A 115,343-nucleotide genomic window follows, 5' to 3' on the forward strand; every position below is an offset into this window, starting at 1 on the left:
CCCTAAAGCTAGTAAAAGAGCGTAAAAAATTATTAGACCAAATAGCTGCATTAGATACGGAATTTGCAAAACAGCAATTAGATAAAGATGGGCAAGAACTTAAAGCGTTAAAAGATAAATTTAGCAAAATACGTGCCCTGGTTCAAGAGTTCAATGCCAATCCAAATAATGCCCAAGTCAAGATTAATCTAACGGAACTAAATGCACTGGAGGCCAAGAGTTTTGACCAATTGTACTACCAGCAAGAAACTCGCTTTTTAAAAAGCGCTTTAGAAGAACAAAAGCAGCTTTATGAAGACTATGCGGAGTACGTTAAAGATTTTGGTGTAGCCAAAGCTAAAGAGGAATTCAGTGCCAGGCTTGGAGCTTATGACACTTATTTACAATTGTTAGAGCAAAAGGTGGTAGAAAACCAAGATGCCTTTACAGCTGTAAATAACGGTACCGCAACGGCGCCACAAGCAGAGCGGGTACGTTTACTAAAAGCAGCTTTAGAAAAAGAACAATCTGCACAAGCACAGCATTACCAAGAGTTATTGGCTAGTCTGCAAGATTATGAGCAACGCCGCACCCGTTTGGTTACAGATTACCAAAACCAACGCCAATTACTATTGGCCAATGGTAATTTTGCAGAGGCAGACCAGCTTAAAAGAAACTTTACTGCAGATTTAGCAGATTTAGATGAGGCTTATGCCAAAGGTACAGAAGAGTATAAAGCCTTGATACGTGGCGTAGAGGGCCTTAGCACAACAGCAGCAAGAACAGTAATTGCCAATGCCCGTAAAATGGTAGAGGCCTTACAAGCTGCAGGTAGATTAAGTGCAGATACCGCTGCGGAGATCAATAGTAAAATAGATGAGCTAGAGCAAAATGTAGATGCTGGTGTGGGCCAGAACTTTTCTAAAATAGCCCAACAAGCCAAAGAGATTGGCGGTGCCTTCCAAGCCCTAGGGCAAGAAGTTGGGTATTTTGATGAAGGCCTTGGAGACACCATTGAAACCTTGGGAGAGGTGGTAAATGTTCTAGGAGATGCTGCAGAAGCTGGAGCACGTTTTGCCTCTGGAGATATTGTTGGTGGTATTGCCAGCTCCCTAAAAGCTATAACCGGTTTATTTTCCATTGGTCGCAGAGCCAGAGAAAGCAGAAAGCAGGCAGAGGCAGAACTATTGAGGCTGCAGCAAGAGATAGAAGATGGTGAGCGCCGCCTGGCAGCGCTACAGAGAGAGCGCAACATAGCTAAGGCAGAAGAGGTAGAATTAACGCTTAAGGGTCTAGATGCCCGTAGGGAAAGCCTTAAGCTGGCCCAGCAAGAAATTGCCATAGACCAACAGCGCCTATTGGCAGAGCTGCAGCAAGAACAGTTTATTACCAATAGCTATACAGAAAAGTACGGCGGCTTTTTGGGTATTGGCCGTAAAACCAGAGTGGTTAATGAGTATGAGGACCTCCTGGGCAAAACTTTTGAAGAAATAGAAGCCTTGTATGAGAAGGGCGTGCTAACAGACCGTGCAACGGAACTGTTTGAGCAATTAAGGGATTTGCGCCAAGAGGGGCAAGATGTTAATGCGTTGCTTGGCGATTTGGAGCGCCAAAGCCAAGAATTGTTTACGGGTACCACGGCTACTGGTATAGCAGATAGCATTATAGAAGGGCTAAGACAAGGCTATGATAGTTTTGAGGATTTTGCAGGCGATATTGAAAAACTACTGCAAGGCGCCATTTTAAACGCTATACGGTACCAAACCTTAGAGGAGCCGCTACAACGCTTGTTTGAAGAATTTGCGGCATATGCAGAAAGTGATGGTGAATTAACCCAAAGCGAGGCAGACGCCATACGTGCGGCTTACCAAACCCAAGTGCAGCGTGCGCTAGACCAATATGAGCAATTGAGTGATGTGCTAGACCTAGACCAACTAGACACCAGTGCGGCAACGGGCTTGCAAGGCGCTATCCGAAGGGAATTGACAGAAGAGACGGCCAGCGAGCTTACGGGCTTATTTAGAGGCCAGTTTGATATTACCAAACGTCATTTTGAACTGCATGAGCGCCATTTTGAAATTGACCGGCAAAACCTAGACGGCACCTTACGCTTATTGGCTTCTAGTGAAGCTATACGGAACAACACCGCCCTAATGGTGGTAGAGCTACAACGTACGGTGGCAGAGCTTATGAGTATCAACAAGAACACAACCAAACCCCAAACCCAAAGAGATTTAGGTAAATAATGTATAGTTTAAATAACATATCATTGGCAGATTATGGCATACTACCAGGGAGGGCTCCAGGCAGCAATATTGCGCTAGAGGGTTTTTTGGATATGCCAAAACGCCTGGGTAAAACTTTTCACGATTGGTTGGGAGAGGAAGGTATTGAGCCTTATGTGGCTGCAGATGAGCTGTTTTTTGATAGCCGTACCCTATCTTTTTACGGCTACATAAAGGGAGCCAATAAAGTAGATTGCATAGAAAAGCTCCAAGAACTATACACCTCTATTGCCCGCCTAAATACTTTGGTAACCCTAGGTACGCAATGGGGAGATTTTGAGGTATACCTAAAAGACCGTATTGTAGTAGACTATCTTAAAGAGGGTTATGCAGCCATTAAAATGGTGTTTGAACAGCCTTTAATCACTATTCAAAACAGGGAGTTACCGGCTGCCAACAGTGTGGCTACTTATAATATAGACCGCATACCCTTTAGTGCCTTTAGCTGCTTTGTAACCAAATTGAACGGTAATTATGACCGGCCAGAACTCAAAGAAAGTTTTTATACCAGCTATAATGCGCCTGGCTATCAGTTAACACAAGTTGGCCCTTTGGAGGTAACCATGGAGCTGTATTTTACCGCACCAGATTTTTTAACCCTAAAGGCGAATATAGAATTATGGCACCAAATGTTAACAGCACCTGGTGTACGCAACTTAAACATAGACGGCACAGAGCGAGACTGTTTTGCGGTGGATGGTTTTACCGTTAATCAAGTAAGGGTGGTAACAGGTAACTGTATGGCCCGCCTGCGGGTTAAACTGCTCTTAGCTTTTGCTGGCAAGCCAGTAATTACTCCGTACCTAATAGAACCTAAAGGAATACAGCCTATTGCAACCGAGCAAGGCGAGTTCATCATATTTAATAACCTAGAAGAATTTACGCTGCTAGACCATAAAGGTAATGTGATTACGGATAGTGGCGATTCACCCATAAAAGTACCATAACATGCCAGGGAGTAAAGTATTTTGGAGCGGAATGCTCAAACGGGCCTTTAATGAGCTAAAGCTATCAGATAAGCTAATTATTGGTAACATAGACACCTTAGACCCAGATTATGCGGATATAGAGGATCTAAGAGACTTTATAATTATGTCTCCCCTACGTAAAGCGGGCTACCGATGGATAAAAGGAGAAGGTAATAAAAGCAGACAGAATTGGGAAGTTGGGGATGAGTTTATAGGCGTAGGAACCCTATTCCCTGGCTATGTAGTGCATGGCTACATAAAAAATGCTGCTATGACCAATTTAGAGACGGACGTAACCTTATTAAATGCCACACCATTATGATAGTATTAGCCATAATAATAGCAGTTCTGGCCTTGTTGGTAGCCATAGCCGCCTACAGAAAAAAAGAACTTTATAGAGAAGAAACCGAGCACGCCATAGTGCATAGAGATAAAGACAACTATATAATTAACAGTACAAAAAAATGAAAAAGTTAGTAGCAATACTCGTATTTACCGTATCCTTATACGCTACAGCGCAGGTGCCAGGCACACGCCCAATAATTAAGAGTGCCATATATCTACCACAGGCAACGGCACCCGCCAACCCAATGGTAGGAGAAAAATACCTTTCTACAGATGGGCAATACTACCGCTTTACTGGAGCGGAATGGGTGGTAGATGTAATAGGTGGGGCAGACCAAACAATAACCCTTGCCAATAACGTATTAACCCTTAGCAATGGCGGTAGTGTAGATTTAACCCCATACTTAGACAATACCGATAGCCAAACTATTACAGATTTTAGTTTGTCTGGCACTATTCTAACGCTAACTATTAGTGATGGTAATACGGTAACCGTTGATTTGAGTGGTATTGTAGGTAACGGAAGTTTGCAAGACTTATCCTTAAATGAAAATCAACTAAATATCACGGGTGGTGATGGCGTTAACCTAAGTCCTATAACTAGCATAAATAGAGCTGAACAAAAATGGGTAATTTTTGGAGATAGTTTCAGTTCTTTAAGTACAGACGATTACCCTTATTATGTAGTGCAAAATCTGGGAATGGACTTAGACAATGTAGAAACCCATGCAATAAGTGGTGGCGCATTAACAAGTACATTAGGAGCCTTAGACGCTTTACCTACTGGGTATTTTGACGATAAGGATTTGGTAACGCTGCATATCGGTACTAATGACTATTATGGCAATAGAATCGTAGGAGACATGTCCATGGCTGCAGATAATTCTACAGCGGTTTTTATTCAAAATTTAAAGTATTTCGTTGAGACAGTACAGGCTGCAAAGCCTTCTGTTGAGATTGTTTTAATTACTCCCGCCAAGACGTGGCAAGCTGGTAACACTTACTTGGACAGAAATAATAAGGGATACTTTATTAAAGATTACGCGCAAGCAATGAAGGATGTTGCGAGCGCTTACGGTTTATCTGTCATAGACGTTTATAGCAAGTACCCAATTAATTCACAAAATTACACGCTGTATTCTACGGATTTAATACATCCTAATGAAGTCGGTAAGCTTGTATTAGCTGATGTTGTATCTAGTGCTTTAAAATCAAAAGGGCATCAATATGAAACCTCTAATCAAGAATTAGATTATTCTAACATTAGTTATGGTGGGGTAAATCTTTTTAATAAAGAAACTGTTACTGATGATTTATATATGTCTGCTACAGGATATACTGTAGCAAGCGAAGTATATTGCTTAAGTGATTTTATACCTGTTATTGAAGGTGAAACCTATACCACAAATCACGATATAAGATTTAGTACATTTTTTAATGGTAAGCGTGACGGTGTTATATCTGGTGGGCGTTCAGGAAATTCTTCAGACCCTTTTGTAATACCAGAAGGAGTAAAATGGATTAGAATTACATTGCTAAAAACTTATAAGGAATATTTTCAACTTGAAAAAGGTTCATTTTCAACTGGATTCAAAAAATATAACCCTCCAATACATTTGTTTTATGATAATACAGATAGTAATTTAAAAGAAAACACAGTAAAAAAAGCCATAGATGAGTTAGCTAATTTTGACCATGCAACATTATTTCAAATAGGGAAAAATAAGTTTAATAAGGACACGGCAGAAAGAGGCAGGTATATGTCAGACAATGGCTTTGAAGCTGCTAATACTGCTTATGATTTAAGTGATTTTATAAAAGTAAAAGAAGGTGTTGAATACCAACCTTCGCATAATATAAGATACTCTACTTTTTTTGAAGAGGATAAAACTACAATTATTTCGGGCGGTAGGTCTTCTTTGTCTGATGATTCTTTTATCATACCAGCTAATGTCTCTTATATAAGAATATCAATACCTACGGAAGATTACGATAACTTTCAACTTGAAGAGGGTAACATTAAAACAAATTATGAGGTTTATGATGAAGGTCTTAAAATTCCTTTTAGAAGTAAAAGCGGCCTTTCATCCACTAACGTACAAGATGCAATAGATGAAATAGCGGCAAGCAGTACAGCTACAACGGGTAGCCAATACTACCCAACCACCGTAACGTCTAAAAAAACGCTCACGGATGCAGACTTTAGCGCAGCGGCAAACTATAAAAGTCAACTCTTTAATGTAACAAGTGACACCTTAGAGTTAGGCGATGGCGTTACGGCTACCAATTACAACAAGGCGTTAATGGTAATACCTAGTAGCGTATCAGACAACGCTTACATAAAGCCTGTGGATGGTGATACTTTTAGAATCCTAAACACTAACACGGCTTTTACCGCAGATGGTATTGTACTAACAGGCAACGAAGTAGCAACAATATTTAAAGTAGATGCTAACACGTGGATAGTTAGTGCTAGCGCCTACACGGAGCATAATGAGGTGGCTGATGCTGTTGGGGCTTTTGATTGGCAATATGACTTTAATGCGGAAAGCACAAGCCTTGGAACTTTAACAAGTTGGTCTAATGACGGTAGTGGAGTAGTTACATCAGCAACGCAGGGAACGGCGGGTAGTCAACCTACGGTAATAGATGAAAGTGGACGTAAGGCGGTGCAATTCGATGGCGTAGATGATAAGTTAAGCATGGGTACGCCTTCGGATTTAGATTTTAACATCGGTACGGACACAGGTACAATTATAGTCGTCATAGGTGATGATACAGGCACGACGGGTAGTATTGTTGGTGATAGGGCTACGGATAGGAATATAAACATAGGTAGGCTTTCAGCTACTAATATGTTAACGCAGATTGGTGATGGAGGACAGATAAATGCAAATTACACGGGTACGGATTCAGGTGCATTTATTTGGGAGGTTTCTTTTGATGATTCAACTGTATCAACATATCTAAATGGTGTGTTGCAAGATGATGCTGTTAGTCAAGTTACAGGCGAAATTTCATTACAAGAATGGTTTATAGGAGCAAGAGCTTCCGACACATTCTTTAACGGTTCAATTAGGCGAATACTAATAAAGAGAAACGCGCAATTGACAAGCGGAGAAAGAGCAGCTCATATAACACAATTAACCAATGAAAACCTATAGATGAAGTGGTTATTAATCATATTACCGTTTGCTTTAATAGCGCAAACAACGCCTGAAAACTTTTATTATACGGACGTTGAAAGGACATTTGTAACTTTAAAATGGGATGCCGTTAGTGGTGTAAACGGTTACAATGTTTACAAGGATGGTGTAAAGGTAGGCAGTACAACTAACACTACTTACACAGTAACAGGATTAACTACTAATAATAATTATGATTTATCGGTTAGCAGTTTCATTGGTGGAACTGAAAGCGATTTAACAACATTACCTAATATTAGAACTGGTTTATATCCTGATGAAGAGTTATTAACCGCAACAGGCTATAGTTACGTTGCACCACCGTCTAACACAAGTCCTTATATCAATGTTTTCGGTTTAACCGAGCGTAAAGTTAGCCAAAGAAGTGTTTTAGGTGATAATCCAGAATTGGAAAAAGCATACGCAAAAGAACCGCACTGGTCTAGAGATGGCACCGAAATGCGTTCTAATATACCTTTTGAGTTCTACGATGCTTCAACCTATGCGTTAAAGACTGATAGAACAGTAAGTAATGTATGGGGGTATTGGGATGATAACAGGAGTATCAATCTTAACGACAATAGATATAGGGAGCGTTCACCAGACGGTAGTACCCTTACAGTGATTAGAACTTTTAATTATGATGCTAATAGCATAGCACCAACCGCAGAAACCACCCCTAGTTGGGATGGTAGGTATTGGGCGTTTGAAGGTACAAGAAGCGGACAACGCTACATGTTTACCTATGATGCTGTAAATGATGTTGTTTTTGGTGAAGTAGCTATTACAGATTTAGGTGATGGCTTTACGTCCGTTAGTGCTTATGGCAACTACGCTATTGTTGTGGCTCAAAATAGCGCAAGCGATTATATGCGAGTTTACGATTTGCAAACCCTAACCTTGTTACATTCTAATCTAACAGCAGATATAGGTCATGCAGACCACCAAGTAACCATACAAGGCAATGAATGTTTTGTTGGGCGAGAAAATGGTAATCTTGTAATGTACGTTTTGGAAACGGGCGAAAAAATTACAATTCTTGGTGATGTTGGCAATTCAGACACATTTGAACTTGGTCATGCTAGTGGAAAGAACTTTGACCAGCCCGGATGGATATTCTGGGAAGATAGAAATAACGCTACGTACGCTTCTGTTTCTGATCCAACGGCTCAGAGGGTATATAGAAAAGTAATAGCTACTTGTTTAGACGAGAATAAAACAGGCTACAATAGTGTGCTTAATAGAGTGTACGCGCAGATTCATATGGAAGAGAAAAACAGCTTTGTTGCCACGCCAGACCCAACAGGACAAAAGGTAGCTTTTAACAATTATTCAGATAACACTAGTTACTCTAACATGGAATTTTATGTAGCCCAAAGAACAACGGGGGAAAATACAACACCACCTAGTAACGGGGGCGAGGTCGCTAGTATAGCAAAAACAATACCAATTTTAATCAATAATTGATAGTATGACAGACAAAATTAACACCGCAATACAACCGATAAAAGAAAATCAGTTTGTACGTAGATTTTTAAGAACCTTAACCGGGTTGATCCTGGTAAACTTTACGGCCTATATATTATACCATACCTGGTTTACCGTAGACATACCTATGGGAGCAAACAAATGGTTGTTGGTAATTGGATGTATCTCTTGCTGGGCAGCATGGGAGGCGGCATTAAAATGGCTTAAAAGAAAACTAGAATAGCATGAAAATACCATCCGGAGTACTGCAATGGTTTAACCAATTACCTATGTGGGGTAAATCTGCCATACGTTCTGGTATCATATCAACATTGGTTATTGCTGTTTTTCAGATAGGCAATAGTGCTAGAAAGGACTATATAATACTGGCCAAAGAAGAGGTAATTACCCAAAACAGAAAGCAGATACAACAACTAGAGATTGTTAATAAAAACAAGGATATTGAGCTAGAGCGTTTGCGTAAAGAAAACCTAGAGCTTAAGATAGACTATGTAAAGCTCCAAACGGCATTTAACAATGTACGGGCAAACACGGATAACATGCCCTTAGTGTATTGGGAAAGGGAAACGGGTACAGAGCTTTTTACCTATGTAAATCCAGCTTTTGAACGGCAGGTGCTAGAGCCACTAGGGTATGATAGACATGATATACTATACACTAATGGAGCGCAGATTTTTGGTAAAAAATATGCCAGCCAGTATTTAAAGTCTTTTAGGTGGGTGGTTAAAACAGGTAAGATATATGCCGGAGTTGAGCCCTCTAAAGATGTTACGGGTAAAATAGTAAGCTGGAAAAGCACCAAATTCCCTATTTACGAAAGTGGCGAGCTTAGCCGTGTTGGCGGTATTAGCTATAAGGTAGAACACAAATAAATTAAGATTAATGCAACTAACCATTTATCGCAACGCTGCAGCTGTTGCTACTATAAAAATTGACCAAAATACCGTCTTTACCAACAAATTGATGGGAGAGCACAAAATAGTAGTAGATAGCTACAGCGCATTGCCCCTGCCTATACGCATAGGGGATTACGTGGAGTATAACAATGAGCGGTACTATATTAATCAGTTGCCAACAGAAGAAAAGCTAAACAATGTTAGCTATAGGTATACTATTGATTTTGAAGGCCAGATTTACTTTCTATACAACAAACTCTTCTTAGATGAAGGTGCAGCAGATTTTAGCTACACCGGCACTCCTTTGCAGCATCTACAGCTGTTAGTGGCTAATATGGCAGAAATAGATGCAGAATGGGTAACCGGTACGGTAGAAGATTTGCCCGCACAAACTATTACGTATAATAGTGATAGTTGCCGTACGGCTTTAACCCGCATGGCAGAAGCCTTTGCCCTAGAGTATAGAGTGGCAGATAAGACCATTAACCTTAAGAAAAGTGTTGGGGTAGAAACTACGCTTACCTTTCAAGAAGGGCGTGGCCAAGGGTTGTATAGCCTAAAAAGAAATACAATTAATGATAAAAGCCTGGTAACTAAAGTTTATGGCTTTGGGGCTCGTAAAAATATTGATTACGATTACCGTAATGGGCTATCTAGATTGGTTTTTGAAGATAGATTTTTAGATAACAATACCACACTTTACGGTATTAGGGAAGGGTCTGTAATTTTTGAGGATATTTACCCTAACCGCACAGGAACCGTTACGGCAATAGACCCAACAGACCCTTTTAAATTTACAGACGCAGATTTAGATTTTGATTTAGACGAGCAATTACTGGAGGGCACTACAGCTAAAGTTATATTTAAAACAGGCTATTTAATTGGGTATGAATTTGAGGTTAAACGCTATTTAAACGGCTCTAAAACAATTGAATTATTGCCTTTTGTAGAAGAGAACGATTATGAGCTGCCCAATACTAATTTTGCGCCGCAGGTAGGAGATACTTACACCTTTGTAGACATAAAGATGCCCCAGACCTATATAGAAGCTGCAGAGGCAGAATTGGAGCAGCGCACCCAAGAATATTTACTAGAAAATAGTGTGCCAAGGGTTGTTTATGATTTGGAGATAGATGAAAAATATGCCCGCAGCAATAACATTGCGTTACGCCCAGGAGATTTTATAAAGGTAATTGATGTAGATTTAGGTATTAACACCTTTATACGAGTAAGCGAGGTTAGCTATCCCCTGCCAAATCCTTATCTAATAACAGCTACCATTAGTGACACCATTCCTTACACCATAGAAGAGAGGTTAATTGCAGACAGTGTAGACCAGCAATATATTGTTAACAATGTGGACCGTAAACGTGCAGAGCTGTCTAGGCGTACTGCAGGCAGATTTAGGCAATTGCAAGACTTGGTTTTTGATCCTGATGGCTACTTTACACCAGAGAACATACGCCCACAGAGCATTGAAACGCTAATGTTAAGTGTGGGTGCTAAAAGTCAAAACTTTGGCCTTAGCGGTGTTGTGCTTAAGCCCAATAATAATGGTAATGCCAATAGTTTCAATATTACTGCAGGTAAGTTGGTGCATTATGAGATTGAAATTGATGGCCTTGGTTATGTTTGGGATATTGACCCCTTTGATATAGCTGGCTTATTACCAGATAAAGATTACTATGTCTATGCCCGTTGTAGCCGTACAAGTCTAACAGGTACATGGCAATTGGCTGTAGCGCCACTGCCTTTAGAATATGAGGTTGGTTATTACAATTTTAACGTGGGTATTCTGTATGCGCCAAAGGATGGGTATAGGGATTTTGATTTTACCAAGGGCATGACCTACATCACAGGTGATACCATTACCACCGGCACCATTAAATCTTTAGATGGCCTAAACTTCTTTAACCTTACTACGGGCCAATTTAAAATAGGAGACAATAATAGCTCATTAGATTGGAATGTTAGTGCTCCGGATAGATTAACTATAAAAGGGAGTATACTGCAAACCCCAGCAGGAGAAGCTATAGAACTTGTTAATTATAGAGGTCTTTACAGCAATACAACTGCTTATGCGCAATATGATTCTGTAACCTTTAACGGTGAAACCTTTGTAAAATACAGTGCAGGTTCTGTTACAGGTGTAGCGCCTAGCAATACCACGCATTGGCGTATTTATGCAGCCAAGGGCAGTGATGGTCCGCAAGGTGTTCCGGGTACTCCAGGAGAAGATGGGGTTACCTATTACACTTGGATAAGATATGCAGACAATGCCAGTGGTTCCGGCATTAGTAATAACCCAACGGGTAAGAAGTATATAGGTTTTGCCTACAACAAAACAACGCCAACAGAGAGCAATATACCATCTGATTATACTTGGTCCCTAATGACAGGGGAAGGTGTTCCAGGCCCTCCAGGTGATGACGGCCAAACACTATATACTTGGATAAAATACAGCAACAACAGTAATGGCAGTGGATTATACGATGCTCCAAATGCTAATACCCAATACATAGGTATTGCAGTGAATAAGACCACGCCCACAGAGAGCAATACGCCATCTGACTATACGTGGTCTAAGTTTAAAGGAGAAGACGGGCAAGACGGCCAAGATGGCCAAGATGGCCAAGATGGACCTGGTATTGTTTTTAGAGGTGAACATAGCAGTACTACTGCGTATTACAATAATAGTTTGCGTAGAGACGTGGTTAGGCGCTCTGGTATATATTACTTATACAAAGGCCCAAACGGTGCAACAGGGAGCTTTAATAGCAGCCAGTGGGATAATTTTGGAGCGCAATTTACAGCTGTAGCAACAGATTTACTTTTGGCTGAAAATGCTACTATTGCAGATTGGCAAATACGTAACGGGTTAATCACTTCACAGGATAACACAGCAAAATTATACGGTTCAAAAGGGCGTATTTTACTTACTGGATCTAACACAGGAACGTATGATGATAAAACTTACATTACGGGCGAAGGAATCAGAGTTGTCGGCTATGGAGTTTCTAGTTTGCAGCCAAATTCTGTTAGTTATAATAGTGATGGTGATGAAGTTAATGGTTATTCTACCACTCAAATGGGAACAATAAACGGTTTTACTATTAATAACGGTTTTCAGTTTACAGCCGGAGGTAAAGCTGCAGGAGTTATTGGAAAAAGTTTATATGATACTAGATCAAGCCTTGGGGGTTATTTCACAAGCTTAGAAGCGAATAAACTTTACTTAAGGGGCTTATATAATTATGTTATTAGAATTTCTTCATCAAGGACTATATTTGACTTTGAAACCTTTATTGTGACAGTTCACACTAGCAGCGCAATACAAGTAACTTTGCCTTCAAATCCTGAAAGTGGTCAGCAGCATATAGTTCTAAGGTCTGATAATGGTGGCGTAGTGGTAAGTGGTAACGGTAAATCAATTAATTATAGAGATTCAAGAACCTCAACACGAGATATTGGCGCCGTAGGGGAATCGCTTTTGTTTATTTACGACGGGGTTTATTGGCAGGCAATGAGCATGTTTAAATAATATAGTTAAACATTTAAATGTCCATTAATTGCCCTTTAAAAGCAATTTGCAAAAAATGCAAAATGTGTATTTTTAGTACTTTTCAATTTTTAAAAATGTACTTTTTAATTTTCCGATTATACTAAAGTCATTTAAAAAAGAAGAAAGAGGGAGGTGGTAAAATCAACAAAAAAGCCTCAAAATCGTATGATTTTGAGGCTTTAAGTACCTTGGGTGGGAATCGAACCCACACGTCCGAAGACACTGGATTTTGAATCCAGCGCGTCTACCAGTTCCGCCACCAAGGCTAAACGGATGGCAAAAGTATAAAATTAATTCAATTTAAAAACCAAATAATGATAATTATTCTTTAGCAACCCAGATTAATGTGTAAATTTGCAGCGATTTTAAGCAGGCATATTTTTAAGTTAACATGCCTGTTTTCAATTTTTAGCAATGCCGTATCAAGTTCCAGAACCGAAAATTTTTGCCTGCTCCCAGAGTACCGCTCTAGGAGAAAAAATCGCAGCTGCCTATGGGGCAGAGCTAGGAAACATTAAATTCTCTAGGTATAGCGATGGAGAATTTCAACCTTCTTTTGAAGAGTCCGTTAGAGGGGCCAGAATCTTTATCATAGGTTCTACCAATCCCGGACCAGAGAACTTAATGGAAATGTTGTTAATGCTAGATGCCGCAAAACGTGCTTCTGCGAGACACATTACTGCGGTAATGCCTTATTTTGGTTGGGCTAGACAAGATAGGAAAGACAAGCCTAGAGTGCCTATTGCAGCTAAACTAGTTGCTAAAATGCTAGAGACTGCTGGTGCCACAAGGATTATTACTATGGATTTGCATGCAGACCAGATACAAGGTTTCTTTGAAAAACCTGTTGACCATCTGTTTGCCTCCACTTTGTTCTTGCCTTATTTAAAAGAACTAAAACTAGATAATCTTTGTATTGCATCGCCAGATATGGGTGGTTCTAAAAGAGCCTATGCCTATTCTAAAGCTCTAGAGAGTGATGTTGTTATTTGCTACAAGCAGCGAGAAAAAGCCAACATTATTTCTAAAATGGAATTGATTGGTGATGTAACAGGTAAAAATGTGGTTTTAGTAGATGATATGGTAGATACAGCCGGCACCTTAACTAAAGCAGCAGACCTAATGATGGAACGTGGCGCACTAAGTGTACGTGCCATTACTACACACGGCTTACTTTCTGGCAATGCTTATGAAAGAATAGAAAAATCTGCTTTAAAGGAATTAATCATCACAGATTCTATTCCTACCAAGGAGAATTTTAATAAGATAAAAGTATTGAGTTGTGCTAAATTATTTGCAGATGTAATGCATAGAGTACACCATAACACTTCTATATCTTCTAAATTTTTAATGTAATTTTTTAATAAATAGATAAAATGAAATCGATTACTATCAAAGGATCCCAAAGAGAAAGCGTGGGCAAAGTAGCAACTAAGGCCTTACGTAATGCTGGAAAGGTCCCTTGCGTTATATACGGAGGGGAATCACCGATACACTTTTCAGCAGAAGAGCTATCGTTCAGAGATTTAGTCTACACTCCTAACGCGTATACCGCTGTAATTGAGTTAGAAAATGGACAGTCTATCAACGCTGTGTTGCAAGACATCCAATTTCACCCAGTAACAGATAGTATCTTACACATAGACTTCTTCCAGTTGTTTGATGACAAGCCTGTGACTATGAATATTCCTGTTCGTTTAGAGGGGAACTCTCCAGGTGTTAGAAACGGTGGTAGATTGTTGTTCAGAAACCGCAAGCTTTCGGTTAAAGCATTACCTAACTTATTACCAGACGAGATTGTTGTAGATATTTCTAAACTTAAAATTGGTGGTAAAGTTGCAGTAGAAAGCCTAAGAGTAGATGAGTATACTATTATGCAGCCGGACAACATTACCGTGGTACAGGTTAAGGCCTCTAGAAACGCTGCTGTTGGTTCTGACGAAGACGAAGAAGACGAAGAAGGTGGTGAAGCGGCAGAAGCTTAATCCGCTAAAAATTTATAAAAAGAGCATCCTTTTCTTAAGAAGAGGATGCTTTTGTATTTTTAAGCCATGCTGAAATGGTTTTTTAAACAAAAAAAAGAAGTTTCTATACAAATTACAGAAACAAACCCCATGAAAAAATTCTTGATTGTAGGTTTAGGAAATATTGGTGCAGAATATGCTAATACGCGACACAATATTGGATTTAAAGTACTTGATGCTTTAGCCGAAGAAGAACAATTTACATTTGAAAGTGCCAAGCTTGGCAGTGTCGCCACTTTTACTCACAAAGGTAAAACAGTCATCTGCTTAAAACCATCTACTTACATGAATCTTAGTGGCAAAGCTGTTAAGTACTGGATGGATCAAGAAAAAATACCGCTTAACAACGTATTAATTATAACCGATGATATTCATCTAGATTTTGGCACCATCCGTTTAAAAGGCAAAGGCAGTGATGGCGGGCATAATGGCTTAAAAGACATACAAAATGTACTACAAACCAGCACTTACCATAGGTTTAGATTTGGTGTTGGCGCTAATTTTGGCAAGGGTAAACAAGTAGACTTTGTTTTAGGCAAATGGACCGCCCAAGAAGAAAGTGCTTTGGTAGAACGTTTACAAAAATCTACAGACTTAATACGCTCTTTTGTCTTTGCTGGCCCCAAAAACACAATGAATCTGTTCAATAACACTTAATTAGAACACTTTAAAGTCTAGCACTCCAGAATCCGAAGTATTGCCTTCGCTATCTGTAGTAATAACTCGCCAAAAGTAAATAGTATTTTCTTCTGCATCAACTACGGTTTCCATTACCGTTGCATCTAAAGTGGCTACTAGTTCTAGAGGTGGATTTTCCGTAGAAAAATACACTTTATAATTTTCTATATCTTCTTCCACATCTGAGCCGTACCATTTTAAAGAAACTTCGCCAGCGTTATTCAATTGTATCGTACTCCCAGAGATAGGAGCTATTACTTGTGCAGGAAAAGGAGCATAAGTGGTTTGCGCCCCTGCATTGTAAAAGAGCCAATTATCACTAGTAGCTGTTTCGTTAGAATCATTAGAAGAAGACAATACAGACCAAGAATAAGGAGCTCCCTTATCTATTGCCACACTAAGGCTTGTATTCATAGTATTGAATGCTTGTGGTGTATTGGTGTTTAAATTTATAATTGTTAACGTATATAAATCCGTATTAGCGCTGGGTTGCCACTCAAAACGCACTTGACTTTGAGTTGCATTTAAAGAGACTCCCGTAGTACATTCCGCATCTTTATCTGGAAAAACTAATAAAGCCTCCTCTGGTGCAGGCGGTGGTCCATCGTCCTTTTTACCACATGCAAACACAATTAAGAACAATAGTAGCGCTAAAAGTTGTTGCAGTCTCATCATCGCTTCACCACTTTAACTGTTTTTGAATTTCCATTCCCAACAATCTTTAAAAGATACACACCATTTGCAAGGCCATCCATCTCTAGGGTTGCAAATCTGTTTTCTAAAGTTTTATTTCTAACCCAAAGTAACGTGCCATCCATAGCAAACAACTGCAGGGACACCTGTTTTGCTGGAAAACCGACCCATACTTGAGCTTGGCTCCGAACCGGGTTAGGCACTACATTGGTTGTTGTTGCTACAAAAACTGTTTCTTTATACACCCCTTGACATTCTTGTAGCGTACTCACTTTTATATCATTCTTTCCATTCACTAAAGGCAATTGATAAATTGAATTATCCGTCTGATAAAGAACCCCGTTTAGCTCTATGGTATAAAAATTGGCACCAGACAACTGCAATTCTAAGAGCGTACCTTGTTGCAATTCACTAGTTAAAACCTCTAATAATTCTGGCTCCGTTACCACAACTTCAAAACACTTTTCAGTATAATTCACGGTACCATTTGTACCTACTATACAAAGTTGATAGGTTCCTGACGAAAGCCCTTCAAAACTAACTTCTTCTGTAAAATCTTGTATCAAATTATTAGCCCCACCAGTAATCGTCGCTGTATAATTCAACGTTGTATCCGCAGCAGTCACAGAAACCATTCCATCTTCTGCATTAATACAAGTTTCGCTAGCGATTGCCACGGTAAAATTATTGGCCGCAAACTGATTTATAGCACAACCACTAGTATTTACTGGTGTTCCTTTTGGCGTACCCAAACACAAATCGTCCCCATCATCAAACACACCGTCCCCATCTTCATCTGGCCTAAAAATACCTTCTACACAAACCTCCATAGAAAAAGCCACCAGTTCACCACCATCAGATGCCGCCGCATCCTCTATTTGCAATGTCCATTCTCCTAGCAAAGACTCTCCATTAAAAGAAGCTAAAGACCCAAAAGGTTGTAAATTACCACTGATAGCAGGATTGTTTCCGCAACTAACGGGGTCACCACCATCTTCAAAAACCGCCACAATATTATTGCTACTGCCGCATGCTTTGGATACCAAAACAACGCTTGTACCGTTAGGTGAAATTAAGCGTAAGGTTAAATCTTCTAAAAACGTATGTGATAATTCTACCGCTACTTTCAAATCTGCCACCTTAACGTCTTGAAAAAAAGCTATTTTAGAGCTAACAGTCACCGCATTTTCTGACGGTATTTCTAAGGGTAAGAAATCGGCATCAAAAGTATCACAGTCTACTATAGAAGTCGTAAATTGATGTACCGCGCCAAAAACCCCTTCACCACATTCATTTTTTGGCTTAACGCGCCAGAAATATGTAGTTTCTGGCAGTAAGCTAGTAAGCTTGTAACTATTGAAATTGACTGTACCTAACGAAATGATATTTGTAAACATAGCATCCGTAGCCACTTCTACATCATAAGACTGATGGTTAGCCGTACCGGTCCATTCTAATGTTGGGCTTAACGTAATGCCTGCCGCTTCATCCGCAGGAAAAACAGGTGAAATTCCAGTAAATGCATCATCCAATACCAAAACTGTAACCACTACTGATGTTGTTATACTATTGGCTGTAGCCACAATCTCAACATTGTGGTAACCCGCTGGTACGCTTGCCAGATTATCTAAAGTTACTGTTACTGGGGTATTATTAGCGGTAACTGTAGGCTCAGAAAATACAGCAGTTACCCCAGCCGGACCATTAATACTCAATGTAGCTGTTTCTGCAAAACCGTTGTAAGCTTCATACACAAAAGGAATCACTAAAGAATTTGGCTTGCAAACCTCATAATTTAAAGCATCAAAATTTAGGACAACATCTGTGGATGTCACAGTAATCGGCGCTTTATTAACGGCAAAAAATATGGTATTTACCCCTTTTACCATCACCCGTCCGTTTGTAGTGTTGACCCCTGGCATCTGCACTTTAGCTGTACCTGTATTAGGCACTCCAGACACTAATAAATGGTCATAAGATAAGCCTCCATTATCAGAAAAGTAAATAGCTACTTCTTCTGCGTTGATTGGCGCTACATTGGTATTAGCAACATCCCAAGAAATAGTTTGCACACTCCCCGCCTGGTAGGTTTCTTGTGACATCTGGGAGGTGACCTTAAAAGGCCCTGCACCATTTACCACGCTTACAGCTACCGTATCTGCTGCTATTTGACCTCCATTAGGATTGTTATCCCTTACGGTAACCGCAAATTTTAAATTCCGCTCTACAGTAGAGACGGTTTCCCAGATAGAATCTTTAGTGGGTAAGGTCTGGGTTAATAGATTTCTCGCCACCCTAGAAAGTCTGGGAAAATACCTTGTTGGACTAGCTGTTGGAGGAACAGACCTAAAATTAGCACCAGAAGAATTTTCTGGACCAAAGGTTTCTGTAGTTACTACTCCATTATTTATTTGCTCCCAGGCATAGGTTAGCATGTCTCCATCTGCATCTGTAGCAGATGCTGTAAGCGCAAAGGCAGTTCCCTTGGGAATTATGTAATCGGTTTGCGATGCAATTACAGGCGCCTGATTCGCTAGAACCACTTCTTCTGCACAACTAGTAGTAGCAATAAAGTCTGTAATTTGAGCAATACTTGCATGATGAAAATAATCACTTCCGCTTTCTGCTACATTATTTCCTTCCACTATACCTGCATACCCCATTATTGTAGTACCACTAGCAGGTTCCATTTGCACCCCTGTCCCTTCGGTCTCAAAAGACCATGTGTGATTTGCACCAAATTGATGACCTAGTTCGTGCGCTACATAATCCAAATCGAACGCATCCCCAGACGGCTCTTGTGCTGCAGAAAAGGCGCTCCCTTTACTTGCATCCTTACAAACCGAACCAATAGACCCTGCATTGCCGTTATCATTGGCAACATGAAACAAGTGCCCAACATCATAATTTGCCGCACCAATTACAGCATTGATTGTACTTTGTACTTCAGAATTTAAACTACTACCATATGGGTCCGTATCCTTATCCGTATAAATAATTTCATCGTTATTAGAGATTAGTTCTAGCGTGATAGCCAAGTCTCGCTCAAAAACCATATTAATCCTAGTAAGCGTCGCATTAATAGCCGCTAAAGCCCCAGCCTTTGTACCACCAAATTTTGCGGTGTATTCCCCAGTAGCAGAAACCGCTATTCTAAATTTACGCAGCGTTTGGTCTTGCACTAAATTTTTAGACCAATTGCTAGTAACCAATGCTTTACCAAATTCGTATGGCGTTTTACAAATAAAATTTTGGATTTGCCGTGATTCTGTATTTCTATCATGCACATGATATAACGTATCCTGAGCTTTATCTTTTGCTAAAATTTGCACCTCACCACCTGTAACATCAAGTACTGTAGCATCTACTGCGAGGGGAGTTACACTTATTTTTGCTCGGTACAATTTGTCTAAACTTTCCGCAGTAAATGATTGTATTTCTGGATATTTCTTTGCCAAATCTGGATGTAAAATCCCAGTTTCTCTTACCTTAAAAGGCACTAATCCTTTATTTTTTACAGGCAAATACACAAAAGCTTTCCCTAGCTTGGCCTTACCTATCAATGTACGGAACTTAGATTCTTCTAATTGGTAAAATTCTGATGAATTGTTCTTGCCTGCTATTGTTGTAGCAGTCTGAGATACAATAGGTTTCCAATAATCCGCTTGGGACCAACTATAAAAGCTGATAAAAAATATGGAAATTGATAAAACAAGGTGTAACTTAGCTCTCATCCTAAAAAAGGGGCGTATTACTATCAAAAGTAAGCCTTTTTTATTTGTAATCCTGTGGAAGCAATCCAAGATATTTTTGAATTTACTACCCAAGAAAGGACGGCCATTACTATTGGTACGTTTGATGGTGTTCATATTGGTCATCGTAAGATTTTAGAACGCCTCATAAATAATGCCAAAAGTACAGGCACTAAATCTTTGGTACTTACCTTTTTCCCCCATCCAAGGATGGTGCTGCAAAAAGATGCCAATATAAAATTGTTAAATACATTAGAAGAAAAGCAGTACATTTTAAAACAAAGCGGATTAGACTACTTGATAATTCACCCATTTACACAAAAATTTTCTAGACTTACTGCATTAGAATTTGTGCGCGATGTATTGGTCAATCAACTAAAAGCTAAAAATGTAGTAATAGGCTACGACCATAGATTTGGCAGAAATAGAAATGCAAATATTAAAGACCTTATCGGTTTTGGGGAAATATATGATTTTGATGTTGAAGAAATTCCTGTGCAAGAAATAGAAGACGTATCCGTAAGCTCTACCAAAATCCGAAAAGCACTAGAAGAGGGCGATATAGAGACCGCAAATAGCTATCTGGGCTATGCTTATCTGCTTACTGGTACTATTGTTAGAGGTAAAGGCATTGGTAGACAAATAGGGTATCCTACGGCTAATGTACACATTGCAGAAACGTACAAGTTAATTCCTCAAAACGGCGTTTATATTATAAAATCTACAATAAACAATAAGACCGTTTATGGCATGATGAATATTGGCTTTAACCCTACTGTAGACGGCAACGAAAAAAGTATAGAAGTACACTTTTTTGATGTTGAAGGCGATTTATACGGTCAGAAAATTCAATTGCATTTATTGAAAAAAATAAGAAACGAACAAAAATTTGATTCGTTAGAAGCCTTAACTTCACAATTAAAAGAGGACCAAGAAACTTCTTTGATGTACTTAAAAAATGCAGCGCATATCTAATTTTCTCTTCAAAAAAATAGACAACGTACAACTGGTTATTTTCCGAGTTTGTTACGGTTTATTAATTGCCGCAGAATGTTACGGAGCTATTGCCACTGGCTGGGTAAAACGTACTTTAATAGCACCTAAATTCACCTTTAATTTTATTGGTTTTGAGTGGTTACAACCCTTGCCTGGCTCTGGCATGTATATCTACTTTGCTGTCATGGGTACTCTAGGCTTACTAATTACCCTAGGTTACAAGTACAGATGGTCTGCACTGAGCTTTGCTATTTTGTGGACAGGGGTTTATTTAATGCAAAAAACATCTTACAACAACCATTATTATTTGTTAATGCTACTGGCCTACATCATGGCATTTTTGCCTGCAGCCAAAAACCATAGCTTAGATGCCAAATTACAACCAGGCATTAAAAAAGATTGGATGTATAACTGGTGCCGCTGGATTATCATCTTACAATTATTTGTAGTCTATACCTACGCTAGCATTGCAAAACTATACGGAGACTGGTTAGATTTCAGCATCATAGAGTTACTAATGAGTAGTAAAAAAGACTATGTGTTGGTGGGCGAATTTTTACAGCAACCATGGGTACATAGATGTATCGCTATTTTTGGCATGGCGTTCGATTTATTTATTGTGCCTGCCCTACTCTGGAAACCCACTAGAAAATTTGCTTTTGCAGCAGGTATCTTTTTTCACTTATTCAACAGCTTTGTTTTTCAAATAGGTATTTTCCCCTATCTATCTTTAGCGTTTTGCTTATTCTTTTTTGAACCCCAAACCATAAGAAAATTAGTTTTACAGTCTAAGCCGGCCGTACTCCCTACCACAAATGCCTTACCAAAGCACCATCACTTTACCACAATGGCCATAGGGAGCTATTTATTACTACAATTGTTACTGCCTATTCGGCATCATTTTATTGCTGGAGACGTTTTATGGACGGAGGAAGGTCACCGACTTAGTTGGCGCATGATGTTGCGTAGTAGAGCGGGCACCATAAAGTTTAGAGTGGTCAATAAAAAGACTAAGAAAACTACTTTTATCAACCTTAATGACTACCTCACTAGCAAACAAAAGCGAAAGGTGGCCTGTTACCCAGATTTTGCTTGGCAATTTGCGCAGCATTTGAAAAAAGAATTTGCTGCTAAAGGAGAAGACATCAGTGTTTATGTAAGTTCTAGAGCAAAAGTTAACCGTGGTGAATACGCCACTTTTATAGACCCGAAAGTAGATTTAGCAGCGGAATCTTGGCAGCATTTTAGCCATCACGATTGGATTTTACCCTATCCTCAAAAAACTAAAAAGGAGTAGCGCGTTGACATAATTGTAATGGCAAACCCCAAGGGTCCCTTAACATTACAAGATGAGTGCCATCGTCCTTTTTTGCTTCTTCTATAAAACTACAACCTACTTTTTGCAAACGCTCTTTATCTTGTTGTGCATTTAAAGATATAAAAGCGATATGAAAGGTAATATGATGTTCTTTTTTAAAATCTGTCATTTTATGTTCTGGCCTATGATACAACTCCAAAACTATACGGTCCGCACTATCTGCTAAAAAGGTCATAAACGGTGGCCGGTTTAACTGTTTAACCACTTTCAATCCAATATGTTCTTGGTACCAATCTACCATATCTTGCAAATGCGCCACATTTAAGGCAAAGTGTTCAAAAGTCATAATTCTAGTGAATATAGTTTAAAATGATAGCGTACTTTTTACAATTCAGAAAACAACTTTTCACTATCCCAAACTGTAGCAAATTCATCATTTAAATTAGCTAATGTTGTATAGTGTATGGTTTCTGCACTATATTTTTCTCCATTTATACCGATGCGTTCAAATGCCGCTGTTGCATCAGAAATAAGGTAAGTTTCATACCCTAAATTACCAGCCATTCTAGTAGTGGTAGACACACAGTGATTTGTGGTAATACCAACAATAACAAGCGTTGAAATTCCCTTAGCATCTAACTGCTCCTGCAAAGTGGTCCCTATAAATGCACTGTTTACATTTTTAGTAATCACAGGTTCATTATCTAAAGGCAAAACTGCATCATTAAATGCAAAACCCATGTTGTTTACATTGAACTTAGATTCTGGATGGGTAGAAGTATGTCTAATATGAAAAATGGGTAAATTGAGCTTTCGCCACTTTTCTAATATCGTCCCGCAAACGGACTCAGCATTTTTATTGTTTCTGGTACCGCCCCAATAATCTTCATCTAAAAAAGCCTTTTGTACATCAACAAGAATTAAAGCTGGATTTTTCTCTTTTAGCGCCATTTCAATTTCAATAGTTTACTAAATAATTTAAATACAATCAATGCTGGGGGATTCTAGCCAAATATAGTTTTATAATTGGGCTATTCCCTTAAATTTGCAGGACAAAATTTTAATTCGATGTTGCAATTACACGCTATTAGAGCAAACAAAGAGGAATTTGCAGCGGCTTTGGCTAAGAGAAACCTAGACGCACTTCCTATATTGGACAAAATTCTAGAACTGGATGAAGAAAGACGTGCTACACAAACACAATTAGATAGTACTCTAGCGGAAAGCAACAAACTATCTAAAGAGATAGGCATGCTTTTTAAAAGTGGCAAAGCCGAAGAAGCTAATGTTCTTAAAGCCAAAACAGCAGAATTAAAAGAAGCCTCCAAAGTTCTAGGAGAAAAACTAAATGACGCTGCCGAAAAATTGCAACAAGAGTTATATCAGGTTCCCAATATTCCACACCCTAGTGTTCCTGCGGGTAACTCAGAAGAGGATAATGAAGAAATATATACAGAAGGTAATATACCTACCCTTGCAGAAGGGGCATTACCCCACTGGGAATTAGCAAAAAAGCACGACATTATAGACTTTGAACTAGGCGTTAAGATTGCTGGTGCCGGTTTTCCTGTTTACAAAGGTAAAGGCGCTCGCTTACAACGTGCTTTAATCTCTTATTTTTTGGATAAAAATACAGCTGCTGGCTACACAGAAATACAGGTGCCTCATTTGGTAAATGAAGCTTCTGGCTATGGCACAGGACAATTACCAGACAAGGAAGGTCAAATGTACCATGTAGGTGCAGATGATTTGTATTTAATACCTACAGCAGAGGTGCCTGTGACCAACCTTTTTAGAGATGAACTTTTAAAGAGTGATGATTTCCCCATTAAATACACTGGATACACGCCTTGTTTTAGAAGAGAAGCAGGCAGTTATGGTGCTCACGTACGCGGATTAAACCGCTTGCACCAATTTGATAAGGTAGAAATAGTGCGCGTAGAACACCCAGAAAACAGCTATGCTGCCTTAGACGAAATGGTGGAGCATATTAAAGAAATTTTACGTGAGCTTAAATTACCTTTTCGTATTCTAAGGCTTTGCGGTGGCGATTTAGGGTTTACTTCTGCGTTGACTTATGATTTTGAAGTGTTCTCTACAGCGCAAGACCGTTGGTTAGAGATTAGCTCTGTTTCCAATTTTGAAACTTATCAAGCTAATCGTTTAAAACTACGCTTTAAAGACGAAAATGGAAAAAGCCAATTTGCACATACTTTAAATGGTAGTTCTCTGGCATTGCCACGTGTTTTAGCTGGCATATTAGAAAACTATCAAACAGCAGACGGTATTAAAATTCCAGAAGTCTTGGTACCCTATTGTGGTTTTGATTTAATAGACTAACAGGTTTTTGTAGCAGCTTAACATATTTATCCTTATTTCTCCGTTATCTTTGGGTATGATGCGTATTTGCCTGCTAATTAGTTTTCTTTGTTGCTTTGGCACTTGGGCTCAAGACGATTTTTTAGCCAAACAGTATTACAATGATGGTGCGTTTGAAAAAGCCAAAGTCTTGTATGAAAAATTGGTGAAAAGAAATCCGTCTAGAACGGACTATGCAGAATATTATGTGGGTTGCTTACAACAGCTTGAAGCTTATGAAGAAGCAGAAGCCTTCTTGCTTAAAAAGTTAGAACAACCAAGAGTTTTCCCAACTTTTTATATAGAATTAGGGTACACATATGCCTTGCAAGAGAAAACAGCCCAAGCAGATATGTTTTATGACCGCGCCATAGCAACCTTGGCACAAAACCCAAATTTTGCCTATCCTTTGGGGCATCGGTTTCAAAAATATGCGCTTTTAAATAGAGCCATAGAAACGTACACTACCGCCATGGAACTAAAGCCAGATTTAAATTATGATATTCATTTAGCCCGTATTTATGGAGAGCAAGGTGCTATTGGTAAAATGTACGAGTCCTATTTAAAACTTATATATGAAGGCCACACCAGCCGCTCTAATGTTCTACGTTATCTAGAAGACTTTATTTCTGACGACCCAGAGGATCCTAACAATATTTTACTTAGAAAAACCTTATTAAAAAATGCACAAAGGAATCCAGATGTATTGTGGAATGAACTTTTGAGCTGGCTATTTATTCAACAAAACCAATTTAACAGTGCTTTTGCACAAGAAAAGGCTATCTATAAGCGTACGGACGAACTGTCTTTAGACCGGTTAGAAAACTTAGGAAAAATAGCTTTAGACAACCTAGCAGATGAAACCGCTGCTGCAGTCTTTGAATACATATCCCAAAATGCTAACCAACCTTTGCAAAAGCTTAATGCACAGTTAGAGTTAATACAATTGCAATTAAAACAAGACGGAGCCAAATCTTACAGTAGTGTAGATAAAAAGTTCCAAGCTTTAATAGAAACGTACGGCTTGGATTCTAAATCTCTACAGCTTCAAATTGCTTACGCTAATTTTTTAACCTTCAATCTAAATACTCCAGAACCTGCCATCAATCTGCTTAGAAAGAGCATGGAAATCCCTATGGGACGCTATGGAGAGGCTTACCTAAAAATGGCATTAGGGGACATTTTAGTTTTTGACCAAAAATTTAATGAGGCTTTAATTTATTTTACCCAAACTCAAAAAAACCTTAAAAATGATGTTATGGGTCAAAATGCTCGATTTAAAGTAGCACAAACTAGTTTTTATAAGGGCGATTTTGACTGGGCGCTAACCCAGCTAAAAGTATTACGCAGTTCTACCAGTCAACTTATAGCCAATGATGCTATGCAATTGAGCCTCTTAATTTCAGATAACACCTATGAAGATTCTACACAAGTAGCACTTAAAAAATATGCGCGAGCAGACCTTCTGGCGTATCAACAAAAAACGGATGATGCTATTTTGCTTTTAGGTACTATTTTAGAAGAACACAAAGGGCAGCAAATAGAAGACGAAGCTTTACTAAAGCAAGCGGAATTATTAGAAGCCAAAAAGAAGTTTGACGACGCTCGGTTTAACTACATTAAAATAATAGAATTTTTTAACGACGGTATTTTGGCAGACGATGCACACTTTAAACTTGCTCAACTATACGAACAACATTTAAATGAGCCAGATAAAGCAATGCCGCTCTATGAAAAAATTATTTACAACTATCAAGACAGTTATTATTTTCCGCAAGCCAGAAAACATTTTAGGCGCCTTAGAGGAGATGCTGTAAATTAAATTACATATATGATTATATACAACGTTACCATAAACATAGAAGATAGTGTGCATGATGAATGGCTGCAATGGATGAAAGAAAGCCATATTCCAGATATGCTTGCTACTCAAAAGTTTACAGAAGCAAAAATGTGCAAAGTACTTGTAGAAGAAGAAATGGGCGGCACCACTTATTCCGTGCAATATCGCGTTAAAGACAGAGCTACTTTAGAGGCATATTACAAAGAGAACGCAGAAAATATGCGAATGCAAGGCACTCGCCTATTTCCGAATAAATTTGTAGCCTTCCGCACAGAACTAGAAGTTATCAGCGAACAATAATGAACCCAACGCATCTAATCTTTAGCTATGGTACCTTGCAAGAACCTAAGGTACAAATAGCCATTTATGAGCGTTTATTGCAAGGCCATAAGGCAATATTACCTAATTATACCCTTGCTAACAAAAAAATGTATGGCCAATACCCTGTAGTAATACCTAATACAGGCTTATCCATCGCTGGAGTAGCCTATGAAATTAATGAAGCAGAATTGGCTCTTACAGATGCATATGAAGGTCCAGATTACACACGCCGCTTGTTACCCTTGGCAAATGGTAAAAAAGCCTGGGTCTATTTAGAAAAACCGCAATAGGTAGTACCTTGCGCAAAAACACCCCAAATGGGTAAAAAAGGAAAGAAAAAGCACACTAAATATCAGCAAGAGGCATCTGCCTCGCAAAGTCCGGTAAAGGCAAAAAAACATTTAGGACAGCATTTTTTAAAAGATGAAAGCGTTGCAAAACGTATTGCAGAAACCCTAACCCTAGAAAACTACAGCAATGTTATAGAAATAGGGCCGGGAACTGGGGTACTCACAAAATATTTATTATTGCGAGGTATGGATTTGGTGGCGATGGATTTAGATGAGGACTCCATTGTGTACCTGAACCACAGTTTTCCTTTAGAACACCCCAACGTGTTTACTAAGAAAGGAAAGCTTAATGTGATTGAGGCCGATTTTTTAAAGTTTAATCTGAACGAATTGTACGGAGATGAACCCTTTGCCATTACAGGTAACTTTCCTTACAATATTTCTAGCCAAATAGTTTTTAAAATGCTAGAGATGCGCCATCAAGTCCCAGAATTCTCTGGAATGTTTCAGAAAGAAGTTGCCCAACGCATTTGCGAACAAAAAGGAAGTAAAACCTACGGCATATTATCTGTACTGGTTCAAGCATTTTATGAGGCCGAATATTTGTTTACTGTTCATCCTCAGGTGTTTGACCCACCGCCTAAAGTGCAATCTGGAGTACTTATGCTCCGCAGAAAAACCAACTACAAATTGGATTGCGACGAACGCTTATTTTTTAAAGTTGTAAAAGCCGCATTTAACCAACGTAGAAAAACATTACGAAATAGTTTAAAAACCTTTGACCTCTCTCCCATTCTCAGAGAAGATAGTATATTTGACCAGCGCCCAGAGCAGTTATCGGTGGCCAAATTTATTTATCTGACAAAACTGATTGAGAATGACCCCGTTTAAGCTAACAGAGGATTTATTAGAGCAGATAAAACAACTCATCTCTCAGAGCAATAGCAGTGAGCTACGTACTTTGATGAATGATATGCACTATGCCGATATTGCAGAAATCATTAATGAGTTAGAAGAAGACGAAGCCACCTACCTCATTAAACAATTAGATACCGAAAAAACTTCTGATGCGCTTACTGAGCTAGATGAAGATGTTAGGGAAGCTATTCTATCCAATTTATCTCCCAAAGAAATTGCAGACGAGTTAGAGGAACTAGATACAGATGATGCAGCAGATATTATTGGTGAGCTACCCAAAAACATTGTACAGGAGGTAATCTCAGAAATAGATGATAGGGAGCATGCCAAAGACATTGTAGACCTTCTGCGTTATGATGAAAGCACTGCTGGTGGTCTTATGGCCAAGGAGCTAGTTAAAGTAAATATAAATTGGAACGTGCTTACGTGTGTAAAAGAGATGCGCGCACAAGCAGAGAATGTTACTCGAGTACATTCAATTTATGTAGTAGATGATGAAGACAAATTACAAGGACGTTTATCCTTAAAAGATTTACTAACCACATCTACCCGCGCCAATATTAGTGATGTTTACATTCCAAAAGTAGACTCTGTAAATGTAAATGAAAAACCGGAGGAGGTGGCCAAAATTATGTCTAAGTACGATTTGGAAGCCATACCTGTAGTAGATGAGATTGGTAGGCTAGTAGGCCGTATTACTATTGATGATATTGTAGACGTAATCCGAGAAGAAGCAGACAAAGATTACCAAATGGCGGCAGGTATTTCGCAAGACGTAGATTCTGATGACAGTATATGGGATTTAACCCGTGCCCGTTTACCCTGGTTGATATTGGGATTATTCGGTGGTGCTGCAGCTGCCATGATTATGGGCGGATTTGAAGAAATGTTTAAAAAATACACCATCTTATTCCTTTTTACACCACTTATAGCCGCAATGGCTGGGAATGTAGGGGTACAATCTAGCGCTATAATTGTGCAAGGTTTAGCTAATGACGATATTAAAGGAAGTATTAGTACTAGACTGGTGAAAGAAATGCTTCTTGCCTTACTAAACGGATTTATTCTGTCGATTCTTCTACTCTTATTTACATGGGCTTGGAAGGGAGATTTAATGACTTCCATAGCTATATCTATATCGCTAGTAGCTGTAATTGTAGTAGCTGGTTTTATAGGGACATTTGTACCGCTTTTTCTAGATAAGAGAGGTATAGACCCTGCCATTGCTACAGGGCCATTTATCACAACTAGCAATGATATTTTTGGGATTCTTATCTATTTTTCTATTGCTAAGCTTATCTTAGGTCTTTAGCAGTAGCTCTGTTCCCTAAAGCAAACCTGTATGAAACCGATAAACATTCAACAAAAATTAAGGCAATTTAATGCCACGTGGCACCCGCAACAAATTGGTGTTGTAGACCAAATGCAGGTGTTATTAGCCAAATTGCAAGGTGAATTTGTTTGGCATAGTCATGAAGATGAAGATGAGCTTTTTCAGGTCGTAAAAGGCACCTTATACATGCAATTTAGAGACCGTACAGAAATAGTTAAAGAAGGAGAAATCATTATTGTACCCAAAGGAGTAGAACATTGTCCGTTAACTAAAAACGATGAAATTGTAGAAGTTTTACTCTTTGAAAAGTTAACTACTGCCCATACAGGAAAAACACAGCATCAACTTACTAAAACAGCATATCCAAAATTATGAAAGTACTTCATTTAGATACCAATCATCCACTATTAATACAAAGATTTCAAGAACTTGGCTGGGAAAATCATGAAGATTACACGAGCAATAAAGCACAGATTGAAGCTAAAATTCACGAATACGATGGTATTGTAATTAGAAGTAGATTTACCATAGACCAGCAGTTCTTAGATGCCGCTACACAATTAAAATTTATTGGTAGGGTTGGCGCTGGTTTAGAAAATATAGATACACAATATGCCAAACGCAAAGGCATCTTTTTAGCCAACGCGCCAGAAGGCAACCGTAATGCGGTTGGCGAACATGCCTTAGGAATGTTATTATCTCTAATGAACAAAATGCACAAAGCACATAGAGAGGTGCGCAAAGGTAAATGGGATAGAGAAGGTAATCGTGGTGTTGAGCTAGATGGTAAAACCGTAGGTATTATAGGGTATGGTAATATGGGAAAAGGCTTTGCCAAAAAACTTAGAGGTTTTGATGTAAATGTTATTTGTTATGATATTGTGGGTGGTGTAGGCGATGAAAATGCTAGGCAAGTGGGTATTATGGAGTTTCAGCAACATGCAGATGTAGTAAGTTTGCACGTACCCCAAACAGAGCTTACCATAGGTATGATAAATGAGGCTTTTATTAATGCTTTTCATAACCCATTTTGGCTATTAAATACTGCTCGCGGTAAATGCGTTAAAACAGAAGACTTAGTAACCGCTTTAAAATCTGGCAAAATTTTAGGTGCTGGATTAGATGTTCTTGAGTACGAAAAAAAGTCTTTTGAAGACTGGTTTACTCAAAAACCAAAACCCTTTAAATATTTACGCAAAGCTAAAAACGTGCTTATGACACCACACGTAGCAGGCTGGACATTTGAAAGTAAAGAAAAATTGGCGCAAACAATTGTAGATAAGGTAAAGGAAAAATTTATGTAACTTTAGTGGAGTACCAATAAACGCTATATGGCCGCTGAAGCTAAAACGGTAGAAGAATACCTATCTCAACTTCCTGAAGAACGCAAAGAAGCTATAACACAATTACGGGATACCATTAAGGAACATTTACCTCCAGGTTTTGAAGAGGGTATTTCTTATAAAATGATTGGGTTTTATGTTCCCCATTCTGTTTACCCAGAGGGTTATCATTGTGACCCAAAACTACCTTTACCATTTATTAATATTGCATCACAGAAAAATTTTGTCGCCCTATATCACTCCGGTATATATGCGGATAAAATGTTGCTAGATTGGTTTGTAGCGGAATATCCAAAGCATGTTAAGACAAATCTAGATATGGGCAAATGTTGTATTCGTTTTAAAAAAATGAATCAAATTCCGTTCAATTTAATGGCCCAGCTAGCAGCAAAAATGAGTGTTAACGAATGGATTACTCTTTATGAAGAAAACGTAAAACGATAATTGCGTATATTTCAATGAATCATTAAAACCTTGGCTCTAAAGGGTATACATATTTTAGCAATCATGAAAAAACGTGTTACTGGTATAGGCGGATTCTTTTTTAAGTGCGATGACCCCGATAAGGTAAAAAGTTGGTACAATAAACATTTAGGCTTAAATACGGACCAATACGGCTGCAGCTTCTGGTGGAAAGATAAGGAGGGTAACGATGGGCTTACCCAATGGAGTCCCATGAATAAGGATACCGACTATTTTGAACCAAGTAAAAAGCAATTCATGATGAATTTTAGAGTAGAGAACCTTAAAGAATTGCTGGCTACTTTAAAAGAGGAAGGTGTTACTGTTATTGATAAAATAGAAGAATTTGAGTACGGTAAGTTTGGTTGGATACTAGACCCAGAAGGCAATAAAATAGAACTTTGGGAGCCTATTGATAAAGCTTTTCTTTAGTATTAATTTATTTGCTACTTTTAAACCTAGATAACCAACAATACAATAAACCATGTCGGAAGAAAACAAAGACTTAGGAGATAAAGCTGAAGAAGCTTTTGACAAAGCAAAAGACGCGGCCAAAGAGGCTGCAGAAGATGTAAAAGATAGCGCTAAAGACTTTAGTGAAGGCGCTAAAAAAACTGCTAACGAATTCGCAGAAGGTTTAAAAGGTGCAGGTAACGCTGAGAATAAAAAAATACTTGCTGGAATTTTAGCTATAGTATTAGGGTGGTTAGGTGTTCACAAATTCATCTTAGGGTATCAAAAAGAAGGAATTATCATGGCCGCTATTGGTGTGGTGGGTTGGTTTCTTTGTGGAATACCTACATCCATAGTAGGTTTAATTGGTTTAGTAGAAGGTATCATCTATTTAACAAAGTCAGATGAGGAGTTCTACAACACCTATCAAGTCGGTAGAAAACCTTGGTTCTAAAGCATACATTTAAAGACCAGTTAACCTACTGGTCTTTTTTAATTCATTCTTTCATCGTAATATTGCAATAAATAAATTATACCAGTATGCAACTTAGGTACATGCTAGCAAAAGATTGGCCTACAGTTTCTAAAATTTATGCAGAAGGCATTGCCACCGGTATAGCAACATTTGAGACCAATGTACCTTCTTACGAAGATTGGGATGCTGGGCATTTAAAGAATTGCCGATGGGTTGCTACTGAGGCCAACCATCTCATTGGCTGGGCTGCATTAAGCCCCGTATCTAGTAGGTGTGTTTATGGAGGTGTTGCAGAAGTTAGTATCTATATTGCATCTAATGCTAGAGGTAAAGGTATAGGCAAGCAGTTACTACAACAATTAATTTTAGACAGTGAAGATAACGGTTACTGGACCTTACAATCTGGTATTTTTCCACAAAACAAAGCTAGTGTAGCCTTACATATAACTTGTGGATTCAGACATTTGGGAACAAGAGAGCGTATTGCCCAAACCAAAGAAGGTATCTGGGTAGATAATTTACTTTTAGAAAGACGTAGCAAAATTATAGGACAATAAATAGACACATGAATACAAACAACCTTTATCCCAATTTAAAAGAAACGCTTGCTCAAATAAATACGGCGAGCATAACAGAAGAACGAAAAACCATTTTAACGCCTTTGGCCCAATACTTGAAAAGCAAAATAAATGAAGACCAGCCTATACTACTAAATTTTATATGCACCCATAATTCTAGACGCAGTCATTTGTCCCAAATTTGGGCACAAACTATAGGCCATTATTTTAATGTAAAGCAGTTATATTGCTATTCTGGAGGTACCGAAGCAACTGCGCTATTCCCTAAAGTTGCAGAAACACTTACTAATCAAGGGTTTCAAATTCAAGTTTTATCCAAAGAAGATAATCCAGTATATGCGGTGAAATTTCAAGAAAATGAACCAGCTGTCATCGGATTCTCTAAACGTTATGATCATGACTTTAATCCAGCAAATGGGTTTGGAGCAATCATGACATGTTCTTCTGCAGACCAAGGATGCCCTTTTGTAGCGGGAGCAGAAAAAAGATTTCCAATCACTTTTGAAGACCCAAAGGTATCTGATGGAACCCCTGAGCAAGACGCTACTTATTTAGCAAGGAGCGTGCAAATTGCAATGGAGTTAAAATTTGTGTTTGAAGAAGCTTTAAAGTAATCTACTCCTCTTCTTCAGTCATTAGACCTTGTTGCTGCTGTAAAGCCTCTGCATGTTTGCGTTCCAATTCTGCTTGGAATTCTTCCATCACAGGCTTTACAGTACTTTCTGGCAAATCTGCAATTTTGATATACATTAACCCGTCTACAGAGTTATTAAACAAGGGATCTACATTAAACGCTACCACTCTAGCATTCTGCTTAATATATTTTTTTATCAATACGGGCAACCTTAGACTGCCTGGTTCTACCTCTTCTATTAGCTTATCAAACTTATTTAAGTCGGCCTGAGTTTCATCAAAAACGAATTCTTTATCCGCGTCCTTCAACTTCACCTTAAATTCTTTTTTTGGGCGCACATATTGGGCTACATATGGATCCCAGTAATGCGATTTCATAAACTCTATCATCAAGGATTTAGAAAAGTTAGAAAACTGATTACTGATACTTACGCCACCAATTAAATACTTATGCTCTGGAAAACGGAGTGTGGTATGCACTATTCCTTTCCATAATAAAAATAAAGGCATGGGTTTTTGCTGGTACTCCGCAACAATATAAGCTCTACCCATTTCTATACTTTCGCGCATCATCGGATACAATTCTGGCTCAAATCGGAATAAATCTTGCAAATAAAAACCATCTATTCCATGGTTCTCAAATATCTCTGAACCCAAGCCCATGCGGTAAGCTCCAACAATTTCTTTTTGGTCATCGTCCCAAAGAAACAAATGATGGTAATAGGTATCAAAATGGTCTAAATCTATAGCGTTGTTGGTCCCCTCACCAATAGCTCTAAACGTAACTTCGCGCTGTCTTCCAATTTCCTTTAGGATAAAGGGCATATCTTTTTCTTGCGCTAAAAAAACTTCGTAATTTTTGCTTTGTAAAAGCCTTAAATCTTTTTCGCGCAGCTTTTCAATTTCGCCCTGAATAACTTCTGTACGTACAGCAGAAACTATTTTTTTAGGTGGTTTAGGTATTTTTAAAGACGAAGGCACTTTATCTATAAATCGCTCTTTTTCAAAAGCATTCGCCAATAAATACGTTTTCTTTCGCAGCAATTCGGTAAAACTTTCTAATGTAGGCTCATCTTTTTGGGTGGCCACAGAAATGGGTTTCCCAATACGGACTTTTATGGGTCTACGATTTTGAGTAGTTACTTCCGAAGGCAATTTAGCTGTACGAAAAACATCATCAATCTTGGACAACCTATAAAACAACCGGCTATTCTTTGCATGAAAGTAAATAGGCACCACAGGTACTTCGGCTTTCCGTATTAATTTTAAAGCAGCTTCTTCCCATGGTTTGTCTACCACCAATTTACCATCTCTGTAGGTAGATACTTCTCCTGCTGGAAATATTCCCAATGGATGTCCATTTCTTAAGTGGGCTAAAGCATTTTTAAAACCGGCGACACTACTTTTAGCATCTTTATGACTTTCAAAAGGGTTAACAGGCATAATATAGGGCTTTATTGGCTCTATTCTATGCAGTAAAAAGTTGGCAATTATTTTAAAATCTGCTCGCTGACCAAGCAAAAGTTTTAGCAAGAGCACCCCATCTATACCTCCAAGCGGGTGGTTAGAAATAGTAATGAAAGGCCCGTCTTTAGGCAAACGTTTTAAGTCTTCTTCTACTATTTCAAAGTTAATCTCATAATGCTCCAGAATTTTATCTAAAAATTCTGGAGCATCTAATTCCTTATGGTTGTCATAAAACCTATTAATGGTTGTAATACGGGTTACCAGCATCAATAGCCAGCCTACGAAGGTTCCAAAGATTCCGTATTTTTCTAAGTTCAGTACTTGTGCAACTTCTTTTGCGCTTACCAGCCCCATCTACTCTGTTTAGTAAAGAGTAAATATAGAAAAATACCAGTGCATCTAGGTGTGCTTTGCTTTATTTTACTACTAATTGTGTGGTTTGTTTACCGCGTTGCTCCACAAGTACCTCATAGCCATTTAATACGGATTTCACAGCTTCTTCTGTAAAGTGCCTCACAGTGTATAGAGATACCTCTTCATAACACATCACTTTAAATTTTTTCTCTAGTTCTGGCAATAATGATGATAGACCGCCGAACTTATTATCTAAACATACTGAAAAACTGATGGCAGAGTTTTGAATCATATCCACTTTAAGCCGGTGCTCATGAAAAAGCTTAAAAATCTCGCTAATATTATTTTCCACAATAAAAGAGAAATCTAAAGACGAAAGTTTTAGTAAAACCTGATTTTTCTTTACGATAAAACAAGGCACTTCTGGCTCAATTTTAACCCCTTTACCTACGGTAGTCCCTTTTTCTTTTGGATTAATAAAAGACTTAACGTGTAATGGAATTTCTTTGCGCTGCAAAGGCTGTAAAGTTTTAGGGTGTATTACAGACGCACCATAAAACGCCAATTCTATGGCCTCTCTATAATTGATTTTATTCAATAATTGAGTTTCTGTAAAATGTCTTGGATCGGCATTCAAAACCCCCGGAACGTCTTTCCAAATGGTAACAGATTCTGCATCTAAACAATAAGCTAAAATAGCAGCAGTATAATCAGATCCCTCTCTGCCTAAGGTAGTGGTAAAATTATTTTCATCGCTCCCTAAAAAGCCTTGTGCAATATGTAGCTTGTTTTTGTCTACAAGTGCATTAACGGCAGCTTCTGTTTTGTCCCAATCTACTTGAGCATCTCTGTAGCTGTTATCCGTTTTTATTAATTCACGAACGTCTAACCACGTGTTGGTTAGACCAATCTCATTTAAATAAGCACTTACAATGGTAGTAGAAATTAGTTCTCCATAGCCCACCACTTGATCATAAACAAAGGCATATTTGGGCGATTTATTCCAGATTAAAAATCCTTTAAACTCTTCTATTAACTGATTTACCTTATGATGCACCTCATGGTTACGGGCTTCAAACAAATCATTTAAAATTTCTTTGTGGTATGCTACCAACTCAGATATGGCCATTTCCATATCCGCTTTATCCTTAAAATAACCATTTACCACACGCTCCATAGCATTGGTAGTTTTACCCATGGCAGATATAACCAACAAGGTATTTTTATGCCCAACTTCCTTTAAGACATTTACTACATTCTTTACCCCTGCTGCATCTTTAACAGATGCGCCACCAAACTTAAAAATCCTCATATGTCCTTTTTAAGGTTTTACCCTTTATACGTTAAATAATTTTCAATTCCCTTTTGGTCCAATTGTACTACATCCCAATCTCGCATTACATTGGCTCCTTTACTCTCGTAAAATTTAATAGCAGGCTCATTCCAGTCTAGCACCTCCCAACTTATACGCCTAACGCCTTGCTCTTTACCATAAGCAACTACTGCATCTAGCAACTTTGAACCTAAACCTTTACCGCGATAACTTTGTGTTACAATAAGATCCTCTAAATGAATAACAGGACCTTGCCAAGTGGAGTATCTTGGGTACACTAAAGCCATCCCTATTATTTGCTCTTCCGCTTCCGCAACAAAGCAATGGTAAAGTGGTTGAGCCCCAAAACCTGCCTCTTCCAAATCGGCCTCAGAAATCTTCACCGCATCGGGTTCTTTTTCAAACAAAGCCAATTCTTTAATTAGTCGATACATACTTTCGACGTCCTTTTTTTCTGCTATTCGTATTTTTATTTCCATCTTGTTGCAAATAAAACAATAAGTTATAATGCACACCAATTAACCCTTCTCGAAATCGTTGTAGTTTCACAAAATGTTCGATATTTGCCCTCAAATAACACACATCCATGTCCGAAGCTAAAAATATGACCATGGGCGAATTCATCATCGCCAATCAAAATAATTTTAAATATACTTCTGGGGAGCTTTCTAGACTTTTAAATGGTATCCGACTAGCAGCCAAAGTAGTAAACCATGAGGTAAATAAAGCTGGACTAGTAGATATTACAGGAGCTGCTGGGGAAACCAACGTGCAAGGAGAAGACCAACAGAAATTAGATGTTCTTGCAAACGATAAGTTTATACAAACCCTAAAGAACCGGGAAATTGTTTGTGGTATAGCCTCGGAGGAAGAAGATGACTTTATCACCATAAATAGCTTTGATGAAAATCACCAAAACAAATATGTAGTTCTTATAGATCCTTTAGATGGTTCTTCTAACATAGATGTAAACGTTTCCGTGGGTACTATTTTTTCTATATACCGCCGGGTTACGCCGGTAGGTACACCAGTGACCATGGAAGACTTCTTACAGCCAGGCAACAAGCAAATTGCTGCAGGCTACATTATTTATGGCACCTCTACCATGTACGTGTATACAACTGGGCATGGCGTAAATGGTTTTACTTTAAACCCTGCATTGGGCACCTTTTATTTAAGTCACCCAAACATGCAATTTCCAGAAGATGGCAACATTTATTCTGTAAACGAGGGCAATTATGTACACTTTCCGCAAGGGGTAAAAGATTATATTAAGTATTGCCAAAAAGAAGAAGGAGACAGACCGTATACTTCTAGATATATAGGTTCTTTGGTATCAGATTTTCATCGTAATATGATAAAAGGTGGTATTTATATGTACCCACAAACCAGCAAAGCTAAAAACGGAAAATTACGTTTGTTGTATGAGTGTAATCCTATGGCTTTTTTAGCAGAACAAGCCAATGGCAAAGCAAGTGATGGCACGCAAAGAATTATGGATATAGAACCAACAGAACTACACCAACGGGTACCGTTTTTCTGTGGCAGTAAAAATATGGTAGAAAAGGCCGAAGAGTTTCTTCGACCTTAACTAAGTAGTATATTATTTTTTCTCTACTAAATATTGGTAATCCTCAAAAGGAATGTTACCAGAGAAAATTTTAATGGATTTCTGGATGATGCTTTCTGCTTTATCAGAAGGAAATCCAAGTCCTAAAGCGTAACGTTTAACCATCTTTAATTCTGCCTCATCTATTTCATGATCAGAAAAGATGATTTTAAAGAAATCGAACAAACGCTTTAATCTTTTCTCAGCGCTATGTGGCGTTTCAATAGGATATTTATTTTCCTTTTTAAGAATTTCCGCATATTCTTCTTCGCTAATATGCAATCTAAAAGCGAACTTATCTAAAATAGCTTTTTCTTTTGGATTTATTTCTCCATCCACGGCAGCTAAACTAGCCAAAGTAGCAAAGTGTGCCACTTCTTTTCTTCTTTCTCCGTGCTCGTATAAATCTATAATTGGCATCTTCAAATTTTTGTTCCGCAAATATAGTTTTTATGGATAAATGCCACAGTACGAAATGCTAGAAAGAATTCGTAAATTCACACTGCTATGAAAAAACCCTTATTGGAATTTACGAACCGAGGCATTTACTGCCATCCGGCAAAGGTGTATTTAGACCCTTGGAAACCGGTAGACAAAGCCTTGATAACCCATGGCCATGCAGACCATAGCCGCTGGGGACACCAACAATACATTACACACAACAGCAACGTTCCCATTATAAAACACCGGCTAGGAGATATAAATGTTTCTGGTGTAAACTGGGGACAACCCTTTACCATAAACAATGTAAAATTCACCTTTTACCCAGCTGGGCATATTATAGGTTCTTCCCAAATAAAAGTAGAGCACAAAGGAGAAATCTGGGTATTTACGGGGGACTATAAATTAGAGGACGATGGGGTAGCTACACCTTACGAATCCGTAAAATGCCATAGCTTTATTACCGAATGTACCTTTGGCCTACCCGCTTTTTTATGGCGGCCACAAACCGAAGTATTCACGGACATTAACAACTGGTGGGCCCAAAACAAAGCCAACGGTCAAACCTCTATTTTATTCGGTTATTCATTGGGCAAGGCACAACGCCTGCTAAAGCATCTAGACCCCAGCATTGGCAAAATTTATACCCATGGTGCCATTGAGAATATGACGGAAGTTTTACGCCCATTAGTGGATTTTCCAGAAACGGAACTAATTACAAGAGAAACCAAAAAGGAAGCCATAAAAGGCAATTTGGTGCTAGCACCGCCTTCTGCACACGGCAGTACTTGGATACGCAAAATGGTTCCCTTTGTTACCGCTTCTGCCAGTGGTTGGATGGCCTTTAGGGGTGCACGCCGCAGACGCGCCATAGACAAAGGTTTTGTGTTGAGCGATCATTGTGATTGGCCATCATTGCTCAAAGCGATTAAAGACACAGGAGCAGAAAAAGTAATTTGTACCCACGGTTATACTGATATTTTTTCTAAATACTTGCGCGACTTGGGTTATGACGCCCGTACAGAAGCTACACAGTTTGAAGGAGAAAATGCCGAAGTGAATGCAGAACCCGAAACCCAAGAATCGGTATGAAGCAGTTCTCCCAACTTATAAAAACTTTGGACGGCACCAACAAGACCAATGTAAAAGTGGCGGCCTTGGCTAATTATTTTGCTACTGCTACAGATCAAGACAAGGTGTGGACCATTGCCATATTGTCTCATAGAAGGCCTCCACGCCCGGTAAACACTACTTTGTTGCGCGAATGGGCTTCTGAACTTGCGAATATTCCGCTCTGGCTTTTTGAGGAAAGCTATCATATTGTTGGTGATTTGGCAGAAACCATTGCCTTGGTTGTACCTCAAGACGAAACCGCAACAGACAAATCATTGACCCAGTTTTTGCAAGAAATGATTTGGCTTAAAAAACAGGAAGATGCTGATAAAAAAACCTACCTCTTCGCTAATTGGAAACAACTGGATTATTACGGCCGTTTTGTATTTACCAAACTGATTACCGGGGGCTTCCGCATTGGGGTAAGCCAAAAATTAATGACCCGAGCTTTGGCCAAGGCTACCGGTATAGACGAAGATATCCTTGCCTACAAATTAATGGGAAATTGGGATCCGAATACCATTAGTTTTCAAGATTTGGTATTGGAAGAAAAGGCAAGCGATTTCCTTTCCAAACCCTATCCTTTCTATTTGGCATATGCCTTGGAAGATGAGCCCAAGGATTTAGGCGATGTTACGCAATGGTCTTTTGAACACAAATGGGATGGCATTCGTGCACAAATTATTCTTCGCAACAATGAATTGTTTGTTTGGAGCCGTGGCGAAGAATTGGTAACGGATAAATATCCGGAGTTTGAAGCGTTTGTGGGAGTTATCCCTAACGGCACTGTTTTAGACGGTGAAATTCTACCCTATCCCAATGGGGAAATTGGTACGTTTAACGATTTGCAAACCCGTATAGGACGCAAGACAGTATCCAAAGCGTTGCTTAAAAAAACTCCTGTTGTTTTAAAGGCTTATGATTTGTTGGAATGGAAAGGTAAAGATTGTAGGGAATTACCCTATTTAGAAAGGCGAAAGCTGCTAGAACAACTGTATAGTCAACTAACCTCAGCTAAGGGTGTACCTTTATTGCTATCCCAAAAAATGGCATTTAATTCATGGGAAGAAGTAGCCGCAGAACGGGAGACCTCCAGAGAAAAACGTAGTGAAGGCCTCATGCTGAAGAAGAACGATTCGCCCTATTTGGTAGGCCGTAAAAAGGGCGACTGGTGGAAATGGAAGGTAGACCCATTAACCATAGATGCCGTACTTACTTATGCCATGAGGGGCCATGGTAGGCGTAGTAACCTGTTTACTGATTATACCTTTGCCCTTTGGGACGAAAATGAGGATGGCGAAAAAGAGCTGGTCACTTTTGCTAAAGCCTACTCCGGACTTACAGATGCCGAATTCCGAAAAGTAGACGCTTGGATAAAGAAAAATACCTTGGAACGCTTTGGACCGGTACGCAGCGTAACCCCACATCATGTCTTTGAAATTGCTTTTGAAGGCATAGCGCTTTCCAAAAGACACAAAAGCGGTGTTGCCACAAGGTTCCCAAGAATTTTACGCTGGCGGCAAGACAAGAAAATTGAAGAAGCCAATAGCTTGGAAGATTTAAAAGCTTTGATTTCGAATGGGGAGGGATAGTAATAGCAAAAAGATTGGCAAGTCAGCAATGAAAAAGAAAAACCTAATTACTTCTAGAAGAGAACTAAGACAAAATCTCACCCCTGCTGAAGCACAATTATGGAAGTACATTCAAAAAAAACAATTAGCAGGCCGAAAATTTAGAAGACAACATCAAATAGAAAATTATATAGTAGATTTTTACTGTGCAAAAGAGAAAATTATTATTGAATTGGACGGAGAAATCCATTTTAACACGGTAAACAGAGAACAAGATTATCTAAGAGATAAACATTTAATGAAACTAGGATACAAAGTACTTCGTTTTGAAAATAAGCAAGTTTTTGAAGATTTGAAGCAAATACTAAATGTAATTGAATCTAATTTTAAGAACGTATAATAATTCCTTTCCCTTTGCAATGGGAAAGGTGGGGTAGCATAGCTACCTCGGAAAGGGAAAAAGGCAACCCTTCCGAATTGATTACCATCAATTCACCTTCCCTTAAGTAAGGGAAGGAACTAAAAAATGATATGACCCAAAAAGAATTATTCCATATAGCCCAACATTGGTTTCATCAGCAAGGTTGGAAACCCTTTCCGTTTCAAAAAGAGACCTGGAAAGCCTTTTTGGCGGGCAAACACGGCCTACTAAATGCACCCACGGGCAGCGGAAAAACCTACGCACTTTGGTTCCCCATCGTTCTCAACTACATCAAACAAAATCCTGATTACAAGAACAAACACAAAAAGGGGTTAAAAGCTATTTGGATAACACCATTACGAGCCCTTTCCCAAGAAATAAAACAATCCGCAGAACGCATTACGGAAGATTTAGGCACCCAAATGACGGTAGGCATCCGCACAGGAGATACCAGCACCAAGGAGCGCGCCAAGCAACGCACTGCCATGCCAGATTTGCTCATTACCACACCAGAAAGTTTACAATTATTGCTCTCTTCCAAGGATTATAAAAAAGTCTTTAAAAACTGTTCTGCCATTGTGGTAGACGAGTGGCACGAACTTTTGGGTACAAAACGTGGTGTACAAATGGAACTGGGTCTTAGTCGACTCAAAACCATCTGCAAAGATTTACGTATCTGGGGCATTTCGGCAACCATTGGTAATCTAGAACAGGCCAGACAGGTGTTACTGGGTCCCATAAGTCCAGAACTGGAAAATTCCGTCATGGTACGTGCCAACCTACAAAAGAAAATTACCGTAAAAAGTATCATCCCAAAAACCATGGAAACCTTTCCGTGGCGTGGGCATTTAGGTTTGCATTTGTTAGACGAAGTGGTCCCCATCATTAACAACAGCAAGACCACTTTACTATTCACCAACACCCGTAGCCAGTGCGAAATTTGGTTTCAGAAAATCTTGGAAAAGTATCCGGAATTCGCAGGGGAAATGGCCATGCACCATGGCAGTGTAAACAAGGAAACACGCTTGTGGGTAGAACAGGCCATTCGTAACGAAAGTTTAAAGGCCGTGGTGTGTACTTCTAGTTTGGATTTGGGTGTAGATTTTGCTCCTGTAGAAACGGTAATACAAATTGGTGGCCCCAAGGGCGTAGCTCGCTTTTTACAACGTGCAGGGCGTAGTGGGCACCGACCCGGAAAAGAGAGTGTTATCCACTTTTTGCCTACACATGCCATGGAATTGATAGAAGCTTCTGCCTTGCAGGTGGCCGTTAAGGAAAATGCGGTGGAAGACCGCCTACCCTACCTCAACAGTTATGATGTGTTGTTGCAATACCTCACCACTTTAGCCGTTTCGGATGGTTTTTACCCAGAAGAAATCTATCCTGAAATTCAGCAGACCTTTTGCTATCAAGGCATTACGGAAGACCAGTGGCAATGGCTCCTAAATTTTTTGGTCATGGGCAGCCAAAGTCTGAGCAGCTATGACGAGTACAAAAAAGTGGAAGTGGAAGCAGACGGCAAGTTTAAAGTGAACAATCGCGGTGTAGCTATGCGGCATCGGTTTCAAATTGGGACCATCGTAGGCGATGCTACCATAAGTGTTAGATACCAAAAAGGAGGATATATTGGTTCTATAGAAGAATATTTTATTTCGAAATTAACGCAAGGCGATGTATTTACTTTTGCGGGAAGAAACTTGGAGTTCATCCGTATCAAAGGCATGCAGGCCCACGTGCGAAATTCCAATAAAAAAACCAACAAAGTACCCAGTTGGATGGGCGGTAGACTAAGCTTTAGTGCCCAAATGTCCGAATTGCTACGCCAGGAACTCTACAAAGCCCCACCCCCTAGCCCCCTCCCCAAAGGAGAGGGGGAACTTATTAGTGAAGAGCTAAAAGCATTGCAACATATTTTTGACAAGCAGCGCCAAGAAAGCATTGTACCCAAACCAGACGAATTTCTCATTGAAACCTTTAAAACGCGAGACGGGTATCATCATATTTTTTATCCGTTCGAGGGTCGTGCGGTACATGAAGCCATGAGCAGCCTACTTTCGTATCGTATAAGCCTATTAAGCCCAATTACCGCTTCTTTGGCCTTTAACGATTATGGTTTTGAGATGTTGAGCGATAAACCTATTGACATACAAGCCATACTGGATAACGATTTGTTTACTACGGATTACTTATTAGCCGATTTACAAAAGAGCCTAAACAGCAACGAAATGGCAAGGCGCAAGTTTCGTGATATTGCGGTAATCAGCGGTATGGTTTTTACCGGCTATCCAGAGAAAGGCGTAAAAATGAAGCACCTGCAAAGCAGTTCACAATTATTATTTGATGTTTTTCGGGATTATGAACCAGACAATCTTTTATTTCAACAGGCTTTTACCGAGACTTTTGAACATCAATTGGAAGAAGGCCGTTTACGTTTAGCGCTAGAACGCATCGCGCAGCAAAACATTATTTGGAAAAATTGCGAAAAACCTACTCCTTTTTCTTTTCCTATCATCACAGACCGATTGCGAGAAAAACTATCTTCAGAAAAACTGGCAGACCGTATTAAACGTATGACTCGCATGCTTACCAAATAACGGTTCGTCTATGTGTTAAAATTGTTAACCTAACCTTAATTTTTAGCACACCTCTACAACACAAAAACGCCGCACCTTTAAGCGTTTTTTTATTCTTAAACCCACTACATGAAAAAAAATTACGCGCTACTATTTTTAGCAACCCTCCTTTTTGGTTTTAGCGGCCTAGCCCAAGACTTAAGAATTACAGGGGTAATAGACGGCCCACTCAGCGGCGGACTACCAAAAGCGGTAGAACTTTACGCCGTTAACGATATTACCAATCTCAGCTTTTACGGTCTTGGCTCTGCCAATAATGGCGGAGGCACGGATGGCGAAGAATTTGTTTTTCCGGTTGCAAGTGTAGCAGCAGGCACCTTCATCTATGTGGCATCAGAAGAGGTACAATTTGCTTCCTTTTTTGGCTTTACTCCAGATTACGTAGATAGTTCAGCGAATATAAATGGAGATGATGCTATAGAATTATTCTACCAAGGCACTGTAATTGATACTTTTGGCGACATCAACACAGACGGAACTGGGCAACCATGGGAGTACCTAGATGGTTGGGCGTATCGTAAAAATGATACCGGCCCAGATGGAGCAACTTTTGTATTGGACAATTGGACCTACAGTGGCCCTAATGCCTTAGATGGGCAAACGAATAATGCCAATGCGCCATTGCCTTTCCCAACCGCAACCTTTGGAGGCGGTCAAATAGATGTCATTGCCAATCCTACTAATTTCAATAGCTTGCCTATTAGCACTACTGCTATAGATTTAACATGGGCATTGAATCCAAATAACGATAATATTTTATTGGCATTTTCTACTACTGCCCCAATTACTGCTAGCCCAGAAGAAGGCATTCCTTATGTACCTGGAGAACAATTAAGCGATGGTAGTACCATTTTACTTTCTGGCAATAACAGTAGTTTTAATCATGCAGGTTTAACACCTAATTCATCGTACTACTACAAAATTTGGTCGGTTTCTGACAGTTTTAAGTATTCTACTGGAGTAACTACTACTGCTAAAACCCAATCTGACAGCACAATTAGTGCAAATCTTATTATTACAGGCGTTTTTGACGGGCCGCTTTCTGGCGGTGTACCAAAAGGCGTAGAATTATATGCTACGGCTGCTATTGATGATCTATCTACCTATGGTTTGGGTTCAGCCAACAACGGTGGTGGTACAGACGGACAAGAATTTACATTTGATGCGGTTCCAGTAGCTGCTGGCACGTTTATCTATGTGGCCTCAGAAACGGATGGTTTTACCAGCTTTTTTGGATTTGAACCCGACTACACCACTGGTGCAATGGGAATTAATGGTGACGACGCCGTGGAACTATTTTTAAATGGTAATATCATAGACGTTTTTGGGGATATAAATACCGATGGAACAGGAACAGCTTGGGACCATGTAGACGGCTGGGCCTATCGTAAAGACAATAGCATAGCTAATGGTGGTTCTTTTGACCCCAGCAACTGGATATTCTCTGGAACCGATGCCTTGGATGGCAGCACAGATAATGCCACTGCCAATACACCATTCCCTACAAAAGCTTTTGGACCCGATTTATTGATTACTGGAGTTATAGATGGCCCACTTTCTGGTGGCACACCAAAAGCTATGGAATTGTATGCAAGAAATGCTATTGCTGATTTAAGTAGCTATGGTGTTGGTTCTGCCAATAATGGTGGCGGTACGGATGGAGTAGAATTTACCTTTCCGGCCGTGAGCGTAGCGGCAGGAACATACATTTACGTAGCTTCTGAAACCGATAATTTTACCACCTACTTGGGCTTTGCACCAGATTATACTTCTGGAGCCTTAGCCATTAATGGGGATGATGCCGTTGAACTTTTTTACAACAATGAAATTATAGATGTTTTTGGCGATAGCAATACAGATGGCACAGGACAAGCTTGGGAATATCTGGATGGATGGGCCTACCGTAACACAGGCACATTAAATAACGGTTCTTTTGTTTTAACCGATTGGAGTTTTAGTGGCACCAACGCTCTAGATGGCACCACTACCAATGCCACAGCAAGCCTACCTTACCCTGTTAAAACCTACGCTGGTGGTGATGGTGGCGTGGACGAAAATCCTGACGTAATTAGTATTAGCGAAGCGCGAAATGCCGCAGAGGGCACCTTGGTTACCGTTACTGGCGTATTAACCGTAGCGGACGAATTTGGTGGTTCTGCATACCTACAAGATGCTACTGCGGGTATTGCCATTTTTGACCCTCAAGTTCATGGCGAAGGACTTTTCCAGGTTGGGGACAGCATTACCGTTACCGCGGTACGTAGCTCTTTTAACGAACAACTACAACTAGGCCCGGTTACTTCAGTGAGTGCAAACGGCACCCCTAACCAACCCATTATTCCGGCAACGATAACCCTAGACCAATTAGGAGCATACGACGGACAGCTGGTAAAAATTAACAATGTTACCTTCCCTAGACCAAATGATTTGTTGTTCGGTAATAGCAATTATCAACTTACAGATGCAAGTGGTACGGGTGAAATGCGAATAGACAATGACGTAACTGAACTTGTAGGTTTGGCACAACCAGAAAATTGCGGAGAAGTTATTGGAGTCGTTGGTAAATTTCGCGACTTCTACCAATTATTACCAAGACAACGCACCGATTTGGCTTGTGCGCAACCGTATGAGAATCCACCTTTACCCATACCAGTAGACCCTGCTAGCACACTAGAAATCACTACGTGGAATATAGAATGGTTTGGAGATGACAGCAATTCACCAGCGGCGGGCAACCCTAACTCGGACGCCATACAAAAAGACAGCGTTAAAACAATTATTCAGCAATTAAACCCAGACGTTTTAGCCGTACAAGAGATAGCAGACGAAGCTTTATTTACCACCATGGTAAACGAATTAGAAGGATACAGTTATGTGCTTTCTCCTGCCGTTTCTTACCCAGACGATACCTCGGGCAACCAACAGAAAGTAGGTTTTATTTATAAGAATGGTACGGTAAGCATTACGGATACCAAGGTGTTGTTAGAAAGTGTACATCCGTATTACAATGGTGGAGACACATCGTTCTTGACCGATTATCCTAGTACTCCAGACCGTTTCTATGCCAGCGGGCGTTTACCGTTTATGATGTCTACCCAAGTAACTATTGATAGCACCCAAGTTCCTTATGACTTTATCGTGTTACACGCAAGAGCGAATAGCAGTAATGGTCCTCAAGAACGTTATGATATGCGTAAGTACGATGTTGAGATGCTTCGCGATAGCTTAAATCAATATTACCCTACGAACAACTTGGTTCTTTTGGGCGATTTTAATGATGATGTAGACGAAACGGTTGCTGATGGTATTAACACCACCCTTTCTAGTTACGAGGCCTACGTAGCAGATGCTACCAACTTTGATGTACTTACAGATGTTTTAAGCGAACAGGGTTTTAGGTCTTATGCGTTTAGAGAAAACATGATAGACCATATTTTGGTGTCTAACGAGGTAGCACCTAATTATATTGAGCAATCTGCTCGGGTGCATTACGAATTTTACGATGGTGATTATACCAGTACCGCATCGGACCATTTTCCTGTTTCTGTACGCATGCTGATTAAACCACTAAGTTTGGAGCAATTGGCTAGTACGGACATCAGTTGTTTTGGAAACGCTGATGGAACGGCCAGTGTTAGCATATCTGGCGGTGCAGCTCCGTTTACCTATGCATGGAGTAATGGCGCTAGCACCCCAAGTGTTTCTGGATTAGAAGCTGGTGATTATACCGTTACTATTACCGATGCACTTTCTGCAAGTGTGAGTGCTAGTTTTACATTAATGGAGCCAGCAGCTTTAGATGTGATTACTTCTGAAGAGGTTAAGGTTTTTGTTGGATATGATAATGCCAATTGCACTACCCTTAGCGTTCTGGAAACTATGGGTGGCACTGCACCCTACAATTATCTGTGGAATACGGGTGAAGCTACAGAGCAAATACATGTTTGCCCAGAAGAAAACACCACGTATAGCGTAACGGTTACCGATGCCAACGGTTGCGAAACCACAAAAGATATTACGGTAACGGTAGAAGACGTGAGTTGTGGCAATAACTACAGAAACCCTAAAGTTACTGTTTGTTTTAAAGGCAGAAGCCTTTGTGTTTCCAAAAGAGCAGCAGCACGTTTATTGGAAAAAGGAGCTACTTTGGGTAGTTGTGAGAATGTACCCCCAGTAGCGCAAGTAATTACCGCGAGTCCAAATCCGTTTAACACCTATACCGAAATTAATTTCAGCACACCTACTCAAGAACGATACTATGCAGTTGTTTTTAATAGCTACGGACGTGTCGTATACCGAACTTGGATAAGAAAAGGATGTCAAAGTCAAAAACTATACTTAAATTACCTCTATAAAGGCATCTACTTTTTAAACCTTTATGAAGGTAGCGAGGTAGTAAAAAGCATTAAACTGATTAAAGAATAGCATACACACTTTCCAGATACTAAGTAACGCCCGGCACTATGCTGGGCGTTCTTTTTTTGGCTCGTATCTTTGCCATCTGGATTCTTGCAGTTGCTCAATGAAGATTACTATTTTAAATCAAACCTTTACCTTACATCCTTATGGAGCGCTTTTCTGGCACGAAAAATCGTGCTTATTTATTAGCGATGTGCATCTTGGAAAGGTATCGCATTTTAGAAAATTTGGTGCAGCAGTACCCAAACAAGCAGTGCATCAGAATTATGTAATGCTAGATGAAGTCATCCAAACATTTCAGCCTTTTGAAATTTGTTTTTTGGGGGATTTATTCCACTCTTCTTTAAACAAAGAGTGGTTGTTATTTGAAAATTGGGCAGCAAAGACTCCGGCTAAAATCACCCTAATTACCGGAAACCACGACATTATTGCCCCAGAAAAATTTGAGGCTTTACATATTGAATTGCATGAAGAGATACTAACGGAAGGCTTTCTATTGACGCATCATCCCGAAGAAAAAGAAGGCCACTATAACTTTTGTGGTCACATACACCCTGCGGTTAAACTAAAGGGGTTTGGCCGGCAGCATCTAAAACTGCCCTGCTTTTATAAAACGGACAAACAACTTATTTTACCTGCATTTGGGGAGTTTACAGGAACGTATGTTTTGACACCCCAACCAGAAGACGAAGTTTTTGTGTTGGCAGACCAACAAGTGATTAAGGTATAGCCAAAAGAACGCCTTTTATAGCAATCCAGACCAACAAACCAGTACCATTTGCTTAATTTTCCCAACTAAATTGGCACAAATGGTAAAACGACTAACAATCATAAATGCATCATCTGTAGTATTGGTGCTTTTGGTAAATGCGCTTTCTCAAATTTACCGTTTAAACAATACCACTATTGGTCAGGTTAGTGCCCAATACGATAATCTTTTGACACCTGCAGGTTACGCATTTTCCATTTGGGGACTCATCTTTTTAAGCTTAATTGGCTATGCTGCTTTTCAGGTTAGACGCGCATTTTTCAGTAATAAAACAGACGAATTTATCCTGCAAACCGGCTTTTGGTTCGCTCTAACTAATATTCTAAATGCCAGTTGGGTGGTTGCTTTTAGTTATGATTTTGTTGGACTTTCCGTACTCATCATGCTAGGAATTATGGTCTCCTTGATTCAAATAATACGAAATACGGATATGGAATGCTGGGATGCTCCCATAGAAATTATCGCTTTTGTATGGTGGCCCATATGTTTGTATTCTGGTTGGATAACCGTGGCTACCATCGCCAACGTTTCGGCCTACTTAACCAAATTGGGTTGGGACGGCGGCCCACTTTCTGAAGCAACATGGACTATTGTGATGATTATTGCCGCAGTACTCATCAACCTACTCATCATCCTAAAACGAAACATGCGCGAGTTTGCACTGGTAGGGGTTTGGGCATTGGCAGCTATTTACATTCGCCATAAAACCGCTCTTCATAGTGTAGCATTTACCGCTCTGGGCGGGGCCATTGTTTTATTTATTGCTATAGGAATCCACGCTTATCAAAATAGAGCTACAAGCCCAGTAGAAAAATGTAAAGAACGCTGGGGGTTAAAATAACTACACCATACTTTTAGTGTCATACACCCAAGATGGGTAAGAGAATATAGTGCCCTGTAAATCGTCTTCCGTCATTTTATGGTTTATGGCCAAGGCAAAAGTATTAATGGTCTCACCTGCATCCGGACCCAGTAGGTGCGCGCCTACAATTTCTCCTGTACGTTCATTTAATAAAATTTTATAGGCGTATACTGGCGCGTTCCATCGTTTAGCGTTGAACCAACTGCTGGCATCACCAGACTTTACAACTACATTTTTGTAACGCTTTTTTGCTTCTTCCTCACTATAACCCACAGAAGCCAAATTGGGCAGGGTAAATACCGTAGAAGGAATAACCGGTACATCTATTCGCTTTTTGCTGTTATTAATAATGTTTTCTGCCACCACATAGCCTTCCCTCCCCGATAATGGCGTTAGAGGCAGGTTACTATCTGCTACATCGCCACAGGCATACACCAAATCATTGCTTTTACTCTGTAAGAAGGTGTTTACTTCTATACCATTGGCATTAAAATCTACCCGCCCTTTTTCTAATTCTAAGGCTTTTAACGCAGGCACTCTGCCTGCCGTATTAAAGACCATAGCGGTTTTTAAATGATGCTTTTTATCGCCTTGTTCGTAGAATACTTTGTAATTTTTTTTCAGTTTTTTTATGGCACTTGCCTTAGCATTCATAATAAATTCAATTCCCAAAGTTTTAGAATATGCCACTAAGCGCTCAACTAAGTCTTGGTCAAACCCCTTTAAAGGCAAATCTCCAGAATCTATGACCGTTACTTTTACTCCTGCTCTGGCGGCTATATGCGCAAACTCCATCCCAACATAGCCACCGCCAATAAATACCAGTTTTTCTGGGAGTGTTTTAAGATTTAGGAAGTCATCACTAGTTTTTAAGTGTTTACTCCCGTTTATAGGCAAATTCACAGGTTCCAAACCGGTTGCAATTACAATATGGTCTGCCTTAATCATCTTACCTTCTACGGATAACGTATTTCTATCTAGAAATTTAGGCGATTGGTGGTACAGCGTTATACCCGCTTCTAGTAGTTTTTTTTCAGTGGCTTTGGGTACAGATTTAGTAAATGTACGCTTAAATTTCTGTAGCTTTTTCCAGTTGATTTCTATTTTACCTTCTATGCCAATACCCTTTAATTGTGCTGTTTGCTGTAGTGCTTCTGTAGCAGCTAGTAGCACCTTTTTAGGGTCGCACCCCCTATTGGCACAAGTCCCTCCAAACGCTCGCTTATCGGCAATGGCCACCTTAAGGCCAGCTTCGGCACAACTAGTAGCAACGGTTTGCCCCGCAATGCCACTTCCTATTACAAAAACATTAAACTTCTTGGCTTCCATATAAAAAGTATTGGTCTCTTTTAAATTTACAAAAAGAGAATTTTGGCAAGGTGTTCATTTTTAGCGTCAAGGACTAACGCATTTCCATCAAAAATGGATGGCATCGATTTAGGAACGATGCGTATCTTTGCAACTCAAAAAAAATTACAGGATTGACCAAAGCGTCCGTACTTCAGCTATTTGAACAGTCTCCTACCCTTAGGAAACTGCAAAACACTATTGCCCAAGATTCTGCATCGCCCTTAAAAACTACCGTTCAAGGCCTGGTAGGATCTTCACTCTCATTTGCCTTAGCAAATACGTTTAAAACAGCCGAAAAGCCATTTTTGGTGTTGCTGAGCGATAAGGAAGAGGCCGCCTATGTACTTAACGATTTAGAACAACTACTAGGCGATAAGGATGTACTGTTCTATCCAGGCAGCTACCGTAGGCCCTATCAAATAGAAGAAACGGACAATGCCAATGTACTTTTGAGAGCAGAGGTGCTAAACCGGATAAACTCCAGGAAGAAACCTGCATTGATTGTTACCTATGCCGATGCCCTTTTTGAAAAAGTGGTAACCCGTAAAGAACTGGAAAAAAGTACGCTCAAAATTAAGTTGGACGATACTTTATCCTTAGATTTTTTAAACGAAGTACTATTTGAATACAAATTTAAACGTGTAGACTTTGTTACAGAGCCGGGAGAATTCTCTGTACGTGGGGGTATTGTAGATGTCTTTTCTTTTAGCCATGATAAACCGTACCGACTAGAATTTTTTGGAGACCAGGTAGATAGCATCCGTACGTTTGATGTAGAAACACAATTGTCTATGGATAAGGTGAATAAAATTACCATTATCCCAAACGTAGAAAACAAAACCTTACAAGAAAGCAGACAAAGCTTTCTAAAATACATAGCTAACAATACGGTGATTTTTGCCAAAGACTTGCCTTTGGTGTACAATCGTATTAATGAAAATTTTGAACGTGCGGAAGAAAGTTTCAATAAACTAGGCAACGAGGTTAAACGCGCAACACCCGATGAGCTTTTTGCCAGCAGTGCATTGTTACAGGAACAATTGCATCAATTTAATCTGGTTCAATTGGGCCAATTAAATGCCAAGGATACCGAACAGACGGATATTATTCAGTTTCAAAATAAGCCGCAGCCCACCTTTAATAAAAAGTTTGAACTGCTCATCAATAACCTGAACCAAAACCATAAAGACGGTTTCGTTAATTTTATTTTCTGCGCAACGGAGCAGCAAGCCAAGCGTTTTGAAGATATTTTTAAAGACATGGAAGAAAAGGTGCACTACCAAGCGGTGGTGATTCCAATATTCAATGGCTTTATAGACCAGGAACTAAAACTAGCTTGTTATACAGACCATCAGGTTTTTGAACGTTACCATAAATTTCACCTAAAGAATGGCTATTCTAAAAAACAGGCCATATCCTTAAAAGAACTCACCAAATTAGAGGTAGGCGATTATGTTACCCACATAGACCACGGTATAGGTAAATTTGGCGGTTTACAAAAAATAGATGTAGAAGGCAAAAAGCAAGAAGCCATAAAACTTATTTACGGCGATAGAGACATACTCTACGTTAGCATACACTCCCTACATAAAATAAGCAAATACAACGGCAAAGATGGTGCGCCGCCCAAAGTATTTAAGTTAGGTTCTGCCGCCTGGAAAAAGCTGAAGCAAAAAACCAAGAGCAGGGTTAAACATATTGCATTTAACCTTATAAAACTATACGCAAAAAGACGTACGGAAAAAGGGTTTCAATATGCGCCAGACAGCTATCTACAGCACGAGCTAGAGGCTTCTTTTATTTACGAGGATACACCGGACCAGGCAAAAGCTACGGAGGACTTTAAAAAAGACATGGAGAGTGAGCGTCCTATGGACCGACTTATTTGTGGTGATGTAGGCTTTGGAAAAACCGAAGTTGCCATTAGAGCCGCTTTTAAGGCTGTGGACAATGGCAAACAAGTTGCTGTTTTGGTGCCTACAACCATTTTGGCTTTTCAGCATGCCAAGACCTTTAGAAAACGACTAGAAGAGTTTCCGGTTACCATAGACTATTTAAACCGATTTAGAACCACCAAAGAAAAAAGAGACGTTTTAGAACGCCTAGAAGCTGGCCAAGTAGACATTATTATTGGCACGCACCAATTGGTGAACAAGAACGTAAAATTTAAAGATTTAGGACTACTTATTGTTGATGAGGAACAAAAATTTGGTGTAGCCGTAAAAGATAAATTAAAGGCGATAAAAGAAAATGTAGATGTTCTTACCCTAACGGCGACACCTATACCAAGAACCTTGCAGTTCAGTTTAATGGCAGCCAGGGATTTGTCTGTAATTACCACACCACCACCCAACCGTTATCCTATAGAAAGTAGGGTTATTGGTCTAAACGAAGAAGTAATTAGAGATGCGGTTTCTTACGAGATTTCGCGCGGCGGACAAGTATTTTTTATCCACAACCGAATAGAAAATATAAAAGAAGTAGCAGGTATGCTACAACGGCTGGTACCCGATGCTAAAATTGGCATTGGCCATGGGCAAATGGACGGTAAAAAACTAGAAGAACTCATGATTTCTTTTATGAACGGTGAGTTTGATGTATTGGTGTCTACAACCATAATTGAAAGTGGGTTAGATGTACCCAATGCAAACACCATATTTATCCACAATGCCAATAATTTTGGATTGAGTGATTTGCACCAAATGCGTGGTCGTGTGGGGCGAAGCAATAAAAAAGCCTTCTGTTATTTTATTACCCCTCCATATGAGTCCATGACACCAGAAGCCCGTAAACGTATTGAAGCCTTAGAGCAGTTTACGGATTTGGGAAGTGGGTTTAATATTGCCATGAAGGATTTAGAAATCCGTGGGGCGGGCGATTTACTGGGTGGTGAGCAAAGCGGTTTTATCAATGAAATTGGTTTTGAAACCTACCAAAAAATTCTTTCTGAAGCTATAGATGAATTAAAAGAAAACGAGTTTAAGGAGTTGTACGACGAAGTGGAAGGGAACGACCGTAAAAAAGTCTATGTTAAAGAAACTACTTTGGATACCGATTTTCAGTTGTTATTCCCAGACGAGTATATCAATAACATTACGGAGCGTTTAAACTTGTACACCAAGTTAAACGAAACCACCAACGAAACCGAGTTGCAGCAATTTGAACAACAACTAAAAGACCGTTTTGGTGAGCTGCCAGACGAAGCGGTTGACCTTTTAAACTCCGTACGCGTAAAATGGATTGCCAACAAAATTGGCTTGGAAAAGGTAGTGATGAAAAAAGGTAAATTTGTGGGTTACTTTCTTGCCGACCAGCAATCCGATTTTTACCAAACCAATGCCTTTACCCGCGTATTGCAATATGTGCAGACCAATCCTAATAAAGTAAAACTAAAAGAAAAAGAAACCCGGAACGGTTTACGCCTTCTCTTGACTATGGATCGGATTACCAACGTAGATGTTGCCTTACGAATTTTACAGCCTTTAGCTAATTAGGGTTGATGATTGATGATTGATGGTTGATGGTTGATGGTTGATGGTTGATGGTTGATGGTTGATGGTTGATGGTTGATGGTTGATGGTTGATGGTAAGGTGTCCTTTTTGTGAATTGAAAAAAATACAACAACCCAAAGTTATTAGATAAAAAGTGAAATTGGTTTTGGTTCACATCATTTCGATAGTTGTAGCGAAGCTATTACTGAGAAATCTATCTGAAGTAAAAAGTGCAAAGCTCCAACGAACCGTCTTGCTGAACTTGTTTCAGCATCTTCTCCACTTTTCATAAAATCTCCAAAAAATTACAGCAGTTCCCTTTAGTTAAGGAAACTGTCCGCAGGACTTAAGGGTCTAATGTCTCCCGTATTAAAATTTTCTTCGGCATTTACCCTATTCCGGTTCGGCATAACCATAGCGCCCTAACTTATCTACAGCATAATAACTGTCTAAACCGCCAATAGCAACACTACCTAAGCGTTCTAAAGCGATATCCCCCCCTTCTAATAGCACGTCTTCTGGTAAAATTAAATTCTCTACTTTACCAATAATCAGCCGGGTATCATTAACCTTTATTAGTTGTTCCTCCACAAAAGAAAGACCAATTTTTATAGGGCTTTCGTACACAAAAGGCGCCTTAAAATCTTCATGATGGTATGGAATTAAACCCACTGCATCAAACTCAGACACACCCTTGTCGTACTTAGCAGAAGTTTGGTGCGCTTGCTTGTGCATGGATTCTGTAATCTGATTGATGGTAAAAACTCCTGTCTCTTTTATGTTTTCGTATGTATGCCTTGCCACGGTTGTGGGCCTAAGAATAAACCCTATGTATGGCGGATTGGCCCCTATGTGCACCACACTATTAAAAATAGCTAAGTTGGCATCGCCATTACTGGCTTGTGTGCCAATTAAATTTGCAGGTTTAAGGCCAGAAACCTTATTCATTAAGCGACCGCGATACCTACTCGGGAACGCCATAATATCATCAAAAGTAAATGTCTTTTCCATGTTACTAGAGAAAACGGTATTTGTAAGATTCTATTGCTATAAATTATAAAATGTAATTAAAGATTTATGGATTAGATTCCAAGGCAATGCCTTATAAAATATACTATATCAATTTAACTGTAATTCGTCGAAAAACAACCGTTACCAAAAAATAATTGTAATACTTTTCTTACTATTTCGTTGATTATAGCAAACCATCGCCATGATAACTAAAGCCAATACGAGTTCCATTAAATATAAAAGAAGAAAAAAAACGATTAAGTTCTTTCTAATTTTTCTATGTCTGTTTGCATTGCTTCGTACACTATTATACTTACTTACTGAGTACAATTTAATGGTACATTTTAGATTAGAACAGTAGTTTAAAATCGTTTTTTGAGCACTAATTGTCCATCCCTATTGTAATAGCGCCAAGTACCTGCCTGTTTATCTTCTTTAAATTTACCCGTCATTTTACGGGTACCATCTGGATAGTACGCTTTATACCTACCATTTTTTTTGCCATCTGTTAAGCCCACCTGCATCTTAAGGGCCCCAGAAGCATATTTTATTTGGTAACTTTTTGCGTTTAGGTCTTTTGGGTACATGGGTTTTAAATTAAATACAGCTTCCGTAATTTCTTTTTCTACTTTACTTATAGGTTGATGTCTTTTGTTTACTTCTGGTTTACCATAATACTGGTTTTGTGCCACCATCCCTACGGGTTGGTAGGCGGTAACCAAGGTACTTTTAAAAAGTTCTTCTTCTGGTGTTAGCTGTATCCCTAATTGCGGAAAGCAAATAAAATAATCTTTATTGGTTGTTAATAATTTTTTTGTAGCATAGTCTGCTTCTTGGTAAATACCTTTATATAACAAAGGCACATTTGCATAAACATAGACACTAGATTCTTGCTCAAAGCGATTATTGAATGTGATAAAATCTTGACTATTCTCCAAGGTACTCCCATCCAATACATCGGTTATTATGGATTTTAATGTATTTGGATTATCACTAAACACAACATAATCTTCAATTTGAGTAAAATAAGGTTTGTCAAACGCATTAAACCGATTTCCTAATAACAATTTAAAAAAACCTTTGATGGATAAAAAATGGATATCGTGATTTTTATAGACAACTGATTTAAACTTAATGGGAGTTTTTTTTCGTATTTGCTGTAAAACAAAATCCAATTGTTCCTTAGCTAAAGCTGCATCTTTGGTTTTAATAAGCAGTGCCGTCTCATCCTTATCTTGCGTAAGATTAGAAGTCAATTGCAGTACAGCAATTTCATTCCCTATCCAACTTACAAACTGTTCTTGTACGTTAATTTTTAAAACACGTTCTACCCTTTCAAGATTGTTTTTATACGATTGAAATTGCGTACTATCCGCCTTTAAAATATCTTCAAAATTGGCATAGAAGGTGGCAAAATCTTTAAATCCGTACCCAACGTATAAAGAAGTAGTTTTAGGAGCAATAATAGGTACGTTTCGTTCAGAAGTTCCAGAGGCCCTCAAAGCATTAAGGTATACTTCATTGGCTTCTGTAATATTAGAGAAACCTTCTGCGGTGAGTACTTCGTTTTCTAAATCTAAACTAAAGCCGGTGAACTTTAAATTCTTGTTTAATCGTTCTAAAGCATCTGGCACAGTGCTAAAATACTGCCCTAAATAATCGTCTAAATATTTATATTGAATGTATAATCTAAAATCATCTGCATAACCCACCTCTTCATTTACTCTTAAAAATTCTAAATTTCTACCAAGAAAAGGTTCTTTGTGTTGATCAATACTTGCCTCTACTAAAGTGTGCGTGTAAGAGGCAATGAGCTGATTTTTAATAAAACTGATATACATGGTTTTCTTGGTTCTTTTATCCAAAAGTTCCAAAATTTCTTGCCCGTGGTAATTTCTTTTACTCAACACATAATCGTCATTGAGTAGGGTATTTAAATAAGATTTAACTAATTTTAATTTTGCTAATTTCTTTAAATCTAGCACGTAAAATATTCCATAATCCTTTTTAGAAATCATGTGAATAGATATGTAAAGAGAGCGGCCATCAAACTGCTTAAACAGGCGTTGTTGGTCTTTAAAAACCGTGTCTATTTTTTGAATACTTTCAGTTAGTTCAGAAAAATAGCTGTTACTAGTTAAATGTTCCCATGCATCACTATCACTAACTTTTTGCCAACCTTCAACAGGTTTATCCGATTCAATTATAAAAACAGCATCCTTTGGAATAAGGTATATGGGTTGTAAATTGTTTTTAGGAGATAAAACAAACACGTACAATAAATAACAAGCATAAAACCCCATAAGGGTAAAAATGGTCCAAAGAATTCGTTTTTTGGTCATGGATAACAACTATAACAACCAAACGAAAAAATTAGAAGCTTAGTCTTCTATAAGGTTTTTAAATCTTTAATAGTTCTAAACGCCACATCTACTTGCTCATCATTTACCAAAATAGTAAATTCGTTTGTAGTAGAAATAACCTCATATAGTACAATACCCTCCCAAGCCAAACGCTGAAAAATAAAATAGTATATTCCAGGAACAGAGACGTTTTCTGCTGGTAATTTTACCGTTACAGAAGAAAGATTAGTTGCCTTTTGTGTGCAACGCTCGTTCTGAAACAACTCCTCTACCGTCTTATCTAAAATATTGCTTACTACAATATTAATCTCATTTACTCCACGGCTAGAGGTATAAAAAATGTCTTGATTCTCGTGCACCTTTTCTAATAAATTGGCTTGTTTGGCCAAAATAGTTTCTGAATTTAAAAAAGTATAATCGGTGAGGTTAGATCGCACGGTAATTTCACCAATATTCTTTAGGACCTTAACAATTTTATGGGTTGCCCTAAACTCCAAATCGTCAGATAAGCGCTTTAAAGCCATAACAATAGCACCATTACGCACGTCTTTACCCAATTCTTCCTCTATTTCTGGTTTAACTATTCTAGATAAAGAGGTAAGGTTGATGATACCCTGCGCTAATGCACTTTGTAAAAATGGTTTCTTTTTAATGTAATGCTCTACAACAGACGATATTGTTTTCATGTTATTGGTATTTATGCCAAAATTAACACATTGTTACAAATAAAACAAATAGTTAAAAATGATAAAATGCATTTTCTAAATGCTCCAAAACATATTTATTCTGATTTTTAAGTATGGTAACGATATCAAATTGTACCTCTACATCTAAATCTAAACTTGTCACATAATAATCCGCAGCCTGTACCAAAAGTCGTTTTTTCTTTTCGTTTACCGTCTCTATTATTTCTTGTAAATAATTGGAAGAACGGGACTTAACCTCTACGATTACCAGTAAATTATTCACCTGAGCAATAATATCAATCTCTGCTTTAAGATATCTATAGTTTCGTTCTAGAATCTGATACCCCTTTTCTTGTAAAAAATTAACAGCCAGTTGCTCTCCAAGCTTTCCAAACTCGTTATGTTGCCCCATATTTTTTAAATGTAGCAAAAATTGTTTTGCATTTCGTCGAAAAATTTGGTAGTTCAACCTTAAAATTGCGTTAAGATTGTAATTTACGGGCTCAAAAGAACCACGCCTACCTAAAACACATAGTTTACCCAAAAGACTATGAGAAATTATAACGCCAAACAACGCTATGGAATTCTTTGTAAATTGTAATTCTGCAACCCTAGCGCCGTATACTACTCCTCTAGACAAGGAGAAGGCTGCGCATTTGTACAGAAGATTAGGCTTTAGTGCCTCTAACACAACTATTGAATCGGCCATTGGTCAAAATGCAGGTACTCTTGTAGATACCTTAGTTGACCAAGCCCTTGCTGCTCCCCCCCTTGCTGCTCCTCTTTGGGCCAATTGGACCAATGCAGACTATCCTGCGGATGATGATGCCAGAAGACAGGTACGTAGAGAGCAACTGCGTGAAATACGCGCTGGTTATGGCAACCAAATGTTGACCAACAACCTTAGAGAACGTCTTAGTTTTTTCTGGAGCAACCACGTGGTTACCCAATTGAGTGTGTACGATTGTAACACTTTTTTGTTTGAATATTTAGAGTGCCTACAACGCAATGCTATTGGCAACTTTAGAACTTTAATAAGTGAAGTTGGCCTTACCAGTGCCATGTTGTACTATTTGGATGGTGCTTTTAACAATGGCAATAACCCTAATGAAAATTACGCTCGTGAGCTGTATGAGCTATTTACCCTGGGTGATGGTAATGGCTACACAGAAGAAGATATTGTAGAAACCGCCAAGGCCTTAACAGGTTATGTAGAACGGGGTGAAGTTGGTTGTACTAAGGTTACTTTTAGAGCAGACCGCTTTGACCCGGGTCCCAAGACCATTCTTGGTCAAACGGGCAATTGGGGTTATGATGATGTTATTGAAATCTTATTTACCCAAAGGCAGAATGAGATTGCTACTTTTATCTGCACCAAACTCTACGAATATTTTGTGCATCCAGATAGTAATGACGCTTCAGGCAATGCACAAACTATAATTAGCGGCTTAGCTGCTACGTTTGTGAGTAGCAATTTTGAACTTGCTCCTGTACTAAGACAGTTATTTAAAAGTCAACACTTTTTTGACGATACCGCCATTGGTGTAATTATAAAATCACCTTTTGATTTATATCTGAATTTTACTAAGGAGACAGATTTTGGGTATACGGACGACTTAATCATTAACATGCTAGATGCCTGCGAGATGATTGGGCAAGAAGTTTTTGAGCCCGTAGATGTAGCCGGTTGGCAACGCGATAGACAATGGATAAACACCAACTATATTATTGGCAGGTGGTTAACTATGGAGGTTTTTATAGACTTGCATTTTCAAGAAGACGATGAAAAGTTTAGAGCCTTAGCCATGGATCTAGTTGGTGGCGATACCGGGAATCCGGAAGTGGTTACTCGGGCATTCGTAGATAAATTCACCCCAAAAGGACTCCTTACGGAACAAGATTTTCTGAATGCCGTTGATGCTTTTAAAACAGACGATGTGCCAAATGAATATTACTCTCCAGACTATGTCGCTGGCGGATTAGGCTATTGGTCTTTATCCGTAAGTATGGAAGCCCCAAACCAAGTGAGACAGTTATTACGTTACTTAAGCAGACAACCAGAATTTCAACTAAAATAAACCTACCCTTATGTGCGATCATCACAACCACGATAATTCCCCTTTTAAAGGCTTACAGCACGAGGGGCACGACCAAGAACATAAAAATTGGAGTAGAAGGTCTTTTCTACAAGCTTTGGGCATAGCAGGCTCTGGGAGCATGCTATTAGGTGGCAATATGCTTTCTGCCTCCGCACCTTCTCCTTTAACTGCAGCTATTGCTGCTGCAGAAACAGATAACATTTTAATTTTAATTAGACTTAACGGTGGTAATGACGGCTTAAGCACCGTAATACCCGTTCAACAATACGACACCTACGCAAATGCTAGACCTAACATTTACATTCCAGAAAGTAAGGTCTTAAAACTTACAGACGATTTTGGCATACCATCTTATATGAATGCTTTGGAACCCTTGTGGGGTAACGGGCAGTTTAAAGCTGTACATGGTGTTGGGTATCAGAATCAGAGTTTGTCCCACTTTACAGGTTCTGATATCTACGCTAATACGGATTTAGCTACTACTGGCTTTAGTGGCTTAAATACCGGATGGATGGGGCGCTATTTTGAGGATATTTATCCGGACTATTTAGTAAACCCGCCTGCCTCCCCTGCTGCCATACAAATTGGAAGTATCTCTAACCTTGTTTTTCAGGGAAATGAAACTAACTATGCATTTGTCACCAACAATGTAGACCAGTTAGAAGAAATTGCAGAGACAGGACAGTTTTACGATTTAGAAAATGCGCTGTTTGATGAGTGTATGTATGGCGACCAGTTACGTTTTTTACGTGGCGTAGCTAATACTACTTATGAATATTCTGGAAAAATACACGAAGCCTATATGCGTGGTCAAAACCAAGTAGAATACCAAGACAATGGTTTTGCAAGACAGTTAGCGTTATTGGCCAGATTAATTAAAGGTAATTTAGGTACCAAAGTATATATGATTTCTATGGGAGGTTTTGATACCCACGGCAATCAACCTTTGACCCATGAGCGATTAATGTCTACTTTATCTATCGCCATAAATAATTTTTATGAGGACATTGCTTTTACCCAACAAGACGACAAGGTATTGAGCATGACTTTCTCCGAGTTTGGTCGCCGTATTTATGAGAATGGCTCTAATGGTACAGACCACGGAAAAGCAGCTCCTACTTTATTTTTTGGTTCTGGCCTTAGTGGTAGTGCTTTTGTTGGGGAACACCCTAGATTAGATGAACCTAATAATCGTGGTAATTTGGAGTACACCATGGATTTTAGAGACTTATATGCTACTGTTTTAGCAGAATGGATGTGTGTGCCTGTAGACAAAGTAGAAACACATTTACTAGACCACCCTTACAAACCGGTGAATCTTGGTTTTAATTGTAGTGGCGTAGATTTTGATGATATTGCCTATAGCGACGAACCACCGACACCACCAACACCAACGGACCCTGATAGCGAAACACCAGAAGAGGAAATACGCACAGAGGTAGTACACACGCCGTATTATCCCACAGAAAACAATCCACATATTCACTTAGAAATGCCATTCAGCGCCCATGTAGACATACAATTGTACAATATATTGGGGCAAAAGGTTGGCACTGTTTTCAACGAAATGGTTATGGAAGGATCGGCAGAAATCAACATACGAGAGCGCGTTAGAGGAAGCTTATCCACCGGAAAATACATTTATAGAATACAGGTTGCAGACCAATTTATGAGCAAGTCTGTTATGATAATGTAACCAACCCCCGATTTCTCTAATCCCTCAATGGTGCTCTTCTCACCCCATTCCAAAGAATAGTACCACTTGGGGGATTATTTTTTAAGCCCATTTGGGCTTATCTGCATCAGTTTTAAAGGTAAGCTCCTTTTTGGTTAAGTGATTTTTATCTATATACAGCTTAGCACTATCTCCACTCTCCTCCGCGATTTCTGCATTCTTGGTGATTTTCTCTAGCTTTTTTAAGGCTTCAAACTTTTTTGGATTACCTATACTCATATCTCGCACTTGTAAGATTATACTTTCATTTTAATACTTCACTATTAAAAACTTTCCTAAGCATAATTTATTGTTAGCTTGTAAAGCTTTTACACCAATTGTTTGTGACAGTTTGTTCGCATGCTTGCGGTTAAATTCTTTATTTTTGACGCCTAAATTTGAATCCATGTCGCAGAACAATCCTTCTAGATATACCATAACAGCCGCTTTACCTTACACTAATGGTCCCATCCACATTGGGCATTTAGCAGGCGTATATGTACCCGCAGATATTTACGCACGTTATCAGCGTTTACAAGGTAAAGACGTAGCTTTTATTTGCGGTAGTGATGAGCATGGTGTAGCCATACCTATGAAAGCAAAGAAAGAAGGTGTTTCGCCACAAGAAATTATAGATAAGTATCATACCGTTATCAAAGATTCTTTTGCGGAATTTGGGATTAGCTTTGATAACTATTCCAGAACTTCTGCGCCAATTCACCACCAAACCGCATCTGATTTCTTTAAAAAATTATACGAACAAGGTGATTTTATTGAAGAAACAACCGAACAGTTGTATGATGCGGAGGCCAATCAATTTTTAGCAGACCGTTTTGTTACTGGAACCTGTCCAAAATGCGGTAATCCCGAAGCGTACGGCGATCAGTGCGAAAATTGTGGTACATCTTTAAACGCTACGGATTTAATCAATCCAAAATCTACCATTACTGGTGCAGTGCCCACTCTTAAAGAAACCAAACATTGGTTTTTACCTTTAGACCGCTATGAAGACTTTTTAAAGGAATGGATTCTTAAAGGACATAAGAACGATTGGAAACCTAATGTGTACGGGCAATGTAAATCTTGGATAGACGATGGTTTAAAACCCCGTGCGGTTACCAGAGATTTGGATTGGGGTATTCCCGTTCCTGTAGCCGGCGCAGATGGTAAAGTATTGTACGTTTGGTTCGATGCTCCTATTGGTTATATTTCTTCTACCAAAGAATGGGCCGCTAGAGAAAACAAAGATTGGGAACCGTATTGGAAGGACCAAGACACCAAAATGTTACATTTTATTGGTAAGGACAATATTGTTTTTCACTGTATTATTTTCCCAAGTATGCTTAAAGCGCATGGCGATTTTATATTGCCAGAAAATGTACCTGCAAACGAATTTTTGAATTTGGAAGGCAACAAATTATCCACTTCTAAAAACTGGGCAGTTTGGTTGCACGAATATTTGCAAGAATTTCCAGATATGCAAGATGTATTGCGCTATACATTAACGGCAAACGCACCAGAGACCAAGGATAACGATTTTACGTGGAAAGATTTTCAAGCTCGCAATAACAACGAGTTGGTAGCCATTTTTGGCAACTTTATTAACCGTGTAGCCGTATTAACGCACAAATATTACAACGGTGTGGTGCCTACCCCTTCAGAATTTACTGAATTAGATTCGCAAACCTTAAAAACCATGCGTACCTATCCGCAAATCTTAACCGATTCTTTGGAGCGTTACCGTTTTAGAGAAGCGAGCCAAGAATTGATGAATTTAGCCCGTTTAGGGAACAAATATTTGGCAGATGAAGAACCTTGGAAATTAATAAAGACCGATGAAGCCCGTACCCAAACCGTAATGTATGTTGCCCTACAGATAGCTTCTGCCCTTGCAGTGTTAAGTGAGCCTTTCCTACCTTTTACTTCTGCTAAATTAAAAGGCATTCTTGATATTAGTTCAAGCGATAGCTCATTAGATTGGAAAGATATTAGCGCTAAAGAAGTTTTACTGGCTGCCGGCCACACTATCCATAAAAGTGAACTGCTTTTCCGCAAAATAGAAGACAAAGAAATAGAAGTACAATTGGAAAAATTAGAAGCCACCAAACTAAGTAATGCTAGCACCAATACAGATGCTGCGCCTCAAAAAGAGACCATTACGTACGAAGATTTTACCAAGTTAGACATTCGTGTAGGTACCATTTTAGAAGCAGAAAAAATGCCGAAGGCAGATAAATTGTTGGTGCTTAAAGTAGATACAGGTATAGACGTGCGTACCATTGTTTCTGGTATTGCACAAAGTTTTAAACCAGAAGATATCGTTGGCAAAAAAGTAACCGTATTGGTGAATTTAGCACCCAGAAAATTAAGAGGTGTAGAAAGCCAAGGCATGATTTTGATGACGGAAAACTCTGATAACAAATTGGTATTCGTAAACCCAGATGAAGATGGGGTTGCCAATGGGGAGGGAATTAGTTAGCACATAGCTGTCCTTTAATTTTCTAATTACAAATTGATAGCAGTCGAGAATTTAAAGAACCTAACGTTAATTAGGTCTCAACAACGCTCGACCTGACATTAAAAAATTCCTAAGCACTATGAACGCTATACAATTCATCACCCAAAACACACAACTAGACAGCAAAAGTGTGGCCAACACGGTTAGTCTTTTAGAAGAAGATTGCACCGTACCCTTTATTGCACGTTACCGAAAAGAACGCACGGGTAATTTAGACGAGTTGCAAATTGGTGAAATTGTAAAGTTCAAAGAAGTTTTTGAGGCCTTAGAGAAACGCAAGGCTACCATTTTAAAAGCTATTGAAGAGCAAGATGCTTTAACGCCAGAACTAAAAAGCAAAATAGAACAAACGGCAGACGCTACCGTCTTAGAAGATATATACTTGCCTTTTAAGAAAAGTAGAAAGACCAAAGCTGAAAAAGCACGCAAAAATGGATTGGAGCCTTTGGCTAAAATCATCATGGCACAGCGCACTACAGATTTGGATTTTACCGCGGGCAAATACACCAACCAAAATGTCCCTGATGAAGCTGCTGCACTGGAAGGCGCCAGACATATTATTGCGGAATGGATTAATGAGCGTACAGATATTCGCAACCAAATTAGAACGCAATTAGAAAAATACGCCCAGTTAGAAACCAAAGTGATTGGCACCAAAAAAGATGATGAAAAGGCACAGAAATACCAGGATTATTTTGATTGGAACGAGTCTCTTTCCCGCTGTCCATCGCACCGATTACTAGCCATACTTCGTGCAGAGAGCGAAGGATTTATTCGCATTAAAATTAGTATTGATGACGACCGCGCTTTGGACCGAATAGATCAAAAAGTGATAAAGAGTAATAATGCTTGTGCAGACCAAATTGCTATGGCTGTAGAAGATGCCTACAAAAGATTGTTGCTACCCTCTCTATCTAACGAAATTTTAAAGCAAGCTAAAGAAAAAGCAGATGAGGCGGCCATTGCCGTATTCACCAAAAATTTAAGGCAATTACTGTTAGCACCACCCCTAGGGGAGAAACGTATTTTGGCCATTGACCCTGGCTTCCGAACTGGTTGTAAATTGGTTTGTTTAGATGCCAATGGCAATCTATTGCATAACGAGACCATTTATCCTCATCCACCACAAAAACAGTTTAGGGAAGCGAGTAAAAAAATAGCTTCTTTGGTAGATGCCTATAAAATTGAAGCCATAGCCATTGGTAACGGCACGGCATCTAGAGAGACCGAAAATCTTGTAAAAAACACGCCTTTTAAACGCGATTTGGAAGTGTTTGTGGTGAGTGAAGCTGGAGCCAGTATTTATTCTGCCTCTAAAATTGCCCGTGATGAGTTTCCAAATTATGATGTTACCGTACGTGGCGCTGTTTCTATAGGAAGGCGTTTAGCAGACCCCTTGGCAGAATTGGTTAAGATTGATGCCAAAAGTATTGGCGTTGGACAATACCAACACGATGTTGACCAAACCAAATTGAAATCCGCTTTAGATACTGTAGTAGAAAGCTGTGTAAACTCCGTAGGCGTTAACGTGAATACGGCAAGTGAATCGCTTTTAAGTTATGTATCTGGCATTGGTCCTAAACTAGCGGAAAATATTGTAAACCATAGAGCAGAAAACGGAGCTTTTACTTCTAGGGAAGCCATAAAAAAAGTGCCTCGCTTGGGTGGTAAAGCTTTTGAGCAAGCAGCTGGATTTTTACGTATTCGTGATGCGGAGAACCCACTAGACGATTCGGCCGTGCATCCAGAGAGTTATGGTATAGTAAAACAAATGGCGAAAGACCAAGGTGTTCCACTAACCAAGATTGTTCGTAATACCGCAGTACTAAAGAACATCGACCTAAAAAAATACCAAACGGAAACCATAGGCTTACCCACGCTACAAGATATTTTAGAAGAATTGGAAAAACCAGGGCTAGACCGTAGGGAAAAGGCCAAAGCCTTTACGTTTGACCAAAATATTAGAACTATAGAAGATTTAAGGTCAGGCCAATTACTACCAGGAATTGTTAACAACATTACTAACTTTGGTTGTTTTGTAGATGTAGGTATCAAAGAAAGTGGGTTGATTCATGTATCTAATTTATCGGACAGTTACGTGAGTGATGTCAATAGTATTGTTAGTTTACATCAACAAGTAATTGTAAAAGTTTTAGAGGTTGATGCAAAACGAAAACGGATACAATTAGCCCTTCACAGTAAAGCATAAGAAAAAATAACACTACTTAACAAATTGTTGTGTGCATATTTTTGTTCTACACCTCTAAATTAAATAGCTTAGAGCCGTTTAGCTATGGAGGAAAAAAAATATACCCTATTGGTTGCAGATGATGAACAAGTAAATTTTTACTTGTTAGAAATGTGGCTTAAAGAAAAATACAATCTAGCACATGTTACAGATGGTACAGAAGTACTTTTTTATCTTAAAAAATACCCTAACCAAGTAGACTTAATTGTGATGGATTTAAATATGCCTATTTTAAACGGTAAAGCTACAATAGCACAACTAAGAAAGGAGGGTTTCACCTTACCAATTATAGTACAATCTGCCTTTATATTGGAAGAGGAATTAGAGGAATTAAAAGCTTTAGGTTGCGATGATGTCATAGAAAAACCTTTACATCAAAAGGAATTAGAGCACTTATTAGTTACTATCTTAAAAAAGTAGATGAGTAATGCTAAAAATAGCCTATCACCCTATTTACAAACATCCGTTGCCAGATGGGCATCGTTTTCCTATGATCAAGTACGAGCTCCTGCCACAACAATTACAACTAGAGGGTATTTGTACAGCGGCTAATTTTTTTGCGCCTACACTTGCGTCTAAAGTAGATATTATTCGAGCACATGAAGAAACCTATTACAATAGGCTCATCAATTTAGAGTTGACCCCCAAAGAAATAAGAAAAAGTGGATTTCCACTATCTGATGTTTTAGTAAAACGAGAGCGTATTATTGCTCAAGGTACTATAAATAACTGCCATTATGCGCTAGAATATGGTGTTAGTATGAATATTGCTGGTGGAACCCACCATGCCTACACCAATAGAGCGGAAGCATTTTGTTTACTAAATGATCAAGCCATAGCTGCTCATTATTTACTGTTTCATCAACTAGCTAAAAAAATACTCATAATAGATTTAGATGTGCACCAAGGCAATGGTACTGCAGAAATATTCAGCAATGAGCCGCGCGTTTTCACTTTCTCAATGCATGGTGAAGGTAACTACCCTTTTAAAAAAGAAACATCGGACTTAGATATTGCGTTAGCCAAAAACACAGATGATGCTACTTATTTAAAGCTACTTTCAAATATTCTACCTAATTTGATGGAAGAACAACAACCAGATTTTATTTTTTATCTATCTGGTGTAGATGTATTGGCTACAGATAAATTAGGCACCCTAGGGATGAGTATAGAAGGTTGTGCAAAAAGAGATGCCTTAGTATTTAAAATTGCTAAGGAAAATAATATCCCCATACAATGTAGTATGGGCGGCGGTTACTCCCCAGATATTAAGATTATCTTAAAAGCCCATGTAAATACTTATAAGCTAGCTCAAGAGTTCTATTTTTGACGGCTAAAAAAAATTGAATATGGAAAAGTTGACATCAATACTAGTATTACTCTGTTTTAGTTTTAATGCATTGGCTCAGGACATTCCCGGACCTAAGAAGGACAAACTTTGGAATGAATTTACCTATGACATGGGCAACGTATTCAATGGCATGGGTTATAGCTACAGTAGACCTGCACATTGGCAAGGGGAGCAATGGGGTAATTTTGGCATGTTAACCGCCGGAACCCTAGCCTTGTTTTTAGTAGATGATGAAGTATATAATTGGACCCAAGGGTGGGAAGAAGATGTGCCGCAATCAATTAAAGACTATGGTCATAAATACGGCAACCCAAACAACAATTATATGTTCACTGGGGCTGTTTACTTAACTGGCCTATTCACAAAAAATGAAAAATTAAGAAGAACTGGTGTTCTTTTAATCTCCTCTGCCACTGCAGGCGGATTATTGCAACAAGTTAGCAAACGTATTGTGGGTAGGGCCAGACCAAAAAGTGGCGATTCCTCGGGAACGTTTGACCCCATACATTTAGACCGTGTATTTAATTACGATTCTTTCCCTTCTGGCCATGCTATGTTAGCTTTCAGCAATGCTTACGCCATTGGCAAACAATTTAAAAGTCCTTGGATTAAAGCTGGTTTGTATACCGTAGGTATGATTCCTGGAATGGTACGTGTTTTAGATGGTTTTCACTGGATTTCTGACGTGGCCTTTAGTACTGCTCTTAGTATTTTTATTGTAGAATCTATAGATAAATATTTAGATAAAAAATATAGCGAAAAATACAATAACACCCGTAAAGAAGTTGATTGGAGCTTACAATTTGGGTTAAATACGGTAGGTGTTAGCGTAAGTTTTTAAATTTATTCTTAATTATCCGATTTGTAACTTTAGTTTAAAATAAAACCTATGTTATCTAAAAAATTAGAAGAAGCATTAAATACGCAAATCCGTATAGAAGCAGAATCTAGCCAAGTATATTTATCTATGGCTTGCTGGGCAGAAGTTAAAGGCTTAGAAGGTGTTGCAAAATTTATGTATGGCCATTCTGATGAAGAGCGAATGCATATGCTTAAATTGATTAAATATGTAAACGAGCGTGGTGGTCATGCGCATATCTCTGACCTAAAGGCACCAGATACCGAGTTTGGAAGTTTTCAAAAAATGTTTGAGCAATTGTACCAGCACGAAATTTATGTTAGTAAGAGTATTAATGAGTTAGTGCACATAACTTTAGAAGAAAAGGACTATGCTACCCATAACTTTTTACAATGGTATGTGGCAGAACAATTAGAAGAAGAGGCGCTGGCAAGAACAGTATTAGATAAGATAAATTTAATTGGTAATGATAAAGGTGGCTTGTATTTGTTTGATAGAGATATACAGCAACTTACCGTAGAGAGTGCTGCATCAGAGACAGGCCAGTTATAATATTTAACTTATAGTTTATTTAGATTTATTTAAAATAATATATTTTTGCCCATATTCATTCGCAGTATGGGCAAGAAAAAATCGGCTGTTAAAGAACTTAAACAAGCGCATTTAGAACAGTTAAATCCTAAAAAGTGTAAGACTAAATGTTGTGATAAGTTTAAAAAAGGAGAACACAAACGCTGCAAACGTTGTCCTTGTTTTGATTTATTACAAAAGGTTGCCTAATCTATTGAGCCACAAGTTCGCTCCCTTTGGTATCGTGTAATATGTAAATACTAGCTTGTTTTAGATACAATTCGGTATGGTCACAAGCATTATCCTCACAATATTTTTGATGTGCTAGATACTCCGTACGTTTCTGCCTCATATACACAGCATATAAATCTGGACGTTGTTTTTCTAAGATAGCCTCGTAACTTTTCTGGTCGTTCCAGAAATCTTGTTCATCTTCTAATTTATTGTAAGAAAGTTGATGCTCATTATTGGCATCCTTAACCGCTAAGTGGGTATAAAAATTTACTTCTTTGGTGGTCGCCTCTTGTTGTGCCATTAATCCAATGGGTGTTCCTAAAAGGAATATAGCGATATAACAAGATAGCTTTTTCATTACTTTAATATACGTAAAGTTAGACGATATGGATGCTAGTTAATAACCTCATTACTATTAAGCTATTGTTAAAGTTTAAAAAACACAAAAAAAGAGGGTAAATAACCCTCTTTCCTAGTTAAATTTATCACTTTAATGTGCTATTTTCCAAGAAGTAATAACTCATTACACCTTACTTCCGTAATGTATCTTTTCTCTCCGTTACTCGTTTCATAGTTTCTATGAGTTAATTTGCCCTCAATAGCTACCTGTTTTCCTTTAACTAAGTAACTTTCTACTAAATCTGCCAGCTTACCCCATGCCACAATATTGTGCCATTGTACATCTTCTACACGTTCTCCTTTATTGTTTTTATAACTTTCGCTTGTAGCGATAGAAAAGCGGGCTAATTTACCGCCGCCATCTAAATTTAGAACTTCTGGATCTGTTCCTAAATTACCAATCAACTGTACTTTGTTTTTTAATGCGTTCATTTTACTAATTTTATATATTAAACAGTTAATACTAGTGCTGTACCTAACAACACCGAGGCAAACTTAGGGGCTGGTTCCATAAGTAATCGGTAACAAAGCATTTAATTTCGATTGTAGTCGTTTGTAATCATTTATAAATGAATAAAAAAAGGAATACCAACTTAAAAAATAGCTATACCATTGTCATTCTGGGTATTTAAAAAGAATTCAATATCTTAAACAGACAAACCTATGTCTATGAAAGCTACACCTGAACATAATGAACGTATCGCCAAACTTACATTTAGCGCCGTTTATCCTCATTACCGAACTAAAGTTGTTAAAAAAGGGCGCACAGAAGAAGAATTACAGCAAGTCATTACATGGTTAACGGGGTATAGTTCAGAAGAAATTAGACAATTACTCCAAGATAAAATCACCTTTAAAACATTTTTTGAAAAAGCAACCCTGCATCCGAATGCACATTTGATTAAAGGAGTCATATGCGGCTATCGCATTGAAGAACTAGAAAACCCTATTACAAGACAAACTCGGTATTTAGACAAATTAGTGGATGAATTAGCTAAGGGGAGAAAGATGGAAAAAATATTAAGACAGTAATTATAACATAATAAGCATTTAAGAATTTTCGTTTTATGTCCGTCGTTTAGAAAGTAATTCTAATAACAGAACAATTATAATGGGACTAACCAATTACATAATTGCCATACTTATTTTGCTAGGAGCATTTATTTTGTTCTTAAGTGCGCGGTACACCACTAAAATCTTTAGGATACTCCCAGATAATAAACTTAAATCAAATTGGAAAAAATTACGCCTGCTCATGATTCTATTTTTAGTAGGTTATTTAGGCGTTGCGCTTGCCGTTATTTTAGGGAATACCAACCTACTCACCTACCTTTCTGGTGGCATTTTTTTTATGGGTTCTCTTTTTGTTTTTATAGTAGTGGGCACAGGTTTAGATAGTTTTAAAAAATTGAATGAGCTACACCAAAATTTAGATGACACCGAACTTAAGAATAAGGAATTAGAACAATTTGTTTACATTACCTCTCATGACTTAAAAGCACCACTCAGGGGTATTTCTAGCTTAACTACATTTGCTAAGGAAGATTTAGAAGCCGGTAATACCGCTAGCTTACTAAACCACCTTATTTTAATGGAGGGCCGTATTGAGCGTTTAGAAGATTTAATTAATGGCATTTTACACTATTCTAAAATAGGCAAAATCAAGGTAGAACGGTTAGACTTGCATGCCCTAGTAGAAGATGAATTTAAGAACTACAAAAATCAGAAACACATTCATTTTAAAATAATAGGTAGGTTACCCATTATTAAAGGTGATAAAACCCAAATAAGTCAGGTGATAGCAAACCTTATTAGCAACGCCATTAAATACAACGATAAAGAATTTTGCCAAGTAACTATAGCGAGCTTAGAACGGTCTGATTATTATGAAATAAGCTTTGAAGATAATGGCCCTGGCATTGCACCCCAATACCATGAGAAGATTTTTAATGTTTTCCAAACCCTTACTGAAGACCAAACCTTGGAAAGCACAGGATTAGGATTGTCCATCGTAAAAAAAATAATTGAAAAACATGAAGGACGAATACACCTGCACTCTGATGGCGAATTGGGAAGCAAATTTATCCTGAGCTATCCCAAACGGCTTAGTCGGTAAATCATAATTCTAATTTAGTTTTTTACCGAATGTTTGGTTTTTAATAATTGTTTTGTACATTTGCTTTATGAGACCACAAAAAGTATCTGAAGAAGAAATATTAATTAGCCTAACTAAAGTTTTTAGAGCAAAAGGATATGAAGGTGCTAGTTTACAAGACTTAGCAGCAGCTACTGGCTTAAAAAAGGCAAGCCTATATCACAGGTTTCCAGAAGGTAAAAAAGAAATGGCAGAAGCCGTACTCCAGTATATAAATGATTGGGTAGACCTGCATGTATTTAAGCCTTTGGATGACACAAATGATACCCCAACACAACGATTAACTAAAGCTCTTTCCGGTATACGACAGCTTTATGATGGTGGCAAAGAAACTTGTCTTTTTAGAGCATTGTCTATGCAAGCAAGTCTTGCCCTGTTTGAACAACAAATAGTAGCTGGTTTACATACCTGGCGTACTAAATTTGCCAGCTTAGCTAGTGCTTTTGGGTTTAATCCAGACAAGGCTTCTCAATTGGGTTTAGAAACCTTAATCGCCATACAAGGCAGTCTTATTGTAGCGAAAGGTCTTAATGACATTACCGTTTTTGAGCAAACACTAACTAAAATTGAAAATTCATTTATAGCAGATTAAAAAAAATTAAATTATTAATTTACCGAATGTTCGGTTTTTTACTAAGAATTATGGAAAAAAAATACCCATTACCTCCTTTTAACAAGGAAACCGCTTTAGAAAAAATACAATTAGCCGAAGACGCATGGAACAGTCAAGACCCTATAAGAGTATCCATGGCATATGCTACAGATACCGAATGGCGTAACAGAAATCAATTTATCAATGGCCGAGCCGAAGTGCAAGCCTTCTTAGCCGACAAATGGAAAAAGGAGCTCAACTATAAGCTTAAAAAAGAATTATGGGCCTATCAAGACCATAGGATTGCGGTACGCTTCGAGTATGAATACCGCACCAAAGAAGGACAGTGGTTCAGAGCTTATGGCAATGAGAATTGGGAATTTGACGCTGATGGTTATATGATAAAACGATATGCCAGCATCAACGACTTAGCCATTAACGAAACAGACAGAAAATTATAATACAATGAAAAAAATAATCGGTATTGCTCTTGGGTTAACCTTAGTAATGGGTGCTTGCAAGAATGGAAAAACTATTCCTGAAAATGAAAAAACAACAGAAAATATAGTAACTATGAATCCTATTTATTACAAAAAATTAGACGTTAACGGAGTACACATTGCATACAGAGAAGCTGGGAATCCAGAAAATCCTACTATAGTATTACTCCATGGATTTCCCTCTTCATCACATCAATATAGAAAAGTATTAAACGCCTTAGCAGACAGCTATTACTTAATTGCCCCAGATTATCCAGGATTTGGCAATAGTGATTTTCCTTCTCCAGACACTTACACTTATACCTTTGACAATCTTGCAAAAACTATAGACCAGTTTTTAGAACTTAAAGGACTCTCTAAATATGCACTAATGATACAAGATTATGGTGCTCCAGTTGGTTTTAGGATTGCCACAGCCCATCCAGAACGCATAACAGCAATAGTAAACCAAAATGGCAATGCCTATGAAGAAGGGCTGGGAGAAGCTTGGGCAACCACAAAAGAATTATGGAAAAATAGAAATGCAGAAACCGAAAAAGCAATGCTACCTGTCTTTTCCTTAGAAGGGTTAGAATGGCAATACACCCATGGTGTACGTAATCCAGAAGTGGTAAATCCAGATACATGGCATTTAGATTATTTGCGTTTATCTAGACCTAATGCCCATAAGGTAAATTTAGATTTATTCTATGATTACCAGAATAATGTAAAACTCTACCCAAAATGGCAGCAGTATTTAAGAGAACATCAGCCCCCTATGCTGATAGTTTGGGGTAAAAATGATGCTTTCTTCCCTGCAAGTGGTGCAGAAGCCTACAAAAAAGATGTAAAAGACATCGATTTTAATATTTATGATACAGGTCATTTTGCATTAGAAGAAGAGGGAGAGGCTATATTGAAAAAAATGAGAAGCTTTTTAAATCAACATCTTTAGTAAAGACCTCATAGCTAAATATAGAAAGGCGCCCTTAAAACGGCGCTTTTATTTTTCTAATACTCCTCTAGCTTTTTGGTTATCTTTAGTTTTTTAAATCCATCTATGACCGGTTTATTTCCTTTTCGCTACAGCTTCTTATATTTACTCCTCAACTTATTTCTTTTATCATCCTGCAATAAAAAGCAGCAAATCTATGCCGATACTGTAGTTGTAAATGCCACATTTTGGACTCCAGATGTAGCCATGGACACCATAGAAGCCATGGCCATTAAAGGAGATACCATCCTTGCCATAGGCAAAAGAAAAACGCTCAACGAACATATCAATGCTACTACTACCGTAATTGATGCAAAAGGAAAAATGGTTGTCCCTGGTTTCATAGATGCTCATGTACACTTACTTATGGGAGGTAATAGTCTTTTAAATGTAGCGCTTAGAGATGTAGATAACAAACAAGAATTTATCACTAAAATTGAGGATTTTGCCAAGACACTTAATTCGGACGAATGGATTGTAGAAGGAAATTGGGACCATACGCTTTGGGGCGGTGAGCTCCCTAATAAAAGTTGGATTGATTCCGTAACACCCAACACCCCTGTTGCTATTTATCGTATGGATGGTCATATGATTCTCGCTAATTCCGCAGCTATAAAAATTGCAGGCATTGACACCTCTACTTTAAACCCAGCTAAAGGAGAGATTGTAAAAGATGCTGAAGGCGAACCTACTGGTATTTTAAAGAGTGAAGCCATGTACTTAGTGTTAGATAAAATACCACCATTATCGCCAGAAAAAAAGATAGATGCTATTTTAAAAGCACAAAACTATTTTTTAAGTCAAGGGGTAACGAGTGTTCATGATGTTGATAGTCTAGGAGGGTTTTCTGTTTTGCAAAAAATGTATGCTAGTAATCAATTGAAAGTAAGGGTGTATTCTGCAGACCCACTACCACAATACCGCACTATAGACCCAAATACGCTTGTGGCAAACAAGTGGATTAAAAATGGTTTATTAAAAGGCTTTATGGATGGTTCTTTGGGCTCACATACGGCAGCGTTTAATAATCCCTATTCCGATAGTCCAAAAGACAAAGGGATTCTAATGCTAAATAATGATACTATTTTTAAATGGATAGAAGAAGCTGACATGGCTGGGTTTAAAATAACTGTTCATGCTATAGGTGATAAAGCAAATACTACATTACTGAACGCATATGAAGCTGTACTCAGGAAAAACCCAGAGAAAGAACCTAGGTTTAGAATAGAGCACGCTCAACATTTAGACCCAAAAGATATTCCAAGATTTTCTTCGCTTAAAGTAATTGCTAGCATGCAACCCTACCATGCTATAGACGATGGTAGATGGGCAGAAGAATTAATTGGTAAAGAAAGAGCAAAAACAACATATGCTTTTAACTCCTTATTACAAGCTAATGCTTTGCTAGCGTTTGGCAGTGATTGGCCCGTTGCACCTGCATCGCCATTATATGGCATTTATGCTGCAACAACCAGAAGAACCTTAGATGACAATAATCCTGAAGGTTGGTATCCTGCAGAAAAAATGAGTGTAACCGATGCCCTCAAAGCTTATACGATTAATGCTGCGTACAGCGAATTTTCTGAAAATATAAAAGGAAGCCTTGCTGTTGGCAAACTAGCAGACTTTGTTATTTTAAGTGAAGACCTTACTAAAATAAAACCAGAACAAATAAAAGATGTTAACGTTATGGCGACTTATGTTGGTGGTAAGCTTGAATATTCTAAGGATTAAAACACAACGTAATTTTATCCACAAATTTAAGTACTCATGGCAGAACATAAACCTATCCTTATCATTGGTGGTGGCTTAAGCGGTCTCTATTTAGCCTATCGTTTACATAAAGCTAACATACCTTTTAAACTCCTAGAGGCATCTCCTAGACTGGGTGGACGCATTTACACTTTACATGGACGTTTAGGTACACCCTTAGAATTAGGTGCTACTTGGTTTGCCGATATACACACCGCTCTTAATACATTACTTGAGGAGCTACGTTTAAATAAATTTCCGCAGTTTGATACAGGCCTATCACTTTTTCAAACGAAATCTTTTGAACCTCCTCAAAAATTTTACGTTCCTGAAAACGAAACGCCATCTTATAGAATCGAAGGTGGCACGGCAAGCTTAATTAACGCATTAACCAAAGCCATACCTAAAGACGCTATTTGTTTAAATACAGCAGTCACTAAAATTCAACGCAATAAAAATGGTCTAACTGCTACCACACTTAAAGGAGATATTTACCAAGGCACTAAACTGTGTTTAGCAATTCCGCCTGCTCTTGTAGAAACTTTAGACTTTAATCCTCCTTTGCCAGAAAATCTTATGTCCATATTACCAAAAGTGCAAACATGGATGTTGGGCAGTATAAAATTTGTGATAGAATACCGTAAACCCTTCTGGAGAGAGCAGGGATACTCCGGAATGTTGTTTAGCCACTCTGGTATTATTACAGAAATGTACGACCATACAGATTTTGCAGCGCAAAAGTTTGGTTTTACAGGGTTTTTAAATGCAGGTGCATCTGAATTCACTAAAGAAGTGCGTAAAGATTATGCCCTGAAACAGTTGGTAGAGCTTTTAGGAAAAGAGGCTTTAGACTACATTCACTATCAAGATAAAGTATGGAATCACCAATGGATTAGCGCTGGAGCTCAAAATATTCTTAGACCACATCAAAATAATGGTCATACCCTATTACAGAAAGCATATTTAAATGATTGTGTTTACTTTGTAAATACGGAGGCAGCTACAGCGTTTTCTGGTTATATGGAAGGTGCTATCCGAGCAGTGGAAACTTATTTAAGAAAGACAGAGATTTTGCCATAAGTAGGTAGCAAAGGTATACATCTAGGCTATTATTTTTAAAAACCAGTAATTTACTTCTCAAAATGCTATAACTTATTAATTTGGTTATGGCCAAGATACCTTTCTGTTCTACCCCTTCTTTTCTCTATTAAATCCTATTCCCTAACCCAAAACACCTCTTACCTCAACGGCACATCCTCTTAGCATAATATAGACTTGATGTGGCATAAGAATTGTTACCTTTAACTAAAATCTTAATCATGAAAAAACAACTCATTTATTTATTATTCTTAATTCCATTGACCACTATGGCACAAAGTAAAAATTTCTTAGATGTTGCCTATTTAGAAACCTCTGCACAAGTAGACACATTAGTGGCACCAGACCGCATATATCTGAGCATTACTATTAAAGAGCAAGATTCTAAAGGCAGGAAATCCGTAGAAGAACAAGAAAACAAAATGGCAAAAGAATTAAAAGCTCTTGGTATAAATATAGACAAGCAACTAAAAATTAAAGATGTTAGCAGCAACTTTAAAAATTATTTTTTACGCTCCAAAACGGTTTTAAAAAGCAAACAGTTTTCACTCTTGGTTTATGATGGTCTAACCGCGGGTAAAACTATGGCCGCTTTAGAAGATATTGGTATAGCCAATACCTCTCTAGAACGTACAGAATATTCTAAAATGGATGAGCTAGAATTAGAGCTTAAAGGAAATGCTGTGAAAAAAGCGAAACAAAAAGCCATAGCCCTAACCAAGCCTTTAGACCAAAAAATAGGTGCCGCTATCCATATACAAGATAACTCACAACCCTACTACCGTGCTATGGCCACCCCTAGAATGGAAATGAAATCTATGGCGATGGATAGTGCAGAACCTTTAGATATTGGTTTTGAAAAAATTAAAGTAGAAAGCACCGTAAAGGTTACCTTTAAACTATTGTAAAAAACGAACCTTATGAGCACCAGATTAAGCATAATTCTAGTAATTGTTTGTATCCTTTTCGGCACTACTATAAAAGCTCAAAAAACCAAACAATTAGGTGAAGGTGATGCACCCGCTCCGGCTTTATTATCAGAAATAACATGGTTAGAAGGGCACTGGCGTGGCGAGGCTTTTGGTGGTATTGCAGAAGAAATATGGAGTCCTCCGTTGGGGGACTCCATGTTTTTTTCGTTTAGATTGATAGATGATGAAGGTGTGCAGTTTTATGAACTTGGCCATATAATACAGCAAGAAAATAGCCTTCTATTGCAACTAAAACATTTTTCTAAAGATTTAAAAGGCTGGGAAACCAAGGACGAAACCGTAGATTTTAAATTAGTAGATAAAGATAAAAATGCCTTTTACTTTGAAGGTTTTACGATTGAACGTATAGATAAAAACCACATAAATATGTATGTGCTTATAGACGAAGGAGATTTAAGAGAAGAAACTGTTTTTAGCTATAAAAAATACCGTCCATGAACAAACCCTATGTAATAGATACTACTTTTACCAAAGTTAATTACCAAGAAAAAGCTTTAATAAAAGCAGATTACGAGGCTTGTACATTTAAAGAGTGTAACTTCTCTAATACATTCTTAGACAACCAGAACTTTGCAGACTGTGAATTTATTGGTTGTGATTTAACTAATGCTAACATAGCGCATACTACCTTTAATGTGGCCACATTCACTAAATGTAAGCTACTGGGATTAAACTTTTTTACGTGCAACCCTATGTTTCTAAGTTTACATTTTAAGGATTGTAATCTTAGCTTGAGTAATTTTTCCCAGATGGATTTAAATAACATCCACTTTATAGATTGCTCTCTGGAACAAGTAGATTTTACCAACACCCAACTTATTAGTAGTGTTTTTAAGGGTAGTAATTTAAAAAATTGCATATTCAGCAATACCAATTTAGATAAAGCAGACCTTACTACCGTTACTAATTTGATGCTGAATCCAGAAGAAAATAGCTTAAAAAAAACACGCATCAACTTACATAGCCTACCTGGTTTATTAAAAAAATACGATATTGTTGTGGAATACTAATCCATGGAAACTAAAAAATGTCTGGAATGTGGTACGGTTATAAAAGGCCGTGCCGATAAAAAATTCTGTACGGACCATTGTCGTAATGCCCATAACAACAGGCTAAATAAGGATAGCAAAAACCTGATTCGTAATATTAACAACAGGCTTCGTAAGAACTATAGAATTTTAGACAGTTTTCCACTACGCGATAATAAAACCAATACCAGTCGCACTAAATTAATAGACAAGGGTTTTGATTTTGAATATTTTACCAATACATACACCACTAAAAAAGGTGCAACTTATTTTTTTGTGTACGATTTGGGTTATTTACCACTAGAGGGTGGTGAATATTACATGATTGTAAAAAGAGAATAAAAAAACCCCGCATTTGCGAGGTTTTTTCAAGTTATTGACTAGGTTAAACCCTACTCATCTTCCAATTGGCACCGGTTAACTTCAGGGCTGCAATAACAATATCTTTTCTACTAATCTGGCCTACTAAAATACCATTTTTTAATACAGGTAATCTTCTGCGGTTATGCTGTACAAATACGCCTGCAGCATCAAAAATGGTCATATCATGCGGAATAGTTTCTACGTTTTTTGTCATGTATTTTTCAACACTTTTATCTAAAATAGGCTGATTAAAATAACGACTTTCAGATATCTGCTTCATACAATCTGCTTCAGAAATTATGCCAACTAAAAAGCCATTGTTGTCCAAAACAGGTCCACCAGAGATTTTAAACTTGGCAAAAGCCTCCATTACTTCTAAAATAGATTGGTCTGGCGCAAAAGTTACTAGTTTTTTAGTCATGTAATCAGAAACCAAGATGGGGCGGTTATCTCCTTTTGTAGGACTTATCTTAGCCCTAGCCCCTTGAAAACTTTTAATAGCCATATGAGTTAATTTATAGGTTGCCTTCTAAATATAGTGATTATTAATTAATTAGGTAATTTTATTGCCATATTAATCAACAAACTGTTATTATTTTATACATTTAGGAACCAATCTTAATTCCTTATGAAATTTTCTAGGACCCTAAGCCTAATTCTTCTATGTATTGCAGCGTATTACAGCATTTCATCCTTAATGCCAAAATACCATGAAGACAGCCATGCAGAGCATACCGAATTTTCTGTAGACAAAGCTTTAAAACACGTTAAAGAGCTAAGTAAAGAACCACACAGTGTAGGGTTCAGTGGACATAAACACGTACGTTCTTATCTAGTCAAAGCCTTAAAAGAATTGGGCTTAGAAACCTATACGCAAGAAGGCCAGACTATTGGAGATTGGGGTAATTTAAGTACAGCTATAAATATTATGGCCAAAATTCCAGGGTCAGACCCAAACGGCAAATCATTACTTTTACTTTCGCATTACGATAGCAATCCACATTCATCTTTAGGTGCTAGTGATGCTGCCAGTGGTGTTGCCACCATATTAGAAGGCGTAAGGGCGTACTTAGCCAGCAATAAAAAAGCTAAGAATGATATTATTTTGCTATTTACAGATGCAGAAGAATTGGGACTTAATGGTGCGGACCTTTTTGTAAGAGAACATCCGTGGGCAAAAAATGTAGGTCTCGTTTTAAATTTTGAAGCTCGTGGTAGTGGTGGCCCAAGCTACATGCTTATAGAGACCAATAGAGGTAACGCTAAATTGATACAAGAATTTACTAAAGCTAACCCTAAATATCCCGTAACCAATTCTCTAGCCTATAGTATTTACAAATTATTACCTAATGATACTGATCTTACCGTTTTCCGAGAAAAAGGAGACATTGATGGATTTAACTTTGCCTTTATAGATGACCATTTTGACTACCATACAGCGCTAGACACTTACGAGCGTTTAGATAAAAAAACACTAAAACACCAAGGTACTTATCTAATGCCGCTGCTAGACTATTTTAGTAATGCAGACCTTACCAATGTTAAAAGTCTTACAGATTATGTCTATTTCAATTTTCCACTTTACGACATGGTGTCCTATCCTTTTGATTGGATATGGCCCTTATTCCTTGGAGGTGTATTTATATTCTTTATTGTTCTCACCATAGGATTTAAAAAATCTACCCTAAATGCTTTAGAAATAGCAAAAGGATTTCTACCCATGCTAATCACACTACTTGTCAACGGTGCCATAGGTTATTTTACTTGGAGTGCACTGCAATGGTGGTATCCTTGGTATAGAGATATACTACATGGCTTTACCTATAACGGGCATGATTACATCTGGGTAGTTGCGCTGTTAGCTTTAACCGTTTGTTTTTTTGTGTATAATCGATTTAAATTTTTAAAAACACAAAATCTTTTAATAGCCCCAATTGCACTATGGTTAGTTTTATGTGGCTTAGCGGCATATTACTTAAAAGGAGCTAGTTTTTTTATTTTACCAGTCTTTGGAGCAATAGCATCATTATACGTATTAATTAATCAAGAAAAGCCATCGCCCTATATCTTGTTATTTTTAGCATTACCTGCGGTATTTTTATATGTTCCATTTATTAAAATGTTTCCTGTTGGTTTGGGATTAAAAATGTTAGTAGCTGCAACGGTTTTTGTCACCCTATTGTATTTTCTATTAGTGCCCTTATTTGGTAACAGTGGCCATAAAATGAGATTTGCAGTTTTAAGCGTAACCCTATTTCTAGTTTTTAGTATTAAAGCCCATTTAAACTCTAGTTATTCCCCAGAACATCCTAAACCAAGTAGCTTATTGTACGTTTTAAACAGTGACACTCAACAAGCACAATGGGCTACTTATGATAACGTCCTTACCCATTGGAACTCGCAATTTGTGAAAGATAAAAATGATAGTCCCGAAACAGGATTAAAAACCATAAGTAGTAAATACAACACGAGTTTCACATATGTTACTCCTACCGAAGTTAAAGCCATCCCGGCACCAGAAATACTAATAACACAAGATTCAATTATAGAAAATACCAAGCACGTAACCTTATGCATTTATCCCAATAGAAATGTAAATAGACTAGAACTCTTTACCAATGATGTAAAAATTACTAGGGCTATAGTAAATGACGAAGAACTTGCCGAAGCTTATTTGGCACAGCGCAATGGAGGGCGATTATTTACGCATCATATTACTGATAATGCATATACAGAAGTGAAAATAGAATACAATGCCTCTTCCAAGCTAGAAGTAACCTTATATGAAGCTTCTAATGATTTATTAGAACATGAGCTATTTACGGTTCCCGATAGACCAATTGATGAAATTCCTATGCCCTTTGTCCTAAACGATGCTATCTTAGTTGTAAAAAAGCTACAGATTGAATAAGAATATAAGCATCATAGGCTGTGGATGGCTAGGTACACCCACTGCTAAAAAATTATTAGAATTAGGCTATAAGGTTAAAGGCAGTACTACCCAGCTAAATAAGGTAGCAACGTTAAAAGAATTGGGTATCGCGCCATACCAGATAAGTTTACACGAAAATGAAATAAATGGGGATATCGCGTCTTTTTTAAGAAATAGTGATATTGCTCTAATCAATGTACCGCCAAAACTAAGAGGACCTAATAAGGAAAACTATGTTGCTAAAATGCAGTTGCTTTATCAAGAACTGATTAACGCCCAATGCAAATGGGTACTTTTTGTAAGCAGCACCTCTGTTTATGGCGATGCAGAAGGTATTATAACAGAAGATACCCCAACCCAACCTATTACGGAATCGGGAAAACAATTGGTCCAAGCAGAAGCTCTTTTTAAAAAGGGGCCATGGAAAACTACGGTTATTAGATTTGGCGGTTTAATTGGACCCAACCGCCACCCAGTAAATCATTTAAGTGGTAAGAGCAATTTAACCAATGGCGATGAGCTAGTGAATCTTATTCATTTAGATGATTGCATTCATATGATCACCACAATTTTACTTCATGAATATGCGGAAATTACCTTTAACGGCGTTTATCCGAATCATCCTACAAAAAGAGAATACTACACTCAAGAGGCTGTAAGAAAGGGGCTTAAACCACCAGGATTTTCACAAAAAATTAAGAATTTTCCTCAAAAAAAAATATTATGTAGGAATTTTCTCAATAAAAATCATTTCCTACAAACCACTCTAAAAAGCACCTAAACCACAGGTTTTTTACTATTCACAACATTTACCTTAAACTGGTGTTAATTACCCTGCGTAAAGTTTACGAAATCATTTTCGGCTGTCTAACTTTGTATCATAATATTTAAACTACAGGCATGGAAAATCTGATTTTAAAAACTAGAATTTTATCGGAAATGGAGCGCTTAATTGACCTACACAGCTCTCCTAGAAAATTATCCGATGAAGGAAAAACAATACATGAAAGTATTGTAAAACAATGTTACAACGCTGCAGACGTGCAAATGGATTACCATAGACGCAGAATTAATATGCATTTGGTCATGGATGATGCACTTTATAGTCCGGAGAAACTTAATGTTAATTTACCCGTACTACCTATGAATCTCTATTATATAGATTTAAGAGATTTTTTAAAGTCGTGTCTACAAGAAGATGCTAAAAGCCTAGCACTTTACGCCCGTATTCTTAGAGACCATTCCTCCATTTCCTTAGAAGAACTTTCTGCCTAACTACCATATATACCACCAAACAAAAAGGCTCCAATTATGGGGCCTTTTTGTTTTACTAAGGCTTCTTTAACAAGGGGATACACAAGATTTTTATAGCTTTGCCCACCTAACTTAAGTATGATGAAAAAACTTCTTGTTTTATTGACCCTTTGCTCCGTTTTCCAAACGGCTGCTCAAAACAGTACAGAACTTACCAAACATTATGAAGCGTATTATAAAGAAATGCGCACACAAGGCGATGTCAATGGAATTATTGGAGCCTTAACACATTTAAACATTTTACAACCCTCTAAAGCTCGTAAAGACACTTTAGCCTTTGTATACATGAATAGCAACCAACACCTACAAGCATTAAATACCATAGGCATAGAGAAAAACAACACCGATTCTGATTTAGCGGTACAAGTAAAAGCCGTAAGTCTAAAATCGCTTGGGCAACCTCAACGTGCTGTAGAACAGTTTGAAATTTTATACGAAAGAAATAAAAATCCAATGTTGGCTTATGAAATAGCCGATTTAAAAATTCAGTTAGGCGATGGTACTGGGGCCTCTAGCTATATTGAATACGGCATAGCAAATGCTACTGACCAAATGAAGCATGCCTTCTTTGAGCGTCAACAACCTTATGAAGTTTCTCTAAAAGCTGCATTTTTACATTTAAAAGGACTTCTGATTTTTAATAATGATAAGACTAAAATTGATGAATCTATTGCCTTTATGGACCAAGCATTAGCAATAGCGCCTAATTTTAACTTAGCAAGCCTTAGCAAACAAGCCTTAGAAAGCCGCAAAAACGAAACCAATACAGAAGAAAAGTAACTATTACTTTTTAATATTTTTTAATTGTAAGAGCAGAAGGCTATCCTTCTGCTTTTTTATGGACACAAGTTCATCCACGTTTTCATTAGGTACTGCAATAGAAAGTACATAGTGCGCAATTTTCCAATCGTTATTTACTTTTTTTAATACCCCAGAACCACGGCAAATTTCCATTTGGGTGTCTAATAACTCATCAAACCAAGCAAAAGATTTATCATCAGAAACATATATATTGCGCTCCACCGCAGTAAAACTCCAGGCTTTTCCTTTATCAAAATAAGGTTTAGAAAATGTACGGAATTCATCATTCTGCCAATTTTCCATAGCGTCTGTACCAATAAAAACACCGTCTGTAGTCATCTTACTAAAATAAGCATCAAAATCCGCTTGGCTAGCCGCCATATGCCAGCTATCTAAAACTGAATTAATGGCGTTAATCTCTTCTTTTTGCGCAAAACCAAGTGTAATATAAAATGCAGCTATGATACCTATGTATTTTTTCATTCCAAAATAGATTTAGTGTCTAGGGTGTCCTTAAGAATTCTATTAAATTGATTGCGCATAGCGTTTCTTGCCAGCAACAACTCTTTCACAGGCTCTTTAACTTCTTGTTGATTGTCTAAATGCCCTTTAATTTTCAGTAAAAAGGTTTTTAAAATCAACTGTCTACTTTTTATCTGTGCAATATTATAAGCCTCTGGATAGTCACTCTTTTGCAATGCTGTTTCTTTTTCTATCAAATCTGTTACAGCCAACTTTAAATCTTCCGTATTACGAGCTCTACGGAATACTTCAAAACTTTTTTCAAAATCCTGATAAGCAGTCCAAGGTTTCAATTTTTCCGTTGCCTTATCGGTCAATGGTATTGGGTTAGGCATGTTTTTAAAAGAAAACTCTGCTGCTATAGCATTTTGTTGCTCTTGTATTGGTGCTTTTTCCTTACAAGCAAAACATACCAAAAAAAATGTACAGATGATTAGTAATTTTTGCATTTAACGAAAGTACAAATTTTAAGAACAGCTATATTTGTTAACAATGCAACAAACGACTAATTCATGGCTAAATCTATCTTAATTTTAGGTGCCTGTGGGCAAATAGGAACAGAACTAACCTATGCACTAAGACAAAAACACGGAAAAGACTGTGTGGTGGCAAGTGACATTAGGGAAGGTGATGCTACTCTTATGGCTTCTGGCCCATTTGAACTACTGGATGCAACCAATTATAGTGCCTTAGAAGATGTGGTAATGCATTATGAAATAGAAGAGGTTTATTTAATGGCTGCCATGCTTAGTGCTACTGCAGAAAAATTCCCAATGAGAGCTTGGAATTTAAACATGAATTCCCTTTTTAACGTGCTCAATCTTGCCAAGGAAAAAAAGATTAGCAAAATATTTTGGCCTTCTAGCATAGCTGTATTTGGACCCAATACACCTAAGGAAGCTACTGAACAACATACCATAATGGAACCTAGTACAGTTTATGGAATTAGCAAGCAATCTGGAGAACGTTGGTGCCAATATTATTATGAAAAATACGGAGTAGATGTGCGTAGCGTGCGCTACCCAGGGCTTATTAGTTGGAAAACACAACCTGGTGGTGGCACCACCGATTATGCTGTAGAAATTTACCACAAGGCTATAGAAACACAAACTTACACCTGTTTTTTAAAAAAGGGAACTACCCTGCCTATGATGTTTATGGATGATGCTATAAAAGCAACCTTGGCCATTATGGAAGCACCAGAAACACAAATAAAAATACGCTCCTCTTACAATCTTGCCGCTATAAGTTTTGCTCCAGAAGATATTGCGGCTAGTATAGCGCTACACATTACCAATTTTAAGATGAAATACGAGCCAGATTTTAGACAACAGATTGCTGATTCTTGGCCCAGCAGTATAAATGATGATTCCGCTAGGAAAGATTGGGGTTGGCAACACTCCTTTGATTTGGAAAAAACAACAAAAGAAATGTTGACCAACCTTGGCTAAGCCTTAATCGTTGTCGCTGTCCTCAGATTCAGAAATTTCGTCTGGGTCTACAACAGCAGTAGGGTCGTCGTCGTCATAATCCTCATAGTCTTCTTCGTCATAATTGGCCATAGTTTTCTCTAATTTAGAAGAAATTTTGACCAAGTACTTGGTGTCTTCTGTAAGGACCTCTACGCACTCCACTTTTTCACCAGCTGCATTTCTAAAGCTGATAATGTCTGTATAATCATACCCGTCTGGGTAGGCCTCTACCAACAACTTAAGCACCTCTGGGGTAAGCTTTTTAAAATCTACGATTACTCGCTTTAGGTTGTTCATTTTACTTAAAAGATTATGAGGCTAAAATAGAAAAATAATGAGCTGACGCTTTCAAAAATTGTTAAAATTTCAAATCAGATTTTCCTCCTGTTTTCTCTAGCAATTTTATATTTAATATAGACACTTTTTTGTCTATCGGTTTTAACATATCATACATATTTAAGGCTACGATACTAGCTCCGTGCATAGCCTCTACTTCTACTCCCGTTTTATAAAAAGTTTGTACTAAAACCTTAATGGTAATAGTTAAACCATCTATTTGATATTCTACTTTTGCATGTTCAATAGGCAGCGGATGACAGTCTGGCAATAATTCTGGTGTCTTTTTTATACCCAAAAAACCCGCTGCTTTGCTCATTTCAAAAACATCGCCTTTTGGCACAGTATTATTTTTTATCGCTGTAATAGTTGCCACATCCCCAACTTGTACCACTGCCTGCGCAATTGCGGTTCTATGTGTATTCTTTTTTTGTGTAATATCTACCATTGTTCTACGTATTCACTTTCCATTGGTAACTGTCGTCTGCAAAAACTTCTTTGCCAAATACTGGCACTTCTTTTTTTATAGCCTCTACCACAAATTCTAATGCTTCAAATACCACTTTTCTATGGGGAGAAGAAACAAAAACAAACAAACATAGTTCACCTACGCCAACTGTACCTAAACTATGATAAATGTGCATACAGGTGAGATTAAATTTAGAAAAGGTAGCTTCTCTTATCTCATCAAACTTCTGCTCTGCCATGGACTCATAAGCTGTATATTCTATTGCAGTAACCGTCTTACCGTCTATCTCATCTGCCCTTACCTGTCCTAAAAAAATATCGTGCGCTCCTATAGTTGTTTTGGATTGGTGTTTGGCAATAGCATCTGCAATAAAGCTAGGTGCTACAGGCCCCTCTACAAACACTTTTTTTTTCTTTTTCTCCATAGTATAAAGGTAAACATCTCTCTGAAAAAAGTTGGTATTTACCATGTTATATTCCCATATTATCCCACCATAATATAAATTTTGATTATAAAATGTAAACGTTTACATTTGTTGAATGAGTCGTTTTTATCTACCTGTTGGCATTACGCTTACCGTTTTAGTAGCGGTATTCTTCAACAAAATTTCTGCTCCCATAGCTTTAACTTTGGGATTACTAATTGGCCTTTCTGGACTCATTAAAAAGAAGCCTGTACCTTACCACGCCCCTATACAGAAAAAATTATTGAAGCTATCTGTTATCGGCTTAGGTTTTGGTATTAACTTAAGTACCGCTATTGCTGTAGGCAGTGATAGTTTTGGCATTAGTTTATTTGGAATAACTTTTACATTTTTAATTGCTTTTGGATTAGCACTCCTTTTAAAATCTGATAAAACAATCACTTTTTTAGTGGCTTCTGGCACTGCAATCTGTGGTGGCAGCGCTATTGCCGCCGTTAGTACGGGGATTAAGGCCAAACCTCATCAAACAAGTATTGCACTAGCCGTTGTCTTTTTGCTTAATTCCGTAGCCTTATTTCTATTTCCGCCTATTGCTCATTTTTTTGAGCTTACTCAAAATCAATTTGGAGTTTGGTGTGCTTTAGCTATACATGATACAAGCTCGGTAATTGGAGCGAGCAATTCTTACGGAGAAGATGCCCTTTTAGTAGCTACTACCACCAAATTGGTCCGAGCCTTATGGATTGTGCCTTTAGTAGTTTTAGTTTCATTTAAATCTAAAGAATTTAACAAAAAGAGTTTTCCATATTTTATCCTAGCTTTTTTAGCCGCAATTCTCTTAAACACCTATTTACCAAACTTTGAAACCGTTTCTATAATTTTAGTGTGGATTTCTAAACGTTTATTAGTCTTTACCCTCTTTTTAATTGGCCTTAGTATAAACATGGCCCAGATTAAACAATTAGGCTCACAAACTTTTTTAATTGGACTTTTCACATGGCTAATACTAGCCTTAGTTTCTTTTGGATACGTAACTAAATTCGTGAGTTAATTTAGTCGGAATGCTTCTGGAAACGAATTGTTTTTGAGAATCAATAACAAATTTCCATCTTTCTGTTTGACGGATTTTACCCTACGTGCATCACCACTAATTTTAAATCCAGAATGGTTTATCACCTCATATTCTCCATTTTCAAAACCAAGAACAGCTCCTTTTGAAGCATCAAACCGTATGGTTTCAACTTCTACAGGAAAGTGATTACCCACCACAACAACTTCTAACGTGCCATCGCCATCTATATCTATTATTTCAAAATCTGTGATTGGACTTATTTGTACCTCATTTGGTAAAACGTGTTGTTTAAAACCCTTATCCCCTAAATTTTCTAGCCAAATACTGGCCAAATTATTGGCCTTATAATGGATAGCCTCTGCCAAGGCTTCCTTTCCATAGACCTCTTCTACAGAAGCATTTGCAAATGATTCATAGGTAGAAAATTTTTGGTTGATAAAAGGTAGCTGTTCACTGGAACACTGTTTACCTCTCACTGGTACTAATTTATCTTTGTATTGGTTTACTAAAACAACATCAAAACTACCAGAATCATCAAAATCGTCACCGTATACCTCAAAAACATGAGATGCATCGGCCTTGTATTTTGTATTTAATCCTAAATTTCCTAATAGATAATCCACGTCTCCATCCCCATCTACATCCGCAGCTTCTATAGTAGACCACAATCCTGTACTTTCTTCCAAACCTACACTATCTTGAGATTTAAAGATGCCGTTGTCATTTTGCAAAATTGTAATTGGCATCCACTCCCCTACAACCAATAAATCCTCATCATTATCACCATCAATATCGGTAAAAATAGCATCCGTAACCATACCTAAAGGGTGCTCAAACCTTAATACCGTATTACTAACATCTGTAAACTTTCCGTTGTCATTTCTTAATATCATGGATTGAGGTGCAGATGGATAAGCCCAAGGCACATGCCTACCACCTACAAATAAATCCAAATCACCATCATTATCTATATCTGCCGTTTTTACCACCTGTCCTGCAATTGAAATTTTTGGAAGGATTCCAATAGTTTTGCTAAAATTCCCTACACCATCATTATTGTATAGTCTATCTTGATAATAGCCCGCATTTGCCTTTTTCTCATTGCCGCCACTAACCACATATAGGTCCAAATCTCCATCCTTATCATAATCAAAAAAGAGGCTTTCTAAATCTTCAAACATAGCATCTTTAATAAAGGCTTGCTGAATTTGTTTTTTAAAACTTCCGTCGGTTAATTGTATATATAAACTAGCTTCTTGCCCTTGGGCACCCCCAACATAAAGGTCTTCTAAGCCGTCTGCATTTACATCTGCCACTGCCATATATGGGCCACTTTGAGACATTTTATAAGGGAGTAACAACTGTTTAGCGTAATCATTAAAGGGCTGCTCTTGATGCTGGTAGTCCAAACCATTTGTTGTTAAGTCCACCTTTTTTAAATGATAATGTTCTTGCTTTTGACTCTCCTTACTGGACCTAGCCTCCGCATACGCTATTTTTAATACTTGGTTGGCTTTTACCTTGCCCAGTTCTTGTTTTTTACGATCTGGCCAATATACTATTACGTTCTCTATTGATGCGTCTCCTAAACCAAAGTGAAGCTTAGTACTTACGGAAGATTGAAAGCCTCTATTGGCATACATCTGCTGTATCTGTTGCCCCTTATTTGTTGTTACGACCACCTTAACCCCTAAGCCTAGTGGATTATTCTTAGGACCTGTTATTTGCATTTGTAAAAAGTTGCCTTCTGTATTATTGCGGTAAACAAAGGCTGAATCATCTAAATTATTTACTACAATATCCAAATCGCCATCATTATCTAAATCTGCATAAGCGGCTCCATTAGAAAATGATGGGGTGCCAAATCCCCAATCTTCTTGGACTTTAGAAAAGGTTAAGTCTCCCTGGTTATGAAACACATAATTGGGTATTTTACTTGCAGGAACCATATCCAAAACACTGTTTAAAGACATGGGCTCTTTATTTTTAACTTTAAAATTAAGGGTGTTTCTAAAATCTACGTTACCAACATCTTTTTTAATACCATTGGTCACCAAGAGGTCTTTTAGTCCATCATTATCCAAATCTGCAAATAGGGGCGCCCAACTCCAATCTGTCTTAGCAACATGTGCCATATGTCCAATCTCTGAAAAGGTAGCTCCTCCTCTGTTCCATTGCAACATATTAAACATGTATTGGTAATGGTAGCCTTTTGCCACAGCATTTTCAAAAGCTTCTGTACTCATAGAGGGCATGTTTGTTTTACTACGAACGTGGTCCTCTGCAGACATATCCAAGACCATTATATCTAACATACCATCGTTATCAAAATCTGCAACATCAGACCCCATACTATTGAAACTTATATGGTCCATAGTTTTTAATATTTGGTCCGTGAACCCACCTTTTTGGTTATTGATGTACAGAAAGTCTGGCTCAGAAAAATCATTACACACATAAACATCTGGCCAACCATCTTCGTTAAAATCGGCTATAGCTGCACTTAAGCCCCATGCCTTATTTTGAATTCCAGAAGTTTTTGACACATTGATAAATTGGCCATTATCATTGCGATACAACTGATCTGAAGCTTCTTGTATAATGGTAGCTGTACTTTTTAGATTACCAAAATCTGGTCGGTGATTTACTATGTATACATCTATATCTTGATCTAAATCGTAATCTAAAAAATAAGCTTGTGTACCAAAACCTGTATCTGCCAAGCCGTATTCTTTTGCTGCTTCTGTAAAAGTTAAATCACCATTATTGATATATAGCTTATTAGCACGCTGACTGGGAACGTCTATTTTACCAGATTTACATACGTAGATATCTAAATATCCGTCTGCATTTATATCTACCATTGAAATACCTGTGGTCCAACCAGTACTATCTTCTAGCCCTGCTTTTTTAGTAACCTCTTTAAACTTAAAATTGCCCTGATTAAGATAGAGGGCATTGCTATTTTGATTGGCGCTTAAGTATACATCTTCCAAGCCGTCGTTATTAATATCGCCAATAGCTACACCACCACCATTGTAGATGTAAGGATAATTTAAGAAATTAAACTGATTGGTGCTGGTAATTTCATTTTTAAAATCTATCCCAGTAACGGAACTAGAAAGTAAGGTAAAACGCTTTTCATCATTACCTTTTGTATCCCTTTCTGAGGAACAGCTTGCCACATATACTAAGGCAATCCAAACAATACTTTTCAAAAATTTTATTCCCATTTCATCTACCAATAAACAAAAAAATAGCAGAAGGAACCGACTTAACCCTCTGCTATCAAAATTTACTAAACTTAAACTATATGCGGTTTTTAATACCCTTGATTTTGGGTTAGCACAGAACTTGCTGCAAGAGCATTTCTAGGTATAGGGTACACTCTTACAAATGGTTCGGTAACTGGTTTTTCCGTATAAGCATCATTAAATTTACCAAACCTAATAAGGTCTGTTCTTCTTTGTTGCTCCCAGTAAAACTCAAACCCTCTTTCTGCCAATAGACCGTCTAAATCAATGGTTGTTAAACTAGCGCTACCTCTAGCGGCTCTTACGGTATTTACATCTTCTAGAGCACCTGCAGCATCACCATTTCTTAGTTTTGCTTCTGCACGCATTAAATAGGCATCTGCCAAGCGAATTAAAGGCACATTAATATCTGTATCCCATCTACCTGGGCCAGGAGTGTCATAGCCATATTTAAATACTCTTGCCCCTTGTTCTTGGTTTGCTTGTAAGCCTACTTCTTTAGTGTGATTGATAACATCATTATCTCTTAAGAAATTCCGTAATTCTTGAATAACAATGTTCCCCTCTTCATCCTTTCTAAAGTTACCCCCTTCTGTAGGCACATCATTTTGATCCACAGGGACCGCACCATATTGTACGCCTACTATAATTCCTCTATTTAATTCATAATCCTCTGGAGCAATTGTTCCGGGTTCTTGTGGTATATTTTCTTCAAAATATCTAGGGTCTGTAGTATCCCAAGAATCTACAAAGTCTGGTGTGGTTGCAAAACCATTCCATCCTCTAAAACTACCCCCATCTGCACCGTACATTCCTTGGCTTAGGGTCATAGCAATAAATGCCCTGTTCCCAGCAACACCAGCTTGCAAATCCGCTGCAAAAATAATTTCATCAGAAGCGGAGTTAGAATCGTTATCCCCATCAAACAAACCAAAATAATCTGTTGCTAAAGTATACCCGCCTGTATTGATAACTTCTGTAGTTTGCGCTATAACCGCATCCATATCCGCTGCACTAAAATTGTAAGACGCTGCATATCTATCTCTGTAAACAGCCTTATTTAGGTTTAGTTTAGCCAATAGTGATTGCCCAGCAGCTTTATTAAATTTAGTCCCAGAAGCAGAAGCTCCTTTCTCTCCTAATAAAGGAATAGCTGATGTAAGCAAACGTTCTATTTCTGCAATAGCGTCTTCCCCAGTCAACACGGTGTTCTGACCCGTTTCTGCATCAACATAAGGTACTTGGGCATACAAATCGAACATGTAAAAGCTGTAGAAAGCTAACAATCCCTGTGCTTCTGCCAATGCATTCTGAACATCTTCATTCTCTGTATTAGAAGATAGAATATCTATCGTCTCTAAACAGCCCGCAATTCCTTGTTGTAAGTTGTTAAAAACATCTGTTAAAGTTACTTCTTCTGGCCCCCAAGTATGGGTATGCAATGCAATGTAACGGCCACCATCAAACCAATCCGAACCACCATCTGCTCTGGACCTTGTAGGCACAATAACCTCATCCGTAGAAGCTTCTTGCAAGTTAAAAACCAAGCGCTCTGTAAAATTTGGAATCAGCGGACTGTAAAGACCAGAGATTAAGGTGTTTAAAAAATCTTGGCTTGGGTTTTCTAATAAAACCTCTATATCTGTTCTATTTAATTGCGACAAATTCTCTTCTTCTAGGTCTGAACAACCATAGAATAGTGCCGTCGCCAACATAAAAATTAATGCTTTATTTTTCATGCTATTAGTTTTATTTGATTAGAATGATGCGTTAATACCTAAAATCAATGTTCTTGCTCTTGGGTATGCAGCAAAGTCAATTCCGTAAGACAAAATTCCATTTTGTGTTCTTGGTGTATTTACCTCTGGATCAAAACCGCTATAATCTGTAAGAGTAAATAAGTTTTGACCTGTCATGTAAAATCTAAACTTATCCAAAAACGCAACTTTAGAAACATCAAAATCATACCCCAAAGTAGTATTGGCAAGCCTTAAGAAAGAACCATCTTCTAAATAGTAATCTGATGCTCCTGGCGGAATATCGTTAGTTTCTGTTAATAATTCTCTTGTTACATTATCCCCAACGTTGTTTAAGAACTGTGCCGTGTTGTTGTAAATTTTATTGCCACTTACCCCAGAAAAGTTCATAGAGAAATCCCAACGTTTATAGTTTAAACTAGTATTAAATCCGTAAACAAAATTTGGAATTCCAGACCCTTGAATAGTGCTTTCTTCAGAAACCGTACCATCCGCATTTGCAGTTGGCAACAGAAAAGAACCTAAGGCTTCGCCACTTCTTACAACTTGCACAAAAGAACCGTTAAGCCCAGGACCATTGATTGCTCCGGTGATAAATTCTTCTCCATCTCTTAAGTTCACCTCATTAGAAATGTAGGTTCCGTTAGCAGATAGTGTCCAGTTGAAATCTTCTGATTTTACCACATCATAACTAACAAATGCTTCTAAACCGCTATTGGTAATATCTCCTGGTAAATTTATCCACTCTCCAGAAACAGCCGGCGGCTCTGATGCCACAAAAAGAATCATTTTCTCATTTACTTTATTAAAGTAATCTAGGCTACCATACAAACGATTATTAAGCATACTAAAATCTACGCCAATATTAAATTGGTTACTAATTTCCCACTCTAAATCAGGATTTCCTTCTGCCACTTTTGCAACTCCTACTTCAGTTTCTGATAATTGTACATATTCAAAAGCATCTTGTGTAGGGTTACCAGGAACATTCTGGTTCCCTGTTTGCCCCCACCCTACTCTTGTTTTTAATGTGTTTATAGCTCCATCGCCGTTATTTATTAAAGCGTAAGACGCTGCCAAAGCAGGGAACACACCCCACTTATTACCTTTAGCAAATTTAGAAGTACCATCTGCTCTTAACGAAGCAGAAACATCTAAACGGTCTCCGTAAGAATAATTAATTCTACCAAAAACTGATTCCAAAATGGTTCTAGAATTTGTACCCCTTGGCAATCCGCTTAATAAAGGAGCGTTGGTAGGATTGTCTATGGCGCTAACATTAGGCAATACAAAACCTAAATAAGAATTAGAAGTAGATTCTAATTCAAAACTTTGGTTGGCATAACCCAATAAGAAGTTGAAGTTATTATCCCCTTTTGTTAAATTGTAAGTTAAAAAATTCTCGAATAATAAGTTTGTTGCTCTTACGTCCCCAACGGCGTACGTTCCGTTGTTAGCAACACCCTCTAAATTGTTAGGGATTAATTCTTGCTCTCTTTTACCATTGGAGTAATCCGCACCTAAATTAACTTGGTAATTAAAATTTGGAGAAAACCTATATGTTGCAGTTAAATTGCTTAAAAAACGATTAGTCTCAGTAATATCATTAGTAGACGCTAACAACCCAACTGGGTTTGTTCTTCCACTAGAGTAATTACCGCTAGCATCTAAAACAGGCCTTGTTGGCACCGCTCCTAGGGTATTTGTAATTAATTCTCCCGTAGTATCTGCACTATCCGTTCTTGGCACACTATTATTTTCTGTCTGGCTCGCAATTAGATTAAAGTCTATCTTAAGCTTGTTATCTTCTAAGGCAAAAAAGCTAGTATTAAGTCTACCTGTATACCTTTTTAAACCGCTTTTTTCTATGATACCTTCTTGATCAAAAGCAGATAAAGACACCAACATGGATGACTTTTCTCCCGAGGTACTGTAGGTAAGACCATAATTTTTGGTAATACCTGTTCTAAAAATCTGATCCTGCCAATCGGTATCAATTGCTCCTCCTCCAAAATCTTGGGCTGTTCCCACCTTTAGCTTATTGGCAATTTTAGAAAAAGCAGTATAATGATTAAAATCAATTTTAGATTTACCTCCTTTACCCCTTTTGGTTGTTATTAAGATAACCCCGTTAGCACCTCTGGAACCGTAGATTGCAGTTGCAGAAGCATCTTTTAATACATCCATAGAAGCGATATCATTAGGATTTAAAAACGCTATAGGATTGCTAGCAGCAGAGGTAGCTGGCAAACCTGAACCTAAGATATTACTACCGCCTGGTGATGTTGCTGCGTTACTAATAGGTACGCCATCTATAACATACAAAGGACTATCCCCGCTACGCAAAGCACCAGCACCTCTAATGGTTACTGTGGTTGCTGCACCAGGCTCGCCACTAGATGTTGTTACACGCACACCTGCCACTTTTGCCTGTAACAATTCTTCTGGAGCATTTACAACCCCCTTGTTAAATTCTTCTGCTTTTAAATTGGCAACCGCTCCTGTAACATCTGTGCGTTTTTGAGCTCCGTAACCAATAATAACCACTTCATCTAACTGCTGTCCAGACTCTTCCATGTAAATAGTTACATTAGATTCACCTTTTACAGCAATTAGTTCCGTTTTAAAACCCAAAAAAGACACGCGTAACGAAGCATTTTCTTGAGTTAGCTCAATCGTAAAATTACCATCAAAATCTGTCACCACACCATTATTGGTTCCGTCTTCTACAATGGCAGCACCAGGAACAGGAATTTCCGTACCTTTTTCTAATACTTTACCAGAGACTTGTAATTGCTGAGCATACCCCCAAGAACTTGCCCCAAGTAAGAATAGCAAAGTGCAGAATATTCGGGTTAGTCCATACCCCCTCATACTCAACATTTTTAAGTTTTTAGTTTTCATTCTTCAGTTTAGATTATTTCTCATTTTTAATAATTATCTTAAAAATGATAACGTTTACATTTACAATTATATGAAAAATTCACAATAAATAAATCGTTTTCGGAATTTTATGGTCAATTTTTTTGTTTTTCAATAAATACCGGAGCATTTGTGTTAAATTTATCCCTTATCACAACCACATTGCAATGGCAGGCATTAAAGAAATTTCTAAAATGACTGGGCTTTCGCTGGCAACAGTTTCCCGAGTTTTTAATGATAGTAATCTAGTATCCGCTAAAACCAAACGCAAAGTTTTAAAAGCGGCAGAGCAACTCAACTACAGACACAACCGTATTGCGGCGGCTTTACGTAGCGGTAAAAGCATGACTATCGGTGTTTTAGTACCAGAGATTAACAACTACTTTTTTGGAAACGTTATCAATGGTATTGAGAAGAAGCTAGTCGCAAACGGCTATAGCACTATAATAACGCAATCCCATGAATCTGCAGAAATAGAAAAATTAGCTTTAGAATCGTTATTAAAATTGAATGTGGATGGCATTTTAGTCTCTACCTCTAAAAATACTATTGATTTTTCTGTTTTTGAAAATTTACAAAAAGAAGGTACGCCCATAGTGTTTTTTGACAGAAAGCCTGCCTTAGATAATGCAAGCGTTGTCTTATTGGATGATTTTAAGGGAGGACAAATAGCTACACAGCATTTAATTGATGCTGGATGTACGGCATTATTACACATCGCAGGAGAAGATAATGTTTCTATTTTTAAGAAACGAAAAGAGGGTTTTGAAAACACTATTAAAGAAAGCATGCCACCTATTAGCTACCATGACAGCATATCTCTTAGTTTTAATGTAGATCAAGACACCAAATTATTAAAGCAAATTTTAAAAGAACACCCATATATAGATGGTGTTTTTTGCCATGGTGATAAATACGGCGTCCATACCATGAACATTTTAAGGTTGCTCGGGTACAGCATACCTGAACAAATTAAAATAATAGGATTTGGTAATAATGATTATACACATTTTACCCATCCTAGATTAAGCAGTATAGATCAAAAATGTGATGAGATGGGCACGTTGGCAGTGGAAGTATTGTTAGACAACCTTGAAAAAAACAATGTAATCCACTCCCAACATATTTTGTTACCCAAATTAATGGAACGGGAATCTTCCTAACCTATAATTCGTATATCACCGCTTCCCAAGGCCTTAATACATTAACTTTGTTGGCAATCCCACTATAGTTGCCAATACGCTTACTTTTAATTAGTTGCGTTGGCACCTCTGTATCTAGAATTTGACTTTCATCAGAAAAATTCAGTAATACCAAAAAAGCTTTTTTATCCATGCTCCGCTGGTATATGTAAACTTGCTCACTACTTTGCATGTACTCCGTAAATTGTCCATAGACTAATGTTTTTTCTTCTTTACGCAAGGCCAACATATTTTTGTAGTAATGCCAAATACTATCCGTATCAGCCATAGCACTTTCTACATTTATTGTTGTGTAATTAGGATTAATACCCAACCATGGTTTGCCAGAAGTAAAACCACTTTGTACCTCCCTATTCCACTGCATTGGTGTTCTCGCGTTATCCCTTGCCATGTGGTGTAATATCACTTTGAGTTCATTTAAATCTTTACCTTCTTGCTGCCACTCTGCTATTTTATTCCGTATTTCTATATCATCATAATCATATACAGAATTATACCGAACATTGGTCATTCCAATTTCACTACCTTGGTAAATACAAGGCGTTCCTTTCTGAGAGAACAATAAGGTTGCTAGTAATTTAGCAGATTCTACTCTGTAAGTAGTATCGTTCCCAAACCGAGATACCATTCTAGGAAAGTCATGATTATCCAAGAAAATGGTAACCCATCCTTCATCTTTTAAAGTAGCTTCCCAACGTCTAAAAATGGATTTAAATTCCGTCAATTGCCACTGCTTAATATCAAACTTCCCCCTTTTACCCCAATCTAATGCCATATGCTCAAAATGATACACCATTTGTAGCTCTTTTCGTTTACTAGAAGTATATAACAAACCTTGCTCAGCATCAACACCAATACCTTCTCCCATAGACAGCGCATCATACTTAGAAAGCACCTCCTTATTCATTTCTTGTAAAAACTCGTGCAAACGTGGCCCATTGGTATAGACCTCATTAATTGCTGCTGTAAAATCATTAGGGTCTGTATCTGGAAAATCCAATCTTTTAGAAATCATTGGTATCACATCCATTCTAAAACCATCTACACCTTTATCTAACCAAAAGGTCATTAAATCGTAAACTTCTTGTCTTACTTTAGGATTCTCCCAATTCAGGTCTGGTTGTTTTTTAGAAAACAGATGCAAGTAATAAGAATCCGTAGTAGCATCATATTCCCAACAATCGCCTCCAAAAAAAGATTGCCAATTACTTGGTTTTTCTTTTCGCCAAAAATAATAATCACGGTACGGATTGTCTTCTGATTTTCTTGACTCCACAAACCATGGATGCTCATCAGAACTATGATTTACCACCAAATCTAATACTATCTTTAAACCTCTTTTATGGGCTTCTTCTAGTAACACATCAAAGTGAGCCATTACTCCGAACTTCTCAGAAATATCTCTATAATCGCTAATATCATAACCATTATCATCATCGGGAGAACCAAAAATGGGAGATAGCCAAAGTACATCTACCCCCAAATTTTTTAAATAATCTAGTTTTTCTACTATACCCATCAAATCACCCAAACCGCTCCCTGTAGTATCATTAAAACTCCTAGGGTAAATTTGGTATACTACAGCTTCTTTCCACCAAGTTTGCTCCATCATCTATTAATTAAAGTTTAGCAATTGACTTATTTGCTTTTGTAACAACTCTTTTATTTCTTCACCTACAACCATCTTATTATCATCCATATACTTATAAATTGAAGAAATGGGTAATTTATTAGGATGTACAAACATTCCTAAATGATTTAAAACATCTGCCAAATGGTCCATTCCTCTTAAATTACCAGCCCTGCCAGATGCAACACCTGTTACAATAGCCTTCTTATTTTGAAAACTTTCTTTGGAATCTCTCACGGAAATGGCATCTAAAACCAACTTCACTATCCCCGGATAACTACCATTATATTCTGGAACAAAAAACCAAAATTTTTGACTTGGAATTATTATTTCATCTTGCAACTGTTTGATGACCTGAGGTTGAGACGAATTTCCGTACATATCTCCTGTTACACTCCAACTAGCGAGTGCGGCCATATCTACCAATACAACCTCTTCTTTTGTTGATTTTTGCAACAACTGTTTAGCTAATTGCGCAAACTTTAAGGTATGATTGTCATTTCTATTTGAACCCGACAGAATTGTTATCATTTAGCTTAATTTTTTACATTTTATTTAAATAAATACGTTCAAAAATACATTTTAAAAATGTAAACGTTTTCATTTTAAAATTATTTTTATACTTTAGGCACCTCATAATTGCATTTAATAGTATGAAAAACTACCCAATTTCATCCATAATTGTAGGCACAATGCGCCTAGGACAATGGGGGCAAAAAATGGCTACAAAGGAAATGGATTCCTTTATAAAAGAATGCTTAGAAATTGATTTAGTTGATTTTGACCATGCAGATATTTACGGGTCTTACACTACTGAGGCCGAATTTGGAAAAGTATTAAAGCAAAATTCAGCACTACGTGGCCAACTTAGGTTAACTACAAAATGCGGTATAAAACTAGTATCTGAACATAGAAGCGAACATAAAGTTAAATCTTATGATTTAAGCAAAGCCCATATTATCGCTTCTGTAGAAACATCTTTGAAAAATTTAAATACAGATTATTTAGACACTTTACTATTACACCGTCCAGACTATTTAATGGAGCCAGAAGAAATTGCAGAAGCCTTTACAGATTTAAGTAAAAGTGGTAAAGTTCGCTTTTTTGGTGTTTCTAATTTTACAAAAGAACAATTTGAATCCTTAAATACACTAACCCCTTTATGCACCAACCAAATAGAAGTTTCCCTATTGCAAAGAGAAGCTTTTAGCAATGGCAGTTTAACCCAGGCAATGCAAATGGGATTTAGGCCAACTGCTTGGTCACCATTAGGCGGTGGCGCTCTTTTTGCCAAAGAAGTACCATTTGCATTAAAACCACTAAAAAATACTTTAAATCAGTTATGTACTAACTACAACTGTAGCATAGACCAACTGCTTTTAGCATGGTTAGCCAAACACCCTTCTAGTATTGTCCCTGTTATGGGGACACGTAAAATAGCCCGACTACAAAAGGCTAAGGAAGCTATGGATTTAAACATAACCAAAGAAGATTGGTACGTACTATGGCAAGCTGCCACAGGAAAAGAAATAGATTAAAAAGATATATAAAACCACTTAGGATAATGGAAAATAAAATTGTAATTCGTTCAGAACATTTAACAGGTTCAGAGGTCTCTTGGTTTGCCCCCATTTGTGATGGTGACGATAGGTATCTAGGCGAAAGAAGCATGGAATATAAAAGCAGTTGGGAAAATACCTCTGACATACTTTTAACTGCAGATAAATTAGGATTTAGAAATATTCTTTGCCCCTCTTCTTACCAAGTTGGGCAAGACACCCTACCTTTTGTTTCTGCAGTAGCCCCTATGACAGAAAACATTAATCTTTTAGCAGCTATACGCTGTGGCGAGGTACACCCACCAATGTTAGCACGGACCTTAGCTACTATAGACCATATATTAAAAGGAAGACTTACCATAAATATTATATCTTCTAACTTACCAGGGGAAGATTTATCTTCCGAGGATAGATACCAAAGATCTAGGGAAGTTATCCAAATTTTAAAGCAGGCTTGGACACAAGAAGAAATAGATTTTAAAGGTAAATTCTATAACTTAAAGCTACCTACTAATCCTGTTAAACCCTATCAAAATGGCGGGCCAATGCTATACTTTGGAGGGTATTCTCCTAGTGCTGTAGAACTATGCGCAGAACATTGCGATGTTTACTTAATGTGGCCAGAGACGGAAGAAAACCTACGCGGTTTAATGCAAAACATGAGCGACAAGGCCGCAACTTACAATAGAAAAGTTGACTTTGGCTTGCGTGTACACGTGGTGGTGAGAGAAACAGAAGAGGAAGCAAGAGCCTACGCAGATAGTATTTTATCTAAATTAGATATTGACAAAGGTACCGAGATAAGAGAAAGAGCATTAGATGCGAAATCTTACGGTGTGAGCAGACAAAAAGAAATGAGAGAGCAATCCAAAGATGATGGATATGTAGAACCGCATTTATGGACCGGAATAGGCAAAGCTCGCTCTGGCTGTGGGGCTGCTCTAGTAGGGAATCCAGAACAGATAATAGCAAAGCTAAATCGCTATATGGATATGGGTATTCGTTCTTTTATATTATCTGGCTACCCACATAAACAAGAATGTGAGTATTTTGCAAAGCTAGTGTTACCCCATTTAAAAACAGTATCATTATTAAAAGAACAAGGTAAGGTTGGTGACACTGCACCTTTAACACCTTTAGCGGCGGGCAAAAGAATTTAAATACTCATAAAAAGTAGTACAGCGAAGAAAACATGATAGACTTGGTAATTGTTATAGCCTATTTTGCTGCCGTAATGGTAGCTGCTATCACTGGTAGGCAGAAGACGGAGGTGACTAGCGAAGAATATTTTTTGAGTTCTAGAAGTCTCCGTTGGCCTTCTATCGCCTTTTCTACCATTGCTACTAACATTCAAGGGTATCAATTTTTAGGGATGATGGGGTCCGCATACCTTTATGGCATTGCACAAGCCAGCTTAGAAATTAACGCTGTACAAGGCATTCTTTTAGCTGTTTTCATATTTGTTCCTTATTATTTGAGAGAAAAGATTATTACTATTACCCAATTTATCAAAACTAGATTGGGAGCCAAGGTAGCCCTAGCATATTCGCTGTCTAATATTTTACTTTTCTCTACCATAACAATTGGAGCCGCTTTATTTTGGGGAGCTTACGCAGCAGACGTTGTTTTTGGAGAATATTTAGCGGTGCTGCATCCAGACCGCATTATCCGTATAAGTATACTAATTATACTTTTAGGTTTGTTTTCTGCCGTTTACACTTATTTAGGCGGATTAACTGCAGTTGTCCGTACAGATATCATTCAGTTTAGCATTTTACTTACCGGTGGTATTGTTGTAATGTTTATGGCGATATATCATCTAGGAGGCTGGGAACAATTGTACATAAAAACCCCAGAGTTAATGCACTTGCATTTACCTTCTACTCATGAAAAACTACCCTGGACTCATATATTTGGTCTTTTCTTACTTAACATAAATTATTGGTGTGCCAACCAATCTGTAGTACAACGCTCCTTAGCCGCTAAAAGTTTAAAACATGCTCAAATAGGCCTAATGGTTGGTGGTATTATGAAGTATGTTATGGCAGTAATCATAGTGGTTCCGGGTATTGCTTTAGTAGGTATATTGGGTAAAAACGGATTGGTAGATCCAGACATGGCCTTTCCTTATCTGGTTAACACCTATTTGCCTTTAGGTGCCAAAGGTCTTGTACTTTGCGCCCTATTTGCTTCTTTGATGAGTACTGTTGACTCCACCTTTAACTCGCTCGCTACGCTATATTCCATAGATATTTACAAAGGCTACCTAAAAAAGGACGCCACAGATATGCAAATGGTAAAAGCTGGTAAAAGGGCTATTATTTTTGGATTCTTTTCTGGTGTTCTCATCGGCATTATCTTGTTGTATTTAAAATTTGCGAATCCTGATGCTGCTTTTACCCATACGTTAAATGAGCTACGTTACTATATTAATTGTGGAATAGTAGTATTAATTTGCTCTGCGGTTTTTATGGTTAAGCCAAAACACAATACCGCACTGTACGTGTTTTTTGGAACCTTTACCTTACAGGTTATTTTTAAAGCGATACTCCCAGACATGAATTATTTTGTACGTGCCATGTGGGTAATTGTTTCTGGTATTAGTTTACTTTTCTTTATTTCTAAAACCACTTTAGTACCCCTAAAAACCTTATTACAATCGGGTTCTAAATCCATATCCTATTTTGGACTGGTCTTGTTGCTTTCGTTAGCAGGTTTGCATGTTATATTTCATTAAAACAAAATATAGCTTAACAGCTATACAAACACCTTAATTAATAGTATCGGTTTAAGTAAGCTCTAATAAAAAAGTATTCTTAATTTTACGGTCTGCTATTAGGCCCCGTAGTTCAATGGATAGAATAGAAGTTTCCTAAACTTTAGATGCAAGTTCGATTCTTGCCGGGGCTACTTTTAAGCACTTTCTAAGGTATCCTTTAAACCGAACTTGGTTAATACCCTAATTAGTAATTTAAGACGCTTTCTGAAAAACCTTTGCCAAACTGGTTTTTGCTAAAGGTTTATCAAAATAGCCCTCTATAACTGGATTTTTCTTAGCCTTTTCTCTATCCTTAGAATTTACGAAAGAAGATAACACGTAAACTTTAGGCATCTTTACTCCGTTAGAGAATTTTTCTAAGTGTTCTAGAAATTCCCATCCGTCCATCTCTCCCATAATTAAGTCAAGGAAAATAATATCTGGTAGTTTCCCATACTCCTCTATCCACGTTGCACAACGTTCTAAACCTTCTTCTGCACTACCGCAAGTAGACACATCAAAAGAATCACCAAATTGTTCAATACAATATCTTGTAGCAAACTGGGATACTAAGTCATCATCAATGATAAAGATGTCGAGTTTCATTCTAAGGGGCTGATTGGTATTATAATGAAACAAAAGTAGCCCCTTTTTTTTGTAGTAAAAATCCTAATCGGCAATTTGTGATAAAATTACCGTAAACTACACACTTTTAATGTGGTAATTTATTTTTAAGCACTCCATATATAAACGTACCAAAAATTGCTGACCCTAATACTACCAGAATAGGTATGTAACCCGCTCCTGCTAAAACGTACATAGGTCCCGGACATGCGCCAGCTAATGCCCAACCCAATCCAAAGCATATACCACCAATGGCATATCTATAGAAAGATTTTTCTTTTGGTTGAATAGCTATGGTTTCTCCAAAGATAGATTTTGAATTACTCCGTTTAACAATTTGAATAAATATAATACCTAATACCAAGGCAGAACCAATGATACCATACATATGAAACGACGCAAATTGAAACATTTCGTAAATACGAAACCAAGAAGCTGCTTCTGACTTAAAAAGAACGATACCGAAAAAGATACCAACGATTAAATAAAGTACACTACGCATCAACTAAAAAATAAAGGGAAACAAAATATGAACCATAAAAAGGCCGCCAATAAAAAAACCAATCACTGCTATAAGAGAAGGTAACTGCAGGTTGCTTAATCCAGAAATTGCATGACCAGAAGTACACCCACCAGCATATCTAGCCCCAAAACCTACTAAAAAACCACCTAGTATTAGTAACAACAACATTGTAGGATTAGTTAAAGCTTCTGTGCTAAATAATTCTATAGGCATGTAAGCTTTGCCTGCACTTTTAAAACCGTAATCTTCTAATTGGGTAATAATTTCTGGTTGTATCGCTACAGCTTTATGAGGGCTCAAATAGTTTTGAGCAATAAAACCCCCAATTACCACCCCCAATACAACAATAAGATTCCAACGTTGCGCTTTCCAATCAAACTTAAAAAAATCAGCCGCTTTACCAGCTCCAACCATACTACAAACGGTTCTGAGGTTAGAAGACATACCAAAAGTTTTACCCAGTAGTATAAGCACGGCCATAGTTAAGGCAATTAATGGTCCGGAAACATACCAAGGCCATGGGGCTAAAATTATATCCATCAATATATTTTTTAGCAAAGAAACTAATAGTAAACCAATTTAAACGTAACCTGAGTCACTTAAACATTAATAGCTTGTATCATCTAATTGTACTTTACCCTTAAAAGTTCTGTACAGAAAAAGGAAGTAAAACGCCAGTAATGGTGCTCCTATGAGGACAATAGTGAGCATAATCCCTAAAGATTTTTGAGAAGATGCGGCATTATAAATAGTAACGCTAAAATCTGGATTAATGGTTGATGGCAATAAAACTGGATACATTTGAAAAGCCACTAACATTAATAAAAAAGACATGGTTAAAGATGTAAATATCATAGCTTGCATGTATTTTTTCTTAGAAACCAATCTAGGAACATTCGCTACTGCCAAAAAAGCTGCTATAGGCAAAATAAAAAAGGCAGGATATTCCTTAAACTTATCCGCAACCCCTGGCAAATAGATTAAAGTGTAAAAAGAAGTAAAGACAAAACTTAATATAAAGAATATCATTGCCTTTTTTAATAAAAAGGTAAAACGAGCATACAACCTCCCTTCTGTTTTAAGTAATAAAAATATAGCCCCTTGTGTCATAAATATCGAGAGCGTTGTTAAGCCTACTAATAGGGCATATGGATTTAAAAAGGTTAAAAACGCCCCTCCTTTATATTCATGATTTTCATGAAGTTCAAAACCCTGTAACACATTACCCAGAACAACACCTAACAAAAATGCTATGGCAGTATTAGAACCGCAATAAATAACATCCCAAGTTTTACGCCACCAAAGCATTTCTTCTGCACTTCTAAATTTAATTGCAGCAGACCGCAAGACCAAAAACATTAAAAACAGCATAAAGGGTACATACATAGCAGACAGCATAGTGGCATACATGACCGGAAAGCCAGCAAATAGGGCTCCCGCTCCAATAATAAGCCATACTTGATTGGCATCCCAAAGTGGTCCTATAGCATTTATAGCTATACGCCTACTCAAATCTTTTCTTAAAAATAAATGCCATGCCCCTGCACCATAATCAAACCCTTCTAAAATGGCATAACCAGAAAATAAAAGCCCAACAACCAAGTACCATAGTGTTGGGTAATCTATACCTAAAAATGTTTCCATACGCGTTCTATTAGGTGTATTTTAAAAATTCGTTTGGATTATCAGCTTCATCATACGGGCCATGTTTAATCTTCTTATTCATGGAATACAAAAACAATAAGAACAAAAGGGTGTACACCACTAAAAATAGAATTAATGAAAATAAAATTTGATTGGATGACACCTCTTGAGAAAAAGCCTCGCTTGTTTTTAAATGTCCATATACCACCCATGGTTGTCTGCCCATTTCTGCAGCGAACCATCCTACTTGGTTTGCTATCTGTGGCAACAAAACGGAGAAAGCAAAAATTTGTAACAACCATTTTTTATTAAACAGCTGACCCCGCCACCATAAATAGCATGCAAACAAGGTTAAAGCTATCAGAAACATACCAATTGCAATCATTATATGGTAAAATTGAAATACCGCATTCACCTGCGTTGGTATTTCGTCTTTAGGAAACGCATTTAACCCCTCAATAGGGGCTTCAAAATCTTGATGGACCAAAAAAGATAAGCCGCCTGGCACCGCTAGTCCCGTAACTTTCTCTGTTTCATCATCAACCCATCCAAAAAGGTATAAATCTGCTGCAGAAGAGGCCTCGTAATGGCCTTCCATTGCAGCTAATTTAGCTGGCTGATTTTCTGCCACACCATCTGCAGAGCTATGCCCAGACGCCAATTGAGATAATGATATTAAAGTAGCTACTACTAAGGCAATTTTAAATGCTGTCTTAGAAATTTCAACAAACCTACCTCGAAGCAAATAATAGGCATGTACACTCAACACCAAAAATGCCCCCGCTAAGAAAGCGCCTTGCCATACATGAATTATTCTATCTATACTAGACGGATTAAAAACCATGGCCCAAAAATCGGTGACTTCTGCTCTAGCGTTTAATCCTTTACCAACTATATGGTAACCCGCCGGAGTTTGCTGCCAACTATTGGCCACTACAATCCATACTGCAGAAAACATGGATCCTAAAAACACCCCTATAGTAGCTATAAAGTGTACGCGTGGAGAAACCCGATTCCAACCAAAAATCAGAATGCCTAAAAATGTACTTTCTAGCCCAAAAGCAAACAAACCTTCTGCCGCCAAGGCACTACCAAATATATCCCCTACATATCTAGAATAAACAGACCAATTGGTACCAAACTCAAACTCCATTATAATGCCAGTAGCCACTCCAATCCCAAAAGTTATCGCGAAGATTTTCAACCAAAACCTGGTAAGAATTTCATATTGTTTTTTACCGGTTTTAAGATATAAACCTTCAAAAATTACCATTAAAAGACCTAAGCCTATACTTAAAGGTGGATAGATGTAATGAAAAGCAATAGTGAAAGCAAACTGGATTCTGGCAAGTATTTCTGTATCCATAAGGCCCTGTATTTTCTACTATAAAAATACGGCACAAACCTTGAATTAAAGCGTAATCTAGGTTACAAAACGCTTTAAAAATGCATCAATAATTAATCCTGTTTATTTTGACCAGAATTGATCATGGTATATATGCCTAGTATAAACGCAACTACGACCACAGCAAAAACAACAATCATGGTAATTCCGTTTTGCCAAGATACTAAGGGTAAGGTAAGTATTGTTTTCATAACTCCATATTTAAAGGTGAAAAATACTACTACAGAACCTTACAAAAAATGATAATTATCAGCTAGAACGCTACTCTTTAGTTTTACACGTATTTACTTTAAATAAGGAATACACTGGGCAATAGCCAATGATGCTTGTAATTATAAAGATTGCAGCTAACACCATAAGGATGATAGAAAATACTCCTGCAATAATTTCTAAATATCCAAATAGGGCAACCAAAACAGCTACTATTACCCTGTAGACCCGATCTACAACTCCCATGTTTTTATTCATAACAACCATTTTGATTAATTTTTACACCATTAAAACTAATACCACCTAATCTTACTATATAATAAACTTTGCTATGCAAACGATTGCATTCAAAAATAAGTGTACAGCTAAACGTTTATTCGATAAAATGTAAGTTTTTTATTACGTAATTTAGAATGAGTAAAATATTTTATTCACTTTCTAAATAGAAACAATTACTATCTAATATCCTTTCTATCTTAAAATTTTCTCAGCACTAATGAATACCCCTGTAAAGAACCCCGAACTGTAAATTTAAAATGTAAACGTTTTCATAAATATGTATTATATTACCACTTGTATGGTAGTAACCCTTGGTTTCTGAACCAGAAAACTTGTACTTTTAACTAGCCACAACCAGAATAATAAATGAAAAGAAGAGATTTTACGGCTGGGCTATCCTTAGCCGCTATGGCAAGTATTTTAGGAAGCCCCATCGTTTATGGCCACAACTTGCCAAAAGACTATGTACCACTTGGACTACAAGAATCAGATCCTTTTAGTCTTTTTGACAAAAACAAAGAAATGGTGGTATTAAATGATAAACCCTGGAATATTGAGGCCAAGGCCCATTTGTTGGATGATGCGGTTACCCCTAATAAAAACATGTTTATCAGAAATAATGGGAAACTACCGTCAAATATAAATGCCGACACATGGAAAATTACCTTTAACGGGGAGTCGGTTGTACGAGAAAAATCATTTAGCCTAAACGATTTAAAAAAACAGTTTAAACAGTACACCTACCAACTTACTTTAGAATGTGGCGGAAACGGACGGGCGGAATTTAACCCACCAGCTAAGGGAAATCAGTGGACCGTAGGCGCCGTACATTGTGCAAAATGGACAGGGGTTCGCCTTAAAGATGTATTACAGGCTGTTGGAATAAAAGATGATGCCGTTTATATTGGTTACCACGCTGCAGATGTACATTTAAACGGTAACCCAGAGAAAGAGCCCATTTCTAGAGGTGTACCCATAGCAAAAGCCCTACAAGACGAAACCTTATTGGCTTTTAAAATGAATGGCGAAGACATACCTTTAGCGCACGGTTTTCCGTTACGTTTGGTCTGTGGTGGTTGGCCAGCATCTACCTCTGGTAAATGGCTTACAGAAATTAGTGTCCGTAACATTATACATGATGGAGCAAAAATGACGGGTACCGCCTACCGCGTTCCCTGTAAACCAGTAGCACCTGGTGCAAAGGTAAAAGATGAAGATATGTGCATTATAGAATCTATGCCTATAAAGTCTTTAATTACCTATCCAAAAACAGGTGCTATGCTGAAAAAAGGGCAGGCTTTAACCATTCGCGGTCATGCTTGGGCTGGTGAACTAGAGGTAGCTCAAATGGAATATTCTATAGATTTTGGAGCTACTTGGAAATCTTGTAAGCTAGATAAACCTCTTAATAGATTAGCGTGGCAGCATTTTACAGCGACGGTAGATTTTCCAGAATCTGGTTACTATGAAGTTTGGGCAAAAGCTACGGATACCAATGGTGTAAGTCAACCCATGTTAGTACCAGGCTGGAACCCCAAAGGCTATTTAAATAACGCTTGCCATAGAATTGCCGTAAAAATAGGATAATGGAACAGCCCAATAAATTTAAAGAAAGTGCGGCATTAATTCGCAAGTTAAGTGTAACCCTATTTGTTTTCTTTATTGCTATTGCTGGAATTCTAGTTTACTTGATGGTTGACCCCAGTTTATCTGCATTTTCTTCTAAACCAGAGACTACGCTTACCGTATTAGAAACCAACGAAATTAAGGATGATTTTGATGCCATTGATGATGGTATACATTTACGCACTGGATTTATTGCAGACGATGGGTTAATGACGGTGGTAAATAACTGTACCAATTGCCACTCCGCTAAATTGGTAACGCAAAATAGAATGACCAAAGAAGGTTGGTCAGCTACTATAAAATGGATGCAAGAAACTCAAAACCTATGGGATTTAGGGGATAATGAAGTTATAATTTTAGATTATCTGGCAAAAAATTACGCGCCAGAAAAGAAAGGTAGAAGAGAAAACTTGACCAATATAGAGTGGTACACCTTAAATTGATGTAAGTGGAATACGTAGATGTGTTTTTAAACGCTATTAGTGGCACCTTTGATTATACTTTAAAAGCAATACTGTTTAAAGTACCATGGTATAAAAACTATTTTTGGGGCTTGGTGGTTATATCCATGGTAGTATGGCTCTTTGAGATACTATTTCCATGGCGAAAAGACCAAAAAATAGTACGTAAAGACTTTTGGTTAGACGCTTTTTACATGTTCTTCAATTTTTTCATTTTTGCTCTAATTGTTAGTGGGTTTTATAAAGTTATAGAACTAGCTTTTGCCAAAGGGGGACTTACAGTAGAAAGTATAGCAGTCATAGATACTAGTAGCTGGCCCGTTTGGGCCCAATTGTTGGTGTTTTTTATTCTGCTCGATTTTGTACAGTGGTTTACCCATGTTTGCCTTCATAAATTTCCAATTTTCTGGAATTTTCATCAGGTACATCACAGCGTCAAAGAAATGGGGTTCGCTGCGCATTTACGATACCATTGGATGGAAAACATTCTTTATAAGCCTTTAAAAACATTTGGCGTAATGCTTTTGGGCGGCTTTGAGCCAGAACAAGCCTACATTGTTCATTTTATTGCCATTACCATTGGCCATCTAAATCACGCAAACATCAAATTGAGCTATGGCCCCTTAAAATATATATTTAATAATCCCGTAATGCATTTGTACCACCATGCCTATACCCTACCAAAAGGTAGTTTTGGGGTTAATTTTGGGATTAGCCTAAGTTTATGGGATTATATTTTTAAAACCAATTACCTACCAGAAGATAGTGGTAATGTGCCATTAGGCTACCCTGGAGACGAAAAAATGCCCCAAAACTTTTTAGGGCAATTAACTCATGGGTTTAAAAAACAGAAATCTTAATTGGCCTGTATTAGCCTAACTAAATCTTGAGATTGTACTACACCAGACTGTCTCCATAGCATTTCGCCATTTTTAAACAACATTAAGGTAGGCACCCCTTTAACTTGGTAACGAGCCGCCAATGCCTGATTTTTATCTACATCTATTTTACAATCTTAGCTTGTTCCCCAACTTGGTCTTTTACCTGCTTGAGTATTGGTCCCATGGTTTTACATGGCCCACACCATTCTGCAAAAAAATCGACCAAAACAGGTTTTTCACTTGCTACTATATCATTAAAACTTGCCATACGTGTTTATTTTATCCAATCATTATAACCACCTGTATAGTCGTAAATTTTAGTAAAACCTTGCTTTTTTAAAAGTTGCGCCGCCTTATTGCTTCTACCACCCATTTTACAATATAGATATACCGGCTCTTCTTTATCTAAACCTTGAATTTGTTGTACAAAATCGGCACTGCCTACATTTATATTTTTGGCATCATCTATATGTCCGGCGCCATACTCTTGTGGTGTACGCACATCTATGAGCTGTACTTCCTTACCAATGGCATGGGTTTTTAAGAATGCTTTATCAACTTTAGTAACTACAACGTCATTTTTATCTTGGCAGGCACCTAGTTGTATAAAAGACAATGCTGCACATAAGACTTTAAGGATATTCTTCATACGTCTATTTTATAGTTGTTGGGCAAACATAATCAGATACAGGAATGCCTGCCTCTTTAATAGCCTTAAATCCGCCAGCAACATCAATCAAATTGTGAATTCCTCTACTTTTTAAAATACTTGCGGCAATCATACTTCTATAACCACCTGCACAATGCACATAAAATGTTTCCTCAGAAGGGAATTCTGCCAGGTGATTATTTAAGAAATCTAAGGGAGTGGTATGGGCATTTGGGATGTGTTCAGAAATATATTCTCCTGGTTTTCTAACGTCAAATACCGGTACATCTTCGGCATCCATGGCTTCTTTTAGTGCGGTTGCAGGCACGGTACTTACGGTATCATATTCCATAGAAGCCTTTTTCCATGCTTCAAAACCGCCTTTTAGATAACCTAAGGTATTATCAAAACCAACACGAGAAAGCCTTGTAACCACTTCTTCTTCCCTACCTTCTTCTACCACTAATAAAATAGGCTGTTGTACATCGCCAATCAAAGCCCCCACCCAAGGCGCAAAACCACCATCTATTCCTATAAAAATGGAGCGTGGTATGTGCCCCTTGGCAAATTCGTTCTGATGCCTAACATCTAAGACAATAGCACCGGTTTCGTTGGCCGCAGCCTCAAATGCAGTTGGTGATAACGCCTGGGTACCTCTTTCCAAAACCTCATCAATATCATCATAGCCTTCCTTGTTCATCTTAACGTTTAATGGAAAGTATTGTGGAGGAGGCAACAAACCATCTGTAACTTCTTTTACAAATTCTTCCTTGGTCATATCTGCCCGCAGGGCATAATTCATCTTCTTTTGGTTCCCTAACCTATCTACCGTTTCCTTCATCATATTTTTACCACAAGCAGAACCGGCACCATGCGCAGGGTATACCACTACATCATCTGCCAAAGGCATTATTTTGGTACGCAAACTATCAAACAAAGTAGCTGCCAATTGTTCTTGGGTCATATCCGCAGCTTTTTGAGCCAAATCTGGCCTACCTACATCTCCTAAAAACAAAGTATCTCCACTAAAAATAGCATGGTCTTTTCCATTTTCGTCTTTTAGTAAATAGGTGGTACTTTCCATGGTATGTCCAGGTGTGTGCAAGGCTACAATGGTTACCTTGCCTAATTTAAACTCCTGATTGTCTTTTGCTATTATGGCATCAAACGTAGGATTGGCGTTTGGCCCATACACAATTGGAGCTCCCGTTTCTTTAGACAAGGTAACATGTCCGCTCACAAAATCTGCATGAAAATGGGTCTCAAAAATATACTTGATTTCTGCATTGGCCTTAGCCGCTCTATCCAAATAAGGTTTTACCTCTCTAAGGGGATCAATTATAGCCACTTCGCCATCACTTTCAATATAATACGCCCCTTGGGCCAAACATCCGGTATATATCTGTTCTATCTTCATTGTAATTGTATTTAATACTTCAAAAATAGTTTTAAGTTTTTTCTTACGTAGTAACTTCTGTTACACAATTATTTATACTGCATAGACACTTTGTTCTGCATGGGCGATTTGCCCACATGTGCCAAACAATCTTCATAGGCTTCTGCCGTACGTACGTGGATATGGTCTGGCCCAATAACTTTGACCAACCCACTTTTTACCAGAATATCACGTATGGGTCCTATGGCACCTGCAAGTTTAAAGGTGATTCCTTTTTCTTTTAGGTCGATGACTATTTTTTCTAATTCTGCGGCAGCAGTATTGTCTATATAATTCACCGGCTCTGCATTAAGAATAACATAACTCAGCGTTCCTTTTTTAAGGTGGATTTGTTTGTATAAGGCTGTTTTAAAATGTTGCACATTGGCAAAGAACAGCTGTGCATCAAAACGAAGAATGAGAATGCCGTTATCGCATTCCACATCTTCAGAAAAGCGTTCTACATTCTTAAAATAGTCCATCCCTTTTATTTTACCCAACACGGCTACGTGTGGTTTAGAGGTACGATATATTAATAGGAACAAGGAAAACAACACCCCAAAAATGATACCTTGGGCAATACCAACAAAAAGCGTAGTTACAAAGGTGACAATCAACAATATCAATTCGTCTTTTTGATGTTTGTACAGCTGCGCTGGATATTTTA

Annotated in this window: 106 protein-coding genes, 2 tRNA genes and 1 pseudogene (2 of these 109 cut by a window edge); 70 read left to right on the plus strand and 39 right to left on the minus strand. The window is 38.0% G+C overall.

Annotated elements, in window-relative coordinates; genetic code table 11:
- The 9 genes in view from HCO57_RS07300 to HCO57_RS07340 are tightly spaced (at most 10 nt apart) and all read left to right on the plus strand, a layout consistent with a single transcriptional unit that may run on beyond the window.
- Positions 1 to 2,225, plus strand: partial view of a hypothetical protein gene (locus tag HCO57_RS07300; protein WP_167988473.1) — the 3' portion only. The gene continues 1,054 nt to the left of window position 1, outside the view; 2,225 of the gene's 3,279 nt are visible here — the last part of the coding sequence; its start codon lies beyond the left edge, outside the window; the stop codon is at positions 2,223 to 2,225.
- Entirely contained in the window at positions 2,225 to 3,211 is a 987-nt protein-coding gene (locus HCO57_RS07305) for a hypothetical protein (RefSeq protein ID WP_167988474.1), read from the plus strand. The genes HCO57_RS07300 and HCO57_RS07305 overlap by 1 nt, the downstream gene beginning before the upstream one ends.
- Before the next feature lies 1 nt (position 3,212).
- On the plus strand, positions 3,213 to 3,554 hold the full coding sequence (locus HCO57_RS07310) for a hypothetical protein (protein WP_167988475.1): 342 nt from the start codon (positions 3,213 to 3,215) through the stop codon (positions 3,552 to 3,554).
- Positions 3,551 to 3,700 carry a hypothetical protein gene (locus tag HCO57_RS07315; protein ID WP_167988476.1) on the plus strand — a complete coding sequence of 50 codons (150 nt, stop codon included), beginning with the start codon at positions 3,551 to 3,553 and terminating at the stop codon, positions 3,698 to 3,700. The genes HCO57_RS07310 and HCO57_RS07315 overlap by 4 nt, the downstream gene beginning before the upstream one ends.
- Positions 3,697 to 6,741 (plus strand): SGNH/GDSL hydrolase family protein, encoded by a 3,045-nt coding sequence (locus HCO57_RS07320; protein ID WP_167988477.1) that lies wholly within the window; start codon positions 3,697 to 3,699, stop codon positions 6,739 to 6,741. Before HCO57_RS07315 ends, HCO57_RS07320 begins: the two co-directional genes overlap by 4 nt.
- The gene (locus HCO57_RS07325; RefSeq protein WP_167988478.1) at positions 6,742 to 8,229 is read left to right on the plus strand and encodes a hypothetical protein; all 1,488 of its coding nucleotides are present in this window, start codon (positions 6,742 to 6,744) and stop codon (positions 8,227 to 8,229) included.
- 4 nt (positions 8,230 to 8,233) lie between these two features.
- Positions 8,234 to 8,473, plus strand: coding sequence for a hypothetical protein (locus HCO57_RS07330; RefSeq protein WP_167988479.1), 240 nt, complete (start codon positions 8,234 to 8,236; stop codon positions 8,471 to 8,473).
- Between the two features lies 1 nt (position 8,474).
- On the plus strand, positions 8,475 to 9,122 hold the full coding sequence (locus tag HCO57_RS07335) for a hypothetical protein (RefSeq protein ID WP_167988480.1): 648 nt from the start codon (positions 8,475 to 8,477) through the stop codon (positions 9,120 to 9,122).
- A 10-nt stretch (positions 9,123 to 9,132) separates the two neighbouring features.
- Positions 9,133 to 12,687 carry a phage tail protein gene (locus tag HCO57_RS07340; protein WP_167988481.1) on the plus strand — a complete coding sequence of 1,185 codons (3,555 nt, stop codon included), beginning with the start codon at positions 9,133 to 9,135 and terminating at the stop codon, positions 12,685 to 12,687.
- 205 nt (positions 12,688 to 12,892) lie between these two features.
- Here HCO57_RS07340 and HCO57_RS07345 read toward each other — a convergent pair.
- Positions 12,893 to 12,974, minus strand: a tRNA-Leu gene (locus HCO57_RS07345).
- A gap of 148 nt (positions 12,975 to 13,122) precedes the next feature.
- On the opposite strand from HCO57_RS07345, the gene HCO57_RS07350 reads away from it, so the two are divergent.
- The 3 genes from HCO57_RS07350 to pth all read left to right on the plus strand — a co-directional run bounded on the left by HCO57_RS07350 (position 13,123) and on the right by pth (position 15,389).
- A complete protein-coding gene (locus HCO57_RS07350; RefSeq protein WP_136949348.1) occupies positions 13,123 to 14,064 on the plus strand; it encodes a ribose-phosphate pyrophosphokinase in 942 nt (313 codons plus the stop codon).
- A 20-nt stretch (positions 14,065 to 14,084) separates the two neighbouring features.
- On the plus strand, positions 14,085 to 14,693 hold the full coding sequence (locus tag HCO57_RS07355; protein WP_136949347.1) for a 50S ribosomal protein L25/general stress protein Ctc: 609 nt from the start codon (positions 14,085 to 14,087) through the stop codon (positions 14,691 to 14,693).
- Between the two features lie 66 nt (positions 14,694 to 14,759).
- Positions 14,760 to 15,389, plus strand: coding sequence for an aminoacyl-tRNA hydrolase (gene pth / locus HCO57_RS07360; protein WP_167988482.1), 630 nt, complete (start codon positions 14,760 to 14,762; stop codon positions 15,387 to 15,389).
- Here pth and HCO57_RS07365 read toward each other — a convergent pair whose 3' ends face one another.
- On the minus strand, positions 15,390 to 16,085 hold the full coding sequence (locus HCO57_RS07365; RefSeq protein WP_245167556.1) for a hypothetical protein: 696 nt from the start codon (positions 16,083 to 16,085) through the stop codon (positions 15,390 to 15,392).
- A complete protein-coding gene (locus HCO57_RS07370) occupies positions 16,082 to 19,837 on the minus strand; it encodes a reprolysin-like metallopeptidase (RefSeq protein WP_167988483.1) in 3,756 nt (1,251 codons plus the stop codon). Before HCO57_RS07370 ends, HCO57_RS07365 begins: the two co-directional genes overlap by 4 nt.
- A 54-nt stretch (positions 19,838 to 19,891) precedes the next feature.
- Between HCO57_RS07370 and HCO57_RS07375 the strand changes: the two genes are divergently transcribed.
- Together HCO57_RS07375 and HCO57_RS07380 are read left to right on the plus strand one after the other, a co-directional pair.
- The gene (locus tag HCO57_RS07375) at positions 19,892 to 20,830 is read left to right on the plus strand and encodes a bifunctional riboflavin kinase/FAD synthetase (RefSeq protein ID WP_167988484.1); all 939 of its coding nucleotides are present in this window, start codon (positions 19,892 to 19,894) and stop codon (positions 20,828 to 20,830) included.
- Positions 20,814 to 22,148 (plus strand): HTTM domain-containing protein, encoded by a 1,335-nt coding sequence (locus HCO57_RS07380; RefSeq protein WP_167988485.1) that lies wholly within the window; start codon positions 20,814 to 20,816, stop codon positions 22,146 to 22,148. Before HCO57_RS07375 ends, HCO57_RS07380 begins: the two co-directional genes overlap by 17 nt.
- Here the strand turns inward: HCO57_RS07380 and HCO57_RS07385 are convergent.
- Both HCO57_RS07385 and HCO57_RS07390 read right to left on the minus strand, forming a co-directional pair.
- Positions 22,135 to 22,515 (minus strand): VOC family protein, encoded by a 381-nt coding sequence (locus HCO57_RS07385; RefSeq protein ID WP_167988486.1) that lies wholly within the window; start codon positions 22,513 to 22,515, stop codon positions 22,135 to 22,137. The genes HCO57_RS07380 and HCO57_RS07385 overlap by 14 nt on opposite strands.
- Before the next feature lie 38 nt (positions 22,516 to 22,553).
- A complete protein-coding gene (locus HCO57_RS07390) occupies positions 22,554 to 23,120 on the minus strand; it encodes a cysteine hydrolase family protein (protein WP_167988487.1) in 567 nt (188 codons plus the stop codon).
- Positions 23,121 to 23,237: 117 nt separating this feature from the next.
- On the opposite strand from HCO57_RS07390, the gene serS reads away from it, so the two are divergent.
- From serS to HCO57_RS07455, 13 genes are all read left to right on the plus strand, one after another.
- Positions 23,238 to 24,509, plus strand: coding sequence for a serine--tRNA ligase (serS, locus tag HCO57_RS07395; protein WP_167988488.1), 1,272 nt, complete (start codon positions 23,238 to 23,240; stop codon positions 24,507 to 24,509).
- Positions 24,510 to 24,564: 55 nt separating this feature from the next.
- Entirely contained in the window at positions 24,565 to 26,349 is a 1,785-nt protein-coding gene (locus HCO57_RS07400) for a tetratricopeptide repeat protein (protein ID WP_317171128.1), read from the plus strand.
- A 9-nt stretch (positions 26,350 to 26,358) separates the two neighbouring features.
- Positions 26,359 to 26,670, plus strand: coding sequence for a DUF4286 family protein (locus HCO57_RS07405; protein ID WP_167988489.1), 312 nt, complete (start codon positions 26,359 to 26,361; stop codon positions 26,668 to 26,670).
- Positions 26,670 to 26,981 carry a gamma-glutamylcyclotransferase family protein gene (locus HCO57_RS07410; RefSeq protein WP_167988490.1) on the plus strand — a complete coding sequence of 104 codons (312 nt, stop codon included), beginning with the start codon at positions 26,670 to 26,672 and terminating at the stop codon, positions 26,979 to 26,981. Before HCO57_RS07405 ends, HCO57_RS07410 begins: the two co-directional genes overlap by 1 nt.
- Positions 26,982 to 27,008: 27 nt before the next feature.
- On the plus strand, positions 27,009 to 27,872 hold the full coding sequence (gene rsmA / locus HCO57_RS07415; RefSeq protein WP_167988491.1) for a 16S rRNA (adenine(1518)-N(6)/adenine(1519)-N(6))-dimethyltransferase RsmA: 864 nt from the start codon (positions 27,009 to 27,011) through the stop codon (positions 27,870 to 27,872).
- A complete protein-coding gene (gene mgtE, locus HCO57_RS07420; protein WP_136949336.1) occupies positions 27,859 to 29,211 on the plus strand; it encodes a magnesium transporter in 1,353 nt (450 codons plus the stop codon). Before rsmA ends, mgtE begins: the two co-directional genes overlap by 14 nt.
- A 30-nt stretch (positions 29,212 to 29,241) precedes the next feature.
- Entirely contained in the window at positions 29,242 to 29,607 is a 366-nt protein-coding gene (locus HCO57_RS07425) for a cupin domain-containing protein (protein ID WP_167988492.1), read from the plus strand.
- Positions 29,604 to 30,536 carry a 2-hydroxyacid dehydrogenase gene (locus tag HCO57_RS07430; protein WP_167988493.1) on the plus strand — a complete coding sequence of 311 codons (933 nt, stop codon included), beginning with the start codon at positions 29,604 to 29,606 and terminating at the stop codon, positions 30,534 to 30,536. Before HCO57_RS07425 ends, HCO57_RS07430 begins: the two co-directional genes overlap by 4 nt.
- 27 nt (positions 30,537 to 30,563) lie before the next feature.
- Positions 30,564 to 31,019 (plus strand): DUF1801 domain-containing protein, encoded by a 456-nt coding sequence (locus HCO57_RS07435; RefSeq protein WP_167988494.1) that lies wholly within the window; start codon positions 30,564 to 30,566, stop codon positions 31,017 to 31,019.
- A 63-nt stretch (positions 31,020 to 31,082) separates the two neighbouring features.
- Complete coding sequence (locus tag HCO57_RS07440) at positions 31,083 to 31,469, plus strand: VOC family protein (protein WP_167988495.1); 387 nt, start codon at positions 31,083 to 31,085, stop codon at positions 31,467 to 31,469.
- 52 nt (positions 31,470 to 31,521) lie between these two features.
- Positions 31,522 to 31,944, plus strand: coding sequence for a TM2 domain-containing protein (locus HCO57_RS07445; protein ID WP_167988496.1), 423 nt, complete (start codon positions 31,522 to 31,524; stop codon positions 31,942 to 31,944).
- A gap of 101 nt (positions 31,945 to 32,045) precedes the next feature.
- A complete protein-coding gene (locus tag HCO57_RS07450; RefSeq protein ID WP_245167557.1) occupies positions 32,046 to 32,522 on the plus strand; it encodes a GNAT family N-acetyltransferase in 477 nt (158 codons plus the stop codon).
- A gap of 8 nt (positions 32,523 to 32,530) precedes the next feature.
- Entirely contained in the window at positions 32,531 to 33,157 is a 627-nt protein-coding gene (locus tag HCO57_RS07455) for a protein-tyrosine-phosphatase (protein ID WP_167988498.1), read from the plus strand.
- Position 33,158: 1 nt separating this feature from the next.
- Here the strand turns inward: HCO57_RS07455 and HCO57_RS07460 are convergent, their stop codons facing one another.
- The 3 genes from HCO57_RS07460 to HCO57_RS07470 form a co-directional block, all read right to left on the minus strand.
- The gene (locus tag HCO57_RS07460; RefSeq protein ID WP_167988499.1) at positions 33,159 to 34,997 is read right to left on the minus strand and encodes a GNAT family N-acyltransferase; all 1,839 of its coding nucleotides are present in this window, start codon (positions 34,995 to 34,997) and stop codon (positions 33,159 to 33,161) included.
- Positions 34,998 to 35,058: 61 nt separating this feature from the next.
- Positions 35,059 to 36,309: an aspartate kinase gene (locus HCO57_RS07465; RefSeq protein WP_167988500.1), complete on the minus strand. Its 1,251-nt coding sequence runs from the start codon at positions 36,307 to 36,309 to the stop codon at positions 35,059 to 35,061.
- Between the two features lie 17 nt (positions 36,310 to 36,326).
- A complete protein-coding gene (locus HCO57_RS07470) occupies positions 36,327 to 36,809 on the minus strand; it encodes a GNAT family N-acetyltransferase (RefSeq protein ID WP_167988501.1) in 483 nt (160 codons plus the stop codon).
- A 107-nt stretch (positions 36,810 to 36,916) separates the two neighbouring features.
- On the opposite strand from HCO57_RS07470, the gene fbp reads away from it, so the two are divergent.
- On the plus strand, positions 36,917 to 37,921 hold the full coding sequence (gene fbp, locus HCO57_RS07475) for a class 1 fructose-bisphosphatase (protein ID WP_136949325.1): 1,005 nt from the start codon (positions 36,917 to 36,919) through the stop codon (positions 37,919 to 37,921).
- A gap of 12 nt (positions 37,922 to 37,933) precedes the next feature.
- On the opposite strand, the gene HCO57_RS07480 is transcribed toward fbp, so the two are convergent.
- On the minus strand, positions 37,934 to 38,359 hold the full coding sequence (locus tag HCO57_RS07480; RefSeq protein ID WP_136949324.1) for a TerB family tellurite resistance protein: 426 nt from the start codon (positions 38,357 to 38,359) through the stop codon (positions 37,934 to 37,936).
- 87 nt (positions 38,360 to 38,446) lie between these two features.
- Here HCO57_RS07480 and HCO57_RS07485 point away from each other — a divergent pair, with 87 nt between their 5' ends.
- The 7 genes from HCO57_RS07485 (at position 38,447) to HCO57_RS07515 (ending at position 50,147) form a co-directional block, all read left to right on the plus strand.
- Positions 38,447 to 39,472 carry a ligase-associated DNA damage response exonuclease gene (locus HCO57_RS07485; RefSeq protein WP_167988502.1) on the plus strand — a complete coding sequence of 342 codons (1,026 nt, stop codon included), beginning with the start codon at positions 38,447 to 38,449 and terminating at the stop codon, positions 39,470 to 39,472.
- Positions 39,469 to 41,085 (plus strand): ATP-dependent DNA ligase, encoded by a 1,617-nt coding sequence (locus tag HCO57_RS07490; protein ID WP_167988503.1) that lies wholly within the window; start codon positions 39,469 to 39,471, stop codon positions 41,083 to 41,085. The genes HCO57_RS07485 and HCO57_RS07490 overlap by 4 nt, the downstream gene beginning before the upstream one ends.
- Positions 41,072 to 41,464, plus strand: coding sequence for an endonuclease domain-containing protein (locus tag HCO57_RS07495; protein ID WP_167988504.1), 393 nt, complete (start codon positions 41,072 to 41,074; stop codon positions 41,462 to 41,464). The genes HCO57_RS07490 and HCO57_RS07495 overlap by 14 nt, the downstream gene beginning before the upstream one ends.
- 131 nt (positions 41,465 to 41,595) lie before the next feature.
- The gene (locus HCO57_RS07500) at positions 41,596 to 44,079 is read left to right on the plus strand and encodes a ligase-associated DNA damage response DEXH box helicase (RefSeq protein ID WP_167988505.1); all 2,484 of its coding nucleotides are present in this window, start codon (positions 41,596 to 41,598) and stop codon (positions 44,077 to 44,079) included.
- A 108-nt stretch (positions 44,080 to 44,187) separates the two neighbouring features.
- A complete protein-coding gene (locus tag HCO57_RS07505) occupies positions 44,188 to 48,543 on the plus strand; it encodes an endonuclease/exonuclease/phosphatase family protein (RefSeq protein WP_167988506.1) in 4,356 nt (1,451 codons plus the stop codon).
- 97 nt (positions 48,544 to 48,640) lie between these two features.
- Positions 48,641 to 49,267, plus strand: coding sequence for a ligase-associated DNA damage response endonuclease PdeM (gene pdeM / locus HCO57_RS07510; RefSeq protein WP_167988507.1), 627 nt, complete (start codon positions 48,641 to 48,643; stop codon positions 49,265 to 49,267).
- 79 nt (positions 49,268 to 49,346) lie between these two features.
- Positions 49,347 to 50,147, plus strand: a complete 801-nt coding sequence (locus HCO57_RS07515) for a tryptophan-rich sensory protein (RefSeq protein WP_167988508.1) — start codon at positions 49,347 to 49,349, stop codon at positions 50,145 to 50,147.
- Here the strand turns inward: HCO57_RS07515 and HCO57_RS07520 are convergent, their stop codons facing one another.
- Positions 50,148 to 51,497: a dihydrolipoyl dehydrogenase family protein gene (locus HCO57_RS07520; protein WP_167988509.1), complete on the minus strand. Its 1,350-nt coding sequence runs from the start codon at positions 51,495 to 51,497 to the stop codon at positions 50,148 to 50,150.
- A gap of 152 nt (positions 51,498 to 51,649) precedes the next feature.
- On the opposite strand from HCO57_RS07520, the gene mfd reads away from it, so the two are divergent.
- Complete coding sequence (mfd, locus tag HCO57_RS07525; RefSeq protein ID WP_167988510.1) at positions 51,650 to 55,012, plus strand: transcription-repair coupling factor; 3,363 nt, start codon at positions 51,650 to 51,652, stop codon at positions 55,010 to 55,012.
- A 391-nt stretch (positions 55,013 to 55,403) separates the two neighbouring features.
- On the opposite strand, the gene HCO57_RS07530 is transcribed toward mfd, so the two are convergent.
- From HCO57_RS07530 to HCO57_RS07545, 4 genes are all read right to left on the minus strand, one after another.
- Positions 55,404 to 56,021 carry a flavin reductase family protein gene (locus HCO57_RS07530; protein ID WP_245167558.1) on the minus strand — a complete coding sequence of 206 codons (618 nt, stop codon included), beginning with the start codon at positions 56,019 to 56,021 and terminating at the stop codon, positions 55,404 to 55,406.
- 362 nt (positions 56,022 to 56,383) lie between these two features.
- The gene (locus HCO57_RS07535; RefSeq protein ID WP_167988511.1) at positions 56,384 to 58,363 is read right to left on the minus strand and encodes a DUF3352 domain-containing protein; all 1,980 of its coding nucleotides are present in this window, start codon (positions 58,361 to 58,363) and stop codon (positions 56,384 to 56,386) included.
- A 47-nt stretch (positions 58,364 to 58,410) separates the two neighbouring features.
- Entirely contained in the window at positions 58,411 to 59,070 is a 660-nt protein-coding gene (locus tag HCO57_RS07540; protein WP_136949309.1) for an aspartate kinase, read from the minus strand.
- A gap of 52 nt (positions 59,071 to 59,122) precedes the next feature.
- Complete coding sequence (locus tag HCO57_RS07545) at positions 59,123 to 59,482, minus strand: YraN family protein (RefSeq protein WP_136949308.1); 360 nt, start codon at positions 59,480 to 59,482, stop codon at positions 59,123 to 59,125.
- 166 nt (positions 59,483 to 59,648) lie between these two features.
- Between HCO57_RS07545 and HCO57_RS07550 the strand changes: the two genes are divergently transcribed.
- Positions 59,649 to 61,148, plus strand: coding sequence for a DUF1800 family protein (locus HCO57_RS07550; RefSeq protein WP_167988512.1), 1,500 nt, complete (start codon positions 59,649 to 59,651; stop codon positions 61,146 to 61,148).
- Between the two features lie 10 nt (positions 61,149 to 61,158).
- The gene (locus HCO57_RS07555) at positions 61,159 to 62,865 is read left to right on the plus strand and encodes a DUF1501 domain-containing protein (protein WP_167988513.1); all 1,707 of its coding nucleotides are present in this window, start codon (positions 61,159 to 61,161) and stop codon (positions 62,863 to 62,865) included.
- A gap of 81 nt (positions 62,866 to 62,946) precedes the next feature.
- Here the strand turns inward: HCO57_RS07555 and HCO57_RS07560 are convergent, their stop codons facing one another.
- Positions 62,947 to 63,123, minus strand: coding sequence for a hypothetical protein (locus tag HCO57_RS07560; RefSeq protein ID WP_167988514.1), 177 nt, complete (start codon positions 63,121 to 63,123; stop codon positions 62,947 to 62,949).
- A gap of 166 nt (positions 63,124 to 63,289) precedes the next feature.
- Between HCO57_RS07560 and metG the strand changes: the two genes are divergently transcribed.
- The 7 genes from metG to HCO57_RS07595 all read left to right on the plus strand — a co-directional run bounded on the left by metG (position 63,290) and on the right by HCO57_RS07595 (position 70,639).
- Entirely contained in the window at positions 63,290 to 65,362 is a 2,073-nt protein-coding gene (metG, locus tag HCO57_RS07565) for a methionine--tRNA ligase (protein ID WP_167988515.1), read from the plus strand.
- A 118-nt stretch (positions 65,363 to 65,480) separates the two neighbouring features.
- Positions 65,481 to 67,610 carry a Tex family protein gene (locus tag HCO57_RS07570; RefSeq protein ID WP_167988516.1) on the plus strand — a complete coding sequence of 710 codons (2,130 nt, stop codon included), beginning with the start codon at positions 65,481 to 65,483 and terminating at the stop codon, positions 67,608 to 67,610.
- Between the two features lie 84 nt (positions 67,611 to 67,694).
- Positions 67,695 to 68,069 (plus strand): response regulator, encoded by a 375-nt coding sequence (locus HCO57_RS07575; RefSeq protein WP_167988517.1) that lies wholly within the window; start codon positions 67,695 to 67,697, stop codon positions 68,067 to 68,069.
- A gap of 7 nt (positions 68,070 to 68,076) precedes the next feature.
- Positions 68,077 to 68,979 carry a histone deacetylase gene (locus tag HCO57_RS07580; protein ID WP_167988518.1) on the plus strand — a complete coding sequence of 301 codons (903 nt, stop codon included), beginning with the start codon at positions 68,077 to 68,079 and terminating at the stop codon, positions 68,977 to 68,979.
- A 19-nt stretch (positions 68,980 to 68,998) separates the two neighbouring features.
- Positions 68,999 to 69,841 (plus strand): phosphatase PAP2 family protein, encoded by an 843-nt coding sequence (locus HCO57_RS07585; protein ID WP_167988519.1) that lies wholly within the window; start codon positions 68,999 to 69,001, stop codon positions 69,839 to 69,841.
- A gap of 48 nt (positions 69,842 to 69,889) precedes the next feature.
- Positions 69,890 to 70,411 (plus strand): ferritin, encoded by a 522-nt coding sequence (locus HCO57_RS07590; protein WP_136949299.1) that lies wholly within the window; start codon positions 69,890 to 69,892, stop codon positions 70,409 to 70,411.
- Between the two features lie 66 nt (positions 70,412 to 70,477).
- Positions 70,478 to 70,639 carry a hypothetical protein gene (locus tag HCO57_RS07595; RefSeq protein ID WP_167988520.1) on the plus strand — a complete coding sequence of 54 codons (162 nt, stop codon included), beginning with the start codon at positions 70,478 to 70,480 and terminating at the stop codon, positions 70,637 to 70,639.
- A 1-nt stretch (position 70,640) separates the two neighbouring features.
- On the opposite strand, the gene HCO57_RS07600 is transcribed toward HCO57_RS07595, so the two are convergent.
- Entirely contained in the window at positions 70,641 to 71,021 is a 381-nt protein-coding gene (locus HCO57_RS07600; RefSeq protein ID WP_167988521.1) for a hypothetical protein, read from the minus strand.
- Between the two features lie 140 nt (positions 71,022 to 71,161).
- Complete coding sequence (locus tag HCO57_RS07605) at positions 71,162 to 71,494, minus strand: single-stranded DNA-binding protein (protein WP_136949297.1); 333 nt, start codon at positions 71,492 to 71,494, stop codon at positions 71,162 to 71,164.
- 237 nt (positions 71,495 to 71,731) lie between these two features.
- On the opposite strand from HCO57_RS07605, the gene HCO57_RS07610 reads away from it, so the two are divergent.
- The 11 genes from HCO57_RS07610 to HCO57_RS07660 all read left to right on the plus strand — a co-directional run bounded on the left by HCO57_RS07610 (position 71,732) and on the right by HCO57_RS07660 (position 80,494).
- Positions 71,732 to 72,094 (plus strand): DUF2200 domain-containing protein, encoded by a 363-nt coding sequence (locus HCO57_RS07610; RefSeq protein ID WP_167988522.1) that lies wholly within the window; start codon positions 71,732 to 71,734, stop codon positions 72,092 to 72,094.
- A gap of 79 nt (positions 72,095 to 72,173) precedes the next feature.
- Entirely contained in the window at positions 72,174 to 73,178 is a 1,005-nt protein-coding gene (locus HCO57_RS07615) for a sensor histidine kinase (protein ID WP_167988523.1), read from the plus strand.
- A 67-nt stretch (positions 73,179 to 73,245) separates the two neighbouring features.
- Positions 73,246 to 73,809, plus strand: coding sequence for a TetR/AcrR family transcriptional regulator (locus HCO57_RS07620; protein ID WP_167988524.1), 564 nt, complete (start codon positions 73,246 to 73,248; stop codon positions 73,807 to 73,809).
- A gap of 50 nt (positions 73,810 to 73,859) precedes the next feature.
- A complete protein-coding gene (locus HCO57_RS07625; RefSeq protein ID WP_209066064.1) occupies positions 73,860 to 74,270 on the plus strand; it encodes a nuclear transport factor 2 family protein in 411 nt (136 codons plus the stop codon).
- A 4-nt stretch (positions 74,271 to 74,274) separates the two neighbouring features.
- A complete protein-coding gene (locus HCO57_RS07630) occupies positions 74,275 to 75,243 on the plus strand; it encodes an alpha/beta fold hydrolase (RefSeq protein WP_167988525.1) in 969 nt (322 codons plus the stop codon).
- A gap of 105 nt (positions 75,244 to 75,348) precedes the next feature.
- Positions 75,349 to 77,016, plus strand: coding sequence for an amidohydrolase (locus HCO57_RS07635; protein ID WP_167988526.1), 1,668 nt, complete (start codon positions 75,349 to 75,351; stop codon positions 77,014 to 77,016).
- A gap of 36 nt (positions 77,017 to 77,052) precedes the next feature.
- The gene (locus tag HCO57_RS07640) at positions 77,053 to 78,114 is read left to right on the plus strand and encodes a flavin monoamine oxidase family protein (protein ID WP_167988527.1); all 1,062 of its coding nucleotides are present in this window, start codon (positions 77,053 to 77,055) and stop codon (positions 78,112 to 78,114) included.
- A gap of 239 nt (positions 78,115 to 78,353) precedes the next feature.
- The gene (locus HCO57_RS07645) at positions 78,354 to 79,040 is read left to right on the plus strand and encodes an SIMPL domain-containing protein (RefSeq protein WP_167988528.1); all 687 of its coding nucleotides are present in this window, start codon (positions 78,354 to 78,356) and stop codon (positions 79,038 to 79,040) included.
- 12 nt (positions 79,041 to 79,052) lie between these two features.
- The gene (locus HCO57_RS07650) at positions 79,053 to 79,562 is read left to right on the plus strand and encodes a DUF6265 family protein (RefSeq protein WP_167988529.1); all 510 of its coding nucleotides are present in this window, start codon (positions 79,053 to 79,055) and stop codon (positions 79,560 to 79,562) included.
- Positions 79,559 to 80,134, plus strand: coding sequence for a pentapeptide repeat-containing protein (locus tag HCO57_RS07655; protein ID WP_167988530.1), 576 nt, complete (start codon positions 79,559 to 79,561; stop codon positions 80,132 to 80,134). The genes HCO57_RS07650 and HCO57_RS07655 overlap by 4 nt, the downstream gene beginning before the upstream one ends.
- Before the next feature lie 3 nt (positions 80,135 to 80,137).
- Positions 80,138 to 80,494, plus strand: a complete 357-nt coding sequence (locus HCO57_RS07660; protein WP_167988531.1) for a hypothetical protein — start codon at positions 80,138 to 80,140, stop codon at positions 80,492 to 80,494.
- Positions 80,495 to 80,537: 43 nt separating this feature from the next.
- Here the strand turns inward: HCO57_RS07660 and HCO57_RS07665 are convergent, their stop codons facing one another.
- Positions 80,538 to 81,020, minus strand: coding sequence for a CBS domain-containing protein (locus HCO57_RS07665; protein ID WP_136949287.1), 483 nt, complete (start codon positions 81,018 to 81,020; stop codon positions 80,538 to 80,540).
- A 123-nt stretch (positions 81,021 to 81,143) separates the two neighbouring features.
- Between HCO57_RS07665 and HCO57_RS07670 the strand changes: the two genes are divergently transcribed.
- The 4 genes from HCO57_RS07670 to HCO57_RS07685 all read left to right on the plus strand — a co-directional run bounded on the left by HCO57_RS07670 (position 81,144) and on the right by HCO57_RS07685 (position 85,541).
- The gene (locus HCO57_RS07670; RefSeq protein ID WP_167988532.1) at positions 81,144 to 83,426 is read left to right on the plus strand and encodes a M20/M25/M40 family metallo-hydrolase; all 2,283 of its coding nucleotides are present in this window, start codon (positions 81,144 to 81,146) and stop codon (positions 83,424 to 83,426) included.
- Positions 83,419 to 84,228: an NAD-dependent epimerase/dehydratase family protein gene (locus HCO57_RS07675; RefSeq protein WP_167988533.1), complete on the plus strand. Its 810-nt coding sequence runs from the start codon at positions 83,419 to 83,421 to the stop codon at positions 84,226 to 84,228. Before HCO57_RS07670 ends, HCO57_RS07675 begins: the two co-directional genes overlap by 8 nt.
- Positions 84,229 to 84,347: 119 nt before the next feature.
- A complete protein-coding gene (locus HCO57_RS07680; protein ID WP_167988534.1) occupies positions 84,348 to 84,722 on the plus strand; it encodes a hypothetical protein in 375 nt (124 codons plus the stop codon).
- Positions 84,723 to 84,842: 120 nt separating this feature from the next.
- Positions 84,843 to 85,541 (plus strand): hypothetical protein, encoded by a 699-nt coding sequence (locus HCO57_RS07685; protein ID WP_167988535.1) that lies wholly within the window; start codon positions 84,843 to 84,845, stop codon positions 85,539 to 85,541.
- A gap of 3 nt (positions 85,542 to 85,544) precedes the next feature.
- Here HCO57_RS07685 and HCO57_RS07690 read toward each other — a convergent pair whose 3' ends face one another.
- Together HCO57_RS07690 and HCO57_RS07695 are read right to left on the minus strand one after the other, a co-directional pair.
- A complete protein-coding gene (locus tag HCO57_RS07690) occupies positions 85,545 to 86,045 on the minus strand; it encodes a nuclear transport factor 2 family protein (RefSeq protein WP_167988536.1) in 501 nt (166 codons plus the stop codon).
- Complete coding sequence (locus HCO57_RS07695) at positions 86,042 to 86,533, minus strand: hypothetical protein (protein WP_167988537.1); 492 nt, start codon at positions 86,531 to 86,533, stop codon at positions 86,042 to 86,044. Before HCO57_RS07695 ends, HCO57_RS07690 begins: the two co-directional genes overlap by 4 nt.
- A 63-nt stretch (positions 86,534 to 86,596) precedes the next feature.
- Here HCO57_RS07695 and HCO57_RS07700 point away from each other — a divergent pair, with 63 nt between their 5' ends.
- Complete coding sequence (locus HCO57_RS07700) at positions 86,597 to 87,535, plus strand: NAD-dependent epimerase/dehydratase family protein (protein WP_167988538.1); 939 nt, start codon at positions 86,597 to 86,599, stop codon at positions 87,533 to 87,535.
- Between the two features lie 3 nt (positions 87,536 to 87,538).
- Here the strand turns inward: HCO57_RS07700 and HCO57_RS07705 are convergent, their stop codons facing one another.
- The 3 genes from HCO57_RS07705 to HCO57_RS07715 form a co-directional block, all read right to left on the minus strand.
- A complete protein-coding gene (locus HCO57_RS07705) occupies positions 87,539 to 87,853 on the minus strand; it encodes a hypothetical protein (protein ID WP_167988539.1) in 315 nt (104 codons plus the stop codon).
- A 61-nt stretch (positions 87,854 to 87,914) separates the two neighbouring features.
- Positions 87,915 to 88,340 carry a cyclic pyranopterin monophosphate synthase MoaC gene (locus HCO57_RS07710; protein WP_167988540.1) on the minus strand — a complete coding sequence of 142 codons (426 nt, stop codon included), beginning with the start codon at positions 88,338 to 88,340 and terminating at the stop codon, positions 87,915 to 87,917.
- Between the two features lie 4 nt (positions 88,341 to 88,344).
- Entirely contained in the window at positions 88,345 to 88,785 is a 441-nt protein-coding gene (locus tag HCO57_RS07715; RefSeq protein WP_167988541.1) for a molybdenum cofactor biosynthesis protein MoaE, read from the minus strand.
- 115 nt (positions 88,786 to 88,900) lie between these two features.
- Here HCO57_RS07715 and HCO57_RS07720 point away from each other — a divergent pair, with 115 nt between their 5' ends.
- The gene (locus tag HCO57_RS07720; RefSeq protein ID WP_167988542.1) at positions 88,901 to 89,836 is read left to right on the plus strand and encodes a YeiH family protein; all 936 of its coding nucleotides are present in this window, start codon (positions 88,901 to 88,903) and stop codon (positions 89,834 to 89,836) included.
- Here HCO57_RS07720 and HCO57_RS07725 read toward each other — a convergent pair.
- The 3 genes from HCO57_RS07725 to HCO57_RS07735 form a co-directional block, all read right to left on the minus strand.
- Complete coding sequence (locus tag HCO57_RS07725) at positions 89,833 to 93,075, minus strand: VCBS repeat-containing protein (protein ID WP_167988543.1); 3,243 nt, start codon at positions 93,073 to 93,075, stop codon at positions 89,833 to 89,835. The genes HCO57_RS07720 and HCO57_RS07725 overlap by 4 nt on opposite strands.
- Before the next feature lie 104 nt (positions 93,076 to 93,179).
- Positions 93,180 to 94,850 (minus strand): RagB/SusD family nutrient uptake outer membrane protein, encoded by a 1,671-nt coding sequence (locus tag HCO57_RS07730; RefSeq protein WP_136949274.1) that lies wholly within the window; start codon positions 94,848 to 94,850, stop codon positions 93,180 to 93,182.
- A gap of 18 nt (positions 94,851 to 94,868) precedes the next feature.
- Entirely contained in the window at positions 94,869 to 97,772 is a 2,904-nt protein-coding gene (locus HCO57_RS07735) for a TonB-dependent receptor domain-containing protein (RefSeq protein WP_167988544.1), read from the minus strand.
- Positions 97,773 to 97,957: 185 nt separating this feature from the next.
- On the opposite strand from HCO57_RS07735, the gene HCO57_RS07740 reads away from it, so the two are divergent.
- Complete coding sequence (locus HCO57_RS07740) at positions 97,958 to 98,953, plus strand: LacI family DNA-binding transcriptional regulator (protein WP_167988545.1); 996 nt, start codon at positions 97,958 to 97,960, stop codon at positions 98,951 to 98,953.
- Between the two features lies 1 nt (position 98,954).
- Here the strand turns inward: HCO57_RS07740 and HCO57_RS07745 are convergent, their stop codons facing one another.
- Entirely contained in the window at positions 98,955 to 100,604 is a 1,650-nt protein-coding gene (locus tag HCO57_RS07745; RefSeq protein ID WP_209066065.1) for an alpha-glucosidase, read from the minus strand.
- A 3-nt stretch (positions 100,605 to 100,607) separates the two neighbouring features.
- Complete coding sequence (locus tag HCO57_RS07750; protein WP_167988546.1) at positions 100,608 to 101,153, minus strand: NADPH-dependent FMN reductase; 546 nt, start codon at positions 101,151 to 101,153, stop codon at positions 100,608 to 100,610.
- Positions 101,154 to 101,275: 122 nt separating this feature from the next.
- Here HCO57_RS07750 and HCO57_RS07755 point away from each other — a divergent pair, with 122 nt between their 5' ends.
- The 4 genes from HCO57_RS07755 to HCO57_RS07770 all read left to right on the plus strand — a co-directional run bounded on the left by HCO57_RS07755 (position 101,276) and on the right by HCO57_RS07770 (position 105,091).
- Positions 101,276 to 102,160 (plus strand): aldo/keto reductase family oxidoreductase, encoded by an 885-nt coding sequence (locus HCO57_RS07755; RefSeq protein ID WP_167988547.1) that lies wholly within the window; start codon positions 101,276 to 101,278, stop codon positions 102,158 to 102,160.
- 26 nt (positions 102,161 to 102,186) lie between these two features.
- Positions 102,187 to 103,341, plus strand: coding sequence for an LLM class flavin-dependent oxidoreductase (locus HCO57_RS07760; RefSeq protein ID WP_167988548.1), 1,155 nt, complete (start codon positions 102,187 to 102,189; stop codon positions 103,339 to 103,341).
- 32 nt (positions 103,342 to 103,373) lie between these two features.
- A complete protein-coding gene (locus tag HCO57_RS07765) occupies positions 103,374 to 104,918 on the plus strand; it encodes an SLC5 family protein (RefSeq protein ID WP_167988549.1) in 1,545 nt (514 codons plus the stop codon).
- 101 nt (positions 104,919 to 105,019) lie between these two features.
- Positions 105,020 to 105,091 (plus strand) — tRNA-Arg (locus tag HCO57_RS07770).
- Positions 105,092 to 105,152: 61 nt separating this feature from the next.
- Here the strand turns inward: HCO57_RS07770 and HCO57_RS07775 are convergent.
- From HCO57_RS07775 to HCO57_RS07805, 7 genes are all read right to left on the minus strand, one after another.
- Complete coding sequence (locus tag HCO57_RS07775; RefSeq protein WP_167988550.1) at positions 105,153 to 105,545, minus strand: response regulator; 393 nt, start codon at positions 105,543 to 105,545, stop codon at positions 105,153 to 105,155.
- A 106-nt stretch (positions 105,546 to 105,651) separates the two neighbouring features.
- Complete coding sequence (locus tag HCO57_RS07780) at positions 105,652 to 106,065, minus strand: DUF6691 family protein (RefSeq protein WP_167988551.1); 414 nt, start codon at positions 106,063 to 106,065, stop codon at positions 105,652 to 105,654.
- A gap of 3 nt (positions 106,066 to 106,068) precedes the next feature.
- Positions 106,069 to 106,626, minus strand: coding sequence for a YeeE/YedE family protein (locus HCO57_RS07785; RefSeq protein ID WP_167988552.1), 558 nt, complete (start codon positions 106,624 to 106,626; stop codon positions 106,069 to 106,071).
- Positions 106,627 to 106,692: 66 nt separating this feature from the next.
- Entirely contained in the window at positions 106,693 to 107,730 is a 1,038-nt protein-coding gene (gene cydB, locus HCO57_RS07790) for a cytochrome d ubiquinol oxidase subunit II (RefSeq protein WP_167988553.1), read from the minus strand.
- Between the two features lie 10 nt (positions 107,731 to 107,740).
- On the minus strand, positions 107,741 to 109,096 hold the full coding sequence (locus tag HCO57_RS07795) for a cytochrome ubiquinol oxidase subunit I (protein ID WP_167988554.1): 1,356 nt from the start codon (positions 109,094 to 109,096) through the stop codon (positions 107,741 to 107,743).
- Between the two features lie 92 nt (positions 109,097 to 109,188).
- Positions 109,189 to 109,326, minus strand: a complete 138-nt coding sequence (locus HCO57_RS07800) for a hypothetical protein (RefSeq protein WP_167988555.1) — start codon at positions 109,324 to 109,326, stop codon at positions 109,189 to 109,191.
- A gap of 70 nt (positions 109,327 to 109,396) precedes the next feature.
- Positions 109,397 to 109,603: a DUF2892 domain-containing protein gene (locus tag HCO57_RS07805; protein ID WP_136949261.1), complete on the minus strand. Its 207-nt coding sequence runs from the start codon at positions 109,601 to 109,603 to the stop codon at positions 109,397 to 109,399.
- Between the two features lie 387 nt (positions 109,604 to 109,990).
- Here HCO57_RS07805 and HCO57_RS07810 point away from each other — a divergent pair, with 387 nt between their 5' ends.
- From HCO57_RS07810 to HCO57_RS07820, 3 genes are read left to right on the plus strand one after another with little or no spacing between them, the layout of a single operon-like run.
- Positions 109,991 to 111,211: a sulfite oxidase gene (locus HCO57_RS07810; protein ID WP_167988556.1), complete on the plus strand. Its 1,221-nt coding sequence runs from the start codon at positions 109,991 to 109,993 to the stop codon at positions 111,209 to 111,211.
- Positions 111,211 to 111,693, plus strand: coding sequence for a monoheme cytochrome C (locus HCO57_RS07815; RefSeq protein ID WP_167988557.1), 483 nt, complete (start codon positions 111,211 to 111,213; stop codon positions 111,691 to 111,693). The genes HCO57_RS07810 and HCO57_RS07815 overlap by 1 nt, the downstream gene beginning before the upstream one ends.
- A 5-nt stretch (positions 111,694 to 111,698) precedes the next feature.
- Entirely contained in the window at positions 111,699 to 112,571 is an 873-nt protein-coding gene (locus HCO57_RS07820) for a sterol desaturase family protein (protein WP_167988558.1), read from the plus strand.
- On the opposite strand, the pseudogene trxA reads toward HCO57_RS07820, so the two are convergent.
- From trxA to HCO57_RS07840, 4 genes and pseudogenes are all read right to left on the minus strand, one after another.
- Positions 112,568 to 112,860, minus strand: a pseudogene (gene trxA, locus HCO57_RS07825) (thioredoxin). The gene HCO57_RS07820 and the pseudogene trxA sit on opposite strands and share 4 nt — an antisense overlap.
- Before the next feature lie 6 nt (positions 112,861 to 112,866).
- Positions 112,867 to 113,241: a rhodanese-like domain-containing protein gene (locus HCO57_RS07830; RefSeq protein WP_167988559.1), complete on the minus strand. Its 375-nt coding sequence runs from the start codon at positions 113,239 to 113,241 to the stop codon at positions 112,867 to 112,869.
- 4 nt (positions 113,242 to 113,245) lie between these two features.
- Entirely contained in the window at positions 113,246 to 114,658 is a 1,413-nt protein-coding gene (locus tag HCO57_RS07835; RefSeq protein ID WP_167988560.1) for an MBL fold metallo-hydrolase, read from the minus strand.
- 68 nt (positions 114,659 to 114,726) lie between these two features.
- Positions 114,727 to 115,343: the final stretch of a SulP family inorganic anion transporter gene (locus HCO57_RS07840; protein WP_167988561.1), read on the minus strand. It continues 1,102 nt past the right edge of the window; 617 of the gene's 1,719 nt are visible here — the last part of the coding sequence; the start codon falls outside the window, past its right edge; it ends in the stop codon at positions 114,727 to 114,729.

The sequence above is a fragment of the Croceivirga sp. JEA036 genome, from assembly GCF_011882165.1.
Classification (GTDB): Bacteria; Bacteroidota; Bacteroidia; order Flavobacteriales; family Flavobacteriaceae; genus Croceivirga.

Coding starts and splice junctions, on each gene's coding strand:
- HCO57_RS07700 (WP_167988538.1), top strand. CDS start 86,597: ATGGCTAAATCTATCTTAATTTTAGGTGCCTGTGGGCAAATAGGAACA.
- HCO57_RS07695 (WP_167988537.1), bottom strand. CDS start 86,533: ATGCAAAAATTACTAATCATCTGTACATTTTTTTTGGTATGTTTTGCT.
- HCO57_RS07630 (WP_167988525.1), top strand. CDS start 74,275: ATGAAAAAAATAATCGGTATTGCTCTTGGGTTAACCTTAGTAATGGGT.
- HCO57_RS07585 (WP_167988519.1), top strand. CDS start 68,999: ATGGAAAAGTTGACATCAATACTAGTATTACTCTGTTTTAGTTTTAAT.
- HCO57_RS07560 (WP_167988514.1), bottom strand. CDS start 63,123: ATGAGTATAGGTAATCCAAAAAAGTTTGAAGCCTTAAAAAAGCTAGAG.
- HCO57_RS07325 (WP_167988478.1), top strand. CDS start 6,742: ATGAAGTGGTTATTAATCATATTACCGTTTGCTTTAATAGCGCAAACA.
- HCO57_RS07355 (WP_136949347.1), top strand. CDS start 14,085: ATGAAATCGATTACTATCAAAGGATCCCAAAGAGAAAGCGTGGGCAAA.
- HCO57_RS07645 (WP_167988528.1), top strand. CDS start 78,354: ATGAAAAAACAACTCATTTATTTATTATTCTTAATTCCATTGACCACT.
- pth (WP_167988482.1), top strand. CDS start 14,760: ATGCTGAAATGGTTTTTTAAACAAAAAAAAGAAGTTTCTATACAAATT.
- HCO57_RS07540 (WP_136949309.1), bottom strand. CDS start 59,070: ATGAAAACAATATCGTCTGTTGTAGAGCATTACATTAAAAAGAAACCA.
- HCO57_RS07480 (WP_136949324.1), bottom strand. CDS start 38,359: ATGCCAATTATAGATTTATACGAGCACGGAGAAAGAAGAAAAGAAGTG.
- HCO57_RS07545 (WP_136949308.1), bottom strand. CDS start 59,482: ATGGGGCAACATAACGAGTTTGGAAAGCTTGGAGAGCAACTGGCTGTT.
- HCO57_RS07750 (WP_167988546.1), bottom strand. CDS start 101,153: ATGATAACAATTCTGTCGGGTTCAAATAGAAATGACAATCATACCTTA.
- HCO57_RS07830 (WP_167988559.1), bottom strand. CDS start 113,241: ATGAAGAATATCCTTAAAGTCTTATGTGCAGCATTGTCTTTTATACAA.
- HCO57_RS07650 (WP_167988529.1), top strand. CDS start 79,053: ATGAGCACCAGATTAAGCATAATTCTAGTAATTGTTTGTATCCTTTTC.
- HCO57_RS07340 (WP_167988481.1), top strand. CDS start 9,133: ATGCAACTAACCATTTATCGCAACGCTGCAGCTGTTGCTACTATAAAA.
- HCO57_RS07365 (WP_245167556.1), bottom strand. CDS start 16,085: ATGATGAGACTGCAACAACTTTTAGCGCTACTATTGTTCTTAATTGTG.
- HCO57_RS07440 (WP_167988495.1), top strand. CDS start 31,083: ATGAAAAAACGTGTTACTGGTATAGGCGGATTCTTTTTTAAGTGCGAT.
- HCO57_RS07495 (WP_167988504.1), top strand. CDS start 41,072: ATGGGGAGGGATAGTAATAGCAAAAAGATTGGCAAGTCAGCAATGAAA.
- HCO57_RS07780 (WP_167988551.1), bottom strand. CDS start 106,065: ATGCGTAGTGTACTTTATTTAATCGTTGGTATCTTTTTCGGTATCGTT.
- HCO57_RS07795 (WP_167988554.1), bottom strand. CDS start 109,096: ATGGATACAGAAATACTTGCCAGAATCCAGTTTGCTTTCACTATTGCT.
- HCO57_RS07805 (WP_136949261.1), bottom strand. CDS start 109,603: ATGAATAAAAACATGGGAGTTGTAGATCGGGTCTACAGGGTAATAGTA.
- HCO57_RS07720 (WP_167988542.1), top strand. CDS start 88,901: ATGAGTCGTTTTTATCTACCTGTTGGCATTACGCTTACCGTTTTAGTA.
- HCO57_RS07760 (WP_167988548.1), top strand. CDS start 102,187: ATGGAAAATAAAATTGTAATTCGTTCAGAACATTTAACAGGTTCAGAG.
- HCO57_RS07600 (WP_167988521.1), bottom strand. CDS start 71,021: ATGAAAAAGCTATCTTGTTATATCGCTATATTCCTTTTAGGAACACCC.
- pdeM (WP_167988507.1), top strand. CDS start 48,641: ATGAAGATTACTATTTTAAATCAAACCTTTACCTTACATCCTTATGGA.
- HCO57_RS07635 (WP_167988526.1), top strand. CDS start 75,349: ATGACCGGTTTATTTCCTTTTCGCTACAGCTTCTTATATTTACTCCTC.
- HCO57_RS07730 (WP_136949274.1), bottom strand. CDS start 94,850: ATGAAAAATAAAGCATTAATTTTTATGTTGGCGACGGCACTATTCTAT.
- HCO57_RS07515 (WP_167988508.1), top strand. CDS start 49,347: ATGGTAAAACGACTAACAATCATAAATGCATCATCTGTAGTATTGGTG.
- HCO57_RS07670 (WP_167988532.1), top strand. CDS start 81,144: ATGAAATTTTCTAGGACCCTAAGCCTAATTCTTCTATGTATTGCAGCG.
- HCO57_RS07815 (WP_167988557.1), top strand. CDS start 111,211: ATGGAACAGCCCAATAAATTTAAAGAAAGTGCGGCATTAATTCGCAAG.
- HCO57_RS07690 (WP_167988536.1), bottom strand. CDS start 86,045: ATGAAAAAATACATAGGTATCATAGCTGCATTTTATATTACACTTGGT.
- HCO57_RS07620 (WP_167988524.1), top strand. CDS start 73,246: ATGAGACCACAAAAAGTATCTGAAGAAGAAATATTAATTAGCCTAACT.
- HCO57_RS07310 (WP_167988475.1), top strand. CDS start 3,213: ATGCCAGGGAGTAAAGTATTTTGGAGCGGAATGCTCAAACGGGCCTTT.
- HCO57_RS07595 (WP_167988520.1), top strand. CDS start 70,478: ATGGGCAAGAAAAAATCGGCTGTTAAAGAACTTAAACAAGCGCATTTA.
- HCO57_RS07625 (WP_209066064.1), top strand. CDS start 73,860: ATGGAAAAAAAATACCCATTACCTCCTTTTAACAAGGAAACCGCTTTA.
- HCO57_RS07660 (WP_167988531.1), top strand. CDS start 80,138: ATGGAAACTAAAAAATGTCTGGAATGTGGTACGGTTATAAAAGGCCGT.
- HCO57_RS07610 (WP_167988522.1), top strand. CDS start 71,732: ATGAAAGCTACACCTGAACATAATGAACGTATCGCCAAACTTACATTT.
- HCO57_RS07755 (WP_167988547.1), top strand. CDS start 101,276: ATGAAAAACTACCCAATTTCATCCATAATTGTAGGCACAATGCGCCTA.
- cydB (WP_167988553.1), bottom strand. CDS start 107,730: ATGGAAACATTTTTAGGTATAGATTACCCAACACTATGGTACTTGGTT.
- HCO57_RS07445 (WP_167988496.1), top strand. CDS start 31,522: ATGTCGGAAGAAAACAAAGACTTAGGAGATAAAGCTGAAGAAGCTTTT.
- HCO57_RS07485 (WP_167988502.1), top strand. CDS start 38,447: ATGAAAAAACCCTTATTGGAATTTACGAACCGAGGCATTTACTGCCAT.
- HCO57_RS07520 (WP_167988509.1), bottom strand. CDS start 51,497: ATGGAAGCCAAGAAGTTTAATGTTTTTGTAATAGGAAGTGGCATTGCG.
- HCO57_RS07575 (WP_167988517.1), top strand. CDS start 67,695: ATGGAGGAAAAAAAATATACCCTATTGGTTGCAGATGATGAACAAGTA.
- HCO57_RS07435 (WP_167988494.1), top strand. CDS start 30,564: ATGGCCGCTGAAGCTAAAACGGTAGAAGAATACCTATCTCAACTTCCT.
- HCO57_RS07835 (WP_167988560.1), bottom strand. CDS start 114,658: ATGAAGATAGAACAGATATATACCGGATGTTTGGCCCAAGGGGCGTAT.
- rsmA (WP_167988491.1), top strand. CDS start 27,009: ATGGGTAAAAAAGGAAAGAAAAAGCACACTAAATATCAGCAAGAGGCA.
- HCO57_RS07785 (WP_167988552.1), bottom strand. CDS start 106,626: ATGGATATAATTTTAGCCCCATGGCCTTGGTATGTTTCCGGACCATTA.
- HCO57_RS07465 (WP_167988500.1), bottom strand. CDS start 36,309: ATGAGGATTTTTAAGTTTGGTGGCGCATCTGTTAAAGATGCAGCAGGG.
- HCO57_RS07385 (WP_167988486.1), bottom strand. CDS start 22,515: ATGACTTTTGAACACTTTGCCTTAAATGTGGCGCATTTGCAAGATATG.
- HCO57_RS07570 (WP_167988516.1), top strand. CDS start 65,481: ATGAACGCTATACAATTCATCACCCAAAACACACAACTAGACAGCAAA.
- HCO57_RS07500 (WP_167988505.1), top strand. CDS start 41,596: ATGACCCAAAAAGAATTATTCCATATAGCCCAACATTGGTTTCATCAG.
- HCO57_RS07655 (WP_167988530.1), top strand. CDS start 79,559: ATGAACAAACCCTATGTAATAGATACTACTTTTACCAAAGTTAATTAC.
- HCO57_RS07550 (WP_167988512.1), top strand. CDS start 59,649: ATGGAATTCTTTGTAAATTGTAATTCTGCAACCCTAGCGCCGTATACT.
- HCO57_RS07305 (WP_167988474.1), top strand. CDS start 2,225: ATGTATAGTTTAAATAACATATCATTGGCAGATTATGGCATACTACCA.
- HCO57_RS07605 (WP_136949297.1), bottom strand. CDS start 71,494: ATGAACGCATTAAAAAACAAAGTACAGTTGATTGGTAATTTAGGAACA.
- serS (WP_167988488.1), top strand. CDS start 23,238: ATGTTGCAATTACACGCTATTAGAGCAAACAAAGAGGAATTTGCAGCG.
- HCO57_RS07775 (WP_167988550.1), bottom strand. CDS start 105,545: ATGAAACTCGACATCTTTATCATTGATGATGACTTAGTATCCCAGTTT.
- HCO57_RS07370 (WP_167988483.1), bottom strand. CDS start 19,837: ATGAGAGCTAAGTTACACCTTGTTTTATCAATTTCCATATTTTTTATC.
- HCO57_RS07530 (WP_245167558.1), bottom strand. CDS start 56,021: ATGGAAAAGACATTTACTTTTGATGATATTATGGCGTTCCCGAGTAGG.
- HCO57_RS07710 (WP_167988540.1), bottom strand. CDS start 88,340: ATGGTAGATATTACACAAAAAAAGAATACACATAGAACCGCAATTGCG.
- HCO57_RS07450 (WP_245167557.1), top strand. CDS start 32,046: ATGCTAGCAAAAGATTGGCCTACAGTTTCTAAAATTTATGCAGAAGGC.
- HCO57_RS07410 (WP_167988490.1), top strand. CDS start 26,670: ATGAACCCAACGCATCTAATCTTTAGCTATGGTACCTTGCAAGAACCT.
- HCO57_RS07400 (WP_317171128.1), top strand. CDS start 24,565: ATGATGCGTATTTGCCTGCTAATTAGTTTTCTTTGTTGCTTTGGCACT.
- HCO57_RS07320 (WP_167988477.1), top strand. CDS start 3,697: ATGAAAAAGTTAGTAGCAATACTCGTATTTACCGTATCCTTATACGCT.
- HCO57_RS07430 (WP_167988493.1), top strand. CDS start 29,604: ATGAAAGTACTTCATTTAGATACCAATCATCCACTATTAATACAAAGA.
- HCO57_RS07555 (WP_167988513.1), top strand. CDS start 61,159: ATGTGCGATCATCACAACCACGATAATTCCCCTTTTAAAGGCTTACAG.
- HCO57_RS07590 (WP_136949299.1), top strand. CDS start 69,890: ATGTTATCTAAAAAATTAGAAGAAGCATTAAATACGCAAATCCGTATA.
- HCO57_RS07425 (WP_167988492.1), top strand. CDS start 29,242: ATGAAACCGATAAACATTCAACAAAAATTAAGGCAATTTAATGCCACG.
- HCO57_RS07740 (WP_167988545.1), top strand. CDS start 97,958: ATGGCAGGCATTAAAGAAATTTCTAAAATGACTGGGCTTTCGCTGGCA.
- HCO57_RS07715 (WP_167988541.1), bottom strand. CDS start 88,785: ATGGAGAAAAAGAAAAAAAAAGTGTTTGTAGAGGGGCCTGTAGCACCT.
- HCO57_RS07455 (WP_167988498.1), top strand. CDS start 32,531: ATGAATACAAACAACCTTTATCCCAATTTAAAAGAAACGCTTGCTCAA.
- HCO57_RS07665 (WP_136949287.1), bottom strand. CDS start 81,020: ATGGCTATTAAAAGTTTTCAAGGGGCTAGGGCTAAGATAAGTCCTACA.
- mgtE (WP_136949336.1), top strand. CDS start 27,859: ATGACCCCGTTTAAGCTAACAGAGGATTTATTAGAGCAGATAAAACAA.
- HCO57_RS07615 (WP_167988523.1), top strand. CDS start 72,174: ATGGGACTAACCAATTACATAATTGCCATACTTATTTTGCTAGGAGCA.
- HCO57_RS07330 (WP_167988479.1), top strand. CDS start 8,234: ATGACAGACAAAATTAACACCGCAATACAACCGATAAAAGAAAATCAG.
- HCO57_RS07470 (WP_167988501.1), bottom strand. CDS start 36,809: ATGGAAATAAAAATACGAATAGCAGAAAAAAAGGACGTCGAAAGTATG.
- HCO57_RS07350 (WP_136949348.1), top strand. CDS start 13,123: ATGCCGTATCAAGTTCCAGAACCGAAAATTTTTGCCTGCTCCCAGAGT.
- HCO57_RS07505 (WP_167988506.1), top strand. CDS start 44,188: ATGAAAAAAAATTACGCGCTACTATTTTTAGCAACCCTCCTTTTTGGT.
- HCO57_RS07765 (WP_167988549.1), top strand. CDS start 103,374: ATGATAGACTTGGTAATTGTTATAGCCTATTTTGCTGCCGTAATGGTA.
- HCO57_RS07335 (WP_167988480.1), top strand. CDS start 8,475: ATGAAAATACCATCCGGAGTACTGCAATGGTTTAACCAATTACCTATG.
- fbp (WP_136949325.1), top strand. CDS start 36,917: ATGTCCGAAGCTAAAAATATGACCATGGGCGAATTCATCATCGCCAAT.
- HCO57_RS07640 (WP_167988527.1), top strand. CDS start 77,053: ATGGCAGAACATAAACCTATCCTTATCATTGGTGGTGGCTTAAGCGGT.
- HCO57_RS07810 (WP_167988556.1), top strand. CDS start 109,991: ATGAAAAGAAGAGATTTTACGGCTGGGCTATCCTTAGCCGCTATGGCA.
- HCO57_RS07800 (WP_167988555.1), bottom strand. CDS start 109,326: ATGAAAACAATACTTACCTTACCCTTAGTATCTTGGCAAAACGGAATT.
- HCO57_RS07705 (WP_167988539.1), bottom strand. CDS start 87,853: ATGAACAACCTAAAGCGAGTAATCGTAGATTTTAAAAAGCTTACCCCA.
- HCO57_RS07580 (WP_167988518.1), top strand. CDS start 68,077: ATGCTAAAAATAGCCTATCACCCTATTTACAAACATCCGTTGCCAGAT.
- HCO57_RS07460 (WP_167988499.1), bottom strand. CDS start 34,997: ATGGGGCTGGTAAGCGCAAAAGAAGTTGCACAAGTACTGAACTTAGAA.
- HCO57_RS07315 (WP_167988476.1), top strand. CDS start 3,551: ATGATAGTATTAGCCATAATAATAGCAGTTCTGGCCTTGTTGGTAGCC.
- HCO57_RS07735 (WP_167988544.1), bottom strand. CDS start 97,772: ATGAAAACTAAAAACTTAAAAATGTTGAGTATGAGGGGGTATGGACTA.
- HCO57_RS07745 (WP_209066065.1), bottom strand. CDS start 100,604: ATGATGGAGCAAACTTGGTGGAAAGAAGCTGTAGTATACCAAATTTAC.
- metG (WP_167988515.1), top strand. CDS start 63,290: ATGTCGCAGAACAATCCTTCTAGATATACCATAACAGCCGCTTTACCT.
- HCO57_RS07405 (WP_167988489.1), top strand. CDS start 26,359: ATGATTATATACAACGTTACCATAAACATAGAAGATAGTGTGCATGAT.
- HCO57_RS07490 (WP_167988503.1), top strand. CDS start 39,469: ATGAAGCAGTTCTCCCAACTTATAAAAACTTTGGACGGCACCAACAAG.
- HCO57_RS07535 (WP_167988511.1), bottom strand. CDS start 58,363: ATGACCAAAAAACGAATTCTTTGGACCATTTTTACCCTTATGGGGTTT.
- HCO57_RS07380 (WP_167988485.1), top strand. CDS start 20,814: ATGCAGCGCATATCTAATTTTCTCTTCAAAAAAATAGACAACGTACAA.
- HCO57_RS07685 (WP_167988535.1), top strand. CDS start 84,843: ATGAAAAAACTTCTTGTTTTATTGACCCTTTGCTCCGTTTTCCAAACG.
- HCO57_RS07390 (WP_167988487.1), bottom strand. CDS start 23,120: ATGGCGCTAAAAGAGAAAAATCCAGCTTTAATTCTTGTTGATGTACAA.
- HCO57_RS07680 (WP_167988534.1), top strand. CDS start 84,348: ATGGAAAATCTGATTTTAAAAACTAGAATTTTATCGGAAATGGAGCGC.